Here is a 112,399-nt window from a genome sequence, read left to right as displayed (position 1 = left end):
CGGGCACGCTCGACGAGAGCAAGAACGTGCCGAACCTCTACGAATACAAGAGCAGCCGCCTGTTCGACTACGAGCCCCTCGCGCCCGAGAACGCCCCGCGCGGCAGCGTGGGCATCCCGCGCGCGCTCAACCAGTACGAGAACTACCCGTTCTGGTTCACGTTCTTCACGAAGCTCGGCTGGCGCGTGGTGCTGTCCGACCCGTCCACGAAGAAGACCTACGAGGCGGGCATCGAGTCCATGCCGTCCGAATCGGTGTGCTATCCGGCGAAGCTCAGCCACGGCCACATCATGAACCTGCTGGACAAGGCCCCCGACTTCATCTGGTTCCCGTGCAGCAAGTGGGAGCGCCAGGAGGACGAGGGCGCGGGCAACCACTTCAACTGCCCCATCGTGGCCAGCTACCCCGAGGCGCTGCGCCTCAACATCGACGAGCTGCGCACGTCCGACGTGAAGCTGCTCACCCCGTGGCTGCCCTACGACCAGAAGGAGCACCTCAAGAAGCGCCTGTTCGTGGAGCTGGTCGAGGCGCACCCCGAGCTCATGGGCTCGGCCGCAGCTCCCACGCAGGCCGAGGTGGACGCTGCCGTGGAAGCCGCATGGGCCGAGGACGAGGCCTTCAAGCGCGACATCCGCGCGAAGGGCGAGGAGACGCTCGCCTGGATGGAGGCCACGGGCACGCACGGCATCGTGCTGGCGGGCCGCCCCTACCATAACGACCCGGAGATCAACCACGCCATCCCCGAGCTCTTGACCAGCTTCGGCCTGGCCGTGCTCACCGAGGACTCCATCGCGCACCTCGGCACGCTCGAGCGCCCCATCCGCCTCGTGGACCAGTGGATGTACCACACCCGCCTGTACGCGGCGGCGAAGGTGGCCACCGAGCGAGCCGACCTCGACCTCATCCAGCTCAACAGCTTCGGCTGCGGCCTCGATGCGCTGACCACCGACCAGGTGCAGGAGATCCTCGAGGCGGCGGGCAAGGTGTACACCGTGCTCAAGATCGACGAGGTGTCGAACCTGGGCGCGGCGCGCATCCGCGTGCGCTCGCTGCTGGCGGCGCTCAAGGACCAGGCCGACGAGAAGGCCGACGCCGAGCGCATGCCGCGCGGCTGCCCCGCCGTCAGCTTCGACCCCGACACGTTCGAGGCCACGCCCGAAGCGGCCATCGACGCGAAGACGGGCCAGACGGAAGCCGCCATCGCGGCGAAGCTGACCGGCGCCACCCCCGAGACGTTCACCCAGAAGGCCGCGCCCGAGGTTGCCGAGCGCTTCCGCCAGCGCGAAGGCGCCACCACCGAGTTCCCGCGCGCGGTGTTTACGCAGGAGATGAAGGACGAAGGCTACACGATCCTCTGCCCGCAGATGGCACCCATCCACTTCGACCTGCTCGTGGACATCTTCAAGCGCAACGGCTACAACTTCGAGCTGCTGCCGTCGGTGGACCACGGCGCGGTGGACGCGGGCCTCAAGTACGTGAACAACGACATCTGCTACCCGTCCATCCTGGTCACCGGCCAAATCATGGAGGCGGTCATGTCGGGTCGCTACGACACCGACAAGCTGGCCGTCATCATCACGCAGACGGGCGGCGGCTGCCGCGCCACGAACTACATCTCGCTCATCCGCAAGGCGCTGGCGGCCGTGGGCCTGCCGCACATACCCGTGATCGCCCTGTCGTTCAAGGACCTCGGAGAGGAGAACCCGGGCTTCAAGGTGACGCCCGCCATGCTGCTGCAGGCAGCCTACGCCATCTTCTACGGCGACCTGCTCATGATGGCGCTGTACCGCACGCGTCCCTACGAGGTGGAGGCGGGCAGCGCGAACCGCCTGTTCGACCACTGGATGGCCACGTGCAAGGCGCAGCTGCGCCGAGGGCTCAAGCGCCGCGAGTTCAAGGACACGGTGCGTCGCATCGTGGAGGACTTCGACACGCTGCCGCTGACCGGCGAGGGCACGAAGCCGCGCGTGGGCGTGGTGGGCGAGATCCTCGTGAAGTTCCACCCGACGGCGAACAACCAGATCGTCGACGTCATCGAGCGCGAGGGCTGCGAGGCCGTGGTTCCGGGCCTGGCCGAGTTCTTCCTGTTCGGCATCGCGGGCGGCATCTTCCAGAAGGATCCGCTCGGGCGCTCGGCGAAGGGTGCGGTGGGTTCGCGCATCGGCCTGTGGGCCATTGCGAAGATGCGCGCTCCCGTCACGAAGGCGCTCGAGGCTTCGAGCCGCTTCGAGCCGCCTGCCGACATCTACGAGCTGGCCGAGTACGCCAGCGAGATCCTGTCGCTGTGCAACTCGATGGGCGAGGGATGGCTGCTGACGGCCGAGATGGTGGAGCTCATCCGCACCGGCGCGCCGAACGTGGTGTGCACCCAGCCGTTCGCGTGCCTGCCGAACCACGTGGTGGGCAAGGCCGTCATCAAGGAGCTGCGCCGCCGCTACCCCGACAGCAACATCGTGGCGGTGGACTACGACCCCGGCGCGTCCGAGGTGAACCAGCTCAACCGCATCAAGCTGATGATCTCGGTGGCGAAGGCGAACCTGGCCGACAAGGAGGCCGAGGCGAAGAAGACGCGCGATCGGTTCGTGAACGCCAAGCGCCCCCAAGCCACGCAAGAGGATGCCGGCGAGCTTGAGATAGAGACGAAGCGCGCGTAAGGGGCGCCTGCGCCCGGAACCGCCGATACGAGGAGGTCCAAGATGCTGAAACGGATGGTCGGGATCGTCGTCGTCGCTGCACTCGGCGCGGCGTTGACCGGGTGCGCGTCAAGCGTTGAACCGCAAAATCCTCCGAGCGATGGCGCCCTTGTCGAGCAGCCCGCCAAAAGCGAGCAGCCCGCCGGGGGCGCCGCTCCGACCGAGCCTGAGCCGCTTCGCGCGGGAAAAGGCGAGATCACCGTGCTCGTGCTGAACGCAAGCGGCGAGGAGGGGGCCGCGCGCGAGGCCGCCGATGACATAGAGGCGCTCGGGTTCGAGCATGTCACGGTCGACAACGCCACGTATCACCAGAAGGGCAATCGGGTGTCGTACCACCACGAAGAGCATCGCGCAGAGGTGGATGAGGTCGCGGCGCTGTTCGACTCGCTCCCGCCCTTCGACCCCTATTGCTACGAAGACGCTTGGACTGGCGGCTGGAGCATGGACTACGATATCCTCGTCATGCTGGGCGAAGGCGGCGTGATGTACCCAGAACCCGTTTAGCGTACGAATGTTTCACGTGAAACACCGCCCTCGTCGAAGTTCTCGCCGAGGCGCCGGGCGGGCGCGTCTTGGAAATCGAGCACGCGAAAACCTCGAATAGCCCCCTTTTCCAACAGCAGATCCACGTCGCTCGACTCGCTCGCTTCGCCGTGTGCGTACGAGCCGAAGAGGGAGACTTTCTCTGCGCCGTATTCTTCTGCAAGGGAAACCACGTGGTATCGGATGTCTTCCATGCTCAGCTTGGGCTCGGCGGCAAGGTGCTCTTCGATGATGCGCTCGATCAAACGAGACCGATTCGTGACCTCGCGACCGGTCAAACCCTTCGCACGATCTTCGGCGGCGCACCGTTCGACTGCCGCATCGAGCTTCGCCAACGTTCTGTCTTGTAGGTAGAGGGACACGGTTCCGGCCATCAGCGCTCATCCTTCGCAACTTCTACTTCTACTCCGCATGAGAGGCGGAATCAGGCGGCACAGCGTCAGCGAACGCCCTCCGCCATGCGGGCGAAGGCTTCGGCCATGACGTCGGGAGGCTCGGGCATGCCGGCTTCGAGCCAGCAGAGCAGCACGTTGTAGAACGCGCCGGCGCTGAAGTACAGCTCGTAGCGCGAAAGCGAGCTCGCCGGCATGTCGCCTCGGGCCTCGATCTCGCAATCGGTGATGAGGTCGAGCAGCGACGTGCCCGCCTTCGCGCGATGGAACGCCAGCACGAGGCCGGCGTGCTCCTGGTAGAAGCGGAATTTGAACTCGAGGCGGGCACGGCTGTCGACGTCGCTGTCCGGCATGCCCTCGTGGTAACGTTGCGTGACCTGCCCGATGCCGTACTCGACCACCTCCTCGACCGAGGAGAAGTTGCGGTAGAACGAAGCGCGGGCGACGCCCGCCTGCTCGACCAGCTCGGTGACGGTCACCTTCGACCAGTCCTTGCGGCCGGAGAACTCGATCAACGCGGCCAGCAGCTGGTCTTTCACGCGCTGGTTCTCCTGTTTCCTCTTGTCCATGAGACAGATCACCCCGTTTTGTCTCCGGTAGGTGGATTGACGGCATACCCATATCTGATACAAAATGTATCACATAGAATGATACCACCGGAATGGGAGATGCGTCATGATCTTGTACTTCAGCGGCACCGGAAACAGCCAATGGGCAGCGCGACGGTTGGCCGAGGCGCTCGGCGACGAGGTCGTTTCCATCAACCAGGCGATGAAGGACGTCCATCCCGCGTCGTTTCGCTCGGAGCGGCCGCTCGTGTTCGTCGTGCCGACGTATGCGTGGCGCATGCCCCGTGTGGTCGATCGGTGGATCCGCAGCGCGCGCTTCGAAGGCTGTCTCGATGCGTATTTCGTGCTCACGTGCGCGGGGAGCTGCGGGAATGCCGCAGCGTACGCGCGCAAGCTGTGCATGAGCGCCGGGCTGCGCTTCCGCGGGCTCGCGCCGGTCGTCATGCCCGAGAACTACCTGGCGCTCTATAACACGCCCGATGCCGAAGCGTGCCGCGCCATCGTCGAGCGCGCCGAGCCGCGCGTGGCCGAGTTGGCCGCCCTCGTCGGCGAAGGCGAGCCGTTTCCCGATCGCCCCGTGGATTTGCGCGATCGGTTTCGCAGCGGGCCGGTGAACGTCGCGTTCTACCCGGCGCTCGTGCACGATGCGAAGTTCGCCGCCTCGGATGCGTGCGTCGCGTGCGGTCGATGCGTCGAGCGCTGCCCGCTTGGCAACATCGCGCTGTCCGGTGGCAAGCCCGCGTGGCGCGGCTCGTGCACGCATTGCATGGCCTGCATCGCAGGGTGTCCGACCGGTGCCATCGAATACGGGCCGAAGTCGCGTGATCGGCATCGTCATGATCTGTGGACGGAGGAGCTCGCATGAGGCAAGCGCACGACGTGGTGATCGACGCGGCGCGGTGCATCGGGTGCGGCCTGTGCGAGGGGGATTGCCCCGCAAGCGCCATCGCGGTCGAAGCCGGCAAGGCGCGCGTGATCGCCCGGGACTGCATCCTCTGCGGGCATTGCGTCGCGATCTGCCCGAAAGGGGCCGTGTCCATGACCGGCTTCGAGGACGAGCCGCGCGAGCTGGGCGCAGGCGCGCCGCCGGCCCTCGACGCGGATCGGCTGCTCGAGGCCATCGCCGCGCGCCGAAGCATGCGCCGGTTCAGCGACGAGCCCGTGTCGGAGGAGGACGTCGCCCGTATCATCGAGGCGGGACGGCTGACGCCCACCGCGAAAAACGCGCAAGACGTGTCGTACGTGGTGCTGCGCGACGGCATCGCGCGCTTCGAGGCGCGGGCGGTTCGCCTGTTCAGGCGGGTGCTCCCTTTCGTGCGGCTCGTGAACTCGATGGCGCGCCGCACCAGTATCGACGACCGGTTCTTCTTCAAGGGCGCGCCCGTGGCCATCGTCGTGGTCGCGCGCAACGACATCGACGGCGCGCTGGCGGCCTCCAACATGGAGCTCATGGCGCAGGCGTGCGGCTTGGGCGTGCTGTACAGCGGTTACTTCTCGATGGCCGCCGCCGCGTCGCGCGCGCTGCGCCGTGAGCTGGGGCTGTCCCGCGGCCAGAAGGTGGTCGCCACCCTCGTCGTCGGTCATCCCGCCGTGCGCTACCACCGCACCGCCCCAAAGGAAGCAGCCGCGGTACGCTGGGCGTGAGGGGTTTTCGCATCGCCGCCGTGCGCCGCAGACAACCGATGAATGACCGTTACGTAAAATGTTAGTAACAAAGTATCATTTAACGGTATCATGGGTTCGAACATCTCAGACGAACGACCACCTCATCGAAAGAAGGACCCATGGCTAGCATCTACGATTTCACCGTGAAGGACCAGCAGGGCGACGACGTGGCGCTTTCCGATTATCGGGGGCGCGTGCTGCTCATCGTCAACACAGCGACGGAATGCGGATTCACGCCGACGTACGCCCAGCTCGAAGGCTTGTACCGCGCCCTGCACGAGCGCGGGTTCGACATCCTCGACTTCCCGTGCGACCAGTTCGGCCACCAAGCGCCGGGCACGAACGAGGAGATCGCCCAATTCTGCACGTCCCGCTTCGGCGTGACGTTTCCGCAGTTCGCGAAAATCGAGGTCAACGGCGAAGACGCCGACCCGCTGTTCGCCTACCTGCAGCAGCAGAAGGGATTCGAGGGCTTCGACGAAGGCCACGAGCTGAAGCCCGTGCTCGAAGATCTGCTGGCGAAGGCCGACCCCGACTACGCGAGCAAGCCCGACATCAAGTGGAACTTCACGAAGTTCCTTATCGATCGTAATGGTAACGTCGTTCGCCGCTTCGAGCCCACGACCAGCATCCCCGACGTGGTCGCGTCGGCCGTGGAAGAGCTGCTGTAGGTTCGCGCCCGGCACCCAAGATCGCGCAAGCCGCCGCGTCGAAGCTCGATGCGGCGGCTTTTTCGCGTCTGTGGGCCGGATGTTTCACGTGAAACATTTGTTTGGTTCCTTAAGATGCGGGAGGACATGTGCCAGCATCCGCCACGGAGGCTGTTTTTGGCAGAATATTCCCTTGTTGGTAAGCTGATCCGGACCTGATCGCGTTTCGCTTGCGAACTCGCCTCCGCAACCTGGTCTTTCTCCGGTAGCGTTCGACCTGCGAGGCACACTTGCCGCATCCAAGTTGCCAATAGGGGAATATCCTGCCAATTTCACCTCGGTTCGTCGATGCGGCGCATCGAGCAGAGAATGGGGGCGAGAGGCGGGGGCGAACGTGCGCTTCCTTCCTTCTTGCTAACGAAACGCGACAAGGTTTCGGGTTCGTGTCATCATCGGTTGGTGGATCGGGGCTGGTTGAAGGCTTACCATGGACGGCAAGGAGTATGAATATCATGATCGGTTCGAACATTCAGAGCAGGCGCAAGATGATCGGGCTCACGCAGGAGCAGCTGGCCGAGCGCTTGGGCGTGTCGCGGCAGACCGTGACGAAGTGGGAAACGGGCGAATCCGCTCCCGACCTCGTGAACGCGGGGGCGTTGGCCCGCGCGCTCGACGTGTCGCTCGACGCGCTCGTGGATTACGACCCGCAGGGCACGGTGCTGCCCATGCCGCCGCGCGGCAAGCACCTGTTCGGCACCGTCACGGTGGGCGAGCGCGGACAGATCGTCATCCCCAAGCAGGCGCGCGAGCTGTTCGGCATCGAGGCCGGCGACGCGTTGCTCGTGCTGGGCGACGAGGAGCAGGGTCTCGCCATCCTGAAAGCCGACGAGTTCATGGACCGCGTGTCGATGCTCCGCACCATGGTCGACCGATAGCCCCGCCGCTCGGCGGTGCGGGCTTCGAGGCGAGGAGGACGCATGAGCACCGTCGGGAAGAGGAGGATCGGCATGATCGCAGCTGTCGTCATAGGAGTGCTGGCGGTGTGCATCGCAGCCGCGCTGGCGTGGTACGTGGACACCAACCGTCACGGCGAGGAGCGCGATCTCGCGAAGGCGTACGCGGCCGGTTTCGCGGAGAAGCAAGCGCAGGTGAGCGTGCCGGTGCGTGGCGAAGAAGCGCCCGGTAGCACCGCCGACGCCACCGCCACCGTCAACTACGCCGAGGGCCCCGACAACGGTCCGGCGCTCGTGCTCGTGCACGGCCAGTCGATGCAGTGGGAGGACTACGCGCGCGTGCTGCCCGACCTGGCCGCGCGCTACCACGTGTTCGCCGTCGACTGCTTCGGTCACGGCGAGTCGAGCCACGACGAGGAGCTCTACTCGTGCCGGGCCATCGGCGAGGCGCTCAAGGCCTTCGTCACGCAGGAGATCGGCGGCCCGTACCTCGTGTCGGGCCATTCGTCAGGCGGCATCGTCGCCGCCTGGTTGGCCGCCAACGACGCCGAGCGGGTGACGGGGTGCGTGCTGGAGGATCCGCCGTTTTTCCGCGTAACGCCGGACGAGATGCGGCAGGAGCCCGGCTGCTTCGTGTGGAAGGACGGATTCGAAGTGACGCACGCCTTCCTCAACCAGGACGAAGTGGCCGATCCCGCCGTGTTCTATGCGCAGCACAGCTACCTGTTCCGCCTGTTCGGCGGCTTGCAGCCAAAGATCGCCGCGTGGACGGAGGCCGAGCGCGCCACCCGACCCGACGCGCATCTCACGCTGGCGTGGGTGCCGCACGATTGGGTGCGCGGCCTGTACTTCTACGATGACTTCGACGTACGGTTCAGCGAGACGTTCTGCGACGGCTCCTGGTTCGAGGGCGTCGACCAAGCCGAGGTGCTGAGCCGCATCGCGTGCCCCACCGTGTACCTCAAGGCGAAGACGAACTACGGCGATGACGGCATCCTGTTCGCCGCCAACTCCGACGACGACGCTGCGCGCGTGCGACAGCTCGTGACAAACTGCGAGACGATGGTCGTCGAATCGGGCCACGACATCCACTACGAGAAGCCGCAGGTGTTCGTCGACGCCCTCGCCGCCGCAGCCGTAGTCGAAGGATCCGTGAGCCGCGGCTGAAGGGAGGTGCCGCCACGGCTGCGTCCGTCGAATGCCATATCGAAACCTGTTCGCTTAGTGCACAAGCGGGAGCGGCGTCAATTCCTAGAACGGATAGGGATGCGGGGCGTGGCTCACGCTCGTCCAGTGGGTGCGCGTCATCTCCTCGAGGATCCAGCGGCCGTTGAAGCGGCCGAGGCCGGAGTTCTTCTCGCCGCCGAAGGGCACGTGCTGCTCGTCGGCCACGGTCATGTCGTTCACGTGCGTCATGCCGGCGTCGATCTTGAGCGCGAACGCGGTGGCCCGCTCTACGTCGCCGCCCACGACGGCGGACGACAGGCCGTAGTCGCTCATATTGGCGAGTTTCAGCGCCTCCTCCTCGCCGTGCGCCGCGATGATGGGCGCAAGCGGGCCGAAGCTCTCCTGCATCGCGATGTCGGATGCGGGAACGACGCTGCCGAACACTACGGGCGGCAGCACGAGGCCGTCGGGCTCGGCGCCCAGCAGCGTTTCGGCGCCCTGCTGCTGCGCGCGCTCGATCTTCTGGAGGAGGTCGGTGAGCTGGGCTTCGTTGATGATGGGGCCGATGTCGGTCTTCGGGTCAAGCGGGTCGCCGCACACGAGGTTGGCGGCGCGGTCGACGAAGCGCTCAGTGAACTCGTCGACGAGCGACGCGTCCACGATGATGCGGTTCGTGCTCATACAGATCTGCCCTTGGTGCAGGAAGCGGCCGATGATGGCGATGTCCACGGCGCGGGCCACGTCGGCGTCGTCGAGCACCACGAGCGGGCAGTTCCCGCCCAGCTCGAGCGCCACGCGCTTGATGTGCTTGCCGCCGGCCGTCTTCGCACCGATCCCGCGACCAACCGCGGTGGAGCCGGTGAACGTGATGAGCTTCGGCACGGGATGCTCCACGAAGTAGTCGCCGATCTCGCCGCCGCGCCCGATGAGCACCGACAGCAGCCCGGCCGGCAGCCCTGCTTCCTCGAATATCTTCGCCAGCAGCAGACCGCCCGTGACGGGCGTGTCGCTGGCGGGCTTGAGCACCACGGCGTTGCCGCAGCCTAGCGCCGTGGCCACCGAGCGGTTCGACAGGTTCATCGGGAAGTTCCAGGGGCTGATGACGCCCACGACGCCCAGCGGTTGGCGATAGACGCGGTTCTCCGTGTGCGGCGTGTCGGAAGCGAAGATATCGCCGTGCATGCGATAAGGGAACGACGCCGCCTCCTCGGTGATGTTGCGTGCCGCGCCCACCTCGAACTCGGCTTTCGCGCGGATACTTCCCGATTCACGCTGGCACCACGCCACCAACTCGTCGTGGCGCGCGTCGAAGAGCTCGACGGCGCGACGAAGCACGCCGGCGCGCTCGGCGGGAGCGGCGGCGGCCCATTCGCGTTGGGCGCGCTCGGCGGCGGCGTATGCGTCGTCGACGTCGGCGCGATCGGCCAGCACGTGGGTGGCCAGGACGTCCTGGTTGTAGGGATTCACGTCCTGGGCCTGCTCGCCGCTGCCGCCGTCGCGCCAGGTGCCGGCGATGTAGAGCTTGTCGAGGCTGTCGTAGGGACGGGGAGGGGTGGAAGATGCGGTCATGGGATGCCTCCGGTTCTCGCGGGTTTGCTTCCAGTATAGAAAGCGCGCGAGAGGCGCTCGCGACCTGCATGCGCTCGAAAGCAAACGGTTGCCCGCCAGGCACCCGAAAGATAAGCCCCGGTCGTCCCAAGAGGACGAACCGGGACCGCGCTAAGAAATCCGAACCGCCGAAGCGAGTCCGAGAGCCGTGGGGAGTTAGCAGCTCCCTGCGGCTCGCCTGTCATTGCATGAGCGGCCCTCGCTCGTGCAAGAGCGAGGGCCCGATGCTTGCGCCACGCGCTACCCGAGGTGATCGTCGAGCCACTCGACGGCGTCGCGGATGACGCGATCCTTCTTGAACTCGTTGAATATCTCGTGGCGCAGGCCCGCGTAGATGCGAAGCGACTTGTCCACCGACGAGACTTCGCGGAACATGTCGATGCTGTCCTGCGGATCGACCAGGCCGTCGTCGGCGCCGTGCAGCAGGATGACCGGGTCGGCGAACGCGGCGGCCTGCTCGCGCAGCCAGAGATGGCCGTCGTGCACGGCGCGCAGCAGCGCCACTGAGAACTCCTTGATCACGAAGGGGTCGGCCAGGTACGCCTCGCCCACGGCGGGGTCGGAGCATACGCCGTCGCCCAGCTCGTTGGGCAGGTACGTCTCGGGATCGAGCCCCTGATCGACCGCGCCGGAGGCCAGGCCCGCATGGTCGCGTGTCCAGGCGCCCGACAGCACGTAGCCGGCCAGCTTGCCGGGATGCGCGGTGCCGTAGCTGGCAGTGCCGAAACCGCCCATCGAGTGGCCGATCATGAACACCGGCAGCCCGGGGAACTGGGCGCGCGCCTCCTCGACGAACAAGTCGGTGTCGGACACGATCTGCATGCGATCGTCGTACCACACTTTCTTCCCCATGGATCGTCCGTGTCCGCGATGGTCGAAGCGCACGACGGCGTACCCTGCCTCCAGCAGCCGTTCCGCCACGTAGTCGTACCGTCCGAAGTGCTCGCACAGGCCGTGGACGATGACGACTGCCGCCTTCGGTCGCTCCGGCGCGTCGATGCGCCCGACCAGCAGGAAGCCTTCAGAGGTCTGTTTCGTCAGTTGCTGCTGCATGCGCAATCCCTTCTCTCGGGTCGATATGCTGCGAACATTGTAGCGCGAGCGGCGGGTGCTCCGCTCGCCAAGGATACCACGCGATTCCTTTGCTCGCCGGTGCGGTGCGGGGAGGCGATGCACTCTTGGCACAGATCGCACGGTATGAACGATTCTCGAGGACGACGTTGAAACGCCACCTGGGGATTTGCTGATATATGCTCTTCAAGAAGTGCGAAAGGCTGCAAAAAATCGTTCATATCGTGCGATCTGTGCCAAGAGGATGCGAATCTGGCGGCGCCTGCTTGTGTCCATTCCGTCGGGCGCGTCGACGGCACGTTTGCCAAGGCGGCCCGCATGCCCGACAATGTAGGCCACAGCAAACGCAGCAGCGGAGGGATTCACATGGCCGGCAAGCTCATCATATGCCCGACGCCCATCGGCAACCTGGGCGACATGACCGAGCGTGCGCTCGAAGCGCTGCGCACGGCCGACGTCGTGTGTGCCGAAGACACGCGCGTGACGGGCAAGCTGCTGGCCGCCTATCGTATCGAGAAGCGCCTCGAACGCCTGGACGAGGCGCTCATCGGCGAGCGCGCTGCCTCGCTCGTGGAGCGCGTCGGCGCGGGCGAGATGATCGCCTATTGCTCGGACGCCGGCATGCCGGGCGTGTCGGATCCGGGGCTGCGCCTCGTGCGCGCGGCCCGCGAGGCCGACGTGCCGGTTGAGGTGCTCCCGGGCCCCACCGCCGCGGCGACGGCGTACGTGGCCAGCGGCAGCGCGAACCCGCGCTTTTACTTCGGCGGCTTCTTCCCGCGCAAGGATGCCGAGCGGCGCGCTACGGTGGAGAGCTTGCGCGCGCTCGACGCGGCGCTGTTGTTCTACGAGAGCCCGAACCGCCTCGTGGCCGCCCTCGACGCGCTCGCAGCCGTGCTGCCGCATCGCGAGATCGCCGTGTGCCGCGAGCTGACGAAGCTGCACGAGGAAGTGGTGCGCGGCCCGTTGCCGCAGGTTCGCGACGTGTTCGCGGCGCGCGAGCGGGAGGGCGCGGGCATCAAGGGCGAGATCGTGCTCGTGATCGAAGGCCCGAGCGCCGCCGAGGACGCCGCTGCCGAGCAGGACGCCGAAGCCGCCGCGCGCGAGCGGGCCGTCGAGCTCAAGGCCGCAGGTGCGCGCAACAAGGAGATCGCGCGCGCCATCGCCGAGGAGTTCGGCGTCGCGCGCAACGTTGCGTACGACATCGCGCTGGGAGCGTAGGCGACAGGCATGCCGCGCGGGGCGAACAGAGCGATCGGAGACGGCGCCTCGTCGATGACGCGCCCGTTCGCGCGCTACGTGTCGCTCAACGTGCTGGGCATGGTGGGCCTGTCGGCGTACATCCTGGCGGACACGTTCTTCATCGCGAACGGGGTGGGCTCGGACGGCCTCGCGGCGCTCAATTTCTCCATCGTGCTGTACACGGTGCTGCAGGCCACGGGCCTCATGCTGGGCATCGGCGCGGCCACCGAGTTCCAAGTGTGCTCCGCGCGCGGCGATCGCGCGGGGGCGAACCGCGTGTTCTCCACGGCGCTCGTCATGGCGGGCGCTGCTGCGGCAGTGTTGCTCGTAGGGGTTGAGGCGTTCGCTGCGCCGCTGTCGTCGCTGCTCGGCGCCGACGAGGCGACGCTGCCGCTGACCGAGACGTACCTGCGCACCATCTTCGCGTTCGCCCCGCTGTTCCTGCTGAACAACGTGCTGCTGCCGTTCGTGCGCAACGACGGCAGCCCGCAGCTGTCCATGGCGGCCATGCTCGTGGGAAGCCTCGGGAACATCGCGCTCGACGCGCTGTTCATCTTCGGCTTCGGATGGGGCATGTTCGGGGCGGCGTTCGCCACGGGGTTCGCACCGCTCATGAGCTTGGCCGTGCTGTCGGTCCACTTCCTGCGGCGGAAGAACACGTTCCGCCCGGTGCGCTTGCGTTTGCGCGCGCGGCTGATGGGACACATCGCGGCGCTCGGGTTCTCGTCGTTCGTGGTGGAGCTGTCGGGCGGCCTCGTGCTGCTCGTGCTCAACCTCGTCATCCTCGCGTTCGAGGGCACCATCGGCGTGGCGGCCTACGGGGTGGTGGCGAACTTCGCGTTCGTGGCGAACGCCCTGTTCGTGGGCATCGCGCAGGGCATCCAGCCGCTGGCCAGCAACGCGTACGCGCGTGGCAACGCCCGCGACGTGCGCGCGGTGCTGCGCCTGGCGCTGCTGACGGCCCTCGTCATCGCCGCGGTCACGTACGCGGCGGTGGCGCTTGCCGCCGAGCCGCTGGCGCTCGCGTTCAATCGCGACAACGACCCGCAGCTCACCGCGCTCGCCGTGGACGGCATGCGGGTGTACTTCCTCGGGTACTTCTTCGCGGGGGCGAACATCGTGGCGGCGGCGTTCTTCAGCGCGGTGGAGAAGCCGGCGCGCGGCCTGGCCATCTCCATCGTGCGCGGGCTCCCGGCCATGCTCGCGTTCGCTGCAGCGCTGGCGGCGCTGTTCGGCATGGCGGGCGTGTGGGCCACGTTCCCGGCTGCCGAAGCGGCCACGTTCGCGCTGACCGCCGCGTTCCTCGTGCGGTTCGTGCGCGGCGCGCGCGAGCCGCGGGCGGTGGCCCCATGAGCCCGCGGGCGCGTTCGGCGCGCTCGCAAGCGCAGGCGTCGCAGCCGCCCATCGAGCTCGTGGTGGACGGCCTGGTCGTGCGGCTCACACGCAAACGCATCAAGAACCTCAACTTGCGCATTCATCGCAGCGGCGGCTTCGTGGAGGTGTCGGCTCCGACGTACGTGCGCGATCGGGACGTGGAGCGGTTCGTGCGCGAGAAGCGCCCGTGGATCGACGCGAAGCTCGCCCAGGTCGCCGCATCGCCGGCCGCCGTGGCGGCCGAGGCTGCGCCGGAGCAGGTGGCGGCGTGGCGCGCCGTGGTGGAGGCGTGCGTTCCCGCGCTCGTGGAGGCGTGGGAGCCCATCATGGGCGTGAAGGCGGGCACGCTGGCGTACCGCAACATGACGAGCCGCTGGGGCAGCTGCCAGCCGTCCACGGGTCGCATCTGCATCAACGTGCGCCTCGCGCTCTACCCGCCCGAATGCCTCGAGTACGTGGTGGTCCACGAGCTGTGCCACCTGCTGGAGCGCGGCCACGGCCCGCGTTTCAAGGCCCTCATGGACGCGTTCATGCCCGACTGGCGCACCCGCCGCGCGAAGCTGCGGTAGGGAGGGCTCGCCCCCCCCCCTTGCGCACGCTGCTATCATGGAAGTATGGAGCAAGCGAACCCAACAGATCAGGAGGTCGATGGGCTGCCGAAACGGCAGCGCACCGTGGTGCTCGCGGTCATGATGGCCGGCACCACCGCCGCGTGCATCTCGCAGAGCATGATGATCGCCGCGCTGCCCACCATCATGCACGAGTACGGCGTGAACGCCTCGCTCGGCCAGCTGCTCACCACGTCCTACATCTTCACGCTCGGCCTCATCTCGGCCATGACGGCGTACCTCGTCCACCGCGTCAACTCGAAGAACCTGTTCATCGCCTCCATGATGTGCTTCGTCGTCGGCTGCGCCGCCGCGCTCGTGGCTCCGAACTACCCGTTGTTGCTGATATCGCGCCTGCTGCAAGCGGGAGGCGCGGGCATCGCGCTGCCGCTCATCCAGGTGGTGGCGCTGTCGGTGTATCCGAAAAGCGAGTACGGCCGCGCGATGGGCCTCGTGGGCCTCATCATCGGCTTCGCGCCCGCCATCGGGCCCACCGTGTCGAGCTTTCTCATCGACTTCTGGGGCTGGCGGTCGGTGTTCGTGGTGCTGGGCGCGGTGACGGTCGTCGTCGTGGCGCTCTCGTTCTTCGTGCTCACCGACGCGGTGAAGCGCGAAGGGCCGCGCGAGCGCTTCGATGCGCCGTCGGGCCTGCTGTACACGGTGGGCTTCTGCGCCATCATGCTGGGCACGACGGTGATGGAGTCCGACGGCACCTTCGACCTTGTGTCGCTGGCGGCGCTCGCGGGCGGGGCCGGGGCGCTCTTCGCGTTCGCTCGCCGCCAGCTGCGCATCGCGCATCCCCTGCTCAAGCTCTCGTGCTTCCGCAATCGCACGTTCGCCGTGTCGACGATGCTCGTGATGGTGTCGCAGATGGCGTTCATGGCCGGGTCCATCATGGTGCCTCTGTTCGTGCAGGACGTGCAGGGCGGCAGCGCCACGGTTTCGGGGCTGACCATCCTGCCGGGCGCGGTGCTGCTGGGGTTCTTGAACCCGGTGACGGGACGGCTGCTCGACCGCCATGGCGCGCGGCCCCTCATCGTGGTAGGGAGCATCGTGATGGCGGCAGGCACGCTGGCGTTCGCGGCGTGCGACGCGAGCACCCCCGAGTGGGCGGTGACCGTGCTGTACGGCGTGCGCACCGTGGGGGTCGCGTGTCTCATGATGCCGATGACCGCCCACGCCTGCGCGGCGCTGCCTCTCGAGGACATCGCGCAGGGCACGGCCATCATCACGTCGTTCCGCCAGATATTCGGCGCGCTCTCGTCGTCGGCGCTCATCGCCGTCATGGCCTGGACGTCGGCCAACGAGCTGGGTGTGGACGCTTTCGGCTTCGGCGTGAGCTTCGAGGTGCAAGCGGCGCTCATCGTGGCGGGCTTCATCGCCGGGATGGCGTTTCTGCCGCGGAAAACGCGGCTGCATCGGAATTAGCCCGATGGGGAAGCGATCGGCACGAGCGTATACTGGGCGGGGAGAAACCGAGAGAAGGGAAGGCGTATGCCGATTCCGGTTATGATCGGGGCGCTGCTTGCGACCACGGCGTTGGTGCTGTACGTGGTGGGCATCTTGATGACGGTGATCACGGGCACGGTGAAGAAGCGCAACGTCATCATGCAAACCGTGGCGGTCGTGTGCGACGCGGTTGCGACGGTTTGCATGATGGTCCAAGCGCAGGGCATCATCCCGGCCGATTTCCATGGATGGATCGGCTACACCGCGCTCGCGCTCATGGTGGTGGACCTCGTGTTCGTCATGCGTCATCGCAAAGACGGGAAGGCGTCGAGCCCCATGCGCGTTTACGCGGCGGTTGCGCTCGTGTTCTGGATCGTTTCGTACTCGCTCGGGTTCGTGAAGATGGGCTGATCGGCCTCGCTGTCCTTGGGAGTGAGGCTCCGTATGTAAGCGTCGATGGCGTCGGCGGTTTGGGTTTGCTGGTCGGCGGGGGTGATGGTGGCCTCTCCGTCTCCGTTTTGCGGGCCGTAGGTGCCGAAGCTCGCATGGTTGCCGCCTTCGATCTCCACGGTTTCAGCTCCCTTGGGTAGCAGGTGGGCGTTGTCCTCGAGCTTGGCGCGGTTGAGCACCTGGTCGTTCGAGCCGTACAGGGAGATCGCGCCCAGGTCGGTGTCCGATAGGTCGCTCGCGGAGTAGGAACCCAGCAGCACGAGGCCGTCGAGTGCGCCGTCGTCGGCATGGTCGGCCGCGTACTGCGCCGCCATCGAGCCGCCCAGCGAATGGCCGCCCACCCACCACGTTTCGACGGCGGGGAAGTCCGCGCGCACGCGGTCGGCGGCGTTGATGTCGAAGAAGGCGAAGTTGAACGGCATCTGCACCACCACGGCCAGGTAGCCGCGCTCCGCCAGATCGCGCATGAGCGGCGCGTACGCGCTGTACTCCACTTTCGCGCCCGGGTAGAACACGAGCCCGATCTCCGCGTTCGGGTCGCCGAACGCCAGGTAGCCGTCGCCCTGCTGGACGGGCAGCGTCTCGGTGGATACGAGGTTGCGATGGTTCGCGTCCAGGTCGTGGTACGAGTCGCTCGCGTACGCGAGGAACGCGGCCGCCAGCACGCACAGCAGGATGCCGAGGGCAACCAGCACGACGACGAGCGTGCGCGGTTTGCCGCGCCGGGCGGCGGCGTCGACGGTTTCGGGTGAAGATGCGGGGTCGTTCGTTTCCATGACGAGCATGGTAGCAAAAGAAGCGCGAATGCCGTTCCGGATTCGCAACGCTTAGCTTGCATTTCGCAATCATGCCAAGTATACTTGGCACTGTGATAAGAAAACTTGTCATAACAAGAGAGCGCGGACGCGTGGTTTGCCGAAGTTGGGCGCAAAGTGCGCCCCATGACAAAGTGAGGCGGGGTTTGGGGCGGCTGATCCCGATGGATTGGGAAGACGATCTCCGTTTTCCCAGGTCGCAAGACCTCCTGCCTGCCTCATATCCAAGTTTGCCAAAAGCAACTTTGTCAGGGCACCTGTTTTGCGCCCACGCTGTTCAAGCGTGCACGAAGCGAAGGGCACCCGCCTCAAGAAGGAGGTTCTTATGGACAAGGACGAGATCCTCGAGAAAAACCGCCGCGACAATGGGAACGTGGACGAACGGTTCAAGCTGATGCAGTGGCGAGCAAGCTACGTCATGGTCACGGTGATGCTGGTGGTGTGGGCGCCGTTGTTCGTGTGGGATTCCCTTCACGGCCAGAGCACGGACGTGTCGTTCGCCATCGTCATGTCGGGCGTTGCGGCCATGAACTTCTACCAGTATTACCAACTTCGCTACAAAACAGCGCTTGGGGTGGGCATCCTGGTGACGCTCGCGGTTCTCGGCATGATCGTCCACCACGTCCTCGCCACGATGTAGGGCTGCCTGATGATCAAACTACCGTCCCTCGGGTTCGACGACGTGCACGACAACGACGGCGAGCTCGAGCTGTGCAACCGGTTGAAAGCGGCGCGCGCCGAGGCGGGGCTCTCGCAGCTCGAGCTCGCGCAGCTCGTTGGCGTGTCGCGCCAGACCATCTCGTCCATCGAGACGGGGCTGTTCAACCCCACGGCGAAGCTCGCCCTCGTCCTATGCATCGCGCTCGACAAGAAGTTCGAGGACCTGTTCTACTTCGAATAAGCCGCCGCTCACTTCCAGATCTTGCGGGCGGCGGGATCGTCGGCCAGCAGCAGCTCGCGCAGCGCGTCGAGATCGTCGGCGGTCACCTCTTCCGGATCGTCGTACTCGAGCGTGTCCACCACGGCGAACGCGAAGCCGTCTTCGCCGTGCCCGTTCCACAGCTGCTGCAGCTGGCGGTTCGGGTGCCCGCCTCCGTCCAGCTTGGCTCGCAGGCTGTTGAGCTCCTTGGCCGCGTCGCGGGTGGTGCCCAGGAAGCGCTCGCCCGTGGCGAGGCAGCGCAGTTCCACCACGCCCATGTCGGGGCGGCGGTTCTTGTATGCATCACGCAATTCTTTGCGTCGGTCGGTTTTCATGCGTATCACCTCGCAGACTACGGTATCGCATGCGGTGCTGCGGCGCAATCTACGGATCGTCGACGCCAGGCGTTCGCACGCCCGCGCGGCCGCGCGTCAAGCGACGACGGCGTGCGCGGAGCCGGCCTGCATCCAGGCGATGTACGTATCGGGGTAGTGGGCGGTGAGCGCGTCCGACAGGTCGAGGCCGATGAACGACTGCACGGCGCCCATGATGCCGAGCGGGCTGGCCAGTACGTCGAGGGTGGGCACGTGGTTGGACGCCGTCGACCCGAACGCGCTCAGCGCGGCCAACGCGTCCTCGTCGCATCCCAGCGCGTAACCGGTGTTGCGTTCGTAGGCGGTCTGCACGACGGCGTACGAGTCATCGAAGCCGACGCTCGAAGCGCTCGGCAGCGTGACCTTGGAGCCGTAGCGACCGAAGCCCCATGAAGAGAGCGGCAGCTGCGTGACGACGTCCGCCTCGTTCACCACGTTGAAGATGTTGCCGAACGCCTCGTCGTGCCGGTCGGTCGCGCGTGTGGCGCACGGGGCGGCGAACGTGTAGGCGTAGATGCCCGACGAGGGCGCCAGCGCCGAGACGTCGTCTTCGGGCACGTCGAGATCGGCGGCCAGCAGATTCGCGATGGCCCCGCCGCGGCTGTGTCCCGTGATGAGGATGCGCGTATGGGCCGGGTCGACGCCCAGCTCATGCGCATAGGAGCGCAGGGCTTCCTCGACCTCCTCCTCGGCGGCTTTGAACCCGCGATGGTCGGCTTCGCCTGCGCTTTGCCCGAAGAAGTTGAAGTTGCTGAGCCATTCCGCGCCGTACGTGCCGCGGATGCCCACGAACAGCAGCGTGACGGGCTGTCCGTCCTGCTCGGAGGCGATGGTCTTGCTGGCCAGCGTGTACGCGGCCACGTCGCTCGACCCCACCAGCAACGAGCTGACCTCGTCGAGGATGCTGCTGCGCATCGCGTACGACTCGGTGCGCACGTCGTGGAACCCGAGCGCGCCCAGCGTCCGCTCGGCGTAAGGCACCGACCCGGCCACGCCGTCGTAGTACTGCGATTCGGAATTGCATACCGCCGCCAGCACGGAGCAGGCCGTGGCCAGGTCGTGCTGGTAGGTGCGGGCATCGTGGAAGAACCAGGAGTCGTCGAACGTCATCTGCGTGGACGTGCGTCCCGAGGGGTTGGCCGGGTCGAGGGCGGCCACCACTTCGCTGCAGTATTCGGCGGTGACGGTGCTGCGCGGGCTCGGCGACGCGTACGCGACGTCGACGCTCGTGTCGGCGTGCGCCACGGGAACGAGCCCCGACTCGTAACCCATGTAGCGCAGCTGCACCATGAACAGGGCGATGAGGAGGAAGCATCCGAGCAGGGAGCCGAGCACCGAGGCGAAACGTCGCACGGGATTCGTCTGCATGCACTCCTCCTTCGCCAATGGGATGCTGTCGGACGCCAGCGATCGGGTAACCTTCGTTGCAGCCAGTATACGGTGCCGTGCCGCCTTGGTGACCGATCCTCACACAACGCAAGTGAAACTTAAGCGTGCTGTAAGCATTTCTTAAGGTTCGGGCCACCTTGAAGTAAGGCGCGGCGTTCCAGCGTGAAACATTCACGTGCGATCTGCGCAGACAGCCGAGCGTGGGCTGCCTTCGTGCTACAATAGCCAGTTGCCGCTCGACAACGAACAAGCGCTGGCGGGCGGTTCTGTCCAAGCGCGCCGCATCATCCGCGAACGCGCTCGAAAACCGGCCGACGAGGCATCATGCGCCGCGCGGCCCCGAGATGTGAGGAATCACCATGTCAAAGGGAACCTACTCGTTCACCACCCCCATCTACTACGTCAACGCGGCCCCGCACCTCGGCACGGCGTACACCACCATCGCCGCCGATACCGTGGCGCGCTACCAGCGCATGAACGGCTACGATGTCGCGTTCGTCACGGGCATGGACGAGCACGGCCAGAAGGTGGCCGACACGGCCGCCGCCAAAGGCATGACCCCGCAAGCCTGGTGCGACTCCATGGAGCCTGCGTTCCGCGAGGCGTGGGACATGCTGGGCATCACGTACACCGACTTCGTGCGCACCACCGAGCCGCGCCACGCCGTCACGGTGCAGAAGTTCTGGCAGGACCTCTACGACAAGGGCTGGTGCTACAAAGGCAGCTACGAGGGCTGGTACTGCGTGCACGAGGAGACGTACTACGCCGAGAGCGACCTCGAGAAGAACGAGGAGGGGCAGCTCGTGTGCCCCGACTGCAAGCGTCCCGTGCAGAAGGCGGGCGGCGAGGAGAACTGGTTCTTCAAGCTGTCCGAGTTCGGCGACAAGCTGCTCGCGTTCTACGAGGAAAACCCCGACTTCATCCGTCCCGAGACGCGCAAGAACGAGATCGTCTCGTTCGTGAAGAGCGGCCTGAAGGACCTCTCCATCAGCCGTTCCACGTTCGACTGGGGCGTGCCGCTGCCGTTCGACGAGGGGCATGTGGCCTACGTGTGGGCCGATGCGCTGCTGGCCTACCTCACCGGCATCGGCTACGGCGACGAGGGCGAGCGCGCCGGCGAGTTCGACGAGCGCTGGCCCATGCAGTACCACTTCGTGGGCAAGGACATCACGCGCTTCCACTGCGTCATCTGGCCGGCCATGCTCATGGCGGCCGGGATGCCCATCACCCACACGGTGTTCGGCCACGGCTTTTTGCTCACGAAGGGCGAGAAGATGTCGAAGTCGAAGGGCAACGGGCTTTTGCCGGCCGACCTGTGCAAGGTGTTCGGCGTGGACGCGTACCGCTACTACTTCATGAGCGACGTGCAGTTCGGCGCCGACGGTTCCATCTCCATGGAGCGCATGGTGCAGGTGTACAACGCCGATCTGGCGAACACCTGGGGCAACCTCTGCAGCCGCGTGTTCAACATGACGAAGAAGTACTTCGACGGCCTGGTGCCCGAGGTGCCCGCCGAGACGCGGGCGAAGGAGAATCCGCTGCGCGCGATCTCCGACGAGCTGTACGCCGAATACGACGCCGCTCTGGGCGCCGCCGACTTCACTCGCGCCGCCGCTGCGGTGCAGAAGCTGGCCGGTCGCGTGAACCTCTACGTGGAGGAGAGCGCGCCGTGGAACCTCGCGAAGAGCGAGGAGACCGCAGCCGAGCTGGCCGAGGTCATCTACAACGCGCTTGAGGCCATCCGCATCATCGCGCTGTACATGGCGCCGCTCATGCCGTTCACGTCGGCCGAGGTGTTCCGTCGCCTGTCGCTGGGCGACGTGACTGCCGTGACCGACATCGAGGCGGCCACGGCTTGGGGCCAGCTGCCCGCCGGCAACCCGGTGGAGATCGGCGACCCCCTGTTCCCGCGCCTGGACATGGACGCCGTCGATTTGTCGATGGCGTAATCTCGCTCCGGCGGCCAGCCGGCCGCCGGAACCGCTCGACGTTGCGGCGCGCCCTCGCACGAGTCTCACATCCGAGGGCGCCCCTCTCCGACTAGGCTTGACCCGCGATGCAGAAAGGACGCGACCATGACCGACGAACAGAGCGCGGAGCCCGTCTTCGACGACCCGCTGTTCCGCCAGAAGCGCAAGCGCGGCACGTACCGTGTGGTCGACGCCCCGCAGCTCGAAGGGCCGGTGGCGGACACGCACACGCATTTGCAGCTGCTGCCCGACCCGTACTACGCGCTCGCGCGCTGCGCGGCGCATCAGGTGGAGTTCGTCTGCACCATCGTGGACGTGTTCGAGGACGGCTCCACCACGTTCGACCGTCTGAACTCGTGGCGGTTCGAGGCCGCCGCCGCGGCCAAGCGCTTCGTCGGCTGGACGTGAAGCGACCCCTTCCCGCGCGTGCCGCGGGTTCGCATCGCCGTCGGCTGCCATCCCCATAACGCGAAGTTCTACGACGACGGCCTCGAAGACGAGCTGCGCCGCCGTCTTAAAGACCCGCGCGTGGCGGCGCTCGGGGAGATCGGCCTCGACTACCACTACGACTTCTCGCCGCGCGACGACCAGCGCACGGCCTTCCGTCGCCAGATCCGCCTGGCGAAGGAGGCGGGGCTGCCCATCGCGCTGCATCTGCGCGAGGCGCACGACGAGGCGCTGGCCATCATGCGCGAGGAGGGCTTCCCCGAGGCGGGTACCCTGCTGCACTGTTTCAACCTCGATTGGGCCACGCTCGAGCCGTGGGTGGAGGCAGGATGCTACGTGGCGTTCGGCGGGGCGCTCACGTTCAAGAACGCGGACGAGGTGCGCGAGGCTGCGGCCCGCGTGCCGGCGGACCGCCTGCTCACCGAAACCGATGCGCCGTACATGACGCCCGAACCCATGCGCGGCATGACCTGCTTGCCCGACCACGTGCTGTTCACGGCCGAGCGGCTCGCCGAGGTGTGCGGGCGGGCTCCCGGGGCGCAGCGCGAGGAGTTCCTCGCCCAGCTCATGGCCAACGCGCGCGAACTGCTGGACCGCCCGGCGACCGCCTGGCAGAAGAACAAAGGAGCGTGACGCTTGTGAAGCGACTCATCATCAGCGGTTCCCCCCGGGCGCGGGGGCGCAGCGCGGGCGTTGCGGAGGCCGTCCGCTTCGCGTTCGAAGAGGCCGACCCCGGCGATCGCGTGGACCTCGTGTCGCTTGCGGACGTCCGCATCTCCCCGTGCACGGGGTGCGAGACGTGCGCGAGCAACAAGGGCCGCCACGAGCTGTACTGCATCATCTCCGACGACATGCTACGCGTGCGCGAGATGCTGAACGCCTGCGACGAGCTCGTGGTTGTGTCTCCCGTGTATTTCGCGGGCGCGCCGTCCCAGCTCAAGGCATTCCTCGACCGCCTGCAGCCGTACTTCTACGCCAACTGGCGCGCCAAGCCCAAGCGCCCGGCCAGCCTGTACGTGGTGGGCGAGGGGGGCGACCCGCACGGGTTCGGCCCGCTTGTGGGCGAGGTGCGCTCGGCGCTGGCCGTGGCGGGCTTCGCATTGGAATCCGTGCACGATTGGGTGGGCCTCGTCGGCGCCGACGGCGCGCTTCCCTCGGGTGCCGACGTGTTCGAGGGCGGCCGTGTGCACCCCGCTTCGGCGTACACGTGCACGGGTCCCGAGGGCACGTTCCCGCTCGGGGCTGGCACCGGCGGCGTCCGATGACGAAGCTTTCGCCGTTGGCCAGCGTGTCTCAGACGCGCGCCGTCCTGGAGGCGCACGGCCTGTCCACCAAGTACTCGTTCGGCCAGAACTTCCTCATCAACGACGCCATCTTGCAGAAGATCGTCGCGCTCGCCGATCTCGCGCCCGACGACTACGTGCTGGAGGTGGGGCCGGGCATCGGCACGCTCACCATCGCGCTGCTGAGATGCGCCGGGCGCGTGCTGTCGGTGGAGCGCGACCCCGACCTGCCAGCCGTGCTGGCGGAGACGCTCGCGCCCTGGTCCGACCGCTTCTCCCTGATCGGCAAAGATGCGCTCGATTTGACGATGGACGACCTGCGCGTGGCCGGCGCCCCGTCGGGCGCGTTGCCCAACAAGTTCGTGGCGAACCTGCCCTACGCGGTGGCCGCCACCGTGGTGCTCGACTACTTCGAGCAGTTCGCGTCGCTCGAAAGCGCCACCGTGATGGTGCAGAAGGAGGTGGCCGACCGCATGGCTGCCTGCCCGGGCACGAAGACCTACGGCGCCTACACGGTGAAGCTGCGCCTGCACGTGGAGCCGAGGGGTCGCTTCGGCGTGGGGCCGGGCAACTTCTTCCCGCCGCCGCGCGTCGAAAGCGCCGTGCTGCGCCTCGATCGCCGTCCGGTGTTCGACGACGACGGCGTGCAGCTCGATGCGGACGCCATAGCCGCCGCAAGCACCATGGCCGAGGCCGCGTTCGCCACGCGGCGAAAGACGCTGTCGAACTCGTGCAAGACCTACTTCGCCGGCCACGGCCCGCAGGGCGCGCGCGTCATCGCGCAGCTCCCTGAGCTGTTCGAACGTGCCGGAATCGACCCCAAGCTTCGCGGCGAGACCCTCGACCTCCCCGCATTCGTGCGCCTGGGAAGGGCCTACCAGCAGCTCGGTTCGCCAGCCTGACCTTGTGCGCGAAATCGCGCCTCGATATGATGCAAAAATGGGTTTTTGGCAATTTCGTCGGGTGCTGCGGGTTCTCTGACCGTGCTGGAAGAATCACGACCGGGGGTTTCTTCGAGACGAGGTTCGCTTCGCGGTGCCGAAACCCGAAGCAGATTGCCAAAAACCCGATTTTGCATCACATAGCCCTGCAATTCGGTGCGCCGTTCGCGCCCGCTTTTCCGGTTGCATTCTATTTTTAATGCCCTTAAGCTGGGGAAACTCAAGCGAAAGGGGCTCTTATGGACTATCGGTTAGACGACAATATCGCCGGCATCGTCGTGCTCGAAAACGGCGCGGTGGCGCACGAGTCGTACGACAACGGGTGCGATTCCGCAACCGCCGTGCACGTGTTCTCGGTTACGAAAAGCGTGATCGCGCTGCTGTACGGCATCGCGCTGGACGAAGGCCTCCTCGAAAGCGTCGACCAGCGCGTGCTCGACTTCTTCCCGGACTACGCGGTCAAGCGGGGCGAATGCACCATCCAGCGCATCACCGTGCGCGATCTGCTCACGATGACCGCGCCGTACAAGTACCGCTCCGCTCCCTACACGAAGTACTTCACGAGCGACGACTGGGTGCGCGCCTCGCTCGACCTGCTGGGCGGCAAGGGGGCGGTGGGGGAGTTCCGCTACGCGCCGATCATCGGCCCCGACATCCTCTCGGGCATCCTCGTGCGGGCGACGGGTCGGCCGGTGCTCGCCTTCGCGCAGGAGCGTCTCTTCGGCCCGCTCGGCATCGAGGTTGAGGGCAGCATCACATTCGGGAGCAAGGAAGAGCAGCTCGCGTTCAACAAAGCGAAGGGCATCAGCGGCTGGGTGGCCGACCCGCAAGGAGTGAACACGGCGGGCTGGGGCCTCACGCTCACGCCGCGCGACATGGCGAAGATCGGCCAGCTGTGCCTCGACGGCGGCATCTGGGACGGTCGTCAGCTGGTGTCGCGGGCTTGGCTCGACGAGTGCCTGCGCGAGTATGCGCGCTGGAATGAGATCGACCGGGGCTACGGCTACCTGTGGTGGATCGTCGACGCTGGCGAGGGAGCCTGCGCGGCCCTCGGCGATGGCGGCACCTGCATCTACTTCAATCGGAAGAAGGGTCTCGTCGTGGCCATCGCATCGCTGTTCAAACCCCGCCCGAAAGACCGCATCGACCTCATCAGGACAAGCATCGAGCCTGCTTTCGGGTAGCTAACGCACCTTCGCGTTTTCGAGCTTCTTCGCGCGGACGGCCTTGCCTTTGCCGCACTTGGGCTTCGCAAGGGGGCAGTGCTTCTTGCAGCAGGGGCACGCGCAGCCTTCCAGCGCGACGGCTTCAGCCGCCTTCGCCGCTTTCGCCTTCTTCTTCGCGGCTTTCTTCTGCTTGTGCTCCTTCGAGCTCACGAGCCTGTCCTTTCGCGCGTCGTCATGTGCGCCTCATTCTAGCATGCGCGCGGTGCGACGCTCGGGCTCCGTCCGCAGACGGCATTCCGCGATTGCGTCGTGCCTCGTCGTTTCAACTGTTGTTTTAGGAGGGAGGGAACCGCGTATCTCATCTGGGGATTCTCGCATGCAGCGGCACGCAATTGTTATGGATTTGGGGACAATCCGTGCAGATTCTGTAGAGTATTGACTTAGGTGGTATAATTTTAGGCTGTCATTTCTGCACACTGGCATACGCGAGAAAGAGTGAGCATGGATTTAGCGAAACAAGCCAAAATCGTCGACTCCATTCATGATACGTTACATGACTTCGTCGGTCAACGCCTGAAAGTTCGGGCCAACATGGGTCGTTCGAAAATCGTCGAGAGCGAAGGCGTTCTCATGCAGGTGCACCCGCAGCTTTTCATCCTCGAGGTGGATCGCAAGCGCGGCCGCACCTCCCGCCAGTCCTACCAGTACGTCGACGTGCTGACGGGCATGGTGGAGCTGTCCCAGAACGGCGAGCCGCTGTTCGAGCCGTTCGTGCCGGAATCCGCCGAAGGCATGCCCGCGGCGGACAGCGTGGACGAGCAGGAAGAGGAGAAGGTCCTGTCCTAACGGCGTTTAGGGCCGGTTCCGGCAATGGCACGGGTGTCGCGGTTGCGGCACCCGTTTTGCATTCTGGGGAGAGTTCCTCTGCCGCGCGGCGAGGTCAGCGTTTAAAATAGCGGAATGAAAGCCGAGGCCGAATCGGGACCGGCGCGAAAACCGACGCAGAGGAGGGGCGGTGGCGCAAGACCAGGCGAAGGAAGGCGTGCGCTTGCCGTACGTGCTGCGGCATTTCGACGTGTCGTACCTGGGCATCTGCGCGCCGCATGTGTGGATCTACTGCGTGGCGCATCGCGCGGGACTCGACTTCGGCGGCGTGGTCACCGGCATCCCGCTCTACAGTGCGCTGTCGGCGTTCATGCTGGCGGTGATGCTGCTCGCTTGGAAGGGGAAGGCGAGCAGCGTCGCGCCCAAGCTGGACTGGCCCCTGGCCGCGCTGCAGGCGGCGGCAACCCTGCTGCTCGTGGTGCCGCTTCCCGTCACGGGAGCCGTCGGTGCCACGGCGGCCGCGATCGCGGCGGGCATCGGCGTGGCGTGGCTGTACCTGCAATGGGCGCCGTTCTACGCGAAGCTCGACATCCGCGATGCCATCGCCTGCATCTTCTGCGCCATGGCCGTGGGATCTGCGCTCAAGGTGCCCATCGACCTGCTGCCGCCCGTCCCGGCGGCGGTCGTGCTGATGGCGCTGCCCTTCGTCTCGGCTGCCCTGGCGCGCCGCGCGCAGCGCAAGCAGCCGCCGGTAGAGCGCGCGCCACGGCTGTTCTACGACGAGAACCCCACGTCCATCCCGTGGAAGATCCTGTTCGGCGTGGCTGCGTACAGCCTGATCATCGGCGTGATCCAGGGCATGCCCATCGAGGCCGATCACACGCCGTTCTGGATGATGACGACAGTGCACCACGGAGCCGAGATCGCCGTGGCGCTGTGCGTGCTGTGGTGGGTGTTCGCGAAGGGCGGTCTGCTGCGCTTCTCCAGCCTGTGGCGGGCGATCCTGCTGTTCACGGCCACGGGGCTGTTCTTCCTGCCCGTTATCGGGTCGGCGTGGGCGGGTTGGGCGCTCGTGCTCATCTCCATCGCGCAGACGCTTGTGGTCATGCTGTTCTGGACGATGCTGGCCGACGTGGCACACCATTCGCGCACGTCGCCTTACGTCATCTTCGGCTCAGGGTGGATCGCTTACTCGCTGCCGTTCGCCCTGGGCGAGGTGGCCGGAAAGCTGGAGGGCGTGCACGGCGTGGGAGCGACCGTGCTGCAGGTGCTGGCGTACCTGCTGACCATCGCCGCCGTGTTCGCGCTCAACGAGGGGAACTTCTCGCAGCGCCGCATCTTCGCCGACCTCGAGGGCCCCACCCCCGAGCAATCGATGTTCGCGCATATCGACGAGGGCTGCGAGCGCCTGGGCGCCGAGCGGGGCCTGACGGCGCGCGAGGTGGAGGTGCTGCAGCTGCTGTGCAAGGGCCGCTCGAAAAGCTACATCGCGGAAAGCCTGTTCATCAGCGAGAACACCGTGCGCTCCCACTCGAAGCACATCTACGCCAAGCTCGATGTCCACTCGAAGCAGGAGATATTGGACCTGATCGCACGGGGGTAGGGCGAGCTACGCCTCGTGTACCGTTCCGTCCCGGTCGACGAACCACGCTCCCAGGATGGTCTCGCGCTCGCGGGCGAAGGCTATGCCGCGTTCGATGCCCAGGGCGAGCAGGGTGGTTGAATAGCCTTCGGCATCGATCGAACGGCGTGCAACCACGGTAGCCCCTGCGGCGTCGGTTGTCGCAGGGAAGCCCGTCTTCGGGTCGAGAATGTGGTGGTAGAGCGCGCCGCCGCGTTCGAAGCAGCGCTCGTACACCCCGCTCGTCACGGCCGAGGCGTCGCGCACGGCCACGGCGCCCACGATGGCGTTCTTGTCGCGCGGGTCCTGCAGCCCCACACGCCACGGGCTGCCGTCGGGTTTCTGCCCATGAGCCATCACGTTGCCGCCCAGGTTCACCACGAACGCGTCCAGCCCATGCTGCGCCAGCAGCGCGGCCAGCTGGTCGGCGATCCACCCTTTCGCGATGCCGCCCACGTCCACGGCTGCTTGCGGGTCGGCCAGCTGCGCCCACGATGCGCCGCGCTCTCCGACCTCGCTCACGCGCAGCGCCCTCCAGTCCACGTGCGCCAGCGCCCGCTCCACGTCGGCGCGCTCGGGCACGACGCCCTCGTGGAAGTTCCACAGCCGCACCACCGAGCCCACGGTGACGTCGAACAGCCCTTCGCTGTCGGCGCAGTACCCGCTGGCGGCGCGCAGCAGCTCGGCGGTGTCGTCGTGGACGGCCACGCGCTCTCCCGCGGCCGCGTTCAGCCGCGAGATGTCGGAGTGCGGCAGCGTGCGCGATAGCCGGCGCTCGAACGCGCGGCTCGCGGCGCGCGCGGCATCGAACGCGGGGGCGCACTGCGTGGAATCGGCGTAGGCCTGCAAGGTGATGATCGTGTTGAACGCGTAGAACTGATGCGTCATCATGCCCGCGTCGTTGGGCCCGTGCGTCTCGTGCACGTCCTCGAGCGGGATGGGGTCGTATGCGTCGTGATATTCCATGCCGCACAGTATATCACCCGGTTCGTGTCATGGGGCAACCTGCGAAAACACCCCGTCCGTGTACTGTTCCGCCGTTCGCTTCGGCTGCATCATGGACCCATCGCGATCGGCCGGCGAGCATCCCCTCCCTGATTTCCCGCCCGCCAGCCGACCGCGATCCGACCGCGGCCCGGCCAAAGCCGCGTCCAATAGGTGAGGGAACAGAATCGAACCAAGGAGGAGCCATGATCCAGAACCCGAACGAAATCGCCGCCCGTGCCCGCATGGAAGAGGCTATGAGCCGCATCGAGGCGAACGTGCGCACGCGCCTTCAGCTGAACCGCCGCCAGTTCATTTGCGGCAGCGCCGCCACCATGGCGCTGGCCATGCTCGGTCTCGCCGGATGCTCGCCGAAAGCCGACGCGACCGGCAGCGCCGGCGCGCAAGCCTATAAGGCCGGCACGTACGAGGCCAGCGCCGAGGGCCGCAACGGCGCCATCAACGTGAAGGTCACGTTCACCGACGACGCCATGGAGGCCATCGACGTCGAGCAGGAGGAGAGCCGCAACATCGGCGACGCCGCCATCAACATCCTCAAGGACAAGTACCTCGCATCCCAAAGCCTCAACTTCGACACCGTCACGGGCGCGTCGCTGTCGTCCATGGCCTTCGCCACGGCCGTGGCCGAGTGCGTCGATGCGGCCGGCGGCGACGTGAAGGCGCTCAAGAAGGCCGACACGGGGCTCGAGCCTGCAGCGGCCATCGACGAGGACTGCGACGTCTGCATCGTGGGTTCCGGCGGCGCGGCGTTCGCGGCGGCCGTCACCGCAGCCGAGGCCGGCAAGACGGTGGTCATGCTCGAGAAGATGGACATCTACGGCGGCAACACGAACGCCGGCGAGGGCACGCTCAACGCGCCCGACCCCGAGCGTCAGGAGCCCCTCGGCATCGAGGACTCGGCCGACTTCTTCTACCAGCAAACCTTCGAAGGCGGCGACGAGCTGGGCGATCCCGCGCTCGTGCGCATCCTCGCCGACAACGCGCTCGACGCCGTGCACTGGATGGAGGATCACGGCCTCGTGTACGAGAAGGAGCCGTTCACGGCCATCGGCGGTCTGTGGCAGCGCGGCCATGCCGTCGAGGTTGAGAACAAGGGCGATCAGGGCGGCAGCTACTACGTGTCGTGCCTGAAGGACTGCGCCGACAAGAGCGGCAAGGTCACGCTGTACACCGATGCGAAGGTGGAGCAGCTCACCGAAGAGGGCGGCGAGGTGACGGGCGTCAGCGGCACGCGGCCTTCGAGCGGCGCGGCGGTCACCGTGCGCGCGAAGTCGGTGGTGCTGGCGACGGGCGGCTATTCCCGCAACGCCGAGCTGGCCATGGAGTACGACAAGCGCGTGACGAAGGACATGCCCTCGTCCAACGTGTGCTCGTCCACGGGCGACGGCCTGGGCCTCGGCGAAGGCGTGGGCGCCGGCCTGCGCAACATGGAGCTCGTGCAGATCCACCCGCTGGGCGACCCGCAGAACGGCGGCGTGGCCACGTTCGTGGGCAACTGGCTGGGCGTGGAGAACTACGTCATGGTCAACGACGAGGGCAAGCGCTTCATCCGCGAGGACGAGCGCCGCGACACCATCGCCGACGCCATCCTCGAGCAGCCGAACGACGAGATGTGGCTGCTCGTCGACTCCACCGACATCGCGTCCGACCGTGCCGACCAGATCGCCGAGCTCGTGGAGAAGGGGCACAGCTTTAAGGCCGACGATATCTTGGACCTCGCGAACCAGATCGGCGTGCCGGCCGACGCCCTGGCCGAGACGGTGGACGGCTACAACGCCTGCGTGCGCGCCGGCGCCGACACGCAGATCGCGCCCGGCAAGGAGCTGCTCGGCACCGAGCTGTCCGACCCGGCGTACTACGCCTCGAAGCGCATCCCTACGATCCACTACACCATGGGCGGCCTGTGCATCACCACCGACGCCCAGGTGTGCACCGAAGCCGGCGAGCCCATTCCCAACCTGTTCGCAGCAGGCGAGGTGACGGGCGGCGTGCAGGGCGGCAACCGTCTGGGCGGCAACTCGTTCACCGACCTCATCGTGTTCGGCCGCATCGCCGGCGCTTCGGCGGTGGCGAACGCTTAGCGGGCGGCGACGGGGCTCAATTCGTTTCGTCTCCAATCGGGAAGGCCGGCATCCGTTCAGGGTGCCGGCCTTCGTGCGAGCGGTGCTACTTTCCCGATGCGACGCGCGAGAGCCTCAGCCGGGCCACCTCGGATTGCTCCGCAACCGTGCGGAGGGCCTCGTCGCGGATGTAGGATGCGTCTTCGTCGGTCGAGGCCCCGCACAACAGGGAGCTGAGAGCCTTGGAGATATCGATGAGGCGCTTGTTCAATTCACGATCCGCGGGAGTGTTCATCAACGTCATCCCTTTCAAGTCCGATGGTTCGCTCGTGTTCTCGCTGCTTGCGTTCATCGCAGGTCGCGGCGTATGCGCGCTGCGGTCGCAAGGAGGTATCGTTCAAGGTGCGGCAGCACCGGGTTCTCGACGGCGTCTGCGTAGGCCAGGCATAAGGGGACGGTCATCTGGTCCTCCGCATGCAGGGGCCGCACGACGGCTGAGGGATACAGCGCTTCGAGGGCCGGATCCGGCGCCACGAACAGGGCGCCGCGCTCGTTTTCGAGGAAGTCGCGATTGCGGTCCACGAACGGCTCGAGGGAGGCGAAGCTCGGCTCCACTTTCCGCGCCCGCAGGTGGTCGGCGATGAAGCTGCGGCAGTAGCGCAAGTCTTCCGGCGCGGCGAGGGACGTTCCCTCGAGGTCGGCGATGCGGATGGACGTGGCGGCAGCCAGCGGATGGTTCTCCGCCACGGCCACGTGCAGCGGGAACGCCAGCAGCTTGACGCACGAGAGGCCCGGCTTGCCGGTGCGGCCCACGATGACGGCGGCGTCCACCACGCCTTCTTCGAGCGCGCCGAGGCAAGCTCCGCTGGAATGGTAGGTGGTGGAAAGCTCGATGCGCGGGTGCGCTTTCGCGAACGCGTTGAAGTCGTGGGCACGGATGACGTTGCCGCGGCAGGGCGAGCAGGCCACGGCCAGCGAGACGCGGCCCTCATCGGCTTCGATCCGCTCTTGATGGCGCGCGAGCGTCTCGAGATCAAGCAGGCACGACAGCGCTTCCGATGCGCGCGCCGCGAACATGCGGCCGAATTCGGTGGGCTTCACGCTGCGGCCCGATTTCTCGCACAGGTGCACGCGCAGCTCCCGCTCCAGATCGCCGACCGACTTCGAGACGGCCTGGGGCGTGACGAACAGCTCCTTCGCAGCCATGGAGAAGCTCCCGTATTGCACGGTGGTCACGAAATATTCCAGTTGGCTGATATTCATGACGGCGGCTCTTTCGGCGAGGGAACGTGGTTGTGCGGTATTCGTCACGTCAGACAATTTATCATAAAACGTTAAATCTGTGGTGCTGGCTTCGACGTTTTACGCCGAGTGAATGCCCAGATCGGCTGCGAATACGCCAATTGTAACGGTGGCATTACATGACGCTGTGCTGTAGTATTTGAAAAGCCCCTAGCGGCAACGTTTGCCTGGATGATAGTATTTCCTTGGGAAGCATGGGGAAACGACCCTCTCGGCATACGTTTCGGGGGCGCATCGATCACACGACGAGGAGCTGGCATGAGATTCACCGAAGAGGTAGTACTGTTCGACTTCGCGGGGATTCCCATGGTGGGCTGTCTCGATACGGGGTACGCCATCGGCCTGACCGAGCAGGGCGCCGCGGTTTGCGCGCGCATGCTTGAGGAAGACGTTCCCGAAGACGACGTGATCGAGGTCGATCCTGCCTTGCTCGAGCATCTCACGCGCGGCGGCTTCTTCCAGCGTGCGGTGGCCGAGCCGCGAGTGGTTTCGGCGTACCTGCACGTCACGCAACGTTGCAACCTCACGTGCGCGGGCTGCTACTCGCTCGACGAGCACCGCAACCGCTTGGCCGACGCGTCCTTGTCCGACATGAAGCGCGCGGTGGAAGGGCTTGCCGCCGCCGGATTGTCTCAGCTGATCATCTCGGGCGGGGAGCCGTTCTTGCGCGACGACCTTCCCGACATCGTGGAGCACGCGAAGCGCGCCTGCGGCATCGGCTCGGTCACCGTGCTGTCGAACGGCACGCGCATGACCGAGGAGGCGCTTGAGCGCTTGGCGCCGAACGTCGACTGCGTGTCGGTGTCGTTCGACGGCTGTTCGGCCGCCGCGCCGGCGTACATTCGCAGCGAGCAGCGTTTCGACGAGCTGGTGGAGGCCGTGCGCATGGTGCAGCGCGCCGGCATCCCGGCGCACATCATTCCCACCGTGCATGCGAAGAACGTGGACGATCTGGCTTCCTACGTGCAGCTTTCCCGTGATCTGGGCGCGTCGCTCAACTTCAGCCTGCTGACGTGCGAGCCGAACGACGAGGTGCTGGGCGGCTTGCTGCCCGGCGAGCCTGAGCTGCGCATGCTCGGCCGCGCGCTGCTGACGCTCGACAATGGCAAGCCCCTTCCCGCGATGGATGCGCCCGTGGGCGTGAACCTCACGGTGAAGCGCAACTGCGGCGCCGGCTGCAAGTCGCTCAGCGTGGATGCCGACGGCACCATCTATCCATGCCACATGCTGCAACGCCCCGAGCTCGCCATGGGCAACGCGTTCGAGGGGCCGGTGCTCGACGCGCTGCAAACCGACGTGTCCCGCATGTTCCAGGCGCTCGATGCCGCACGGTTCGAGGACTGCGGAACGTGTCGTTACCTGCGAATCTGCGGGGGAGGCTGCCGAGCCCGCTCGCTGTTCGAATCAGGCACCCTGGAGGCGAAAGACTCCTACTGCCTGATGACCCAGGAATTCTACGACGTCCTGGGGAAAGCCATGTCCGAATCCCTACAGCAAAGGAGGTGAAAGAATGCTGTTCTATAGCGAAGGAGAGACCTACTCTATCTGCTTGCCGATTGGTCTTAATGGGGGTCCTTGTCTGGCAATTGGCATTTAAGTTCTCAAGCGATCAACATTTGTATTATTACGAGACCTCTTTCATACTGTATGAAAGAGGTCTCGTAATATCCCGGTGTGATTTGAGAGGTTTAGAATGATGGATGCCGATGCCAAAGAAACAGAGTCATCGCTTATCAGAACGAATAAAGTTTGTAAACTTATCTGTGCGCTCATGAAACTGGTTTTTGCATTTGTCTGTGTATGGTGGATTGTTACAATTATTGTTATGGCCATCGCTCTATTCGATTCGAATTCCATCAACAACATAGGATATTTGAACCTACCAGCGTTAGTCATGTATGTTTTTTCGTGTGGGGTTATGGCCGTAACGTGCGTTACACTAATAAAAATATTTTCAGATGCTTCAAAAGGCTGTTCGCCATTCACAATGATTCAAGTTAGAAGACTGCGCTTGATGGCGATCGCGTTGCTTGTGTATGCAATTTTGGAGTTCGCCATTACATATTGTTCTTCTTTCGCTCGACAGGATTGGGCTGGTCCGTCAATCGCGACGGTCGATTTGTTCGCTCTTATAGCTGCTGCGGTCGTCTTCGCCTTCTCTTTCGTATTCAAATACGGCGTCCTTCTGCAAAAGTTGTCGGACGAAACCTTGTAGGTGGGCTCGATGCCAATCGTTCTTCATCTCGACGAGGTCATGGCAGATCGGCATATCTCGTTGAATGATCTTGCTGACAAAGTGGGGATCACTAACGTGAACCTCTCCCGCATCAAAACCGGTAAAATCAGAGCCGTTCGCTTCAGCACGCTCGATATGCTGTGCGAAGTGCTCAAATGCCAGCCGGGGGACATTCTCAAGCACGTCTCCGCCGCCGAGGCCGATGCTATGTTTCTCGACGACGAAAACGAGCTGTAAGTCCCTTTCGTGTGCATTTTTCAAATCGGGGGCAATTGCCATTTGACAAACGGTCGCAATACAGGCAAAATATTGCCTCGCGCGAAAGCGTATTACTCCGTGGGGATGTAGCTCAGCTGGGAGCCCAAGCGGTACGTATACCATCACAACGTATGCGTCCTCTTTGGTATAATGCTGAAACACGGAAACAGTGCACGTGTACAACTTGATATGGGGCTTTAGCTCAGCTGGGAGAGCACCACGTTCGCAACGTGGGGGTCGGGGGTTCGAATCCCCTAAGCTCCACCATAATCAACAGCCGGATTCTTTAACAAAAGAATCCGGCTTTTTGTTTTAACCGACTTTGCTCATGCTGCGAAGTCGCTGGGGTTCTCTAAGCACTCCATGTACTGCTCCATCGTTACGGCCAACTTGATGTCCAACTTGTAGTCGCGTGATACGGTGACGCTTTCGATGAGCTGGCATACGATCATCCTTCTCGTGTCCAGATCGCTGCTATCGAACATATCTGCCCAGTTTACAAAGCGGTCGTGTTGCTCTTTGAGTGGAGTCAATCTGCTTTTCGATGAGGCCAGTTCTTCCTCAATCTTCTCAACGGAAAGAGCGCTCGTTTCCCTTTGCTCAGACGCTGCTTGAATCAACTCGTTCAACAGGGTTTGATCGAAGCTGCTTTCGCCGCGTATGGCTTTGACAACTTCCGATTTGAGCGATGCAAGCTCCTCAGTTTTCTTGGAAAGTGAGGTTTTTGCATCCTTCAGCTTGTGTTCGAGGCTACCCACCTCCTCGCCGAATCGCTTTTCAACGATGGTGGAAACTGGGACTCGTTTCAGGCGGGACAGTAAGTCGCGCACGATTTCGGTTACTGCTTCGTCGACCTTTGTAGCGACATAGGCTGTTTGGCCGCAGCACACGCCCTTGTGCCGTACCCGGTTGTAGCAAAGATAGCGCCACCAGCGCCGATTCTCGATAGAGCCATCGGGTCGAACACGCTTCGCCCCCGCTGTAGAGGTAATGAGCCTTGCCCCGCAGTGACCACAAAAGATGTTGCCTGTTAACAAACACTCGGACGGTAACTTTCGAGGGATGCGCCTCCGCTCCTGATATTTCTGGGATCTCTGCTTGATTAGCTCTTGGGAACGGAAATACGTATCGTCATCAATGATGCGTAGGTGCTCGAACACCTCCGAAACGCTTTCACCGCAACGGAGAATACCTCGATATACGGGATTGGAAACGATGTTCCTGATAGAGGGCGCAACAAAGTTCGTCCCCTCGCGGTTCAGGATGCCATGGGCTGTAAGGAATGCAGCAATAGATTGCGGTCCCATTCCGGCATTGGCATGCCGGTCGAAGATCAACCTGACGACAGCCGCTTCTTTTTCATCGATTTCTAGGTCGTACACATTATGGCCGCGTTTGTTTACCCGGCCTTTGTGTACGAGCCGATAGCCGTATGGAGCTACCCCGCCTTTAAATCGACCTTCCTTGATAATCTGACCCATGCGCTCTTTCGTGCGGATGGACGTTTTAATGCTCTCGCCTGACGCTTGCCAGTAGCGAATGTAATTCAGCAGTTTGTCGACGTGGTTATCGAAACGCTGCTGGCCTTCCTTGACGCTCCAAACCTCGATGCCGTGTTGTGTGAACCATTCGACGACGAACGGTGTTTCGTCTTCGCGGCGACCGATGCGATCAAACATAAATACAAGCAGCACGTCGAACTTCTTCTCAATAGCCGCCTTTTGCAAATCTTGGATGACATCTCGATCTTTCGCGGAAACCTTGAAGCCCGACACTCCCATTTCCATGAACTCTTTTGCCAGAACCCAGTCTGGTTTCGCATCCACAAATTCTCGGCAAGACTGCTTTTGCATCGGGATGTCGTCTTCCTCTACCTGCTTAGCAGTCGAAACACGGTAGAGACAATAAACTCGTTTCATATCATCACCCGCCCTCGGTTGAGCGGTGATGTGTCCTTTCGCTTGTCAAGGTGCGCCTCTGGCTCGTCCAGCACAGATAAGTCTACGGCGACCATTCGATCAAGGCAAAGGTGCGATTTCGGAGATCGCATCCTGCGGGGCAAGGGCATACGATTCGAGTAATGTTCCGACCAGCTCGGATAGCTCGCGTTTGCAGCGAGAATTTGATGCAAACGATACAATCGCAGAGCATCCCGCGACTTCAATCTCGTAAGATACTTTGGGACAATCGTTTCGAGCAATGGTTTGTTCTTCTGAGGAATCGCTCGTCTCGGCCTCCTTCGATGTATTCCAATGGTTACGAGAAACGGGTTCTACAGGCGCGTTACCTCGAAGTCGTATCCGGTGTGCATGTTGCATACCGTGCACAGCTCCTTCGTGTCTTGATTCAAGTTGACTTGTCGCAGCGTGAAGCTGTTGGCATCACGAAAAGACTGGGCGCAGGTGCGGCAGAGCGTCATCAGCATCGGATCGCGCGGCGCGAGACGAATGCCTAGGCTAGCCACGAGGGCGATGTCAACCAGGTGCATTCGCTTCGCGTCGAGCGTACACAGCTTCTTTGCCAGGCGCTTTTCGTCGATTGTTCTAATTTGCTCCAACATGACTACTGAGTCTGGTTGCAGTGGTGCATCGTAGATCGCGACGTGGGTTGGCTGCGACGGTTTGCGTTGGGCTATTGCGGCGACGATGGTAGTTGCACTCCGGCTGTTGCCGATATTGTTTTGCACGACTAAGACTGGCCTTGTGCCGCCTTGCTCGCATCCGCATACAGGGTCGAGGTCGGCCAGAAAAACGTCTCCACGAATGACGTGTGTATGCATAGAGCGATGTCCTTTCGGAGGTATGAAGATGAGCCTCGCGCAGGGATTGTCCTAACGCGAGGCTCGTAATTAACGATGCGCTGTAAAATAAGCGCGAAGTTATCCCGTAAGCCCACGAGGACCCTCATGGCGTGGCGCGCTCATGTCCTTGCAAGGGCTTGCGGGTATTCTAGTATCAAGGTGCAGAGAGGCGAACGCCCCTCGTCTTTACGGACGCAGGGGCAAAGGAAAAGGAAGCTGTCAGGAAAGAAGTTCTTTAAGATTCTCTCGAGCCAAAGCGAGACTGTATTTAATCGCTCGTTCTGAGCATCCTTCGATTTGAGCAATCTGCTTGATCGGAAGATCGATGAGGTGCCGTAACAGAAAACGTCTTAGCTGGAGGGGCGGGATCTTCTGAAGTGCTTGTCGGATCTCGTCCGTTTCCAGTCGTTCCATTAGCAATTGCTCAGGGCTTTTGATAAGGCGCGAATATGGAAGGTCGCAATCGCTCATCTGCTCAATATGATACGTGTGACGAGCCTCGCGACGCTCAATACGCCAAAACTCACGTTGTAAAGAGCCTATCTCTTCATATATGGTTTCAGACACTTCAATATCCACTTTTCCATTTGCTGTCGATACCGAAACACGGTAAATGGGAGAGTGGTTAGATAGGGTGTGATGTGTGTCGTAGAAACGAGGCACTGTCGGCTCCTTCCGATCATATTTAGGAGCCGGATTTCGGTCCCCATCTGTACGGACGGGGAGGTAAGAAGTTAGTGAAGGATTAATTCAAAAATCGAATAAAAATATCTAATTAAGATAGATTGATATATAAATATCAATCTAGTTGATGCTTTTTACGACAGATTAGACGTTGAGTAGGAAACATCATGTAAGATACTAAATCTAGAGTATTGGGAGATGCATTGACTCACGTTGATCGTCTCCCTTGCAAGACAAGGAACTATGAAACGCATACAGTCAAGCTGTTCTCTGTATAAAGGAGGTGAAAAAATGTTGTTTCATTCTGAAGCTCAAATGATGTCACTTTGCTTTGCGATCGGAATACTCGAAATTGGGTACTAAGTGGTTCGACGTTGCTCTGCGGTATGAAAACGGTTTATAAGAAGAATGTAGGAATTGATGGCTTGCGTCATCGAAGGAGATAATATGGGCGGCGAAGAGTTTCGGGAGTTGGAAGCGTCATTATCGGGCGCAAGACGAGTGTGCAAACACCTGAAAAACATTTCGCTTATTTTCTCAGCTGTCTATCTTGTTGCTTGGCTCCTTTTGTTGGTTCTGATGACTACGGATGCCGCAACAGCAGGAGTGGACGCACGCAAATTGAAAGGCATATCGTATGTCGCGTCTTATGGCGTGGTGACTCTCTTGTTGCTTTTCGTCGCCTACCGTTCGTTTTCGGACGTCGTGAATGGTGAATCTCCCTTTACGATGAAACAAGTATCTCGATTTCGGTACGCTGCGCTCTTACTCGTTGCGTTGGTAATCATTGACACTATTCTTTCTACGGGATTTACATACGCATTCAATATGGCAGGCGTTGATTATTCTGCGCTTGGCAATCACGGAATGGAACAGAGACACTTACGAATTAATGCTGAACCATTGTTCTTTGCCGTTATACTATACGGAATATCCGTCCTATTTCGATACGGTGTGCTTTTGCAGCGTTTGACCGACGAAACCGATTAAGCGGGATTCAACAATGGCAATAATTTCTCGTCTTGATAGAATGATGGCTGACCGCAAAATTTCGCTAAACGACCTTGCAAGCAAAGTGGGTATAGCTCCCATCAACTTGTCTCATATAAAAACAGGCAAGAACAAGGCTCTTCGCTATTCGACCCTCAATGCTATCTGTCGAGAACTCAATTGCCAGCCAGGAGATCTGGTCGAGTACGTCCCCGATGAAGAGGATGAGCTGTGAAGATATTCGAACGGTATTAGGCAACTCAGAATTTGATCAGGTCTGCCACGTCAATACCCAAAGCGTTGGCTAAGCGGATGAGCTTATCTATCCCAAGATTGATTTTTCCACTTTCGATTCTGTAAATGTACGATTGACCACTGTTGATCATCAGCGCGAGTTTTGCTTGAGACAGTCCTTGCTTCTGACGATGCATGCGCACTTCACGTCCGAGAGACTTTAAGCATATTTGAGGATCTTTCTCGTTCATAGCGCTAGAGTATGCTTACTCATATAGAGCATTACGACTGAAATGTAGTGATTGCCTTTTGTCGATGATCCCGCTGTTTCTTATCCGTGCTTTTGAATTGAGATTGCTGGCGTACGATTTGTACAGTCGCATTGAACTCTGCGGAAACATTTCTAATCTAGTAGTAAACAAAAGAGACTCATAAAGTAGTCTCCCGCCTGGTTATTTTTCCAGACGGGAGATGCCGATTGAGACCAACTTGGGAACAAGTTTGTTCCATTACTCGAACCGAATGACTTCTTTACGAAAATTCAACGAGTAGAACGCATCCCGGTTTTATGCCCAGCTCCGCAGCGCTGTCCGCAGCAGCTTCGATGATTGCGTGGGACTCTCGTATCCTAGTCGACGACAGGCACCAAGGGCGCATCGTCTCAACGTGGAGCACGCGCATATCTCTGTCGCATACGATCACGTCGATGGGCAGCGACATGAAGCACGTATGCACCGAAGGGCAATGGTTGAACAGGTACGCGCATCGGGGATCGACGTACTTTTTGCCGATTAGACCGAGCGCACGCGTCCAGGGCGCGCGCATCCTTCGCAGGTTGGAGTAGGCCACGCGCGTCGCGGATAGTCCGTCGCTCACCATCAGCGCGGCCATCATTGCACCCCCGACAGCTTGGCGATCAGGCTGATCGCCACAGGGGCTGCGAACGCGAGTATGACGGCGGGCAACATGAGGAAGCCGATGGGCATGATCATTCGCACGGGGAGCTTGTTGGCGCGCGCTTGCAGCTCCTGGCGGCGGCGCGCGAACACGTGTTTGGACTGGCTTTTGAGCACGTCGCCGACGGACGCGCCGACGGCTGTGCCCGCGTTGAGCGCCGCGACGAACTGCGAAAGCGCCTCCACGCCGCAGCGCTCGGCCATGCGGTCGAGGGCTTCGGGCAGCGTGTAGCGCATGATGGCCATGTCGCGGTCGGCCAACTCGAACTCATGGGCGAGTGCTCCCTTGCTGTGCTGCGCCACGATACGGATTGAGCGCTGCGGTGTAAGCCCTGCCTCGATACTGGTTGCCAGCAGGTCGAGCGCTCGCGGCAAGGCGACCTTGATCTGCTCCTGGCGCACCCTCGCCTTGACCGACAGCGCGGCTCTCGGGCACAGCAGCACGATTGCGGCGGCCAGTGCGGCAAGCGCGACCTTGGGCGCGGCTTGCATGTCGAGGGCTGCTATAGCGGGAACGAGGACGGCGATGGTCGCAGCCCACAGGAGCACGGACAGGCCGTGGTAGGTGCCCGGCGACATGGCAAGCCCTGCGCTGGCGAGCCGCTTGCGCAGTTTGCCTCCGGCCTCTTGGGTTTGCGGGAGCACTTTGTTGGCGATGCTTGCCAGCGCGGCCATGTGCTGCCGGGATGCCGCTTCGGTTCTCCCGCGCGCGGGTTCGGTGCGCGCCATGCGCCCGAAGATTACGAGGTACGATGCGACGCCTGCGATGATCGCCGCGCAGCTTGCGTAGACGATGGTCATGCTGCCTCCTTAATCGGTCGGCATCTTGTATATGCGACGTACTGCGACAAGCGCCGCAGCGTCCAGTACGATGAGTGCGGCCACGACGAGCGGCCACCAAACGCTCGACCAGAACGCCGCCCCGATGTCCGGCGCGCCGAAAACCACTACCCCCAACACGAGGAACGGGAACACCGCGATGAACTTGGAGGCGTAGCGCCCCTGCGACGTGATCGCGTCGATGTCGCCTTGCAGCTCCTGCGTCGATTCCATCCTCGCCGCCGTCGATTCGAGCAGTTCCGCTAGGTTGCCGCCGCCGATCTTCTGTACGCCCACGGCGGTTGCCAAGAACTCGGCGTCCGTGTTTCCGGTGCGCAAGGCCATATGCCCGAGCGCCTTGTCGATGGGCACGCGCCCGAATCGCACTTCGTCTGCAACGCGCTGGAACTCGTCTTTGGCGGGTTGCGGGACGAAACGGGCGACCGACGCGAAAGCCGTTTCGACCGACATTCCGGCACGCAGATGCTGGGCGGTCATCGGGAGCGCGTCGGCAAGCTGCCTGCCGAACGACTTTGCGCGCCTCGTGCCTGAATAGTCCATGAGGGCGCGAGCGCCGACGGCTGCGCTTGCGACGCCTGCGACGAAACCCGCCGCTCCAAAAGCGAAGTACAGCAGGCTTCCCGCGAGCATGCAGGCGCTCGCCGTCGCCGCTAGAACTGCGGAGGGTCTGGCCTCGATGCCCGCGCGGGTCAGGCTGGCCGAAAGCGAGCGTCCGAACCAGGTTCTCGGTTCGCGGGCGTTTTCGGCGCTCGTGCGCGCCGTGTACCCGATCCTGCGCGCGTACTCGGCATCCCGCGATGCTACTTGTATGTTCCAAAACATGACGAGCGCGAATGCGAGCGTGGCGAGCGCAAGCGCCATGATGGCGGTTGCGGTTGCGGCAATGCTCATACGGGGCACCCCCTTTCGGGATCGAATCGGTCGAAGAACCAGTCGTCGTCCACCGCCTGTCCCCACGAGTTGATGCGGTCGATGATGCCGTCCATCGGCACCCCGCAACCGTGAAACTCGCCGAGCTGGCGGCCGGACGCGTCGAAGCCCGCAGGCTCGAAGCGGAACAGTTCCTCCTTGGAGATCACATCGCCCTCCATGCCGCCCGTGAGCGCCGTGATGGAGGCGATCTTGCGGGAGCCGTCCACGTAGCGTCTGACGACCACTACGAGGTTGACGGCTTGGCTGATCATGCGCTTGATGGTCGTGGAGTCGTAGCCGATGCCGCAGCGACGGATCATGTCTTCCAACCGGGAGAACGCGGTGGGCACGTCGTTGGCGTGGACGGTGGTGAGCGAGCCGTCGTGCCCCGTGGTCATGGCGTTGACCATCTCCAGCGCCTCCGCGTCGCGGCACTCGCCGACGATGATGCGGTCCGGCCTCATGCGCAGCGCCGTCCGCAGCAGGTCGTGGATCGTGATGCGCCCCGCCCCCTCGATGTTGGCCGGACGGCTCTCCATGCGCACCAGGTCATCGTGCGACAGTTGCAGCTCCGCCGCGTCCTCGATGGTGATGATTCGCTCGTCATCGGGGATGGCGTGCGAAAGGATGTTCAGCAGCGTGGTCTTTCCCGCGCCCGTGCCCCCTGCGACGACGATGGAGCACCGTCCCGCCACCGCTGCGGCCAGGAACGCCATCATCGCGGGGCTTGCACTGCCCCAGCGCACGTAGTCCTCGGCGGTCAGCCGCTCGGCGGGGAACTTGCGGATGGTGAGCGCGGTGCCGTCAATTGATACGGAGCGCGAGACGGCGTTGACGCGGGAACCGTCGGGCAGGCGCGCGTCCATGATCGGCGCTGCCTCGTCGCATCGTCGGTTGACCTGCTGGCCGATCTGGTTGACGATGCGCATGAGGTGGTCGTCGCTGTCGAAGCTCGCGCCCTCCGCGCGGCGCATCCTGCCGTTGACCTCCACGAAGATGTCGCGGGGTCCGTTCGCACACACTTCGGTGACGGTCGGGTCGGACAGGTAGGGATGGAGGGGACCGTAGTGCAGGAAGTCGTCGACAAGGCTCCGGCGCAGGTCGGCCGCATCCTCGGCGTTGAGGGGCAGTACGTCGGCCATCCTGCCGTAGATCGTTCCGATCATTCCCTCCAACTCGTCCTCGTCTGGCAGGCGGCCGAGGTCGGCGACTTCGACAGATAGCTCTTCCTGGACGCGCGCCTTGACCTCTGCGGCCAAGCCGCGCACATCGGTTGCCGCCATCGTTAAACCGCCTCGGCGACGCGCGAGTTGAGCACGAGGCGCACGGCGCTGTCCATCTGCGCCGCCTGCACGTCCCCGGCCTGCTCTGCCGTGACTTCGAGCGTCACTGTGGAGTATTGCGTGATCTCGCCTGCGAGCTGCGCGTCCAAGGCGAGCACGCGCGCGCCTTCGATGACCGTGCCGCCCTCCGCGAGCACGTCCACGTAATCGCCCTGGCGTACAAGGCCGGCCACGCCCGTCTCCGAGTTGACGGCGATGGATGCGGCCACGTACCCCGGCTCCACTGCCTCGGCGAGCGCCGTTACGTTGCCCGCGCCTGCGAGGTTGGACTGGGCTACCTGCGCGTTGGCGGGGATGTTGGCGGTCGCCGTCTTGCCGATGACCGACGCGGGATCTGCGGCAGCATCCTCTGCGAGGTAGGTTTCGGGCACGTCCACGAGGCGCACGTCCCCCGCTCCGACGACGGTGCCCGAGGGAATGGCGGTCGTAGCGACTACGGCGGGACGTGTCGCCGCCTTGAACTGCGCGACCTCTCCGGTCGCGCCGCTCACGTTGACCCCTGCCCAGACCGCCGTGCCGACTGTGAGCGCACACAGCGCGGCGCAGGCGCACGCCAGCATCTTGGGTTTGTCTGTCGGTCGCACGGCTTCGGAGGGGTTCTTCTTGCCCGGGTTCTTCCCCGCGTCGAATTCAGCTTTTTTGTTCATGTCTTGTCAGCCTCTCTGTTTGTCAGTTTGCTTGCTCGGTTCCTTGCACCAGTTCCCGGCGCAAAGCGCTTGGAAGGTCGCTGTAGGTTTTCGTCTGAAACGCGATGCTCTCGCTGCCGCTCTGCGCGGTGTACGCGCCTGTACGGGCGTTGGTTGGCCGCCACGTCACCGTCTCCGCATAGGGCATCGAAAGCGACACGAGCGACGATGCCACGTGCATGTCCGTTGCCCCCAGCACCCGCGCGAACACGGGGTCGAGGTCGGATATCAAAATCACCTCGTAGCCGAAGACGCGCCGGTTCTCCGGCAGGTCGGCGGCGGGAACCTCGTGGAACCACACCTCGATACGGTCTTCGTAGCCGCCCGCCCGCAGCGAGCGCACCAGCTCGGCGGCGACGAGCGCGCCGGGATCGTCGGAGTTCTTCGCGACCACCCCTATGGCGGGCGTCATCTCGGCCTCGCGTGCGAGGTTGAGGGCGCTTTCCTGTTCGGTTTTCGCCGCGACAGCTCGCGGCAGGTCGAAGCCTATTGCTAGGAAAGCAAGGAGCACGAGGACGATTGCGATGCAGAGGATGAGCGTTTCTCCGCGCTCGCGCGTCGGGTTGGAGGGCGCGCCCATCACGACACCTCGAATCTGGTTGAGATTTGCTGAACCTTGTCGATGCCGCGTACTAGGCTCAACTCGTCGATGCCGACTACCGGGAACAGCAGCTTGACGCGCAGGGTGGCCGTCGCCGCGATGTGCGCCGTCGTGACGGTCTTCGTCGCGCGCTCGATCAGCAGCGCCTCGTTGTCGTCGGTGCCGGACAGGTCGTGCGCGGACGTTTTGGCATCGACCGCACAGGTCGCGCCCTCCACGGTCAGGTCGTTCGAGTCGATCTGCGTCCAATCGGCGAGGATAGCCTCGCTGACGTAGCCGTCCACGTCGCCGCCCGCCTTGATCTTGTCGAGCGCCTGTTGGTCGAGCTGCCATGACGTTTGGTAAAGGGCATGGTCGAACGATAGGCTCTGGTAGCCTACCCAGCACACCTGTACGAAAAAGAACATCATGAAGGAGAACAGGGCGAGCGCTATGCAGGTCGCCGCGATATGGGATTGACCCCTTTCGGCTGACGGGTTGTCCGTTGCCACCATGTCACCACCTCCCGCTCGACACGGTTTCGTCTATCGCGGCGTGGCCGGTGGCCGACACGGTGTAGCCGCCCGTGCCTGTGAGCGCGCCGACGAAGGCGCCCGCCGCCGTCGCGTAGTCCTTTGAAACGCTCACGTTTACGGTTACGTCCCTGCTCACCGCGTTGGATGGGCGGGACTGATAGCTGCCGTCGCCGGAGTTGAGGCGGTGGCTGTAGGGCACAATCTTCTGCGCTCCTGTTCTCATGGTTATGCTCGCCGATCCGGCGATGTCGGGATAGGCTCTCGCCAAGTAGCCGTCAAGCTCCGCCTGCGTCATGGCCGGGTTTGCCGCGACCGCCTTGGCCGCGTCCTCTGCCGCCGAGGCGGCAAGGACGCGGTCGTTGATCGCCCTCCCCGCCTCGTAGGCGGGGAGGGCGAGTGCTGCCAGGACGGTGAGCGCGACGACGAGCCCGCAAAACGCGGCTTGGCCGCTTTCGGTGGTTAGCCTAGGTTTCGTCTTGCGCATCCGGCCTCCTTACGGCTTGATGGTGCCGATGAGCGCCATCGCGTCGTTCCACAGTTTTTCGAGTCCCGGCACGCCTACCGTGTAGATGAAGATGCCGATGACGACCACGATGAGCACGACGATGATTACCTCGACGAAGTGGCTCTGCCCGCCGCCGATCTCTAGCCCGATGCGTCGAGCCATGTAGCCGTTGCGTGCCTTGATGATTGCCTCCATGTGCATTCCTTTCGTTCGTTCAATACGTATATGCATTCACACCGTTGCCGATGCGATTGCCCCTATGAGGATGGCCACCGCCGCGTAGGGGCCGAACGCCCTTTTCGCGGCACGGTCTTTGGATATGAGAAGGGTCGCCGCCAAGAGCGCGATGAGCGATGCGGCGGCGGGCGCGATGCCTGACGCGCCCGAGCAGACCACGACTGCGGCCACGACTTTCTTGTCCGCATTGCCAAACGCCCTACGGCCCGAATGGAATCGCGCGTAGACGGCATCAGCCGCGTACATGCAGACGCAGATAAGGACGGCAGCTATGCAGATCGGGATAAGTTCGGATCGTTGGCCGCAGGCGACTCTCAGGCAGATGCCTAGCAGGCAAAGCAGCTCCACGGTGCCGTCGGTGATGATTCGGCACCGCTGGTCGATGATCGCCATCAGGGCGCACGTGCTGGCTATCGCCCCCAGTAACACGGCCTGCTCCAAGCTCGCCCCGAGCAGGGGGAGCGCCGCGCCTAAGATGGCTCCCGCGACTGCGAGCAGGACGGCGAGGCGTTTCAGGCGCCGATTCGGGAGCGCGAATCGCGCGTCGATCTCGGCCACGGTCGGGAGCGCCGAAGCATCGGGGAGGCCGGGCACCCCGAGCACCGCCGCGAGTGCCGCATCCTCCTTGCCGATAGCTTTGTCTTCGATCAAGCGCGGCAGCGCTCGTGCCCATTCCCGTCCGGCTTCGAGCGATTCCGCGTACTTCGTCGCCCCGTTGCGGAACCATGCAAGGTGGGCTTTCCTTCGGCTTTCCATGACGCGCGCGGCGATGTGGGGCGCAAGCCCGCAGAGCGCCCCGCAGAAGATCGCCGACGCGATAGCCCCTACCAAGAGTAGATCCCATCAAAGGTCGAGCGCGACCAGTCGCCGTACACTGTCGTGTCCCGCAATACCTCCAGCGTCTTGGCGGCGCTGCCTGTGGCGGCCGAGTTCAGATACCATCCGTCGCCGCGCCATCGCAAGGTGCGCCAGCGCTCGCCGTCGTCGTAGTAGTAGAGGGTTTTCAGCCGGGGATCTTTGAGCGTGATCTTATGTCCCCAGTCGACTTGCCGCGACGGCGGGAGTACGTCCCGCGCAACGTCGAGCACCGGGGACGAATCCGACATGGCCTTGCGGATGGGGAGGTCTTCGGCCAGCGGCGAGCCTGCTGTCGGGGCGTAGGTCACGGTGGCGACGTTCTTGGCGTACAGGTTCAGATCGCCCTGCAACGTGGTTCCCGCGAACTTCGACGAACAGCCCGAGTTGTAGTACCACGCGTCGAGGCCGGGTGTGCAGTTCGGCTTCGCCGCCAGCTCGTTTGCCTTTCGAATGTCCGGGTCGACCGTCGCGAGGCTCGTGCCCAGCGGACGAGTGACGGAGTGCACAAGGTCGCCGTCTGCGAAGAATCGCACGGTGGCAGTCTTCGGCGGCTCGTGCACGATGCCGCCGTTTACGTGCGACCACTGGTCGGCAGTGATCCCTACCGAGTACACTTTCGTGTCGAGGTTGTAGCCCGGGGACGGCTTAGACTCCTTGATGTACACGGTGCTCCCGGCGCGGAAGCCCCACTTGCTGGCTTTACCGCCGCTGGCGGTGGTCATGGAGTCGATCCAGTTGGTGCATTGCGGGTTGCTGTAGATGTCGTACACAGCCCCGACCGTGCTGTAGCTGCCGTTGCCGTTGGTGATGCTCGGACTAGCCGACACCTTGGTCAGGTCGATGCCGCCGTAGCGCGGGGAGGTTGTGACCGTCTCATAGTCCTCGCTCCAGTAGCCGTCGACATCTTGGTAGTAGCCCGCGTTGACGTACAGGTAGTAGGTGTTGCGGTAGACCTTGTGGTGGTAGACGGTGGTCGCGTCGTAGGTGTCGTACTGGTTGACGAGGCTGGAGGACGTGCGTGAGGCCGTGAAGTAAACGCTGCCGCCACCGCCCTCGCTCTCGAGCATGTGGTAGACCCCGTGCTCGCAGCAGTTGAGGTACATCGTGTTGCCGTTCCAGGTCATCGTGTAGTCGGTGTAGTCCCAAGCGCCGGGTCCTTGGTTCGTGCTCCAAATCCACCCCCATCCGTCGAACCAGCCGCCGTGGTCGGAGCGAGCCATGATGCTCATAGGCGAGGCGCTGCGGAGCGAACGCTGGATGATGGTGTCGTTGTAGTCCTTGATCGGGTTTCGGTCGACGATTTCCGGCGCGTAGCCATCGAGGTAGACTGTGATCGAGCCGGTCAGTGCCGTTCTTCCCTCGATCGTCAGCTCGCCGTCGGCTACGCTGTACTCGGAGGTGTCGAGGACTCGCGAGTCCTGGGTGACTGCCTTGACGGAGCCGGATACGGGTACGGATAAGCGCGTGCTGCCCGCCGTCGTAGCTACTCGCATCGTGCTTGCTTGACCCGGCTCGTCGCCTGCGATGACGCTCACGCTCACCTCGAACGTCTTAGCGCTTTGCTCGGCATCGAGGTCGACGGTCACGGTCACGGGCGTGTGGAGGTGCGATCTGGGAATGACGACGAGTCCGGCATCGGGATCGTAAGAGCACTCGCCCGTGATGTCCGTCCCGTTGGCCTCCGCTTTCCACCGCCCTTCGATGTTGACTGAGCCGCCGGATGCGTTCACACGGGCGGTGTAGGATTGCCTGTCGCTGGTATAGGTCGCGTAAGCGCGATGCAGCGGTGTCTCGCGGATGCTCGTCTCGTCGGCGAAGCGGTGCTGCATGTAGACGACGCCCGGTCCGGGTTCGTTTTCCACGGCGTATGCGTCGGTCACCGCGAATGAGAGAGCGAGCGCTGCGAGCAGTAGAGACACTGCCGTTGTGGCGACGAGAGTGGTTCGTGCCGGAGGTGGTATGCGCATAGGGAAATATGGGTAGTTCATTGTTTCTCCTATCTTGTACAGATCCTTCCAGCCCATAAGAACCGTCTTCGCGTGCCGCGCTCTTGTTCTTGCTGGGCTAGGGGTATACGTTTGTCAATGTGCGGAAAGAAAGGCCCCTCGTCTTTACAGACGAAGAACGTACAAAAGTGAAGTTATCGGTATGAGATTTCTCGATTTGTGTATCCGTGTGCTTGTTAAGGCTATCTGCGGATAGAAATAGCTCTTATTTATTCTCGAGGATCGAAATGCATTTCATCAGCTTTCAAAAGTGAATGATCTAGCGATGCAGACTAACTCGGCTAACAATGGAATGCTTCCCCATTTGACGACGGAGACAAAATGAAAAAGGTCTAGTATTTTAGTGACATTCTTGCTACAATCTTCATTAAGAATTATATGATAATCATATAAGAACAAATGAGATTCAGATTTTAGTCTTACTTTTATGGGAGGTGCGGCAAATGCACAAGAAGCGAGTTGCTATTCTTTCGATCTTATTGATCGCCGTTGTTGCGGCGGTGACTATCGCTGTCTCTGTTTTCCTTCTTCCAAAGCACCACGAACCATACTCGCAAACCTTCTCATCATTAGAGAAGGCCCCTGACTTTAGCTTGGGCGGCGAAAATCGCTATTTTGACAACCTCAAATCCGGAGAAGAAAATGTTTTGCTTTTCTGGGGATCATGGTGTCCTCATTGCGAATCGCTAATAGAGAAGATTGATCAAGCGGATGAGGCTGACGTCATAAAAAAGAATCTGTTTACGGTTGCACAAGACGAAAATCTCGATGACATCGAAAGCCATCGGGGAGATTTTCCGATCTACCTTGATCAAGACAGAAGCGTATACAACTCATATGAGCTGGAGCATATTCCAACGGTTTTCATAGTGACCGATCAAGGAGGAATAATTGGCTCGGCACAGGGCGAAGAGGATTCGTTCAAGTTGCTGAATGAATATGTTCAATACAACAAATGAGCACCAGCGCTCTAAAGGAAAGGGGGCATCGGTCGCTGGAGAATACAAGCCTTTTCAATGATTGGAGAGTATCATGAAGAAAACAGGTGCGGCACTCACTTCGTTAGCTCTATGCCTTTCCCTAATGCTTCCTACTGGAGCTGTGGCTTTCGCGGACTCTAGCGGCGGTCAGGCAGTTTCCGGCGGAACCGATGCTGTCTATGTTGGCGATACCTATGATAGCGGGATCGCGCCGCGCACTCGCGGTAATTGCACTGACTCTTACACGCGAGCATGGTGCAATTCCCACGGTTTTGCGAACAATCGACCGGTGCCTCACACAGTGAAACTGAACGCCCAAGAACGTCGATGCTACAATCAGATGCTGATCAGTAGTGCAGCCGCTGTTGCCGGTTTGGCATGGTCGGGACCTGGTGGGGCTCTCATCGCGACGGCTTCCGGGGCGTTCACTCTCTGGAACTGCTTGTTCTAACGCTGCAGATCATGAGCAATGAAAAGCCCGCTAGGGGCATCGCATGCAACAAGATTGCAATAGTTGTAGCAGCGGTATTAGTAGTGTTGGTCATAGTAGCAAGGTCTTTCTTTGGACTCTCGCGTGAGGTCACACAAGTGGCTCTCAGTCTTACCATGATAGGATTCTTTCTCTTTGGCATGATCGACTCGCTGCGAACAAAGCGCTCAACTTTAGCAGTAATCTTGTTTGTTTGCATCGTACTGTACGTGGTGGCAATGCTTTTCTTGTGACGCAGACGATTGATACCGGACGAGGAGTGTAAACTCCCCGTCCGGTATTGCAGTTAGATGGGTGTGCCGAAGCCCATGATCGATGCGCTATTGATGCCGTAGCTATTGCGCTGGCATGCATCGCCGGAGTTTCCTTCGATGGTGTGCACGGTCGAACCGTCGCACGATTCGACGATTCCCACGTGGTCGGAAACGCCGTCGCCGCCCCAGTCGAAGAACACGATGTCGCCCGGTTGCGGCGCGTACCCGCGATCCTGCCAGCGTCCGGCGTCCTTGAACCACTGCACGCCGGTTGGGCAGTACGCGAACTTCAACACTGAACCGTCTTCGATGTAGCCGCACTCATTCGCGCACCAGCTGACGAAACACGCGCACCATTCGACGCGGCCGCCGAAGCCGTACCACGACCAGTAGGGCTGGCCGCCCACGTTGCCGACTTGGGATGCCGCTACCTCCACCATGTCGCCGCTGCCCTGCCCGACGCCGTAGAGCACCGACTGCCAAAGCGGGTCGTTCTTTTCCGCGAGCAGTTGGTGGAGCATGTCGGCCTGCTCGGCATCGAAGCCGTAGACGCTCACCGCTTCGTCTGCCGTAGTGTGTGACAACTCGATGTAGAGGATTCTCTCGGTGGTGGTCTTTTCGACCTCTACCGGGTTGCCCTCGTCGTCCTCTTCCAGAACTATGTCGGTGATTTCCTTCGCCTCAACGCGGCTGGAGATGCTATTCATATTCCAGAAAACATCTTTGACGAGCTGCTGGCGTGCTGCATCGAGCGTCACCATGTCGAGAGGGTTGTTCGCATCCGTCGTCGTCTTGACCGCGTAGACGGCCAAAGCTTCCTTCCAAGCTGTTTTCGTGCCCGTGAGAGCCACCTTGTCGTGGGGGTTCTCGGTCTTGATCTGCTCGATGCGCTCGGTGTGCTCCTTGTTGAGCTGCGCCACCATCTCCCGCAGGGAAGGGTTTCCGTCGCCGAGGTCGCCGCCGCAGAAGAAGATGCCAAACGCCGACACTGCGACGAGTCCCGCGAGCGTGACCACCACCACCGTCGATAGCGCGGTGCTCCCGAGGACGGTAAGGGCGGCAGTGAGCGACCTCGCGGATGCGGCGGCCATCCGGGCGAACGCCGCCGCGCCGTCCATCGCTCTCTTTGCCGCCCTGGGGGCGTGGGATGCCGCGTGGCGCGCGCTGCCTCGTCGGCGGGCTATAGCCTGCAGCATGTTCGCCGTCGGCTTCGGGGCTTGCGAAGATGGCTGCTTCGGAGGCCTCGCCTGCGGCCTCGGGCGCATCGCGGCCTTGGGCTGCTTGGGGGCGGCTCCTGCCTTTCTCTTCTCGGCCGGTGCCCTCGTCCCCTCTGCGCCCGCAGGTGCAGAGGGGGGTTCCGGCTCTTGCGCTCCCGCCTCACGGCGCGCTTTCCTCTCGGCGTCTTTCGCGTGCTCCTTCGCCGGTTCCGCTCGCGGACGCTCGGTCTTGGCTCGCGGATGCGCGGCCTTGGTTAGGATGCGGCGCTGCGCGGCTGCTGCGCCGTCGTTTGCGAGGCGCTGGCCGCCGGATTGCGCCTCGTCCTCGGGGCGGCTCTGCTCGTCGCCTTGGGCGACGACGGTGCCGTTCGCCGCGTCCCTCGTCTTGATCGCTGCATCCTTGGCGGCGCTCGCCGCGCCCGTTCGGCGGGCGAGCGTCTTGATGTCCTTGACGACGCGGCGCTTCTTGATGTCTCTTTCCAAGCGCTGCCTCCTTTACGGCGGTAGGCCGGGGAGGCTCGGCCTACTCGCCCGGCTTCGTGGTCATGAGCTTGTAGAGTTCGGTATTCTTGGGGAACCGATTCTCGAAGGGGACGATGGCGCTGCCGTAGCGCAACAGGCCACATCCCTCGTCCGCGTTGGTGATGTAGCCCATCTGCTCCTGGCTGATGTTCAGGAGGTCGCCTAGCTTCTGGCGGTCGGCGGGAGCCTGGTTGAGCATGACCACGAACTCGGAGTTGGAGAGCATGGTGGAGGCGAGCACGGAATCGAGCAGGTACTCGACGTTCTGCGTGACCGCGGTGGGGTAGGCGTTGCGCTTGCGGAAGCGCCGCCATGCGCTGTTAAAGAACGCCCCGCTGTATTCGCTCTCGAAGACCACGTGGAACTCGTCGATGACTATGTGCGTTCGCTTCCCCGCCCGCCAGTTCGCGGTGACGCGGTTGAGCATCGCGTCGGTGATCACGAGCAGACCCATCGTCTTGAGTTGCTTTCCGAGATCCATGATGTCGTAGGCCAGGATTCGGCTTTGTGTGTCCACGTTCGTGGGGTGCGCGAACGCATCGAGCGAGCCGGAGGTGAATAGTTCGAGGGATAACGCCATTGCGCGTGCCTCCGGCTCTGGCTGTGCGAGCAGCTCGTCGTGCAGCGTCACGAGCGTAGGCGTGCTCCCGTTCGCGCGGCTTTCGGCGTAGACCAATGCCGTGCACCTGTCCACGATGGACTTGGATTGCGCGCTCAGCCCCTTGCTTTCGAGCTGATCGAAAAGCGACAGGACGAATTCACTCTTGTCGATGACGGGGTTGCCGCCGTCGCCGTAGCCCTCCGTCATGTCGAGCGCGTTGATGTGATGTTCGCTGCCCGCCGCGATGCGGACGACTTCACCTCCGAGCGCTTCCACGAGGGCGGCGTACTCGCGCTCCGGGTCGCAGATTATGATGTCGTCCCGTGTGGAGAGGGCGAGTATGGCGATAAGTTCTTTGGTGTTGAAGCTCTTGCCTGCTCCCGGCACGCCCAAAATGAAGGCGTTGGGGTTCATCAGTCGGGACTTGTCGTAGAGGATGAGGTTCTTCGATATTGCGTTCTCACCGAAATAGAAGCCGCCGTTGTCCATGATTTCCTGCACGCGGAATGGCATGAGTACGGCTAGGCTCTCGGTCGTGAGCGTGCGCAGGGCGTCGATCTGGCGCACGCCTATTGGCAGTGCCGTCATGAGGCCGTCGAGCTGCTGGTACTTCAATACCGCCATTTGGCAAAGGTGCTTGCGCGCGCAGGAGAGGATGGCCTCGGTGTCGGAGTCCAGTTCCTCCAGTGTGTCGGCGGTATGCACGAGCGTCACGACACCGAACATCATGCGCTGGTCGCGTGCCACGAGGTCGTTCAGGAACTCTCGGGATTCCTTGCGCTGCTGCTCCATATCGTAGGGGACAACCACGTTGTAGTTGAGGTTCTGGTTCTGCTTGCGCGTCCAGTTGGTGATGTTCGTCTCCACGCCCAAAAGGCGGTTCTCGACCTCCCGCACCGCTTCGTCGGTGGGCACGGGTATCACGTCGATGGAGAGCACGAGCGACTTATCCATGTCGGTTAGCTCGGTCAAAAAGCTGTCCTTGATATAGGAAGCGTAGTCCTTCAGGTAGAGCACGCGCGCGAAGCGCTCGCCGATTTTGATGAAACCCGGCTCGAACTCCAACGATTCGGGCACGATGCAGTCCTTGAACGAATGGCCTTTGCGGGCGCTGTCCGCGCGGTCGTACGAGAACTCTTCCTCGCGCCCCGCGTGGAAGAAGTCGTGGAGCAGCCGCAGCTTGCCCTCGTCTCCCACTTCCGTGCACTTGGAGCCGAGGCGGGCGAGATGCACCGACAACTCCCCGGTGGTGCGGTCGAAGTACCGACGCGCCTCGTTCACGCTCTTGCGGATGACCGACACCGTGAGGTATAGCTCGCGAACCATCGCGTTAGTGCGCTCCGCTTTGTCCAGGAGCATGCTGTTGTATTCGGTTCGGTACTCGTCCAATCCGTCGTCCTGGTACGGGATGAGGATGCTCTTCCTGAACTCTTGGGCATCGAGCCTGCGCGTGGCCACGGTGATCTTGGTGGTAGCGCCGGGGTCGAAGGAGTTCAGTAGGTCGGAATACTCCAAGAACAACGCGTCCTTGTCGTCCTTCGATGCCACGGCGTAGTTGATGTCCGCGATATGGTATGTCTTGGCGTATTTGTCGCGACCGACGCGGAAGATGCCGTCCTCCCAGACCTGGGCGATGGGCACGGCCTGCTCCACCGACTTCGGGCGCGCGAATCCCTCGCGCTCGGCGCGCCGCATCTTAACGAGCGTTTTTATCATGCATGTCTCGCTTTCCGCTCGCCTTCTCGTACAGACGGGCGAGCAAATTGACGTAAAGGTTGTTGACGCGGTCGGTGAGGCTCTTGGGTGCGAGCGCATCGGGCTTGTCCGGAGCGCTCGCGTCAGGCTCGGTTGCTGCTGCACGCGGTTGAATGGAATTGAGGCGTGTTAAAGGACTGGCCGAGCGCTTGGCCTCCTGCTCGTGCGCGTCGTAGTAGAGGTTTTCAGGGCGCGATGAGAGGCGCTTGGGCGTGAGCAGCACCGACTTGACCCATGCCCATGCGGCCTGCTCCGCGCTCATGCCGTGCCACTTGACGAAGCCGACCGCTGCGAAGGGTGCGGCTCCGAGGATACAGACCCAGGAGAGTTCTTCTATTCCCAAGTAGGGGTCGAGGGCGAAGTAGAGCGCGACGGCGACCGCGCAGGCGGCAGCGGCGAAGAGGCACTGGCGCAAGCTCATGCCGAAGAAGACCGACTCGGCGTAGTCGCGTATCTCGCGATTGATCTTGACTTCCATGAAGGCGAAGCCTCCTTATTCGGTTGCGGTTGGGATTTCGCGGGGTTAAAGCCCCATCATCTCGCGCACGATGCGGTCGGCCATCTTCACCATCCCGGTGAGCACGAGCATGTTGAAGATGATCTCGCCGACGTAGCCCCACACCTGCGTCACGACGGGTGCGGAGGAATCTACTGTCGGCGGCGACCCGGCGAAAAGGGAGAAGATGATGCAGGCGAGCACGATGATCGCGCCCTCCAGGCACACGGCTCCGTAGGACTTGACGAACGATTTGCCGATGGACTGCGACGGCTCGCCCGCGAACGACGCGAGGGGCACCGGGGCGAGTGCCGTGTACATATATATCTTGAAGAAACGTCCGTATACGGAAAGTATCATCACGAACGAGAGCACGGTGATGAACAGGCCGCCCAGGAGCGTCACCGCCCAGAGGGGGATGGAGTTGAGGAAGTCCACGCCCTCTATCGCCTCGATCATCTCGGGCGGCAGCACGGTCGGGGACGCGCCGTCGAAGCCGACGGCTGCGAGGATGCTCCCGATCATGCCTTGCACGACGGTGAGGAACGTCATCATGAGTTCGAGGCCGTAGACGATGGCCGCCTTTGCGAGAATGAAACGGATGAACAATTTGAAGACCACTTCGGGTTTCTTCACCTCGGCGAACGACCCGCAGGTTTTGACCATGCCGACCAGGAAGAAGAGCACGAGCAGCGACAGGCCGATAGCCTGTACGGCTCCGTGGATGGCGAGCACCGCATCCCAGATGCCGCCGCCCCTGAAGTCCGCCGGGGAGGTCGTGAGCAGCCCTACGATCTCGCCCATCTTCCCGTTCCAGGTGTCGAGAGCGCTCTGAAGGTTGTGGACTATCCAGTTGTCGGAATCCAAAAGTCACCTCCTATTCTGTTGTTCGGGTGGTTGATGCGGGCTTGACCGCAACGCGGCCAAGCCCGCACGGGAAGGACGCTTAGCCCGTGATGATGTCGAGGATTTCCTTCGCGAATACGATGACGATGCCGCCCGCGACGGTCAGGAACCCGTTCGCGCGCTGGGACGGGTCGTGGCTTTTTAGCGAGAGGCCGACCTGTACCACGCCGAAGCCGAGGATGATGAGGCCGATGGCGCGTATCAACCCGAAGATGAACGTGGACAGGTTGTTGACCGCAGCCAGCGGGTCGCCGTCTGCAAACGCGAGTTCAGGCACGCACAGCATCACCGCCGCGAGCGAGAAAAGAAAAGCCCCGGCGTTTGCCAGGGCTTTACGAGGGTTTGACTTGATTTTGGCGAGTATTTTCATATCATGCTCCTTCGATGCCGAGTAGTTCTTCCACTTCCTCGCTGCTGAGGATCGTGTAACGCGTATTGGGGATGGGCGCGGGTGTGTCTGACGGGTTTGCGAACCGGGCATCCACGCCGGGCACGCTTTCAATGCTCGCCACCGAGCGCGAATCACGTCCGTGCTCGTAGGGCGGTGCGCCTCCTTCGGTCGCGAGCCGCACGTTCGGATGCTTCGCGAGGTCGTACTTGGCGTCCATCATGGGGCGCTCGCCGCGAACGAACAGGAGGGCTTGGGAGTTGTCCAGCATCCGCACCTCGTCGGGCGTCATCAGCTCGCGTCCCGACACCTGCCAGTTCGTCGTGTAATTGCCCGAGCGACCCGTGGACTTGCCGTATGTGTTGGTGTCTATCGTCTCCTTGCCCAGCAGCTCGCTCACGTACTTGTGCGTGCTCTGCTCGTTACCGCCGAGGTAAAGGAACTCGTCGCAGTTGCCGACGATGGACTCCCATTGCTTTTCGAACAGGGCTTTGAGCTGCGCCAGGTTCTGCAAGATGATGGAAACCGAGACGTTGCGGCTGCGCATGACGCTCAATATCTTGTCGAAGTCGTCAGGTAGGGAGACGTTGGCGAACTCGTCCATGAGGAAATGGACGTGCACGGGCAGGCCTCCCCTGTGCTTGCCGTCGGCCAGCGCGAAGAGCTGCTGGAAGATCTGCGTGTACAGGATGGACACGAGGAAGTTGTACGACGTGTCGTTGTCGGGGATGACCGCGAACAGCGCCACCTTGCGCTCGCCGAGCGACGGCAGGTCAAGCTCGTCGGTCGAAACCAAGCTAGAAATCGAGTCCAGGTTGAATTTTTCCAAACGGGAGGCTAGCGTCACTTGGATCGACTTGAGGGTTTTCGCGGAGCCTGAGCGGTAGGCGCGGTAGTATTTGAGCGCGATGTGGTCGGGTTTCTCCATCTCCAAGCGGTCGAACAGATCGTCCAGGATGGACGTGTACTCGTCGTCGTCCTCGCGCACCTCGCCAGCCCTCAGCATCTCCATGAGCATGGGGTAGTTCTGCTCCTCGCTCGGCGCTTCGTGAAGCAGGTAGAATGCGAGCGCCAGGTGCAGCATGCTGGCGGCCGTGTCCCAGAACGGGTCTTGGCTGACCGCGCCTTTGGGCGTGGTGGCTTTGAACAGGTTGGTGGTGAGCCGCTGCACGTCGCCGTCGCTTTGCAGGTACTTGAACGGGTTGTAGCAGTGGGACAGGTGCGGGTTCACGAGGTCGAGCACGCGCACCTCGTAGCCCTGCGCTTCGAGCAGATGGCCGGATGCGCGCAGTATCTCACCCTTGGGGTCTAGGACGACCATGCTGCTGTTCGCTTGCATGACGTTGGGCAGGGCGTAGCCGCGCGTCTTGCCCGCTCCGGACCCGCCGACGACGAGGGCGTTGAGATTGCGCCTGTGGCGGTGCGCGTCGAAGCCGAGCCGGAAGTGCTCGGTGAATATCTTGTTTTCGGCGAACGTCCTGCCCTTGTACTTGCGGGCTATGGCTTTCGCGTCGCCCCACTTGGCACTGCCGTGCTCTTCGCGACGCCGCCAATTGCGGCGCGAGGAGAAGTAGACGGCTATGCCGAGCGCGTATGCCGCGAGTGCGACGAAGACGGTCTGCAAGCTGCTTTCGATGATCTGGATAGAAAAAGGGTGCTCCATCGCTGCTGCGAGTCCAACCAGGAGCTGCGTGCGCTCCATCGCGAGCGCGGGCGCGACCAGCAGGGCGAGCCAGACGACGGCTGGAATCCCGATGATCACGAGTGCGATCTCGGCGGTTGCGTCCCGCCTCATCGCCCGCGCGCCTGTTCGCGCTCCTTCGGCTTGTCTAGTTCGAGCGCCGCCTGTCGGCTGATCGCCTTGACCGCGCCCTGCACGTCGGACAGGGCGGCGCGCACCTCCTTCGCATCCGCGCCCCTCGGTGCCGGGGCTGGCGCATCGCCCGGGGGCGCGTCGATGCCGTAGCGCTTCGCCAGCGCAGTGGCCGCAAGCTCGGCGCGGCCGAAGCACGCTTCGCGGCTCCATCCCTCGTCGCGGCGCGCGAACTCGGCTTGCGCCAGCTCGCTGGCGAGCGCCCAGAACAGCTGCGATTGGTCGAGTCCTTTCTGCAATTGTAGGGTATCGCCAACGCGGTCGTAGACGGCCAGCTCGCCTTGCAGGTCGTCGGCGACGACGATGCGCGGCTTCGCGGTCTTGACGAGCGCAAAGACGACGTTTTCCTCCTTGTAGCGCCGGGGGAGGATCTTGCGCGCGGTAGTTTCGCTCTCGTCGTACACGCGCGCCGCGTTGAAGTAGCTGCCGAGCGTGCCGTCCTCGCGCTCGTAGGCGTTGCCCTGCTCGATGAGGACGAAGCCCGAACCCTTGACGCGGGCGTGCTCCCTGTGCCAGTGCTCCCTGTCCCCGATGCGGGAGGCGTTCGGACGTTGGGCGAATATGAGCAGGTTGTTCAGCGCAGAGCGCTCCGGAAACCGAGCCATCACGCCCAGGTATCCGTGCAGCGCTTCGGGATCTTCGTTCACGCGGATGGCCGTTTCGTCGCCGAGCGCGTAGGCGGCATCCCGCTCCTGCTGCTTGCGTTCCTTCCATGCCTCTTTGTCGAACTGCTTCTGCGGCTCCTTCCGTGCGGTCGCGCCGCTGTTTGCCTCGATGAACGAGTAGACGTTTTCCATTGATGCCTACCTTTCCGGTTGGGTTTTGGCTTTTTTCGGGGCGACGGGCGCTGGGGGTGCTGCCGACTTCTCCGGCGTTTTCAGTACGGGCGGCTCCGCAGCCTGCGCGAGCCTCTTGCGGCGCAGTTCCGCGATGTCGGCTTGCACCGATCTGCGGTCGCGCCCGTCGGGGGTCTTGGAGTCAGTAGCCGCGTCTGAGCGCTCCTTGCTCTCGGATATAGGCTCTGACGGACACTCTGATGGGGCTTGCCCTAAAGGGACGGGCGGCACCTCGGCATCCTTGCCCTCGGGCGAGCCGAGGATTTCGGCCAGCGCGTCCAGGTTCGCCTGCTCGTGGTCTGGCTCCATCCGCTGAGGCTCCGACGGCTCCGCGCCGCGCTCGGCTTCGACGGCAGGCTCGACCGTCGTCGCCTGCTGGTCTTCCACCCGTCCGTAGCCGAGCCTTTCGAGGATGCGATTGACCTTGGCGGCATCCTCGGCCTTGACCATCACGTCCAGCTCTCCCGCGCCCTTCGACTCCGGCTTGACGAGGGTGTAGAGGACTCCGTATCGCTTTGCTTCTTCCGCGAACCGCTTCAAATCGTCTGATTTGAGTTGGAACACCTTGAGTTCCTTGCCGCTTTTGAGCATGGTCGAGAGCCGTGCCTTGCCTTTCGTCTTCTCCGTGCCGGCCGCTGCGGCCATGAGTCCTGCGGCCACGTTTTTGGCTCCGGCTCCGGTGAGCCTGACGGCGAACTCGCTACCTGCGAGTGTCATGCGCACGATCTGCTCTGCCGCTTGTTCCGATGCGTCCATCTTTCTTCGCCTCCTTGTCCTTCTTCCGTTCGGCCTGATGCCGCTCCATTTCCGCGATCTTCGCCACGAGCACGCCCGAGCGTTTCGCGATGTTCGCGCAGTGCCTCACCTCCCGCCTGAGCGTTTTCAATTGCTTGTTTATCTGGGTTACCCGGGGGTCTGGCGGCGCATCCGGCTTTGATACCCCCGCTTTTCGGAGCTGCGCCCGGATCGCCTTGCGCTCGATGCACAGGGCTTTTATCTCGCCGTCGAGGCCGTCCATGTGGGCGAGCAGATCGGCGTCGGTGACGATGCCGTGCTCGTCCAGCAGCTTCGACTCCACGACGATGTTGTCGAAGCTGCGCAGATCCTCGGCGAGCAGGAAGTGCATCCGCTTGTTGGGGTCGCCGTGCTGCTCGTAGAAGCCGAAGAGGTAGAGGTAGTGGCGGTAGAGCGCGGCTACGCTGCCTTTCGGTGCAGGCGGCATCTTCCTCGGCTGGGTGGTCGCCTTGGCTTTGGCGATGGGCGGTTGGACTGGCTTGCGTGCCAGGATGCGCCGCGCGATGCCCTCGTAGGTGTACTCGTCGCCGAAGTTGCGCGCGAGCCGGACGAACCGCTCCTTGCCGGGAGGCCGCACCGAGATGTCCTTGCCGAGCTTCACCTCGTAGCCGATGGCCTTCAAGTTGGCATAGAACTGCTTGTCGGTCGTCGCCTTGTCCACCGCCTCGTCCACGTCCTGCTTGACGATGGCGCGCCACGTGGGTCTGCCCTCGCGTTCGGCGTTCCACTCGGCGTGGTGCTTGGCTTTGCCGTGCTTCGGGTCTTGGATGACCGACAGGCCGTGCTCGGCGCACAACCTGTCCGATTTCGCGCGCAATCGGCGGTACTCCCTCGCGTCGCAGTGGAAGCGGCGGCCGTCCGCGTAGCTCACCGAGTTGACGGCGAAGTGGTTGTGGACGTGACCCTTGTCTACGTGCGTCGTGACGACGATCTGGAAGCGGTCGCCCCATAGCTCGTGGGCGAGGCGGGTGCCTATCTCATGTGCCGTCTCGGGCGTGACCTCGCCGGGGTCGAACGACTGGTAAGCGTGGAACGCGACGGTGCCCCCGACTTTGCCGTGGAGCCGTTTCGTCGCGTTCATCTCGGCTGTCGCGCTTCCAGGGGTGCAGTTGATGCCGGTCGCGTAGAGCCGGTGCTCGGTCTTCTCGGAGTTGAGAACGTAGTCGACCAAGTGGTCGATCCTGCCTTTGACGGGCCATATCTTCGTAGTCGCCATGCGCTCACATCCTCTCGGGGGAGGACACGGCGGCGGCTATCCTGGCGAGCGCCGTCGCGAGCTTGCGGGCCTCCTCGTCGTAGCGCTCGGAATCCATGACGCCGCGCGAGTGCAGCTTGGCGGCGATCTGGTTCATGTTGTTACCTATGGCATGCAACTCGCGTGTCATCGCGTAGTAGTCGGGCGGCGGCTTGTCCCGAGGACGCAGCCCGGCGATCAGGGAGCGTAGGTAGGCTTCCTGCGACAGCCCAGATTTGGAGACGAGCGCGCGCAGGTGGGCTAGTTCGTCGTCGGTCAGGCGCAGCAGCACTGTGCGGTTCCTCATGCGCATAGGTGATCTCCTTGCTGGGTTTTTGGGTGGAAGGTAATATGTGGGAAGACTTCTGTTGTATCCGTAGTGGGATGAGGAGCGAAAACCGTGCACAGGGAAACGACGTTTGACGATGATCTTCTTGCAGCCAAGATGGTGCTAGAGCGGTGCCTGCCCATCTATCTCGGTTCTGATCTGTTTCACGATTTTCCTCAGCACGATGAATGGCATCTGAACGAGTTTGCCAAGCGGGGATCGGGCTATTTGAAAGCGTACTGTTCAAATGAGGAAATGCGGGACAGCCTCATGGCGGTCATAGATAGGCTGCAATACCGGCTCGAAAATCCATCGGAAGCGTATGGAGAAGCCTATATGGAAGGGGCTGAAAACTACCGCGTTGACAATTCGGGACCCATCTCAGAAAGGGCAACGTTTCCAACTGACTTCGAGGCAGGATCGGCGTCAACGCTGATCGTGATTGGGAACGGCTTCGATCTTGATCATGGTATGGCCACGGGATTCTGCGATTTTCGACAATTCCTTAAAGAGTGCGGCGATCATGTCTGGGAAGGACTTGAATCGATCAGCGAATACACCGAGGTGCCTTCCGAGGAGATGTGGTTTGAGTTCGAGAAGTACATGGAGGGATTGAGCACTGATTATTTGAATGACTACAACGAAGACAAGACCAGTGAACTTGTTTCCTATAGCAGTGATGAGTTTAAGGATCGAGACAACCATACCTTGGAGTTCTACTACGACATGGATCTATCCTGGATAACGTCGTTGAAGGAGGCTTTTTACGAATGGATAAGCAGTGTGGAGTTGCCCCCTTCGAAAAAGTATAGGATTGACTCAAAAGACAGCCTGGTGCTGAACTTCAATTACACCGATCTTTTGGAAAAGGTGTACGGTGTCCCTCGAAACAAGATCATCCATATTCACGGCACCCTTCTATCGAAGGACTCGTTAATCATGGGACACCGAACGCATCCAAATTCCAGGGAACTGAACGCTTCCCTTGGGGGTGATGATGCGAGGTTGAGGCGCGCTTACGACCAGTGTACCGATTACCTCTCAGAGTTCTACAAGCCCGTCGAGTTAATTGCTGAGAGGCTTGATGATTTCCTGAGTCGCTGTTCGGGTATGCGGCACGTGATTGTCCTCGGCCATTCCTATAACGAAATAGATTGGCCTTATTTCAAGGCGATAGCCGGTAGATGTCGTGATGCGGAATTCGTTTTCAGCATCTACAGCGAAGAGGATCGCAATCGCCTCGAACGAATGGCGAAAGAGTTGTCAGTCGAGAAATACCGCATAATTCAAAGCTATTACGATGTGTTCGACGCAGCATAGTAGATCGGTTTCAGATTGCGGGGGACAGGGGGCTTGCCCCCTGCAAGGGTGGATGGATGGCCGCGAGGCTATCCATCCGCGATGCTTGCTAAGACCTCAGGGGCACTCAGCCGAAAAGAAGAACCGGCCGCTCACCGGACGCGCCTCTTAGCTTCTGGCGTCGTCCGACCTGTAAGCGCCATCAGCTCGTCGTTCACGTCCTTGCCGAATCCGGGCGGCTCGATGCACACCTCGTACCTCGCGCTCAACAGCGTCGAGATGAGTGCTGCGGCGTTGAGCCCTGCCCCGTCGTTATCGAGGTGCAGCCGCAGCGCTTCGGTGTCGGGGTTGTCGGCGAGGTACTGGGCGAGCGCGGCGGGGATGCTCTCCTTTCCGGGGCGTGCTGAAACAGGCGGCACGCCGCCGAGCGAGATCAGGTTCTCGCGCCTCCAATCGCGCCCACGCATTTCGAGCATCGTGGCGTAGGAAAGCGCGTCTATTGAGGATTCAAACACGTGTGTTACCAGGTTGAGGGGATAGTTCGCGAGACGAAACGAGTAGCGCTTGTCCGAACCTTCGGCCTCGCCGCGATAGCGCCCCTTGCATCCCCGTATGGCGGCGTATCGAGGGATGCCTCTTGCGTCGCGCCCGAGGAATACGGCGTTGCTCAGGTTGCCGCGCCGCGACTCGTAGACGGTGCCAGCGTCGATGCAATGCTCGATGACGCTGTGGGCGATCCCGCGAGATTCGAGGTACGAAACAACTTTCGACGGGTTGTCATGCTTCGGGGGCAGCAGGAGGCGTTTCGGTTCCGGCGCTGTGTCTCTGGTCGGTTTCGACACGGGCGCGGAAAGATGGCCGGACAGGCAGTTGACGGCATCTGTAAACTTCATGTCGCGCACCTTGATGAGGTAGTCCAGCGCGGTTCTGCCGCCGAACCCTCGGCTCCACCAGTACCATTTGCCGTTTGAGATTTTGAGCGAGTCGTGCGTTTTGGTGGCGTAAGCGCACGGACCGATCTTCACTAGCTCGCTTGGCTCGCGCTGTTGCAGGTAGGTCAAGAGGTCGATCTGCTTGACTTGCGCGATCACGGACGGGTCGATGTAGGGCATGGGGGCACCTCCAGGCGTTTTTAATCGAATGGGGAAATGGAGTTGGGAGTTTGAGCAATGCACTCGTGGTCAGGCGCGAACCTTGGTACAATGGCTGTCGCCGATAGGGGGTACACGATGGATGAAGCGCGTTTAGCGGGAACGAACGTCAAGCCGATGCTGTCGGTCGAGGCTCAGATAGAGCATCTTGAAGCCCGGGGTGTGCGCTTCGAGGAATGCAGCAAAGCCGAAGCTGCTCAATATCTTGTCGAAAAGAACAACTATTACAAGGTCGCTTCCTATCGCAAGCTGTTCCCTGTTCGGTACGGCGGCACGCACGACGGGGAGTACGCCAATCTTGATTTCGCCTACTTGAAGGACTTGGCGTCCATCGACCAGCTTTTGCGATACACGCTCCTCACCATGACGCTCGACATTGAGCACTTTTCCAAGGTGAAGCTGCTCAACATGGTCGGGGGAAGGGAGGGGGAAGACGGTTATTCGGTCGTGTCCGATTATTTGGCATCCCTCTCCACGGCTAGGAGGCGGCGTATCGAGGGGGAGCTGGACATTATGTCCAGAGATCCCTATTGCGGTGAGATGGTCGCGAAATATCGAAACGATATGCCGGTCTGGGTGTTCGTTGAATCGGTATCGTTCGGAACCTTCATCGGCTTCTACAAATTCTGCGCTGACCGTTGGCGCGATTCGGTACTGAAGGACGAGCACTACCTTCTCCGCCAAGCGAAGTCGGTGAGGAACGCGGCGGCTCACTCATCCAATATCGTCAACGGATTTGTGGGTCAAGACTCACGGATCGGAAACTACAAGCCCGTTTCTGATGCGCTGGCCGCCGCCGGTATCTCCAAGGCGTTGCGCAGGAGGAAAATGCGCAACGTGGCCATCCAGCAAATCACGACGACGCTCTATGCCTACACGCGGATGGTGTGCGGGGAATCCTCCCACCGCAGGGCATCCGCAAGCTTGTCGGCTCTTGCCCGTCGGATGGACGAGCACGCTTCCTACTATGCGTCAAACAACACGATCTCGTCGTCGTTCGGTTTTCTAAAGAAGGTATTTGACAGATGGTTTTAACCTGTCATACTGTCAGGACACAGAAAAACGTTCGACGTTTTTGCGGAGCGGAATCACGGAAAGTGATTCCGCTCTAGTTTTTTGTAGTCCCCTGCGTCTATCGCTCCGGCTCCCGATGTTCGCGCATTCTGCTTCTTGGGTGTCTGACCGTTTTACGGTTCAACGTTTCGGCGGCCTCTGCGGCTGTGTCAAGGTAGTCGTCATGCGACCATTCCCCGGTTCTCTCGTCGTACCCGTGTGCGACAACGAAGGTGTTTGCCTCCTGTTTAGTGGTATGGGCTGTCTGGGGATTGTGGTGTCGAGGGAGCGCACGGTTTGGAATTAGCGTCGCCCGCAGAGATCCCATCCGTTCGGTGGTTCGACGCATCTGGATTGGGCTATCGCCGCTTGATACGAGATTTCAAAACGGAGCATCGCCTCAACTTTGCATGTCTCGTCATCCGAAAGCGTCTCGAAAAGAGATTCGACATGGTCGGCGATGGTGGCAATTCTTCGTAGATCAACGTCTCTCAGCATTCGATGCCCGCCTTAGATGCATTGCGAAAATAAAAGCTATTTTAGCGTGCGCACACGCTAAAACATTTCAAATTCCGGGCGAAAATTCGCATATGGAGAAAATTGCCCCTAAAGACAGAGTGCCGTTGCTTGGCGCTGCCATTCGCAAAGCGAGAAAAGCCCAAGGGCTCTCGCAGGAAAAACTTGCCGCAATGATCGGCGGTTCGCAGAACTATGTTAGCGCCTTGGAGCGCGGCGAATGCAACGTCAAGTACGTGAGGCTTTGGGAAATCGCCGACGCTCTCGGGGTCGACGCGTCCGAACTCATGCAGTGACGCTTTTACTCCTGCGCATTCATGCATAAAATGACGAGTCGCGTTCAAGAGGCTTCTGGATTCTTCGCGCTCTCGCTCGTCGAGCGTGCTGATCTGACGGCCATCGAGCGTTCTTCTATCTGACGATAAAGGATGCGCTCGGCCTCACTTACGTCGTCCTCGTTTTCGAGTACCGAGAAGACGGCGCCAGCTTCGCAGACGATCTCCTGAATCCTATTCTTTAGCTTATCCATTGAATTCCTCGAATATCGGGTTGGGCGATTCGTCGCATAAGGGTAAGGAAACGTCCTAATCTCCAAGTCTCGTCTTTCGGGTTACTGGTGCGTACTCACGCACCAGTAACCTTATTGTACCTCATAGGCTGTGCAGATAATGAATTCGGCGAATCGACAGGTTCAACTCGGGCAGCGCATTAGAGAGCTCCGCATGGCGGAGAATCTTTCCGTACGCCGTTTTGCGCTCGTAGTGGGAACGGGTTACTCTCATTTGATAAAGATTGAGAAAGGCGAGATCGACATCCGCTATTCCCTTCTGTGCAGAATCGCCGACGCATTAGGAGTTCAACCTGGCGCGCTGACCGACGACCCGACGTTGGATGATCGGTAGCCAAGCCGTCCCTAGTTTCCGATAAGGCTTCCTTGCTCACCTCTCCAAAACGATGGACTTTCTTTCGGGTGAAGCGCCATCCTCGTTGCAAAGCTGCGGTTGGTCGGCTTTGTCCATGTCGAGCAGCTTGTCCAGCTCGGCAAGACGCTTCGACTTGTCGGCTAGCTCGGCCTCCTTGCCGAAGGGCTTTGCGAGTTCGGCCTCCGCGTTCGCGACTTGCTTCTCGGTGTCCCCAAGGGTCAGCTTCGCCGCCTCGAGGTCTTGTGCAAGCCGTCCGATAGCGTTGTCGATGCGGGTTATCGCCCCCGCCTCGTCTGTGCCGAGCGGCACCGCGCGCTTCAGCGATCCAGCGACGTAAACCTCGAACTGACGCGAAGTGGAATCGAACCCAATCTCGAGGGCGAACCCCCGGTAGCTTCCCAGCGGCACGGGCGAGGGCGAAGCTAGGGTCTTCGCGTGCTCCAGGATGGCGTGTCCGGCTTCGGCTTTGTCGCCGTGCACTGTGCCGTCCACGGTCATGCTGAAGCTCTCCTTCTCGGCTGGTGGGTTTGCTCTTGCCGTATCCACGTCAGCCTCGCATCTCCGGATGCGCTCCTTCAGTGCGGCGATCTTCTGGGGGTAGGTTTTCACGAGCTTGTCCTCCAGGTCGTACTTCTGCGACAGATAGTCGCTTTTGAGAAGCTTCAAACGCGACACCTCCACCTCCAAGTCCATGCGCTCCTTGATGAGGGGGTTTCCGCTGGCGAGTGCTTTCAATTCCGCATAGGAAAGCGCCGTCTCGTCCACGTCGGCGGCGGCTCGCACGGGCGACTTCGAGGTCATTATTTGGCTGATGAACTTTTGCTTCGACTCGACGAGCTGGTACAGGTAGGCGTCGAACGTGCCCTCGGTGACGTAACGGTATACCTCCACTTCGTCGTTGAGGTTGCCTTGTCGCTCGATGCGGCCAAGGCGCTGCTGCAAGTCCGATGGCCGCCACGGGCAGTCGAGGTCGTGCAGGGCGATGAGCCGCGTCTGGACGTTGGTGCCAGCGCCCATCTTCTGCGTGCTCCCGAGCAACACGCGCACTTGCCCGGATCTTACTTTGCCGAATAGCTCGGCCTTTTTCGATTCGGTATTGAAATCATGAATGAAAGCTATCTCGTCCTCGGGCACCCCCTTTTCGATCAGCTTGGCGCGTATGTCGTTGTAGACGGAGTACGCCCCGTCGGCCTTGGGCGTGGACAAGTCGCAGAACACGAGCTGCGCTTGCCGCGCCTCCTTGTGCCGCTCCCAAATCTCGAAGACGTTGGCCGCGCAGGCGGCTGTCTTGCCGGTCTCGCTCTCGGGCAGCTCGGGGCTTACAAGGCGCTGGTCGAGCGCCAGCTTTCGCCCGTCGTTGGTGATGAGCAGCATGTTGTCCTGCTTCGGAGTGACCATTCCCTTGCGAACCCGTTCAGCGCGCACGGCGAGGGTCTGCACCAATTCGCGTTGGAACTCCGAAGGTTCGACCGAAACGTTGTGGCAGTTCACCTTCGGGGTGGGAAGGGAAAGCATGTCGGCGGTCTGTATGTCGGCGAATTGGCGAAAGAGAACCATGAGTTCAGGCACGTTGAAGAACTTGGCGAAGCGCGTTTTCTGCCTGTATCCCGTGCCCTCCGGCGCAAGCTCCAAGGCTGTCACTGTCTCGCCAAAAACGGATGCCCAGCAGTCGAAGTGCGCGAGTTCCATGCGCGACAGCTCGTCGTATTGCAGGTAGCGCTGCAAGGTATACAGCTCGGCCATCGAGTTCGTGACCGGCGTGCCCGTGGCGAACACGGTGCCCTTGCCGCCCGTCACCTCGTCGAGGTAGCGGCATTTCAAAAACAAATCGCTTGACTTCTGGGCCTCGGCCTGCGCGATGCCGCCGACGTTGCGCATCTTTGTAAAAAAGAAAAGGTTCTTGTAGTAGTGCGATTCGTCGATGAAAAGCCTGTCCACCCCCAGCTGCTCGAACTCGATCACGTCGTCTTTGCGCTCCTGGTCGTTGAGTCGTGTCAAGCGCGTCTCCAGTTTCTTTTTTGAGGACTCTAGCTGCTTGACGGATACGCGTTTGCCGCTCTGCGCCTGGATCTCCTCGATGCCCTGCGCGATCTCGGCGATCTCGCGGCGCATCATTTCCTCCTGCCGTTCGACGGAGACGGGAATCTTTTCAAGCTGGCTGTGTCCCATGATCACCGCGTCGTAGTCGCCGGTGGCGATGCGCGCGCAGAATCGCCGCCTGTTCTTGCGCTCGAAATCCCGCTTGGATGCGACCAGCAGATTCGCAGCCGGATAGAGCCGCAGGTACTCCGACGCCCACTGCTCGGTCAGGTGGTTGGGCACCACGATGAGGGGCTTGGTCGCGAGGCCAATGCGCCTGAGTTCCTGCGTGGCTGCGGCGATCACGTAGGTCTTGCCCGCGCCCACTTCGTGAGCCAGCAGCGTGTTGCCGCCGTAGAGTATGCGCGCCACGGCATCGACCTGGTGCTTGCGCAGCTTGACCTCCGGATTCATGCCGGGAAAGGTCAAGTGGGTGCCGTCGAAGGTGCGCAGGCGCATGGAGTTGTACGTGTCGTTGTACTTTCTGACCAGTCGCGCCCGCCTCTCGGAGTCGGCGAATACCCATGTTTTGAAAGCCTCCTTGATCGCATCTTGCTTTGATAATGCTATTGCGGTTTCCTTGCTGTTGAGGACTGCTTTGCGCTTGCCGTCGGAGTCCTCGAAGTAGTCGAAGATGCGCACGTCGCGCAGATTGAGGCTGTCCTCGATGATGCGGTAGGCGTTCGCCCGCTTCGTGCCGTACGTCGAGACGGCGAGGACGTTGCCGCTGTCGCGGCTTTTCCCCGTGACGCTCCATTGCGCCGAGACGGGCGAGTAGTTCACTCGTATCTCGCCACGCCTCCACTCGGGGGTTTCCAGAAGCTCATAGACGAACTCCTGCACGTCGTTCGCGGGCACCCATGTCGTGCCGAGCCGCACGCCTATCTCGCTCGCGGGGATGTCCTCGGGCAGCACCCGCTCCAGCGCCTCGACGTTGGGGAGATACCTCTCGTCGCGCTCCGCGAAGTCGCGCGCGACGGCCAGCTTGTCCCTCACGTTGCCCGACAGGTACTCGTCGGCGGCCAGGCAGGTGCCGCTCGCGGGGTCGCGGAACACGATGCCTCGCAGCCCGTCCTCGACATCCTGCTCGCTCGTCCCAGTAAGCTCCGCCATATACGGCAGGTCGACGCGTCCCCGCTCGCCAAGCGAGACGGCCAGAGCCTCGGAGGGCGTTTCGACGTGCGTCACGGGCGCGCTGGGGCGGATCGTGCGCTTCGTGAACATATCGGCCTTGCCAGCGAGGTTGCCCTCGTCGTCCAAGTCCTCCAGCGCGCATAGGAGCGGGTAGCCGGAGTCCTGCCCGAAAGCCAATGAGTTGCCCCGCGAGTTCAAGATGCCGTACTTCGCTGTGTAAGCGTCGTAGAGGCTGTTCAGTTCGGCTTGGCAGGCTGCGATCTCGTCGTCCGGCGCGTCCCTCGTTTGCAGGTCGATCAGCTCGCGCAGCACGTCCCTGATGCCCGCCATGCCCTTAACGCGGCTTATTCCCGTCTTCGTTAGTTCAGCGGGGTGCATGAGCGAGTCGATGCGGTAGTAGACCTTGCCTCCCACAACGGCGTAGGAGTAGTTCCGCACGCTCGGGTCGGCGCGGATGGCGTCCCCCTCGTCGGCATCCGGCTCGTCGCGCTCGTACTCGGCGATTTGAGCGTGGATGTTGGCGACGGCGCTTCGTAGCTGCTCGGAAAGCACGGCTCCCTCGATGGGTTCGCAGGAAGTCTCGTCGCCGCGCCCGTAGTGGAGCACGTTGCCGCGCACCATGGTACCGAGCACCATCTCTGGATGCTCGGCGAAGTACGAGTTGACGGCGATGCCGTCCTTCGTCTCGCCCAGATGCACCCAGTCCGGCTCGCAGACGATTGGCCGGTCGCGTTTCTGCAAGAAGACGATGTCGGCTGTGACCTTGGTTCCCGCATTCGCGGCGAACGCCGTGTTGGGTAGGCGCACCGCGCCCACCAGCTCGGCGCGCTCGGCCAGGTGCTGTCTCACGCTGGGGTTCTTCTTGTCCATCGTGCCCTTGCTCGTGACGAACGCGACGATGCCGCCGGGGCGCACGAGGTCGAGGCTTCTAGCGAAGAAGTAGTCGTGAACGAGGAAGCGGTGCTCGTCATAGCGTTTGTCCGCGATCTGGTAGCTCCCGAAGGGCACGTTGCCTACCGCCACGTCGAAGAAGTCGTTGGGGAAGCTCGCGCTCTCAAACCCCGTGGCGCGTATGTCGGCCTGCGGGTACAGGAGCTGCGCGATCCGCGCCGTCGTCGGATCGAGTTCCACGCCGTAGAGCGAGCTGCTGTGCATGTTTTCGGGTAGGAGGCCGAAGAAGTTGCCCGTGCCGCAGGACGGCTCCAGGACGTTGCCGCCCGCAAAGCCCATGTTGGCGAGCGCTTCGTACATCGCCTTTACCACGACGGGCGAGGTGTAGTGAGCGTTGAGGGTGGACGCTCGCGCCGCCTCGTACTCGGCCTCGGTGAGGGTTTCCCGCACCAGCGCCTTCTCCTTCTGCCAGCCACTGGTGCGCTCGTCGAACACCTTGGCGAGCGCTCCCCAGCCGGTGAATCGCGACAGGATCCGCTGCTCATCCAGCGTGGCCTCGCGCCCCGCCGAATCGACCTCGTGCAGCACTCGGAGCGCTTCGAGGTTGGCGTCGAGGCGGCTCCGCTCGGTGCCCTCGCCGAGGCGGTCGTCGTCGATCGCGAAGTTCTGGCTCAGGTTGAGGGCGGACTGCCCCGATGGGGCGGCGGGATGCTTGGGCTTGCGGGCTGCGGTGCGCCTAGGGATTTTTCTTTCGGATGGTGGGTTTTCGCTTTTCGCCGTCTCCGCTGTTTCCGGCTGCGGGGTTTCCCTCAGCTTGCGTTCGAACTCGGCACGCGGCATTTCGCGGGGGAAGAGGGGCGACGTGGGGTCGTGCAGCACCACCGTGTCGCCCTCGTACCCGGCAATTTCGTAGACGTCAGCCCCGATTCGGACGGGCGTGCCGAGCGGTACAAGGGGTTCGCCCCCGGAAACGAACGAGGCGGGCGATTGCTCGCCCGCCTCGTTGATGGCGTCTATCTGCTCGCGCTCGCTGGGGAGCGCCGCTAGCTGTGGATCAGGTCCCGGATCACCGTCTCCCGGGCGCTCGCTTGGATGCCGTACATGATCCCCACCCAGCCCATCCGGTCGGCCTTCTTCATCGTCTCGTCCACGCCCTCGCGCTTCGCCATCTGCGACGTGAGCCGTTCCATCGTCTCCGTCGCCTGGCTCTCCACCTCGGCCAGATGCGCGTTCAATTTGCCTGTCGTGAGCAGGTTCGTGTACAGCGCCCGCCGGTGGTTCTTGAGGTAGCTCAGTCTCATCTGCGCCCACATCCCCAAGCTCGGTGCGGTCTTCTCGCCCGGTTCCAGCATCGGCAGATGATAGTCGCCGACCTTCTCGTAGGTGATCTCCATCCTCGCTCCTTGTCGTCGGTGCTTTCGTCGGATTATCGAATGCGACGCTGCCGGGTGCAACGCTGCGATTAGTGCCGCGCTCTGATTCGAGATCGAAGACGCACCGCGCCACCTCGCGCAGCGCGACTTCCGACATATCGGACACCGCACACCCGAGCGCGTTCATGGTCGCCGGGGTGTTGAACAGTTCGAGGGTGCGGCGTTCGGGGGCTATCCCCTCGATACCCTGTTCAATGCCTATGCGCTGGCAGACCGTGTAGGCCGCCGACTCGTAAACCGCCCTTCTGAAGCTGCTGCGGACAACCGAGTTCTCCATCAGCTCTAGACGGCTTCCTTCTACGGCGAGTTTGAGGTCGTCGAGGTAGTCGCCCAGGTTGTCGGCGACGATGGTATGCATCGCCAATTCGACGGCGAGCGTCAGCTCCCGCTCATCCTTGGGAACGTCGAAGGACTCGCGCAGGGATTCGAGGATGGCGTCGGCGTGCTCCGGCTTTGCCGTCCAAAGCGGCACTGGCCGTGCGTAGCGGCTTGCATGCGTGTCGGAAACGTCGAAGTAATAGCGCAAGCGCGGGCTGCCCGGCTCCCCGAAGACGGCGATGCCTGTAGACCCCTTGTTGACCCAGCGGCCGAACCGATTGTTCCACCGCTCCATCTCCAGGACGGCGGTCGCGTCCGGGCGCTGGGCATGCACCAAAAGTTGCTCATGGAACGGCAGCTTGTAGTTCCGTCCTGCCGACCGTAGGAAGCCTAGCCACCTGCCGGGCGATTCCATGAGCGACTTCATCGTCTCGGCGTACAGGTCGCAGATGCTGCGGTAAGTGCTCGCCATAGGCGCTCGCCTCCTATCTCTCGCGGTCTTTCGGCGGCTTGATGCGCACGCCGCACTCACGCGCGAAGTCTTTGAGTTTGATGGGTGCGTCCGAGTGGAGGCTCACGTCCTTGGGGTCTAGGTAGATCGCGCCGTCCGCTCCGAGGTCGAGGGGGCGCTCGGTTATCAGCGTTCCTTGGAAGTTGACGTAAGCGCGCTTGGATAGCCGCTGCTTGCCGTCGGGGTTCGCGGGGTCGCCGTCGATCTCGTAAATGTGAAGTGCTTTGGGCACTGTGTCCGGGGATACGGTGTGTTCGGTATACAGCGCTCTCGCTCCTTGCGTCTCAACGTCGTAGTAGGCGAGCTTCGTGGCATCTTGCCCCTTCACGTCCCACTCGTAGTCGCGGACGAACTCCGGCAGGTAGGGACGGGTTCCGTCGTCGTCCATGAAAAGCACCCGCTCTTCGCCCGTCCTTGTGAGGACGGCTTCCATAGAGTCTAGGAATCCAGTTTCAGCGAAGGAGTTGTTCGCGATCAGCTCGCCGACTGTCCCGTCCGCAGCGGTGGAGAACATGACGTAATCGCCGTCGCGGGAGAAGTGCGTGAACCGATCTGTCTGGAGTCGCTTCTCATACGCTCCATCGATTGTTTCGTCGTCCCTCATAAGCCGCGAGCCGTCGAAGGACAGGTGATAGCCGTATTTCGGATCGCCAGCGAAGTCGTCCGCGTACTCCGTAAGACCGATGCTCCTTGTGCTTCTTCCCGACCTTGGCTTCGTCTCGATGCCGTGCTCTTGCGCGAATGCCGCAAGCGACGTCTCAGGCCCCGAGTAGAAGTCGACCTCGCCATCGTCGAGGTACCGGAAGTCCCATCCGTTGAAGTCGGCTGGATCCTGTGAGATCAGCGTCCCCAGAAAGCATCTGTCCACGCTTTCGGCGATGTGCGCGGCTCTGTCCTCGTCGGCGTAGCGCACCTCGTACTTACGGAACGGAAGGGGGATGGTGTTCGTCGAGACTCGTGATTCTGTGAATAGACATTCACGGTCATCGACCTCGACGACCGTGAACCGGAGGTCGTAGGCGTTTGACTCTCTCATCGTGTGCGCTCGTTTCGGCTCGTCGCGGTGCGTGTTTTCAGTTGCTTGACCATTGGGCGCTCCTTCGCTTGGTTGTATCGCATCGTTTACCCGGCACCGGATAGGGCGCTAGACTGCGGGTATACGGTTGTTGCGACGGTTTGGAGGTGGGTTCGATGACGATGTTGATCTCGATCTTGAAGGGCATGCTCGGGCTGGCGCTCGCTGCATTCTTGGTGCTCGTGGCTTTCGGGGTCTACACGGCTCTCGACTCAGCCACTTCGTCGTACAGCGTCCTCGCCGAGACCAGCGTCGCCGAGGTGCAAGCAGAGATCCAGCGAATCGCCTGATCGCCCTTGTTCCTGTTTGAGATTTACCTTCCGAAAGAAAAACCTTCTCTTTTCGGCTGGTGCCCTTACGCGGGAAGGGGGAGGGGTTCGGGGAGGGGGAAACCCGAAAACAGCTCTCCCAAATCAACGCAGCCTTGATCGCAGTCGGTTCTCAGCGCTCAAGGCTGCGTTTTCTTTCCTGCTTTTCAAGCAGTTCCAGCGCCTTGACGATGCGCGCCGCCTTTTCCTCTTTGGTCATGCTCGGCTTGAAGAACTTCGATAGCTGCTCGCTGGGCATACGGAACTGCTCTGCCTGGTTGGGCTTTTCCTCACACATGATCGACTGAACGACTTCCGGCGTGAGCTTGCCTTGCTCTGAGAAACGCCGCATCTTGATGGCCTGAGCGTGCGACGGGGTGCACGCCTCGCTTTGGATGGCATCTGCGAGCGCCACTTGCTCGCTTTTTGGCAAGTAGCTGATCTCGACAGCGGGGCGCATCCCGATGCTGCCCTCGTCTACGAGCGCCAGAATCTTCGGAATTAGCTCGGTGAGTCTGATATAACGATGAACGGTGTTGCGGCTATCCCCTCCTGCTTCGCCGATTATTTCAAGGGATTGCCTACGTTGGGACTTCATCCCCGGCGGGGATGAAGTCAGATCGCTGCGCTGTCCCTGGCGTTTCATCGCGTCGAGTTTCATTTTGTACGAGTATGCCTTTTCGCTCGGTAGGATTCTCTCGCGCTGCAAATTGGCGTCCACCATCTCGATGATCGCCTCGTCGCGCGTCATGTCCTTCACGACGCAGGGGAGCGTGTCCAGCCCCGCCAGTTCGGCGGCGTGCTTGCGGCGATGCCCGCTCACCAGTTCGTAGCGTCCGTCGTCCTTGCGTCTCAACCTTACCGGAGTGAGGACACCGACCTCGCGGACACTTTCAACGAGCCGCATCATGTCTTCGTCATCGCGGACAATGAATGGGTGTTCAGGGAAGTCATCGATCAAAGAAAGTGGAATTTCCTCGATCTTTTCCTTGGCTTGATCGTCTCGTTCCGCTTGGCTCTTGAAAAGATCATCGAACGGGGTCAGGTTTAGAGGCAGTTCTTTTCCTCGTGGCATCTCGCGTTACCTCCTTTGCAACCGCCGCATATGCCGCCGCGACTTTACCTGCTTCGTCATAGCTAAAGATGCTTTGTCCATAAGCGCTTGCTTCGGCGGCCGATACCGCTGTCGGAACGACCGTCCTGAACACTCTGAGGTTTTCCCCGAAGTCAGTCCTGATCTTTCGTTCGACTTGCTTTGCGAGGTTGGTTCGAGTGTCGTACAGTGTGAGCAGAAGGCCGCTTATCTCTAGATCGGGGTTTATCTGTCTTTTTACGCGGGATACCGTTGTAATGAGCTGGGTCATGCCGTCTGCCGCAAGGTACTGAGCTTGCACGGGGACAATTACGCTGTTCGCGGCTACAAGTGCATTGATGGTTATCATCCCTAAGGATGAGTTGCAGTCTATGAGCACGTGGTCGTATGCGTCTTTAACCTGGTCGAGCCAGAGCTTCATGATGCGCTCGCGGTTCATGGCGTATACCAGCCCCAACTCCGTGCCGGATAATGAGATGTTGGCTGGCATGACATCGAATCCTTCTTCATGGCGCAGAATGCCGGTACGAGGGGGGAAGGGCTGGTCTTCAATGATCTTCTCCATATGAGTGTGCAGGGTTACTTTCAGCGCGTCCTTCTGCCATCCAAGTGCCGTTGTAAGGTTGCCTTGTGGGTCTGCATCCACGAGCAAGACTTTCTTGCCCATCAAGGACAGTGCGGCTCCTATATTGATGGACGTAGTGGTTTTCCCCGTGCCTCCTTTCTGGTTCAGAACGGCTTGAACGTTGCATTTCGACATAGCCATCAGCTCCTTTTCTTTCGGCTGGTTGATCGTTGGTTGGTCATGTGCGGGTGATAGACTTACCCGAAGTGGAGGAAAGGACGTTGGCATGGACAAACGCGACTTTGACGGTACCCGCGAGGAACTTGCAACCAGCTCGCTGGCCGCAGACATGGCACAGGAGTTTCCCGACAGCTATTCGGTTGATGAGGTGCTGGGTATAACGGCGCGGCTCGATGATGCGAGCGACAAGGCCGACAAGCTGATGCGTGAGGACTTCGCATCGCTCTCCGCTTCAGAACAGGAGCGCTTAATAGGTTTACTCGGCGAGCACAGTGGACAGAATCGCCAGTGGTGGCGCGACTATTTACTCGGATGAGTTTCGGTGGGGCTGGTGTTAATAGCGCTTGAACAGCGTATTTGGAGAACCTTGCATGGTTTTACCCTGCAAAGCGAAGGACACACCACCATTTTAGTTACTAAAGTAATTGTGATGGTATACGTACCTTTTGGGAGAGCACCACGTTCGCAACGTGGGGGTCGAGGGTTCGAATCCCTTCATCTCCACCACGGAAATCAAAGAGCCGGTTCATTTGAACCGGCTCTTTTCGTGAATCCGAAGTACGTTTGTTGGCAGAGCTTTCTGCTAGGCTGCTACTCCATAAGACGAAACCAGTCCCTAACGCTGAGTTTTAGCCGGATTAGCTCGTCTTCCGCAAGGGGACTACAGTGAGCAATAGGTCCTCTAAGGGTGTTTAACCTTGACATGACATTAACCATGGCTCGCTGACTTCTTAGGGAGCCGCTGAATACGTCCCAATTCTTCTTGATTATTTCGCTCAGCTCTCCAAAGTTCGTATAGTCAATAGGATCCATTGACCTTGGGGTCATTCCCGAGTCGATTTCCCGTTGCATCCTTGTCTCGGTTTCCAGTTTAATTTTTTGTGGAACATATTCTTCGGTCCACCAATCGGTTATTCCGGCTGCGTCAAAAGAGTCTTCAATAAAAGCACGAACGGTCTTTTCCAGCGAGTAAAAGATTTCGTATGCTTTTGCCATTTCAGAAGCTTCAACTCGAATACTGCGGCTGATTTGTGGATAGTAATCCCGATCTGCTTCGATGGTCTTCATGTGCGATCGACCTAGATCCACTGCATATTTTTCTTCGATATTGTCAAGACTGTTTTCCGCAAGCTGATTACTGACTTGGAATAATTTCAAGTAGTTCTCTATAGAGTCGTGTGTCTTCACTTCAGCAGATTCTCCTTTAGGCTTTTGAAAATTGCGTCAAAAACAGAAATATCTGAAGTTGCTGGGAGATTGAGATTAATTGTATAAGATAACCCCAAATTGGGGGCAAGACTGCTCTGCAGGTCGGGCTGTGACAACGGTAATTCGGATACTGCGTTATCCGGACCGTCAGAGCTGGAGCTTTCAAAGTCAGCATATTCATTTATGGCCTTAAATGAGCAAGCGATCGCGTTTACGCTTTTTGAATTTGACTCAAGGCCGGTTATTTGGACGATGAGCTCTTTTAGCTCGGAGTCGCCAAGGATATGTGCATATTCGTTCGATTCGAATAGGGGTGCATACCCTTCCTTGAGAGCCTTAGCAGCAGCCTGTCCACGACATGTTGAATTTCTGAATTGAGTATAGAGTTCTGTCGGGCTCCCATCTGTCCCCAAGAAGCCCATTCGCTTGAGAAAAGGTATAACAGGTCGAGCTGATTTGCTTGTAATGCCTAGCTTTGTCGAGAGGTAATCTTGAGTAAAGCGCGGCGGAGTTGAGGCGGGTATAATCTTTTCAAGTACCTTAGAAATGAAGCCATAGGCTTGCATGTAGGGAAGATTAACGCTCATGTCGTCTCCTTCTTAAAAAGATAGTTAATTTAAATTATACATTAAAACAACAAAGACGTTTTCTCATCAACGATAAAACAACCTGAACGTATGCCCAGTATAATTTGGTACATGTTGGCACACCACCGTTTTGGTTACTAAAGTAATTGTGATGTTATACGTACCTTTTGGGAGAGCACCACGTTCGCAACGTGGGGGTCGTGGGTTCGAATCCCATCATCTCCACCACGGAAGCCAGATCGGGCCGGAAGTTCCTTCCGGCCCGATTTTCACGTATGGAGCGCATTCTTGTCCGAAGGGGCATTGCTATTGGAATGTCGTCCAAAATGTGGTATAAGAATAGTGGTGGTTTCGCAAGGAGCTACTTCCAAGAGCCGGGGGAAGTCCCCCGGCAACTTGTTTTATGGGGGAGAATTGCGAGAGCTGTCAATCTTCGTCGACGAATCGGGCGAGTTCGGCCCGGTATCGAAGTACTACCTGATAACTCTAGTCTTTCACGACCAAAGTGAAGATATTAGCGCTCATCTGAGCAGGTATCGATGTGTTCTGAGCGACTGCGGAATGAGAGACATAACTTTTCACCTGTCGCCGCTCATGAACGGCCATCGCGAATATGCCGGTCTTAGCCTAGGGGCCAGGAAAAGGCACCTTTCGAAGTTCCTCGTTTTCACTCAAAACCTTCCGTTCGCATATCGGACTTTCTTATTCAAGAAGATGGAGTTTGACGAAGCGGGCAAGCTGCTTGTTCGCATGAAGCGGGACATTACTTCGTTCTTGTTCGATCACCTCGACTTCTTCCAAGCGTTCGATAAGGTTAAAGTGTATTACGATGACGGGCAGCAAGCGGTTAGCGAAGTGCTTCATGAAGCGATTCGCTATACGTTGTCGAAGAATGCGTATTTGTTCAAAGACGCTCATCCTTGTGACTATTGCTTGTCCCAGGTTGCAGATTTCGTTTGTGGGATAGAGCTGACTGCTGTGAAATACGATGCCTCCGAGGCCACGGCCACCGATGCGATATTCTTCGGTGGTTCGAATTCGTTCAAGAAGAACTATTTGAAGAAGATCCGCAAAAAGAAAATGGAGTAGCTTGCATTCAGCACAAGCTGTATGCAAGCGAAGGGCGCATCACCAATCTAGTTACTAAAGCAATTGTGGTGCTATACGTACCTTTTGGGAGAGCACCACGTTCGCAACGTGGGGGTCGAGGGTTCGAATCCCTTCATCTCCACCACGGAAACTTGATCGGGGAGGCCATTGGACTCCCCGATTTTTTGCGTTGGGGTATACTACGCTCTTACCTGCGATTCGATACCGAAAGTTGTCACGCGATCTGCGAAAAAGAAGCCGGAAGTTGGTTGAGCGAGCGCCGGGGCGCCCGCACTATAGGGGCATCGATCGCACAAACGAAGGACGGACCCATGAGCTTTCGCGACAACATGCAACACCTGCGCGCCACGCGCAACATGACGCAGGAGCAGCTTGCCATGCTGCTTGGCGTCAGTCGCCAATCGGTGTCGAAATGGGAGGCCGAGCGCGCGTACCCGGAAATGGACAAGCTGCTGCGCATGTGCGCCCTGTTCGAATGCACGCTCGACGAGCTGGTGTGCGGCGATCTGACCGCGCGCCCGGCCGCCGAGGCCTCCAGCGTCCCGGCGGGGAAGCCGCAGGACGTGACTGGATACGAACAAGCCATGCGCACGTTCGCGTGGAAGCTCCCGCTCGGCATCGCCATCGTCATCCTGGGCGCCGCGCTGGCGCTGCTGCTGTCCGATCCCGCGCTCATGCCGATGCTTGAGGTGCGGAACTTCGCAACCGTGCTCGTGTTCGTCGGCGCGGCCGTCGGGCTCGCGCTCATCCTTCCCGCGTCGTTCGAGCATAGCGCGTTCCGCAAGGCGCATCCCTTCGTCGACGACTTCTACACGGCCGACCAGAAAACCCAAGCTCGAACGACGCTTTCGACGGGCCTCGTGGCGGGCATCGCCCTCATCTTGGCGGGGACGGCTGCGACCATCGTGCTGCAAGCGGACGTGTGGCTTGCAAGCGCGGTGTTCTTCATGTGCGCTGCGGTCGGCGTGTTCGTCATCGTGCGCAGCTGCCTATTGGGCTCGCGCTGCAACCTCACGCGCTACAACCGCAGATCGCTCGGAGGTATGAGCGAAGAGCAGATCGAGGCCATGTGCGACGATGACCTTGCCGAGCGCGCCCGCCGTGCGAAGCGCGAGAGCGGCACCTACGCTGCCGTCATGTGCGCGGCAACGGCGGTCGGCCTCGTGCTGGCGTTCACGCCTGCGGCACCTCTCTTCCTGCTGGCATGGCCCGTCGGCGGCATCGTGTGCCTCGCGATCAAGGCGTTTCGTTCCTCGCGGAGCAGCCGCTAAGGCGCTCCGCGCGCCATTCCAAACCGCTCGTTCATATGGTTCAACCCAAGGCGAAGGCTCCTTCGTCCTGGTCAGTGCATCTTATTATAAGGAGAGTCTATGAGCGCCACCGTTGTAGCACGCGAGGTTAGGAAATCGTTCAGCGCAGGGAAGGGGAGCAAGCGGCGGGTCGTCGACGTGCTGCGCGGCGTCAGCCTACGCGTCGAACCCGGCGAGATGGTCAGCATCGTGGGGCCCAGCGGCTCGGGGAAGTCGACGCTGCTGTACTGCCTGTCGGGGCTGGAATCGGCCGACGCCGGCTCCATCGAGGTGATGGGCCGGCAGATCGTGCGCGCAAGCCGCACCGCGCTGTTCAAGACGCGCCGCGACCATGTGGGCTTCATCTTCCAGTCGTACAACCTCATCCCCTCGCTGAGCGCGGGGGAGAACGTGTCGCTTCCCGCGCGCCTGGCGGGCCGTCCGCTCTCCGCAGATCGGACGCGCGCGGTGCTCGAAAGCGTCGGCCTAGGCGGTCGGGAGAAGAGCCGCCCCGGCGACCTGTCGGGCGGCGAGCAGCAGCGCGTGGCCATCGCTCGCGCGGTCGCGGGCGGCGCGGACGTGATCTTCGCCGACGAGCCCACCGGCGCGCTGGACTCGCGTAACGGCCGCGAGGTGCTGGGCATGCTGCGCGGCATCGCCGACGACCCGCAGCGCTCGGTGGTGATGGTGACCCACGACCTGGAAGCCGCGTCGCTGGCCGACCGCGTCCTCGTGTTGAAGGACGGTCGGGTGGTCGCAGAATTGGGGCGCTCGAGCGCGGCCCAGATATTCAACGCGTTGGAGGAGAAGGGGGAGCGCGCATGATGCGGCTCGTGTTCTCGGACTTGCGCGACCACGCCGTCACGTGGCTCGGCGCGTTCTTCGTGGCGGTAGGCTGCGGCTACATCGGCGGCTGGGCGGCGTCGATCGAGGCGACGGCGACCGCCTATCGGAACCTCCAGAATGTCAGCTCGGTGGTGATCGCGTTCTCGGTGGTCGCCGCCGTGATCGTGCTCGCGTCAGCCGCGAACCTGACCGTGTCGGTGCAGCGGCGCTCCTACGCCTTGTGGCAGCTGGCGAACGTGAAGCCGCGGCTGGTGGGCGCGGTGGTGCTCGCCCAGCTGGCCGTGGTGTCGGTAGCGGGCGCCGCGTGCGGCACGTTGCTCGCAGCGGTCACGTTCGTGCCGCTGTTCCCGCTCGTGTTCGACGCGCGCGGCGAATACGCGCAGGTTGTTCCCGAAGCGGGCACGACGATGATGCCCACGGTCTGGCTCGTAGTGACAGGCGTGTTCCTGCTCGGAGGGTTGAAGGGTGCCCGCAGCGCGGGCGCCACGCCGCCGCTCGCCGTGCTGCGCGAGCCGGAGCCCAAGCGCGCGGGCATGACATGGTTGCGCGCGCTGCTGTTCGCCGCGCTTGCCGTCTGCACCGGATGGGTCGTGTCGATCATGGTGGGATCTACTCCTGACGTGGTCATGAACTACTCGCTCTACGTGCCCATCCTCATGGTGGCGACGGTGGCGCCCCTTGCGCCCCTCGTGTTCTCGGCCGTGCTGAGGGCGTGGACGGCGCTCGTGCCGCAGGCGCACTGGAACGCCTGGTACCTCGCACGGCACACCGCGCGCTACGGGTTGAGCGCCAGCACCTCGGTTGAGACGCCCGTCATGGTGGGCTTCGGCTTGGTCGCGGGCATCTATTCCAGCGTCGGCGTGTGGGCCGAATGGACGCGACTCCAAGGCAACGCCGATTTCAACGGCATCGACTTCACCTTGGCTCTCCTCATGTTCGGCGGCCCCATCCTCCTGTGCGCCATCGGCGCGGCGGTGAGCGTGGTCATGACGTCGCGCTCGCGCACCCGCGACGTCGCCCTGCTCATCGCGAGCGGGGCGCGCCCCCAGACGATGCTGGGGGCCGCCGTCTGCGAGGCGCTCATCCACGCCGTCACCGCCACGCTCGTGGGCGCGGCGGCCGTGGTCGCGTCCAACGCCGTTATCGCCTACGCGGTGGGGTTGCCCCCGTTCGCGAACCTCGCGTTCGGCGAGGGGCTCGTCGTCTCGCTCGCGGGCTTCGTCCTCGTCCTGGCCGCGACCCTCGTGCCTACGTGCGTCGCCCTCAACAAGGAGCCCACTTCGGTTCTCACGCTGCAAGAGTAGCTGTTTGCACATTGTTAACCAAACGACCCTTCATTTTGCCTGATCGCGCAGCTTTACCATTCTGACCTGCGAATAGTTAGCTAGGGTTTTTCCCTAGGAGGTTGGTGGGAATCCCCCAAGACCGCCGATTCTCGCGCATTCCGTTGATAAAGGTTGTATATTTTGTGGAGGAGAGATCGTCAGTCGAAGGGAGGAGAATGTATGGCTAAGACTAAGAGGAACAAACTTGCCGTCTGGACCGCCTCCGTGTGTGCGTTTGGTATGGTCATGGGGTTGGTCGCATGCGCGCCCCAGACAACTACAGACGACAAGACGGACCAGAAGGCAGACGAGAGCAAACCGGTTCAGGTGGAAACTCCTGAGGCGGACGAGTTCGGCGTTGTCACCGCTGAATCGTGGAAGGACGCGTATCCGGATCAGTACGCTTCGTACAAGGAGAACGAGTCCAACAAGCCCCTGCAGAACGGTGGCGAGAAGCACAACTATCTGGAGCTGTACCCGGCTCTGAACACTATGTACAAGGGCTACGCGTTCGCGCTGGGCTACGATGAGGCTGCGAGCCACCTGTACACGCTGCAGATGGTGAAGGAAACCCCGCGTACCACGAAGAAGGAGCAGCTCGCCGGCTGCATCACCTGCAAGACCCCGCAGTTCACGGCTATGGTGAACAGTGAAGGCAAGGACGTGTACAAGGAGAAGTTCAACGACCTGATCGACAAGTTCGACGAGCCGATCAGCTGCTACAACTGCCATGAGAACGACCCGCAGACGCTCAACGTCACCGGTTCGTACTTCGTGGACTCGCTCGGCAAGGACTACGGCGAGGGCAGCAAGGCCCCGATGAACGCCCAGGTGTGCGGCCAGTGCCACAACGAGTACTACTTCGATGGCGAGACCAAGGAAACGATGAACCCCTACACGGGCCTCGATCAGATGACCCCGGACGCCATCCTCGCGTACTACGACGAGAAGAACTTCAAGGACTGGAACCACGCTGACACGTTCGCTCCGATGATCAAGGTTCAGCACCCCGAGTTCGAGACCATGTACGGCGGCACCCAGGCTCCGATGGCCAAGACCGGCTACGGCTGCGCGGATTGCCACATGGCTCCCTCCGAGGGCGCGAACGGCGAGTACACGTCCCACAACTGGACGAGCCCGCTCGAGAACAAGGAACTGATGGAGAACGACTGCAGCAAGTGCCATGACGACCTGGAGAAGCAGGTCAAGGACATCCAGGCGCATGAGGAAGAGCGCGTGACCGCCATCAGCGAGAAGATCGAAGACATGACTGGCAAGATCGCCGAGAAGTATGCCGACGAGATCGCCGCCATGAAGGCTGCCAGCGAGGCCAAGACCGACATCCCCGCTGCGTCCGAGGAGCTTGCCAAGCTTCAGAAGCTCCAGCGCAACGCTCAGTTCTACTGGGATTTCGTGATGGTTGAAAACAGCGAGGGAGCGCATAACTCCAAGCTGACCGACGAGACGCTCGACAAGGCCGAGGCCGCCGTCGACGAAGCTCTGACGATGCTCGCATAGCCGACTACGACGTTCTCTCCAACGTCTTTCGAGGGACGGGGAAAGGAAGCCTGGCTTCCTTTCCCCGTCTTGGGAGTTTCAACCTCTTTACTTTGAAAATTCTGCCGAAAAGGGCTGTATCACACGAAAAACGGGGGCAATCCGGGCTAATTCCCCCCAAATGGGTGATAGGTTTTTTGTCGGTTGACCGGTAGTATGCATGTGGTAAAGTGCTTGTGTTTCCGTTTGGCACCGAAATCGATGCCGGCTTGTAACGGAAGCAACGGAAATGCAAGACGAGAGAATCGAAAGGGGGTTAGAGAGCATGAGCGAAGAGGAAACCAAAGTGGAAGCCGCCACTGAGGCACCTGCGACCGAGGGCTCTACGACCGAGGAAGCCGCTCCCAAGAAAAAGGGAAAGAAGTGGCCCATCGTCGTGGGCGTTGTCGTGGTTGTCTTGATTGCAGCCGGTGCCGGCTTCTGGGTTTGGCACGAGCAGCCGAGCTTCTGCGCCGCCATCTGCCACACGCCGATGGACGAGTACTTGGAAACGTACGAGCAGGAAGCAGGCACGGCGGGCGTCGACAAGTGGGGCAACGAAGTTGCCAACACGAACGCGATGCTGGCCGTCTCGCACAAGGCTCAGGGCAAGGACTGCATGGCCTGCCATGTGCCGACGCTGAGCGAGCAGATGTCCGAGGGCATGAACTGGGTTACCGGCAACTACGTGTACCCGCTTGAAGAGCGCGACACGGAGATGCTGACCGAGGCTCGCGGCGTTGACGCCGACGAGTTCTGCCTGAACGAGAGCTGCCACAACCTGACGCGCGACGACCTGATCAAGGCCACGAGCGACATGGAGTTCAACCCGCATCAGCCGCAGCACGGCGAGATCGAGTGCAGCGAGTGCCACAAGGCGCACCGCGCTTCCGTGATGTACTGCACGCAGTGCCACAGCGAAGCCGAAGTGCCGGAGGGCTGGCTGACGGTTGCCGAGGCCAACAAGCTTTCGGCGGCGTAAGCCACCAAGCATCACCGCTCGTTCGCGAGCAGAGAACTGAATAAGCAAGAGGGAGCCCGCCGAAGCGCAATCAAACGCTTGGACGGGCTCCTTTTGTCAAAGGTCCGAAGAACGAAATGGTGGCTGTAAAGCTCCCGTTCGAGGCGCCTCGCGCGCCGTGCATGGTGAATCTTTGAATTCCGAGCCATTGCGCTCCTCGGAACTTTGAGGTACGTGAAAATGACGTGTTGGAGAGAGACGTATAAGGAGGCGAGCGTGAACGCGAAAACGAAGCGCCGCATGGTTGTGGTGACCGGGGTCATCGTCATCGTGCTGGTGGTCATTTTGGCCGTCGTGGGCGGTACGAGCTCCGCGAAGACCGTGTCGGTGGCGGAGGCTGCGACGGGTAACTACGCGGACCAGAAAGTCCAAGTGAGTGGCAACGTCGTCGAGAATTCGTTCGTGACCGAGGACGATGTGCTGACGTTCGACATCTACGATCCGAGCGGGGACGCGACCCAGCAGCTTCGCGTGCGCTACGAAGGCGGCGTTTCGGCCACGTTCGGCAACGACGTGACGGCGATCTGCACGGGCAAGATGGGCCAGGACGGCGTGCTGAGCGCCAGCGAGCTGGTGACCAAGTGCCCGTCCAAATACGAGAACGCCACGAACGCGCTCACGGTTTCCCAGTTGACGGGGTACGGTGACGAGGTCGTCGACAAGCCGGTGAAGGTGGCCGGCACGGTGAAGGACGGCACGCTGAAGGCGGCGGGCGAGGGCGATCGCTTCGTGCTCGTCGACCCCGAAAACGGGGAAGAGCTCCCCGTCTTGTTTGATGACGCGATCTCGGACGAGGTGAAGGACGGCTCCTCGCTCGTCCTGACCGGTTCCATGAACGCGCAGGGCAAGTTCGCCGCGACCGAAGTGGCCCTCGAAGGCTAAGTCGCTCCATTGAAATGAGGGGCGGCCTCGCGCCGCCCCCGAAAGGATAGTACATGCCAACAATAGGTTTGATCGGACTGCTCGTCGCGTTTGCCGGCGTGGTGGTATCCGTCGTGTGCCTGATTGCGGGAGCCATTCTGTCCCGCAAGAAGCCCGGCGGCGTGGGCGAAACGCTCACCTGGGGCGGCCATGTGGCCGTGCTGCTGTCCACGGTGGCCCTCACCGTGTGCTGCGCCATTCTGGTGTACTGCTTCTTCGCTGGCGATTACAGCATCGACTACGTGCTGCGCTACCACAGCGATTCCTCGAGCGACCTCGCGTGGCTCTACAAGCTGTCGGGCCTGTGGGCCGGCCGCGAAGGCTCGCTCTTGTTCTGGGCGTGGCTCATCTCGCTGTTCAACTCTGTGGTCGCCGTGCGCAACATGAAGTCGGGCCGTAAGCTGGATTCCATGGCGCTGCTCGTGTCGCAGCTCGTGATGGCCGCGTTCGTGGGCGTGCTGCTGTTCTCCGAGAGCAACATGCCGTTCACGGCCACGCCGGCCAAGTACTTCGACGGCTCGGGCAACCTGACGAGCGCCGCGTCGGTGCTCGGCATGAACACGCTGCTCGAGCACTGGGCCATGGCCATCCATCCGCCCACCTTGTTCGTGGGCTACGCGGGCCTCACCATCCCGTTCGCGTACGCCATCGCCGCCATCATCGTGAACGACTCCTCCAAGGAGTGGGTCGTGCGCTCGCAGCGCTACACGCTGTTCTCCTGGTTCTTCCTCGGCGTGGGCATCGGCCTGGGTGCCATTTGGGCGTACGTCGTGCTCGGCTGGGGCGGCTACTGGGGTTGGGACCCCGTCGAGAACGCCAGCTTGCTATCGTGGATCGTCGGCGTGGCGCTCATCCACAGCTTCACCGTGTACCGTCAGCGCGGCGCGTTCAAGCGCTGGTCGGTGATGTGCGCGTGCCTGACGTTCGCGTTCGTCATCGTGGGTACGTTCATCTCGCGCTCGGGCCTCGTGCAGTCGGTGCACGCCTTCGAGGGCGACCCGGTGTCGCTCGCGCTGTTCGGCGTGCTCATCGGCGCTTCCATCCTGGCCGGTATCGTGGGCCTCGCCGTGCGGTGGAAGAGCTTCGGCCCGGCCGGTTCCGGCGCCGACGACGTGGAGAACATGCTGTCGAAGGACGCCGCGTACTACTTCAACAACGTCATCATGGTCGTCTTCGCCGTGCTGCTGACGTACCTGACGATCTCGTCGGCGCTGCCTACGATCCTGCCGTTCGGCGGTCAGTCGGTGTCGGCCGGCACGTACAACGCCATCGCGCGCCCCCTCGGCGTGATCTACCTGGCCATCCTGGCCGTGTGCCCGCTGCTTTCGTGGGGCCGCACGGAGGGCAAGCAGTTCTGGAAGCGCGCCCGTATCCCGGCCATCTGCGCTGTCGTGCTGTTCGCCGTGCTCATGGTCTACTTCGTCACCTACCTCCTGCCCAGCTACAACGCCATCCTGGCCGCGGGCGGCACTGAGGCCGACGGTCTTTTGGAGCAGGGTCCCTCGTGGTACTACAACGGCGTGGCCGTGGTGGGCCTGCTGGTGGCCAGCCTGCTGTTCTTCAACTCGCTGTTCATGCTGGGCCGCGCCATCCGCGGCTACCAGAAGGGCCACGGCGGCAACGTGCTGGCGTCGGCTTGGGGCATGCTGGTGAATCGCGCGTCCACGTTCGGCGGCTTCGTCGCCCACCTGGGCATGGCCGTGATCCTCGTGGGCCTCATCGGCTCGTCCATGTACGTGACCGAGAAGGTAGGCTACGTGAAGTACGACGAGGCCACCGACACGGCTTCCGAGCCGTTCGTCATCCAGGACTTCGAGCTGCGCTACACGGGCAACAACATCGACCCGCAGGCCAACGACGACGACATCCTGTACACGGTGAACTTCGACGTGTACAAGGACGGCGAGTTCGTGGGCGCGGTGAGTCCCACCGTGCAGTTCGTCCAGTCCACGCAGCAGCAGAAGCTCGTGGCGAGCGTCATCTCGTTCCCGACCGAGGACCTGTTCGTGGTGTACCGCGGCGTGAACGAGGACGGCGACTTCTCGATGGACGTGCGCGTGAACCCCTTGATCTCGCAAGTGTGGGTCGGCTTCGGCTTGCTGATGGCGGGCGTGCTCATCGCCACCGTCGGCCGCCGCGGCGCGAAGCGCAAGCTTGCCGACGACACGGAGGCGCCGAAGGGCGTGGACGCCGATGCCATCGTGGTGGAGAAGGCCGAGAAGCTCGAGCCTGCGAAAGACGAGGCGTAATCCGTCATGGAGGCCGTGGTGGAACCTGCGATCAAAACGAAGAAGCTCTCGAAGGTGTTCGGCAATCGCCGGGCCGTCGACAACGTGTCGATCGAGGTGCCCCGTGGCGCGTTCCTGTCCATCTTCGGACCGAACGGCGCGGGCAAGACGACGCTCTTGCGCGTGCTGTCCACGCTGTCGCGGGCCACGTCGGGGGAGGCCACGCTCATGGGCGTGGATCTGAAGGACGAGCCCGACAAGGCGCGTGACCACATCGGCCTCATCTCGCACAACTCGATGCTCTACCCTGATCTGACGGCGGAGCAGAACCTGCTGATCTACGCGCGCCTCTACGGGGTGGAAAACCCCGAGGCGCGCGTCCTGGAGCTTTTGGAGGCGGTGGAGCTCAAGCATCGCCGCCTTGACGTGGTGCGCACGTTCTCGCGCGGCATGACGCAGCGCCTGAGCATCGCCCGCGCGCTCATCCACGACCCCGATGTCGTGTTCTTGGACGAGCCGTACTCGGGCCTCGACCCGCACGCGGTGGAGATCTTCGACGAGCTCATCGAGCAGCAGCGCGAGGGCCGCACGTTCGTCATGGTGAGCCACGACCTGCAGAAGGGCTTCGCCATGTGCACGCATGCGCTCGTGCTGGCGAAGGGCAAGGTGGTCGCGTTCGACGAGAAGGGCGCGTTCGATTTCGACGAGTTCTCGGCCCTGTACCGCTCGACGGTTGGCATGGGGGTGGCGTAAATGGCAGTCACGCTGAAGAAGCCCTCGACGTTCCAGCAGTACAAAACGCTACTGCGCAAGGATTTGGAGCAGGAATTCCGCACGAAGGAGATGCTCACCTCCATGGGCATCTACGCGCTTTTGGTGATCATCGTGTACGGCGCAGCCCTTGCCCAAACCTCGCAAACGACCGACGTATTGCAGATGAGCGGCGGTCTTCTGTGGGCGCTCATCGTGTTCACGTCGCTGCTGGGGCTCAACCGCTCGTTTGCCCACGAGAAGGAGCAGGGCTGTCTCGAGGGCATCCTGCTCGTGCCGATGGACCGTTCGGTCGTTTTCCTGGCAAAGGCAACGTCGAACCTCCTGTTCCTGCTGGTGGTGGAAGTGATCGCGGTGCCGCTGTTCTATTTCTTCTTCCTAACCACCACCACGCCGTCGGAGAGCTTCTGGCTGCTCGTGGTGCCGTTGCTCATCGGCACCGTTGGCGTGGCGGGCATCGGAACGCTGCTGTCGACCATCACCATCAACACGCGCGGCAAGGACGTCATGCTGGCCGTGCTGTTCATCCCGCTGATTTTTCCGCTGCTGTACGCGTGCGTGTCTGCGACTACTGCGGCCATTGTGGGCGCGGAGGGGTATGCTGACGTGATGTTGACGTCGTTGGCGCTTGCGGGCGGTTACGACGTGATCATGATCCTCGCATCGTGGGTTCTGTACGATTTCGTAATTAGCGCTTAAGAGAGAAGGAGCCGTATGACTGAGGGAACGAAAAAGGCGCTCAAGCTTCCGGAGGCGGGCCAGTGGCCCGACCGGATTGCGCCGGCGGTGCTCGTTGCGGGCGCCGTGCTGTCGACGATCGGCTTTTTGCTGGCATTCCTCTGGGCCTCACCTGTCAATGGCGCCGCGGTGAACGGCGTCGAGATGATCGGCGGCCAGATGGTGACCAACGTGTTGCTGTTGTCGCAGAAGATCTTCTACTTCCACATGCCGGTTGCGATCACGTCGTTCGTGGCGCTCGCGTTCGCGGGTTACTACGCGGTGCGCTTCCTTATGACGAAGAACCGCCGCTTCGACACGTGCTCGAAGATCGCGATGGAAATCGCTCTTTTGTTCGTCGTGTGCACGATGATCACGGGTGACTTGTGGACGCGGTTCGAGTGGGGCGTGTGGTGGACTTGGGATCCCCGCTTGACGACGTACCTCATCCTGATGCTCATCATCATCGCGTACTTCATCCTGCGCAATGCTATCGACGAACCCGAGCGTCGTGCAACGTACGGTGCGGTGCTCAGCATTATCGCTCTTATCGACGTGCCGATCTGCTTCATGGTGACGCGTCTCATCCCCTCGAGCATTCACCCGGTGGTTGTGCGCGAGGGCGGCATGTCGAGCGACATGGGCATCACGCTCATGTTCTGTCTGCTCGGCATCCTCATGATCGGGTTTGCGCTGTACCGTTTCCGCTTCCGCCAGGTTCGCCTGACCGAACGCGTTGAAGCTCTGAAGGAGCAGTTGGAAGACTAAGGGTTTCACTTGAAGGAAGGTTGATTTGCCATGAATCCGGTTCTCGAAGAGATTTACAGCACCGTTGCTCCGTCAATGCCGTTCGTCATCGGGGCGTATGTGCTGATGTGGGTGGCTATTCTGGTATACATGCTCGTCATTATGCTGAGCTACAAAAAGGCCGAGAAGCAGATGGCTGTTTTGGAAGAAGCCGTTGCCGAGTTGCAAGCCAAGTAGCAGGATAGCGACGGGCTTTTCGCTCGTGCTACAATAATCGAACGCAATGAACGAGGCGCCGCTTCTGCGGCGCTTCGCGTACGTTGGCTGCGTCGTTGGCACGAACGAATGTTTCACGTGAAACATTCGCGGCGATCTGCCGATCGCGCGGCGCTGCGTGCGCGCTATAGAAGAAAGGTTCCCCTATGAAGGCTCTCATTCCCGCTGCCGGCCTCGGCACGCGCTTCCTGCCCGCCACGAAAGCGCAGCCCAAGGAAATGCTGCTCGTGGTGGACCGTCCGGCCATTCAGTATGTCGTGGAGGAGGGCCTCGCGTCGGATGCCGACGAGGTGGTCATCATCAACAGCCGCGAGAAGAAGGCCATCGAGGAGCACTTCACGCCGAACCCGGAGCTCGTGGAGCTGCTGCGCACACGCGGGAAGGACGCGTACGCCGACGCGGTGGAGCGCGTGGGCGACTACAACGTGAGCTACGTGTACCAGGACGAGGCGCTGGGCCTGGGGCATGCGGTGCGCTGCGCTGCCGAGAAGACCGGCGACGAGCCGTTCTACGTGCTGCTGGGCGACGTGCTGGTGCCTGACAACAAGATGCTGCCGCGCATGCAGGAGGTGTCCGACGCGCATGGCGGTGCCAGCGTCATCGCGGTCATGCCGGTGCCGGACGACCAGGTGAGCCGCTTCGGCGTCATCGCGGGCGCGGCTGTGGAGGGCGAGCCGGACGTGTGGAAGGTGGACGCGCTTGTGGAAAAGCCGGCGCTCGAGGATGCGCCTTCGAACCTGGCCGTGTTCGGCCGCTACCTGCTGAGCGCGCGCGTGATGGAGCTTCTGGCTGATGTGGAGCCCGGCGTGGGCGGCGAGATCCAGCTGACCGACGCGCTCGACGCCGTGCTGCGCGAGGAGGAGATGTACGCGCTCGTCATCGACCCGGCCGACGGCTTCGACACCGGCACCGTGGAAAGCTGGCTCGAAACGAATAACGTGCTGTTCGCCCGCAAGAACGGGTAAGGAACCCTCGATCGCATGGGGCCGAGGACGCATGCTCGTCCTCGGCCCCGCTGATTGTTTGCGAATGCTTTCGCCCTCAACGCTCTATTGCGCCAGGTGGTCGATCGTGCGCTTGATGCACGTGTGCGCGTAATTCCAATAGGGGTCGAGCGCGCTTTGCATGATGTCTTGGTGCGTGTGGCCGAAGTGCCACTGAAGCCTCCCGAAAATGCCCATGACATGGTATTCGGCCAAGAAATTCAACACGTCTGGCGGAACCACCTTGCTGCCCAGCATGTAGCGGATATCGTCTTTGACTGCCGGCACGTACAGCTGCACCAGGTAGACGAATAGGTTGTTGTACGAGCGTTTGTCGGTGCGAAACATGCTGGCGTAGTATTCACGGTTGTCCACCCAGTGGTGCGATATGGTCTTGAAGTACGGTCCTTGCTCCAGGAATCGGTCTTCCGCCTCGATCCTCACGTAAAACGGCCAGTCGCCATACGGATCATGCAGGTCGGGATGGGGCTTGACCAAGGTGCACCCGCTGAATTCCGTCTCGACGGTTCGCTTGAACGACGAGCGGAATATCCAGATGATGAGATCGTCGACGTTCTCGAAATAGTAGTAGAACGTCTTGCGCTCGCAGCCCATGGCGTTGGTGATGTCCACGACGCTCACCCGCCGGTTAGGCGGGGAATCCGTGACGAGGCGCATGAACGTGGCAGCGAATTCTTGCTTCCGGGCATCCTTGACGCTCACTGACCATCACTCCTTGCGAAGGACGTTTCGTTTTCTGAGAGAGTCGGGAGTGGTTGATTGCCCCATTATAAGAGGGTGCATAAAAAACCTTCCCGAGAAGTGTCACCCACTTCCCCGAATGTGGTTCTTGATACCCGAAAAAACGACCCAGTTTGAGCGAACTGGTCATAGTTTCAGCCGATCAGAACCCAGTTTCAAAAGTCTGGTCATATTTGTTCACATGCACAATTACATATACTCCAGTCACCTCGAGGATGGCGGGTCGCACCCGCTTTGAGGGCGCCGAGCGCGCTTGCATCTTCATCAAGAAGGAGGAGAGACATGGCTGGAGGAACATACGATTTCGTGGTGCTCGGAGGCGGTCACAACGGCTTGTTGACCACGGCATATCTGGCGAAGGCGGGATTCAAGGTGTGCTGTTTGGAGGCCAACGATGAGTTCGGCGGCGGCACGCGATCGCAGGAGATCGCACCCGGCTACATTGCCGACACGGGCGGCATGGTGCATAACATGATCTCGAAGACCCCTATCGTCCGCGGTGACGAACTGGGACTGTTCTCGAAATACGGATTAGAGTACTGCTACCTCGATTCGCTGTTCTGCTCGATCTTCCCGGACGATACGAACTTGGTCATGACGAAAGACATCGACCAGTCGTGCCAGAACATCGCGAAGTTTTCCGAAAAGGACGCCGAGACGTACCTTGAATTCAACCAGTACATGACCAAGATGCTGTCGGTTGCCGGCATCGGCTCCCAATCCCCGCCCCCTCCGTACGGCGCCATGATGAACGTCATGAGCATGAGCCCTGAAGGCCGCGAATTCCAGCGCGTTCTCAACTCGTCGGCGCAGCAGATCGTCGAGGAATGGTTCGAAAGCGAGCAGGCGCGCGTCACCTTCACCCGTTGGTGCACCGAGATGATGATCGACCCGCGCGCCATCGGAACAGCGTCGTTGCTGTACTTCACCGCAGGGCTGCACGATCCGGCGAACCCCGGAGCGCCGTTCCCGAAGGGCGGCTGCATCAACTTCGTGAACGCCCTCAAGGCGTGCTGCGAGGACAACGGCGCCGATCTGTTCGAGAACGCGTGGGTCGACGAGATCACCGTGGCCGGCGGCGAGGTGAAGAGCGTGCGCACGAAGAGCGGCGACGAGTACATCGCTGAGAACGCCGTGGTCAGCACCATCAACATCAAGGACGTGTTCGACATGCTGGGCGATGACGCGCCGGTCGAAGACGCCCACTACGTCAAGATCCTCAAGCACTGCGACTTCATGGCGCTCAACCAGGCCTTCGCTTTGAGCAAGGTGCCCGAGTTCAAGACGGGTCCCGAAGTGAACAAGACGTTCTGCATCGAAGCTGCCCCGTGGGAGCCCGAATACCTGGAGACGTTCAGCATGTACACGCTCGGCGGGTTCAATCCGAAGCTGCCCCTCATAACCATCCCGTCGCTCACCGACCCCACGCGCTGCCCCGAAGGCCACAGCGTGGTGAACGTGTACAGCTACGCGCCGTGGAACCTCGACGGCGACTGGCGCAACTGGGAGACGCGCGGCGACGAGCTGAAGAAGCAGGTATGGGACTTCTTCAAGAGCATGACGACGAACATCACCGACGACGACATCATTGCCAAATGGGGCTTGACGCCGCTCGAGTACACGGAATGGGATCCGGCGTTCAAGCACGGCGACATCGGCCAGATCGGCATGCAGCCCAGCCAGATGTACGACATGCGTCCAATCGTCGGCAAGGGTCACCTGTATCACGGCGATATCGAGAACCTGTACTTCCTCGGCAGCTCCAGCCATCCCGGCGGCGGCATCGCGGCGGGTGCGCGTGCGGGCGTTCAGAAGGTGCTGGAAGACTACGGCGTGGACTTCCGCGATGTCGTGAAATAGCCGCTCGATCGGGGAGGGACGCCGTGGTTCGCCGCCCCTCCCCATCGATTAGACAAGGAGGTGAATCATGGCGGGAAAACCTCAGAAGAAGCCCTCGATTGTGGCTCGCACAGAGGATGGGAGCCCCGTTGTCGAAGTGTTCGGCATGAAATTCGATGGGGAGAAACTGATCATGGACTGCAAAGCGCTCGACAGCATGCGGATGGACGTGGTGATCGGAGCCGAGGATATCGCGGCTGGTTGGCCGGTCATCTGGGAGAACAAGTCGCCGATCATGGCGTTCGGCAAACGCGTTCCGAAGGCCGTTCGGGCATGGAAAAGGGAGCAGAAGAAAGGGGCCTCGCCGAAAAGGTGACGCCGCTCTGGAATGAGAGGAGGATGGTATGGGAACTTCGCAGGGAAAGAAGAGTTTCTTTCCGTATCTCGTGGTGGCGACGGGCATCGTCGGATGCTTCGCGCCTTGCGCGCTCGCCCTCAGCTGCGCCGGCATTTTCTTCACGCCGGTGAGCGAGGCGCTGGGGGTGGGCAGGGGCGTGTTCGCGCTCTACCTCACCATCATGCTGCTGGCAACGACGATCGCGCTGCCGTTCGAGGGCAAGCTGATGGAAACGAAGGATCTGCGCGTGGTCCTCTCGGCGGCAGTGGTGCTGATCGGCGTGCCGCTCATCTGCATGTCGTTCTTCACGGCGGTGTGGCAGTTCTACGTGGCCGGCGCGTTCATGGGCGTCGGGCTGGCGGCTCTGTTGATCCTGTCGGTTCCGACGTTGATCAATCGGTGGTTTCGGAAAAACGTGGGCTTCTACATCGGCTTGTGCATGTCGTTCACGGGCATTGGCGGGGTGGTGTTCAACCTGGTGGGAGGCGCTTTCATTGCAAGCGGCCCCGACGGATGGCGTATGGGGTACTTGGCGTTCGGCGTCATCGCTTTGGCGTTGGCGCTGCCCTTCACGCTGTTCTGCGTTCGGAGCTATCCCAGCGACAAGGGGCTTGAGCCGGTGGGGGCGGGGGAAGCTGCGCCGGGCAGCGCAGGGGCCGAGGATATGAACGGCGCCACGGCCGCCGTCGCTTTGAGGACGGCGGCGTTCTTCCTTGTTGCCATATTCGCCGGGCTCATCAACCTTGCCATCAACTTTTACCAGTACCTGCCGTCGTATGCGACGTCGCTCACCCAGTATCCCGACGTCGTGGCGATCTCGGCGACGTTGGCCTCGGCGGCGATGCTTGGGCAGGCTATCGGCAAGGTGGTGCTCGGCATCATCAACGACAAGGCCAGCGTGTACGCCGGATTGTTCGTGTCCACCGGGTGCGGCGCGCTCGGCCTCGCCGTCATGTGGCTGGTTCCGGGCTCGGTGCCGGCCATGCTGGCGGGAGGGTTCGCGTTCGGCGTGTTCTACGCGAGCGCGACCGTGCTGGCGCCGCTCATGGTGCGCACGATCTTCGGCACGCGGGAGTACTCGACCATCTATTCGCGCATCGCGATGGTGGGATCGCTGGCCGGTGCGTTCGCCGCGAGCGTATGGGGCTTCATCGTCGACGCGGCGGGATTCTCGAACGTGTTCATCATTGGCATCGCCGGCGCGATCCTCGTGGCGTTGTTCGGCGTCCTCGCCCTCAACGCCCGGAAGAACATTCCGGAGCGCTAGGATGACGGGTCTGCCGCCGCGTGGGACGGGCGGCGGCAGACGTCACTCCACCACGTTCTGCGGGTGCCCCTCGACGAAGGCACCCACGTTGGCGGCTACCGTGGCCAGCAGGCGGGCGCGGGCCTCGTGGGTGGCCCAGGCGATGTGGGGCGTCACGACGATGTTCTGCCCCTTGGCCTGCAGCAAGGGGTTGTCGGCGCGCATGGGCTCCACCGACACGACGTCGGCTGCGAAACCGGCCAGCTTGCCCGAGCGCAGCGCGTCCACCACGGCCTGCTCGTCCACGAGCGTGCCGCGCGCGGTGTTCAGCAGGTAGGAGCCGTCCTTCATCTGCGCGATGGTGCGCTCGTTCATCATGCGGTCGGTCGCGGGGGTCGCCGGCACGTGCAGGCTCACCACGTCGGAGACGGCCAGCAGCTCGTCGAGCTCCACCTGGCGCACGCCGTCTCCTTCGAATTGCGGCTTGGGCGAGCGATTCTCGAACACCACGAGCATGCCGAAGGCGCGGGCGATGCGGCACACCGCTTGGCCGATGCTGCCCATGCCGACGATTCCCATCGTCTTTCCCGCCAGCTCCACGAGCGGCGTGTTCCAGAACGAGAAATCCTTGGCGCGCGTCCAGCCGCCGTCCATGACGAGCTGCGAATGCTCGCCCACGTGCAGACATAGCTCAAGCAGCAGCGCGAACGTCATCTGTGCCACGTCGGGCGTGGAGTACGCCGGAACGTTCGACACCGTCACGCCTCGTTCTCGCGCCGCGTCGAGGTCGACGACGTTGTAGCCGGTCGAGGTGAGCGCGATCATCTTGAGGTGCGGCGCCCAGCCGAGCGCTTCGGCGTCCCAGATCACTTTGCTCGACACGGCGATGTCCGCTTCGGCCACGCGCTGCGCCAGCTGGTCGCGCGATGTACGGTCGTACACGGTGACGGTGCCGTACGACTCAAGCGCGTTCCAGCTGAGATCGCCGGGGTTGTTCACGTATCCTTCGAGAACCACGATGTTCATGGGTTTCATAGGCGTTCCTTCCCGAGAAAAAGGATCGGCCCGGGGAGAGGGGAGCTCCACCGGGCCACAAGGAGGGGATGATGCGGTACCTATTGGGTACCGCTCTGCTTTAAGGGGTAAGCAGATGCAAACTGAAAAGGAGGGGAGCCTTTCGTTTGCTGAAGCCATTATAAAAGTTGACATTGAATATCATATGACGTACACGTGCATGTTTTGTGAATTGGGGGCCTTGAAAGTAACAGATAGGTAAACATGACGCGAAAACATAGGGAAAAACCCGTGAGCCGCTTGACGGGCCTTGCCTACGCGGAGGCGCTCGCGCCTTCGTCGCAGTCGATCGCGCAATCGACGCCGGCGGCCATGGGCACGAACTCCTCCGCAGCGGCGGGGTTCTCGATCGCCCTCGACCCACGGCGCAGATACGCTCGCACAGCTTGCAGCGCGGCCAGCTGCTCGGGCGCCAGCGCGCCCTCGGCGCGGTCGCGCCGCAGGCCCGCTGCGAGCATGCCCAGGAAGCGTGCGGACACCACGGCCACGATGGTGGTGGTCAACAGCAGCTGCACGCCGCCGATCTGCTGGGCGACCCAGGCGACGTCGGCGTAGCCCGCAGCCGCAAAGGCCGACGCGAACCCGTTCGTGGCCAGCAAGCCTACGGCCATGGGGAAGGTCATGCCCGCATAACCGGGATGGAACTGCACGCTGAAGAACTTCGGCAGCTTCACGATCACGTAGCCCAGCGACACCACGACGCAGGCGAACAGCAGCGCCAGCACGACGAGGTTCGGCTCTGCGAAGGCGTTGACGTACGACACGAGGCACATGCTGCACGGCCCCAGCATGATGGCCTGCGAGTGCATCATGGCTTCGGCGACCTCGCAGCGCTTCATGCGCCACAGCATGAACGGCGTGAGCGCCACGTAGATGACGATGCCCCACACCACGATGCCCGCCGCCAGCGGTTCGGGCATGAACTGCATGCCGGCCACGGTGGACACCATCACGCCGTTCGTAGTGACGTACCAGCTGGGCATGAACGTCTTCCACTCGAAGCGTCGCACGAAGAAGCGCACGAAGAACACCGCGATATGCACGGTCAGCACGCCGAGCATCATGAAGAACACCGCTTCGGCCGCCGTCCACAGCGCGGGCACGAGCTGCGCGTAGAATGCGCACAGCACCATGATGAGCATAGGCACCGTGGGGTACAGCGCGGCCAGCATGGGGTTCGCGTACTCCGCCGCGACGACGCTTCGGAGGTGGAACGCGATTTTCAGGCAGTAGGCCAGGACCACGATCGTGGCCGCGATAACGGCGAGCCAATGGACGAGCGGGAAGCCCAGCGTGTCGTAGAACCCGCTCAGCACGAGCAGTCCCAGCGTGGCAGGCACCACGGGCAGCGGCAAGCGCGACACCTTGTCTTTGAGGTACGCCATGGAGCCCCTTCCAGTTGCTCTCGGTAGTCCGGTCATCATCATACACCTTGCGGCAATCAGAACAAATGTTACGCTATCCCGTTTGGCGCATACTCCCCGGCCCGGCCTCGTCTCCGACAGGTGCCCTCAGCGCATAGTCGCGCCGCCGAAATGGCAAGTTTTCACCGGACTCGGACGTCTCGGACCGGGCCGCGGGCGCGCCGGGACGCTCCGCCGCGCATAATGCCTGGTCGCGAGAAACCCCTGTCGTGCCGATAGCGCCTTGCTCGCCCAAGGCGGGCCGCAAACGTCCGAATCCGGTGAAAACTTGCCATCCGAGCTTCTGTCGGATGCATAAGGGGCGGGGCGTTCGTGTCAGTCGCTTCTCGTCGGACGTTATTCGCTGAACGGGGAATCAGAACAAATGTTTCACGTGAAACATCTGGATGGCCGCGGCGCCACGCAGCGCGATGGGGGCGGGCGGGGGTGGCGTGCGCGTCCCTGAGAAACAGATCGGCCCGGGGAGAGGGGAGCTCCACCGGGCCACAAGGAGGGGGATGATGCGACGCTTGCGCATCGCTCTGCTTCTAAGGGGGTAAAGCAGAGGCAAACTGAAAGGAGGGGAGCCTTTCGTTTACAGGACCCAGTATACGAAACGTTCGCGAACATCGTATGACGTGGGCGTGCGCGTTTTGTGAAACGGAGGCCTCCTATGTAACGGTTCGTAAACAGGAGCATTCCGGTCAACAAAAAGCAAGAGATGGAGGCTGCGTTTTGCTAGGCCGAAGGGGCGAGGCGTTGGGGTATGATCGTCGAGATTCGATCATGGGAGGTGGGGTCGCATGTCAAGTTCCGCCACGTCGTATGGCGCGGACACCCTTCGGCGGGTGCGCGTCGACGCGGCGTCGTGGCTGGCGTTCGCCGCGCTGCTTGCGTGGATGTTCGGCTTGTATTGGAGCGACGTGCAACTCGGCCTGTTCCCGTTGAGCCAAGGCGACGTGCTGCAGATGCGCGCTCTGTGGCTCGGTTCCGAAGCGGCCGCACTGTTGGTCGCGCTGCTCGTCGCCGCGCGCCTGGTCGCCCGCGCCTGCGTCGCGGCCGTCGTTTCGGGAGCGTTGCTGTTCGCGGGAACGGTCACGCTGCTCTTCGGGCCTGCGATGGCGTCTTCCGAAGTTCTGCAGCCCGTCGGGGTGGCCTTGACGGGAGCCGGCAGCGCCGGCCTCTTGGTCTTGCTGGGCGTGTCGCTTGCACGTAAAGGGGCGAAGGCCCTGCTCATCGACGTGGCTCTTGCCTTGCTCGTCGCCTCGGCGCTCGACGCGGTTCTTTTGCTCCTCCCTTCTACGGCGCAGCAGCTCGTATTGGCGTTGCTGCCGGCCGCTGGTTCAGCGTTCACGGTGCTGGCGGTTCGCGACGGGGCTGCGTCGTCGACGCAGTCTCAGGGCACCGCCCGTCCTGGCTTCAGCACGGTGCGCGTCGTGGCTTTGCCGGCGATCGTCGGGTTGGCTTACGGGCTGATGCAGCGGCTCGCCGAAGGAGCCTTCCCGTCGGATGGGGGTGTGGGGAATGCGGCCACCATCGTCTCGTTCGCGATCTCCGCGCTGGTGATAACCCTCACGGCGCTGTTCCTCGATTCTCGCAAGCTCATCAAAGCCGTCTGCTTCGTCGCGATCCCGGTCATCGGCATCGCGTTCGTCATGCTTCCGCTGTTCTCGGGAGCTCGCGAGGCCATCCTCGGCGTGTGCATCGTCGGGTTCAACAGCTTCTACTTCATCGTGTGGGCGTTGTGGGCCGATGCGCGCGATGGCTCGGAGCTGCCGCGGCGCTTCACGTTGGGGCTGCTCGTTCTGGTGGCCGCCGAATGCTCCGGCTCGCTGCTGGGCCTGTTCGTCCTCGAGGCGGTGGAAGGCTCGGAGGCGACGCTCGCGGTGGTCTCGCTCGTCGTGGTGTACCTGCTGTTGATGGCGGGCATCCTTTCGTTCGACCGTTCGATGCGCGCCGCTTTACGGGAAGGGGGGATCGTCAAGGGCCCTGAGCCTTCCATCGACTTGCAGACATGGGCGACGCGCTACGGCCTTTCGGCGCGGGAACAGGAGGTTTTCGAGATGTTGGCGCGCGGGCGCAATCGCGCGTACATCTCGAAGACGCTGGTGGTCTCGGACAACACGACCCCGCACTCACATGAAGAACGTGTACCGCAAGCTGGACGTCCATTCCCAACAGGAGCTCATCGACCTCGTCGAGAGGGGAGGCGCGGAAAACGAAGGGGCCTGGTGATCCAGGCCCCTTCGGAAGGCGGACGCAGGCGGGTCGGCGTTTAGGCCTCCGACTCTGCAAGCGCGTTCTCGCCTGCGCTGCGTCCGAACGCGAGCGTCGCCAGGATGCCGGTGCCCGTGCCCGGGTAGTACGAGCCCATGAATCCTCCGGCTACCTGGCCGGCGGCGTACAGGTGCGGGATGGCTTCGCCTTGGGTGTCGAGAACTTGCGCTTTCGTGTTGATCTTCAACCCCCCGAGCGCCCCCAAGCTGTAATCGTAACTGCGCGTGGCGTAGAACGGCGGCGTGTCGATGGGTTCGAGCCCGCATGCCCGCGTGGGGAACTGGCTGTCGCGTTTTTCGGGCGCGGCCATGTCGGCGTTCCATGTGTCGAGCGCGGCTTGCAGGTTCGCGGCGGGCACGTCCATCTGGGCGGCAAGCTCCTCGACGGTGTCGGCCTTGAGCACCGAGCCGTCGGCGATCTCCTTCGCGAAATCGTCGCTCATCGGGCTCACGCCGCCCACGACGGCGCCGGTGAGCGCTGCGGCGTTCGCGTCGAACACGCCCCAGGCCACGTGATCTTCCTGCGCGAAGATGGCGCGCAGGACCCAGGCGTAATGATCGGACTCGCTCACGAAGCGGCGACCGTACTTGTTCACGATGATGCCCGGCACTTCGGGAACGCCGGGAAGCGTCGGGGTGCCTCCGATGTTGTTCGACAGCCCGATGAAGCCGCCCATGCCCTCGAGGGCGGCGCCGACCGACATGCCCATGCGCAGGCCGTCGCCCGTGTTCGTGGGCGCGGTCAGAGCGCGGCCGTCCTTCAGCGCTTGCACCATATGATAGTTGAACGCCTTCGCAAACTCCTCGCTACGATCGTAGCTGCACGTGGCGAGGACGACCGCCTTCTTACCGCGGTAGCGCTTCTTGTCGTCGGCGACTGCGCCGGTGACCGTTCCCTCGTCGTTTCGGACGAGTTGGAGGGCCGCGGTGTCGTAGACGAATTCGACGCCCGCCTCCTCGGCGGCTTTGAGCAGCGCTGCCACATGGGCTTGGCCGTACATGAGGTCGTTCTCGTCGGTTCCGGCGAGATGGATGCGCGGCGCGATGACAGAGGGATCGACGTTCGGCACCGTGCCGTTCCCGTACACCACCTCGTACTTGATGCCGAGCTCCTTCATGAACTCGATGCACGAGGGCGCCTGCTCGCAGGCGAATCGCACGAGCTCCTCGTCGAGTTGACCCTCGCCGCATTGCAGATAGTACTCGGCATGCTTCTCGGGCGTGTCGTCGGACACGCCGGCGAATTGCTTCTGCTCCTCGGTGCCGGCGGCTTGGATGACGCCGGACGAGTTCGCGGTGTTGCCTCCCGCCATGGCGGCGGCTTCCAGCACGGTCACCTTCGCGCCGCCGCGCGCGGCAACGACGGCCGCGGTGAGCCCGGCTCCGCCCGCTCCGATAACGAGGACGTCGGCCTCGTTATCCCATGTGCCCGAGTCGGCGGCGGCGTTCGTCTCGCCGTTCGGCGCGCAGCCGGCGATGCCGAACGCCGCCAATCCGGCTGCAGCCATGCCGGCGCCTGCCAGAAACTTCCTTCTCGATACGCTTGCTTCCATGATTCCCTCCTCAAGGATCGGTCCTTCCCGCACGGCGTCTTCGCCGCTGCGACAGCACGCACTATAGGGCCGTCCGTGAAAAAGGGAATCACATCGGCGATGTGAAAAGCGATGTGAAATCGCTGAATCCGCAGGTGAAGAAAGTGGTGCCGATCGGTGCGCCTTCGGCGCTTGGCGTCCGCGAGCTTTCGCGAGAGCGTCTCGCGGCCGAGCGCACCCCGCCGACCGTCGCACTTTGCCGACCGTCCCACACTGTCGGTCGTCCCACACTGCCGGCCGCGCCTTTATCGGCTTGGCAGAGATCGCACGATATGAACGAGAATAGACAAGACTAACTTTTTGCGACCTGGAGTTTTCTCATTTGGCTTCGCGGATCAGGGCGCAGAATCGTTCATATCGTGCGATCTCTGCCAGCGGACGGAACGGTCTGCTCAGCCTATGCATGTCAGCGCACCGCCACCGTTACACTAGGAAAGAGAGAGGAACCGCGCACCCGTCGCGTCCGCAGCCGTCGTCGAGCCGAACCCGCCGCCGATGCACGGTCGGCCCCGCATCGCGCCGAAAGGCAGACTGCGTCCGCTGATACGCGCCGCAAGAAACAGATCGGCCCGGGGAGAGGGGAGCTCCACCGGGCCACAAGGAGGGGGATGTGCGGCACCGAGGTGCCGCCACTGCTTTGTAAGGGGAAAAGCAGTACAAACTGAAAGGAGGGGAATCTTTCGTTTGCAGGACCCAGTATAAAAGTAAGCCTTGAAGAACACGTGATCGACTCATGTTCGTCCTGTGAAACGGCGGCGAAGCATCGGTGAACGTCGCGCCCTCTTCCGTCCGCCGGCGCGTCTGCGCCGTTCGCGCGCGGGGCTTTTTGGTATCATGGAGCACCTGACGAAAGGATGCCTTCATGCCCGATATCGCTCTGCGCTTTCATAAGGATATGCTCGTGCTGTCGTCGCCCGTCGCCGCGGTTCTGGCCCGCCAGGGGTTCGACGTCGAGCACGACCTCGAATTCGCCAACCTCGTCGAACCGGAGGCGGTGCGCGACGCGTTGCGCCTCAATAAGGTGGCGGGCGCGCAGTGCCTCGTGGCGAACACGGCCAGCATCACGCCGGCGCGCCTGGCGCATCGCGGCATGGAGGATCGCGCGGTGGAGATCGTGCGTGCGGGCCTCGCGACTGCACGCGAGCTGAAGCCCCAGCACCTGCTCGTGGAGGTCGGCCCGTGCGGGCTGCCCCTCGACCCCGCCAGCAAGTCGTCGCTCAACGAGAACCGCGAACAGTACGCCCGCGCCGCCCGCGCCTGCGACGGCCAGGAGTTCGACGCGTTCTTCCTCAACGGGTTCGCCAGCCCGTCCGACCTCAAGTGCGCGCTCATGGGCGTGCGCCAGGTCAGCGGCGCGCCGGTGTTCGCGTCGGTGGACGTCGACGCCGACGGCATGCTGGCCGATGGCCGCCATGCGTTCGAGGACGCGCTCGCGGTCATGGTGGACTACGAGGCGAGCGTGGTCGGCTTCGCCACCGCAGCGCCGCTCGAAGCCGCAGCGACCTTCGCCCGTCGCGCAAGCGGCGCGGGCCGTCTGCCCGTGCTCGCCCAGCTGATCGTGCGCGAGCACAAGCCGAAGCAGGGCGACGCTACGCTTGAGAACCCGTATTACTGCCCCGACGTGCTGGTGGGTGCGGCCACGCAGCTGCGCGCGTCCGGAGCCCAGTTCCTCCGTGGCGTCGGAGCGGCCACGCCGGCCTACGCGGGCGCGCTCGTGGCGGCCAGCGAGGGCTTCGACGTCGTGCGTCCGGACGTGGAGGAGTAGGCATGGCCGGATCGAACGTGGTTCGCAGCCCGCACTACGGCGCGCTGCAAGACGTGGTGGACTCGCTGTACCTCGGGCGGGGACCGAAGGAGCGGCTGCGCCGGCTCGACATCGTCGTCGCGGCCGAAGCCGCCGACCTGCCCGACGACCTCGCCGAGATCGTCAACCTGCTGCCGCCCGGCGCCTATACGCGCCAGCGGCTGTGCGACCAGCTGAACTCGGCCATCGGCGGGCATGCGTGGGGACAGGTGTACGGCACCGTCCAATAGCGCGCCGGCGTCCCGCGTAACCCGTCGGTTTCGAATCTCCCGCACCCTGTGGATACTCTGTGAATCGCACCTCTGCGTTATGTGTGAGCGACGTGTCGGCTATCGATACCCCCTTGCGCGCCGAAGCAGACGCGGGTACTATATGTTCACTTTCCAAACACAAACCACCACTACATATTGTGGAAAACAAGGCGCAGATCGTGTGGAAACCCTGCGCATAAACCGGGCGAAACCACAGCTCGCAACGGCAAAACGAAGAACCGAGAAGAAGCACGAAGAGAGGACTCGAAGCATGGTCACGACCATCATGAAGCGCGACGGCCGAACGGTGGAATTCAAGCAGGACAAGATCGCCGAGGCGGTGGAGCGCGCGTTCCAGGCGTGCGGCGCCATGCAGGATCGCGCCGCGGCCGAGGATATCGCGCAGCGCGTGGTGGACAAGCTCGAGGAAGGTGCCATCGAGGGCACGCCGTCCGTCGAGGGCGTGCAGGATCTCGTGGAGGAGACGCTCATCGAGTCGGGCTTCGTGCAGACGGCCAAGTCCTACATTCTGTACCGTGCCGAGCGCAGCCGCTCGCGCGACGTGAACAGCCGCCTCATCCAGACGCTCAAGGACATCACGTTCTCCAAGGCGTCGGACTCCGACATGAAGCGCGAGAACGCCAACATCGACGCCGACACCGCCATGGGCACCATGCTCAAGTACGGCTCCGAGTCTGCCAAGCAGTTCTACGAGATGTGCGTCATCGACCCGAAGTTCGCGCGCGCCCATCGCGAGGGCGACATCCACATTCACGACATGGACTTCTACACGCTGACCACCACGTGCTGCCAGATCGAGCTGCGCAAGCTGTTCAAGGGCGGCTTCTCCACGGGCCATGGCGTGCTGCGAGAGCCGAACGACATCGCCAGCTACGCGGCGTTGGCTTGCATCGCCATCCAGAGCAACCAGAATGACCAGCACGGCGGACAGGCCATCTGCGACTTCGACTACGGCCTGGCCGAGGGCGTGCGCAAGACGTACCGTCGCCTGTACAAGAAGCACCTGGCCGAAGCCGTGGACCTGCTCGTCGGCGACGCGGTGGAAGATGCGCGCGCGTTCGCGCAGGACACGCTCGCGCGCATCGAGGCCGAGACGGGCATCTGGGCGAGCCTGACTATGGACGAGGGCTTCGAGGCCGCCGTGCGCGCGGCGCTCGTGGAGGCCGGCGCCACCGAGGAGGCCGCCGACAAGGCCGTGGCCTACGCGGCCAAGAACGCCATGGGCGACACCGACCGCACGACGTTCCAGGCCATGGAGGCGCTCGTGCACAACCTGAACACCATGCACAGCCGCGCCGGCGCGCAGACGCCGTTCAGCTCGGTGAACTACGGCATGGACACCACCCCCGAGGGCCGCATGGTCGTGAAGAACATGCTGCTGGCCACCGAGGAGGGACTCGGCTCCGGCGAGACGCCCATCTTCCCCGTGCAGATCTTCCGCGTGAAGGAGGGCGTGAACTACAACCCCGAGGATCCGAACTACGACCTGTTCAAGCTGGCCATGCACTGCTCCGCGAAGCGCCTGTTCCCGAACTTCAGCTTCATCGACGCGCCGTTCAACGCGCAGTACTACAAGGGCACGCCCGAGACGGAGATCGCCTACATGGGCTGCCGCACGCGCGTCATGGGCAACGTGTACGATCCCGATCGCGAGATCGCGCCTGGCCGCGGCAACCTCAGCTTCACGTCCATCAACCTGCCGCGCCTCGCCATCCGCTCGAAGGGCGATCTCGACCTGTTCTTCGATCTGCTCGACGCGAAGCTGGCGCTGGCGGTGGGGCAGCTCGACGAGCGCTTCGAGATCCAGGCGCGCAAGCACGTGTACAACGCCCCGTTCCTCATGGGCCAGGGCGTGTGGATCGACTCCGAGAAGCTGGCTCCCACCGACGAGCAGCGAGAGGTGCTGAAGCACGGCACGCTGTCGCTGGGCTTCATCGGCCTGGCCGAGACGCTCGTGGCGCTGACGGGCAAGCACCACGGCGAGTCGAAGGCGTCGCAGAACCTGGGCCTCGAGATCATCGGCCACATGCGCTCGTACCTCGATCGCATCTCGCAGGAGCGCGGGCTGAATTACGGCCTCATCGCCACGCCGGCCGAGGGCCTGTCCGGGCGTTTCGTGCGCATGGACCGCGAGCGCTACGGCTCCATCCCCGGCGTCACCGACCGCGACTACTACACGAACGGCTTCCACGTGCCGGTGTACTACGACATCAGCGCGTTCGACAAGATCGAGATCGAGGCGCCGTACCATGCGCTGACGAACGCGGGCCACATCTCGTACGTGGAGCTCGACGGCGATCCCACCGAGAACCTCGAGGCATTCGAGGCCGTCATCCGCCACATGAAGGACAGCGGCATCGGCTACGGCTCGGTGAACCATCCGGTGGACCGCGATCCCGTGTGCGGCTACAACGGCATCATCGGCGACGTATGCCCCAAGTGCGGCCGCACCGAGGCCGAGCACGGCCACTCGTTCGAGCGCATCCGCCGCATCACCGGCTACCTCGTGGGCACCCTCGACCGCTTCAACGACGCCAAGCGCGCCGAAGAGGGCGACCGAGTGAAGCATCAGATGTAGCATCCTGTTTCATAGGCCTACAAGTCGGCGAAACATGTCGACGCTGTGGGCTTCGGTACGCGCGTCCTCACGCGATGCCGTAGGCTAGCGTAGGCAGAAACTAGCGAGCGGAAGTGGTTAAGGATCAAACCGAGTTGCCCTTTTGCGCTGGGGCTCCTGCTCCGAAGTGTTTCTTGATAGCGAACGTATGTTTTAGTATAATTAATAAAATATGTCGAAGAAAGTTGTTGGAATGTTGAAGAGCGTCGAAATATGTGCAGGTGCTGGTGGCCAGGCGCTTGGTCTGGAGCAGGCTGGCTTCGAGCATGTCGCTCTTGTCGAGTACGAAAAAGAATATTGCGACATACTTTCACTTAACCGACCAAACTGGCCTGTTCATTGCAAGGATGTGCGGTGTTTCGACGGAAAACCTTTTCGGGGATGCGTGGATCTTTTGGCGGGGGGCGTCCCTTGTCCTCCTTTTTCCCATGCTGGCAAACAACTAGGTAAGGATGACGAAAGGGATTTGTTTCCCGAGGCGTTGCGTCTTGTTGATGAGATTAGACCGCGAGCGGTTATGCTTGAAAACGTGAGAGGTTTTCTTGATCCCCGATTCGAAGACTATCGGAATATGATATTGACTAGCCTTGATAGTCTTGGATACAGAACAAGGATTAAATTGCTGCATGCTTCTGATTATGGGGTTTCGCAATTAAGACCGCGCGTGGTAATAGTGGGTATCAGCAAAAATGAGATTGACACTTTCAAGTATCCTGAACCCCATGGTCAAGACACCCCTACTATTGGTGAGCTTCTCCATGACCTTATGGCAGAAGATGGTTGGACACTTGTGGACGAATGGGCGAAGAAGGCCAACGGGATTGCTCCGACTATAGTTGGAGGTTCTAAAAAGCACGGGGGCCCTGATCTTGGCCCGACGCGAGCAAAGAAGGCATGGGCGGTGTACGGGGTTGATGGTGCGGGTGTTGCCAATGAGGCACCTTCTAAAGACTTTTCGGGAATGCCCAGATTGACCAGTCGTATGATAGCTCGCATTCAGGGTTTTCCTGATGATTGGAGTTTCGGAAAGGGAAAAACAAAGGCGTGCAGGATGATTGGAAACGCGTTTCCTCCGCCAGTCGCAAGGTCTGTAGGCTTAGAGATACGGAGGTGTCTTGATGGATCCACTTGTCGCGGTCGCGCGTGATAGATTTCATGCCAGCCTTCTAAAGGGTACGTTGACAGTTTCCGCTGAAGGAATACCGTCGAATGCTGATAAAGGAAGCAAACTCTCGATTGCCATAGCGAAAGGGATCGCCGACCAATTAGAGATTCTTGAATTCGAAAAAATTGCAGGACAAACAAGTGGATCTAACTTCGAAGAGGCAGTGAAAGTTTTCCTTGAAGAGACATTCTTGTTTATGGGAAATCTTCGTCCGGGAATATGGTCAGTTGAGAAATTGGGCAATAGAAGCAGAACGAAAACATCTTCTTTTGTGCAGTACCATCATCTTTCAGAAATAAATGCGCTTATTCGGGAAAACGAAGCGTTGGCTACTGTTCTCGGGAATGATTATTTGGTATGTCCAGACATATTGATATCCCGTGAGCCTTACGATGATGATTTCATTAATGTTCCGACCTACTTGGTTGATGATAGTGTGAGTACACTGGCAGATATCCGTGCCAAATATCGCTCGTTGCCCATTTTGCATGCTTCAGTTTCGGCCAAATGGACTATTCGCAGTGATCGGGCTCAGAACAGTCGTACAGAAGCTTTGAATCTAATAAGAAACAGAAAGGGGTCGCTTCCACATATTGCTGTCGTAACGGCCGAACCTTTGCCATCTCGCATATCCTCGTTGGCGCTCGGGACGGGAGACATTGATTGCGTATATCATTTTGCATTGTACGAATTGAGGAACTCTATTGAGGCGGTAGGCGCTGAGGATGCGCTGGAGTTGCTAGATATTTTAGTTGAGGGCAACAGGCTAAAGGATATTTCCGACTTGCCTTTAGACCTTTGCGTGTAGCGCGAGGGCCCAGCCCAATGACCACACCTACCACCATTCGTCTCTACGGCGCGGCTCCGGACTCCATTGTCGACGGGCCGGGGTTGCGCTATGCCGTGTTCGTGCAGGGTTGCTCGCATGCGTGCCCCGGGTGCCACAATCCCGACAGCCAGCCATGCATGGGTGGCACGATGCGCGCGATCGAGGACGTGGTGGCCGACATCGCGGCCAACAAGCTGGTGCAGGGCGTCACCATCTCGGGCGGCGAACCGTTCGAACAGGCCGCAGCCTGCGCCGAACTGGCGCTCCAAGTGCGCGAGCTGGGGCTGAACGTATGGACGTACTCGGGCTATCGCTACGAGCAGCTGGAGGCCGGCTTTCCCGACGCGGCCGCACGCGAGCTGCTCGATCAGACCGACGTATTGGTGGACGGCCCGTTCGTCCAGGCGCAGCATTCCTTCGATCTGCCCTGGCGCGGCTCCCGCAACCAACGATTGATTGACGTTCCCGCAACCCGAACCCACGGGCGCATCGTTTTATGGGAAACTCACGAGGACTTCCCTGAAAAGCCCCCGTCGTGGTGAAGGCGGGTGAGACAAAGGGACGGGGTTACTGTCTCATTTCGCGTGCGAAATGAGACAGTAACCCCGTCCCTTTGTCTCATCGCCCCCGTATCTCGTCTGACATGGTAGGATAACGGCATGGAACAGCTTCAAAACTACATCGACGCTCTCGTGCGCACCGACTGGGTGACCACGGCCGTCTCGGCGGTGGTCATTCTGGCGATCACGGCCGTCATCGCGCGTCTGACGAGACGCTTCCTGCGCCGTGTGCTCGAGATCAACGAGGAGCGCGACCTTCCCTCAAGCTCCATCTTCATCAACATCGCCCGCGGGGCCGTGTGGATCACCGGCGTGTGCATCATGCTGTCAACCTGCTTCCGCGTGGACGTGAGCGCCGCCATCACCGCGCTCGGCATCGGCGGCATCGCCATCTCGCTGGGTTTCCAGGACACCCTGTCGAACCTCATCGGCGGCCTGCAGGTCAGCTTGCTGCGCATCATCAAGCCGGGCGACAACATCGAGGTGGGCTCGTCCACGGGCGTGGTGAAAGACATCACCTGGCGTCACACCACCATCCGCAACAGCGCGGGCGAGGAAGTGCTCATCCCAAACTCCATCATCAGCAAGACCGCCCTCACGCACCTGCCTCCTACGAACCAGGTGAGCTTGGCCGTGGTGGTCACCACCGACGGCCAGCACCTCGACGAGGTGGCGACAGCCATCGAGCACGAGGCGAGCGAGGCGGCGGCTACCGTCGGCAAGGTGGTCAAGCAGCCGAAGCTCACGTTTTCGGAAATCACCGCACAGGGTTATGCGGGATCCATCTCGTTCAGCATGGCCGATAGCCGCACCACCGGCCGCGCCACCGACGCGGTACTGCGCGCCGTCGCCCCGCTGACCCGCACGTCCGCGCCCGAGCGCGCGGAGCAGGTGCTGGAAGACGCGCAGCGAGAAGCCGATGAAGCCGCAGCGCGCGAGGCCGACGGCTCGGCAAAGACGAAACCGAAGCCCAAGCCGAAGCCGGCTTCCAAGCAGAAGCGCAAACCGAGCTTCCGCAAGCGCATGGCGCGGGCCCTGCGCATCGGGAAAGAGGAGCAATCGTGAGCGAGGAGGCGAGGGAGACCATGTCTGAAACGCGTTTGGCCGAAGGCCCGCTGCACCACCTCGATGGAGCGCTGGCCGCGTGCGGTTGGGCCACGTCGCTTGTGCGCACGTACGACCGCGATCGCATCAAAGCGCCGAAGTACCGCATCAAGGAGTGGGACTACTACCTGGTGAACGACGACGAATTCGCCGTGGCGCTCACCGTGGGCGACATGGGCTACGTCGGCCTCATCTCGGCTTCGGTTATGGACTTCGCCCAGGCCACGTCCCACACGGCGAGCGTGATCGCGCCGTTTCCCCTCGGGCGATTCAAGCTGCCCGCGACCTCGGAAAAAGGCGTTACCGCGTTCGAGAACAACCGCGTGTCGTTCCGCTTCGAGGTGGAAGACGGGCAGCGCCGTCTCAAGGTGTGGTTCGCGAACTTCGACGACAACGACGACCTGTCGTTCGAGGCCGTGCTCGACGAGGAGCCGCGCGATTCGATGGTGATCAGCACGCCGTGGGCCGAAGACCCGCTCGCGTTCTACTACAACCAGAAGATCGTCGCCATGCGAGCGCGCGGCAGCTTCAAGAAGGGCCTGCTCGTGCACGGGTTCTGCCCCGAGGACTCGTTCGGCCTGCTCGATTGGGGGCGTGGCGTGTGGACGCGCGACAACACGTGGTACTGGGCCGTGGCGCAGGGATGGCAGGGCGGCCGTCGCTTCGGGCTCAACCTGGGATACGGGTTCGGCGATACGTCGGCCGCGTCCGAGAACATGGCGTTCGTCGACGGCGTGGCGCACAAGCTCCATCGCGTCGACTTCGGCATCCCCGAGAAGACGGGCGGCGCGAGCGCGAAGAAGACGGCCGATCGCTTCCAGCTCATGCAACCCTGGCATATGACCGACGACGAGGGACGACTCGACCTCGTGTTCACCCCGTTGCTCGACCGTGTGGACTGGATGGATTTCAAGCTGATCCGCTCTGACCAGCACCAGGTATTCGGGCGTTTCGACGGCACGGTGGTGCTCGACGACGGCTCGACGCTGCCCGTGGACAATCTCCTCGGGTCCGCCGAGGTCATCCACAACGTGTACTGACGAAGCGTCGAAAGGACGCAGGCTGACCGGCCGATGCCGAGAGGCGGGGGATCGCGTTCGCGCTTGCTTTTGAGGCGCATGTTCGTATAATAGAGGCGAGCCGCAGGGAGCTGTTACTCCCCACGGCTCTCGAATCGCCTCGGCGGTTTGGCTACTTTTCTTACGGCTCCTTGTCCTTGCGGATCGGGAGCCGCTCCATTATTGCGGTCAAGAACCCCAGCAAACTGGAAGCGAACTCAAGGATCGCCGCGATCAAGGCCAAAACGGTCATGGCGTCCACCTCCCTCCGCACGGTCCCTCACTCGGGAGCATCTGGTGGAAAGGGGTGTGGTGCCGCGCCGCCTCCGCGCTTCGTGCCTACCAGTATAGCAACGCGGTAT

General features: G+C 62.0%; 109 protein-coding genes and 1 tRNA gene (1 of these 110 running past the window's edge). 61 read left to right on the top strand and 49 right to left on the bottom strand.

Annotated elements, in window-relative coordinates; all coding sequences use genetic code 11:
• Positions 1-2,654, top strand: the 3' portion of a protein-coding gene (locus C1A15_RS16290) for a 2-hydroxyacyl-CoA dehydratase (RefSeq protein WP_101723541.1). It extends 2,038 nt beyond the left edge of the window; the window shows 2,654 of its 4,692 coding nt (coding positions 2,039-4,692); its start codon lies beyond the left edge, outside the window; its stop codon occupies positions 2,652-2,654.
• A gap of 42 nt (positions 2,655-2,696) precedes the next feature.
• Positions 2,697-3,197 (top strand): LytR C-terminal domain-containing protein, encoded by a 501-nt coding sequence (locus tag C1A15_RS16285; protein WP_101723540.1) that lies wholly within the window; start codon positions 2,697-2,699, stop codon positions 3,195-3,197.
• Here the strand turns inward: C1A15_RS16285 and C1A15_RS17155 are convergent.
• On the bottom strand, positions 3,194-3,610 hold the full coding sequence (locus tag C1A15_RS17155) for a nucleotidyltransferase family protein (RefSeq protein ID WP_219618203.1): 417 nt from the start codon (positions 3,608-3,610) through the stop codon (positions 3,194-3,196). The genes C1A15_RS16285 and C1A15_RS17155 overlap by 4 nt on opposite strands.
• A gap of 65 nt (positions 3,611-3,675) precedes the next feature.
• Complete coding sequence (locus C1A15_RS16275; RefSeq protein WP_101723539.1) at positions 3,676-4,197, bottom strand: TetR/AcrR family transcriptional regulator; 522 nt, start codon at positions 4,195-4,197, stop codon at positions 3,676-3,678.
• A 106-nt stretch (positions 4,198-4,303) separates the two neighbouring features.
• Here C1A15_RS16275 and C1A15_RS16270 point away from each other — a divergent pair, with 106 nt between their 5' ends.
• The 5 genes from C1A15_RS16270 (at position 4,304) to C1A15_RS16250 (ending at position 8,632) form a co-directional block, all read left to right on the top strand.
• Entirely contained in the window at positions 4,304-5,062 is a 759-nt protein-coding gene (locus C1A15_RS16270; RefSeq protein ID WP_101723538.1) for an EFR1 family ferrodoxin, read from the top strand.
• Entirely contained in the window at positions 5,059-5,841 is a 783-nt protein-coding gene (locus C1A15_RS16265; protein ID WP_101723537.1) for a nitroreductase family protein, read from the top strand. The genes C1A15_RS16270 and C1A15_RS16265 overlap by 4 nt, the downstream gene beginning before the upstream one ends.
• A 140-nt stretch (positions 5,842-5,981) precedes the next feature.
• Complete coding sequence (locus C1A15_RS16260) at positions 5,982-6,533, top strand: glutathione peroxidase (protein ID WP_101723536.1); 552 nt, start codon at positions 5,982-5,984, stop codon at positions 6,531-6,533.
• A gap of 491 nt (positions 6,534-7,024) precedes the next feature.
• Entirely contained in the window at positions 7,025-7,447 is a 423-nt protein-coding gene (locus C1A15_RS16255) for a helix-turn-helix domain-containing protein (protein WP_101723535.1), read from the top strand.
• Positions 7,448-7,489: 42 nt separating this feature from the next.
• The gene (locus C1A15_RS16250; RefSeq protein ID WP_101723534.1) at positions 7,490-8,632 is read left to right on the top strand and encodes an alpha/beta hydrolase; all 1,143 of its coding nucleotides are present in this window, start codon (positions 7,490-7,492) and stop codon (positions 8,630-8,632) included.
• Between the two features lie 84 nt (positions 8,633-8,716).
• Here the strand turns inward: C1A15_RS16250 and C1A15_RS16245 are convergent, their stop codons facing one another.
• Complete coding sequence (locus tag C1A15_RS16245) at positions 8,717-10,201, bottom strand: aldehyde dehydrogenase family protein (RefSeq protein ID WP_101723533.1); 1,485 nt, start codon at positions 10,199-10,201, stop codon at positions 8,717-8,719.
• A gap of 279 nt (positions 10,202-10,480) precedes the next feature.
• The gene (locus tag C1A15_RS16240; RefSeq protein WP_101723532.1) at positions 10,481-11,293 is read right to left on the bottom strand and encodes an alpha/beta hydrolase; all 813 of its coding nucleotides are present in this window, start codon (positions 11,291-11,293) and stop codon (positions 10,481-10,483) included.
• A gap of 384 nt (positions 11,294-11,677) precedes the next feature.
• On the opposite strand from C1A15_RS16240, the gene rsmI reads away from it, so the two are divergent.
• The 5 genes from rsmI (at position 11,678) to C1A15_RS16215 (ending at position 16,392) form a co-directional block, all read left to right on the top strand.
• The gene (gene rsmI / locus C1A15_RS16235; protein ID WP_101723531.1) at positions 11,678-12,529 is read left to right on the top strand and encodes a 16S rRNA (cytidine(1402)-2'-O)-methyltransferase; all 852 of its coding nucleotides are present in this window, start codon (positions 11,678-11,680) and stop codon (positions 12,527-12,529) included.
• Between the two features lie 54 nt (positions 12,530-12,583).
• The gene (locus C1A15_RS16230; protein ID WP_245865065.1) at positions 12,584-13,903 is read left to right on the top strand and encodes an MATE family efflux transporter; all 1,320 of its coding nucleotides are present in this window, start codon (positions 12,584-12,586) and stop codon (positions 13,901-13,903) included.
• The gene (locus C1A15_RS16225) at positions 13,900-14,493 is read left to right on the top strand and encodes a M48 family metallopeptidase (RefSeq protein WP_101723529.1); all 594 of its coding nucleotides are present in this window, start codon (positions 13,900-13,902) and stop codon (positions 14,491-14,493) included. The genes C1A15_RS16230 and C1A15_RS16225 overlap by 4 nt, the downstream gene beginning before the upstream one ends.
• 45 nt (positions 14,494-14,538) lie before the next feature.
• Complete coding sequence (locus C1A15_RS16220) at positions 14,539-15,960, top strand: DHA2 family efflux MFS transporter permease subunit (RefSeq protein ID WP_101723528.1); 1,422 nt, start codon at positions 14,539-14,541, stop codon at positions 15,958-15,960.
• Between the two features lie 66 nt (positions 15,961-16,026).
• Positions 16,027-16,392, top strand: coding sequence for a hypothetical protein (locus tag C1A15_RS16215; protein WP_146001880.1), 366 nt, complete (start codon positions 16,027-16,029; stop codon positions 16,390-16,392).
• On the opposite strand, the gene C1A15_RS16210 is transcribed toward C1A15_RS16215, so the two are convergent.
• Positions 16,326-17,207 carry an alpha/beta hydrolase gene (locus tag C1A15_RS16210; RefSeq protein ID WP_245865064.1) on the bottom strand — a complete coding sequence of 294 codons (882 nt, stop codon included), beginning with the start codon at positions 17,205-17,207 and terminating at the stop codon, positions 16,326-16,328. The genes C1A15_RS16215 and C1A15_RS16210 overlap by 67 nt on opposite strands.
• A 364-nt stretch (positions 17,208-17,571) precedes the next feature.
• On the opposite strand from C1A15_RS16210, the gene C1A15_RS16205 reads away from it, so the two are divergent.
• Positions 17,572-17,886 carry a DUF6442 family protein gene (locus C1A15_RS16205; protein WP_101723525.1) on the top strand — a complete coding sequence of 105 codons (315 nt, stop codon included), beginning with the start codon at positions 17,572-17,574 and terminating at the stop codon, positions 17,884-17,886.
• Positions 17,887-17,895: 9 nt separating this feature from the next.
• On the top strand, positions 17,896-18,147 hold the full coding sequence (locus C1A15_RS16200; RefSeq protein ID WP_101723524.1) for a helix-turn-helix transcriptional regulator: 252 nt from the start codon (positions 17,896-17,898) through the stop codon (positions 18,145-18,147).
• Positions 18,148-18,155: 8 nt separating this feature from the next.
• Here the strand turns inward: C1A15_RS16200 and C1A15_RS16195 are convergent, their stop codons facing one another.
• Both C1A15_RS16195 and C1A15_RS16190 read right to left on the bottom strand, forming a co-directional pair.
• Entirely contained in the window at positions 18,156-18,500 is a 345-nt protein-coding gene (locus C1A15_RS16195; RefSeq protein ID WP_101723523.1) for a GIY-YIG nuclease family protein, read from the bottom strand.
• A gap of 96 nt (positions 18,501-18,596) precedes the next feature.
• On the bottom strand, positions 18,597-19,907 hold the full coding sequence (locus C1A15_RS16190) for a lipase family protein (RefSeq protein WP_101723522.1): 1,311 nt from the start codon (positions 19,905-19,907) through the stop codon (positions 18,597-18,599).
• Between the two features lie 380 nt (positions 19,908-20,287).
• Here C1A15_RS16190 and metG point away from each other — a divergent pair, with 380 nt between their 5' ends.
• The 6 genes from metG (at position 20,288) to C1A15_RS16160 (ending at position 25,753) form a co-directional block, all read left to right on the top strand.
• Entirely contained in the window at positions 20,288-21,877 is a 1,590-nt protein-coding gene (gene metG / locus C1A15_RS16185; protein WP_101723521.1) for a methionine--tRNA ligase, read from the top strand.
• 126 nt (positions 21,878-22,003) lie between these two features.
• Positions 22,004-22,306: a nitrate ABC transporter substrate-binding protein gene (locus C1A15_RS16180; RefSeq protein ID WP_101723520.1), complete on the top strand. Its 303-nt coding sequence runs from the start codon at positions 22,004-22,006 to the stop codon at positions 22,304-22,306.
• A gap of 18 nt (positions 22,307-22,324) precedes the next feature.
• Complete coding sequence (locus C1A15_RS16175; RefSeq protein WP_101723519.1) at positions 22,325-22,978, top strand: TatD family hydrolase; 654 nt, start codon at positions 22,325-22,327, stop codon at positions 22,976-22,978.
• Positions 22,979-22,983: 5 nt separating this feature from the next.
• The gene (locus C1A15_RS16170; protein WP_101723518.1) at positions 22,984-23,610 is read left to right on the top strand and encodes a flavodoxin family protein; all 627 of its coding nucleotides are present in this window, start codon (positions 22,984-22,986) and stop codon (positions 23,608-23,610) included.
• Entirely contained in the window at positions 23,607-24,530 is a 924-nt protein-coding gene (gene rsmA / locus C1A15_RS16165) for a 16S rRNA (adenine(1518)-N(6)/adenine(1519)-N(6))-dimethyltransferase RsmA (protein ID WP_101723517.1), read from the top strand. The genes C1A15_RS16170 and rsmA overlap by 4 nt, the downstream gene beginning before the upstream one ends.
• A gap of 278 nt (positions 24,531-24,808) precedes the next feature.
• Positions 24,809-25,753, top strand: coding sequence for a serine hydrolase domain-containing protein (locus tag C1A15_RS16160; protein ID WP_101723516.1), 945 nt, complete (start codon positions 24,809-24,811; stop codon positions 25,751-25,753).
• Here C1A15_RS16160 and C1A15_RS16155 read toward each other — a convergent pair whose 3' ends face one another.
• Positions 25,754-25,945: a hypothetical protein gene (locus C1A15_RS16155; protein WP_101723515.1), complete on the bottom strand. Its 192-nt coding sequence runs from the start codon at positions 25,943-25,945 to the stop codon at positions 25,754-25,756.
• A 291-nt stretch (positions 25,946-26,236) separates the two neighbouring features.
• On the opposite strand from C1A15_RS16155, the gene C1A15_RS16150 reads away from it, so the two are divergent.
• Together C1A15_RS16150 and C1A15_RS16145 are read left to right on the top strand one after the other, a co-directional pair.
• Complete coding sequence (locus C1A15_RS16150) at positions 26,237-26,581, top strand: Veg family protein (RefSeq protein WP_101723514.1); 345 nt, start codon at positions 26,237-26,239, stop codon at positions 26,579-26,581.
• Between the two features lie 169 nt (positions 26,582-26,750).
• Complete coding sequence (locus tag C1A15_RS16145) at positions 26,751-28,163, top strand: response regulator transcription factor (RefSeq protein ID WP_101723513.1); 1,413 nt, start codon at positions 26,751-26,753, stop codon at positions 28,161-28,163.
• 6 nt (positions 28,164-28,169) lie between these two features.
• Here C1A15_RS16145 and C1A15_RS16140 read toward each other — a convergent pair whose 3' ends face one another.
• Positions 28,170-29,147: an FAD:protein FMN transferase gene (locus tag C1A15_RS16140; protein WP_101723512.1), complete on the bottom strand. Its 978-nt coding sequence runs from the start codon at positions 29,145-29,147 to the stop codon at positions 28,170-28,172.
• 224 nt (positions 29,148-29,371) lie between these two features.
• Between C1A15_RS16140 and C1A15_RS16135 the strand changes: the two genes are divergently transcribed.
• On the top strand, positions 29,372-31,267 hold the full coding sequence (locus C1A15_RS16135; RefSeq protein ID WP_101723511.1) for a flavocytochrome c: 1,896 nt from the start codon (positions 29,372-29,374) through the stop codon (positions 31,265-31,267).
• An 85-nt stretch (positions 31,268-31,352) separates the two neighbouring features.
• On the opposite strand, the gene C1A15_RS16130 is transcribed toward C1A15_RS16135, so the two are convergent.
• Positions 31,353-31,541, bottom strand: a complete 189-nt coding sequence (locus tag C1A15_RS16130; RefSeq protein ID WP_101723510.1) for a phenylalanyl-tRNA synthetase subunit alpha — start codon at positions 31,539-31,541, stop codon at positions 31,353-31,355.
• A 53-nt stretch (positions 31,542-31,594) separates the two neighbouring features.
• Positions 31,595-32,509 carry a LysR family transcriptional regulator gene (locus C1A15_RS16125; RefSeq protein ID WP_101723509.1) on the bottom strand — a complete coding sequence of 305 codons (915 nt, stop codon included), beginning with the start codon at positions 32,507-32,509 and terminating at the stop codon, positions 31,595-31,597.
• 297 nt (positions 32,510-32,806) lie between these two features.
• On the opposite strand from C1A15_RS16125, the gene C1A15_RS16120 reads away from it, so the two are divergent.
• The 4 genes from C1A15_RS16120 to C1A15_RS16105 all read left to right on the top strand — a co-directional run bounded on the left by C1A15_RS16120 (position 32,807) and on the right by C1A15_RS16105 (position 35,309).
• The gene (locus tag C1A15_RS16120; RefSeq protein ID WP_101723508.1) at positions 32,807-34,054 is read left to right on the top strand and encodes a radical SAM/SPASM domain-containing protein; all 1,248 of its coding nucleotides are present in this window, start codon (positions 32,807-32,809) and stop codon (positions 34,052-34,054) included.
• A gap of 187 nt (positions 34,055-34,241) precedes the next feature.
• Positions 34,242-34,763 (top strand): DUF2975 domain-containing protein, encoded by a 522-nt coding sequence (locus C1A15_RS16115; RefSeq protein ID WP_101723507.1) that lies wholly within the window; start codon positions 34,242-34,244, stop codon positions 34,761-34,763.
• A gap of 9 nt (positions 34,764-34,772) precedes the next feature.
• Positions 34,773-35,021 (top strand): helix-turn-helix domain-containing protein, encoded by a 249-nt coding sequence (locus C1A15_RS16110; RefSeq protein WP_101723834.1) that lies wholly within the window; start codon positions 34,773-34,775, stop codon positions 35,019-35,021.
• A gap of 212 nt (positions 35,022-35,233) precedes the next feature.
• Positions 35,234-35,309, top strand: a tRNA-Ala gene (locus C1A15_RS16105).
• Between the two features lie 59 nt (positions 35,310-35,368).
• On the opposite strand, the gene C1A15_RS16100 is transcribed toward C1A15_RS16105, so the two are convergent.
• From C1A15_RS16100 to C1A15_RS17305, 3 genes are all read right to left on the bottom strand, one after another.
• Positions 35,369-36,961, bottom strand: a complete 1,593-nt coding sequence (locus tag C1A15_RS16100; RefSeq protein ID WP_101723506.1) for a recombinase family protein — start codon at positions 36,959-36,961, stop codon at positions 35,369-35,371.
• 353 nt (positions 36,962-37,314) lie between these two features.
• The gene (locus C1A15_RS16095) at positions 37,315-37,821 is read right to left on the bottom strand and encodes a type II toxin-antitoxin system PemK/MazF family toxin (protein ID WP_101723505.1); all 507 of its coding nucleotides are present in this window, start codon (positions 37,819-37,821) and stop codon (positions 37,315-37,317) included.
• Positions 37,822-38,061: 240 nt separating this feature from the next.
• Complete coding sequence (locus C1A15_RS17305; RefSeq protein ID WP_245865063.1) at positions 38,062-38,505, bottom strand: RNA polymerase sigma factor; 444 nt, start codon at positions 38,503-38,505, stop codon at positions 38,062-38,064.
• 468 nt (positions 38,506-38,973) lie between these two features.
• Here C1A15_RS17305 and C1A15_RS16085 point away from each other — a divergent pair, with 468 nt between their 5' ends.
• Both C1A15_RS16085 and C1A15_RS16080 read left to right on the top strand, forming a co-directional pair.
• Positions 38,974-39,516: a hypothetical protein gene (locus C1A15_RS16085; RefSeq protein ID WP_101723504.1), complete on the top strand. Its 543-nt coding sequence runs from the start codon at positions 38,974-38,976 to the stop codon at positions 39,514-39,516.
• Positions 39,517-39,529: 13 nt separating this feature from the next.
• Positions 39,530-39,751 (top strand): helix-turn-helix domain-containing protein, encoded by a 222-nt coding sequence (locus C1A15_RS16080; protein ID WP_101723503.1) that lies wholly within the window; start codon positions 39,530-39,532, stop codon positions 39,749-39,751.
• A gap of 25 nt (positions 39,752-39,776) precedes the next feature.
• Here the strand turns inward: C1A15_RS16080 and C1A15_RS16075 are convergent, their stop codons facing one another.
• The 12 genes from C1A15_RS16075 to C1A15_RS16020 all read right to left on the bottom strand — a co-directional run bounded on the left by C1A15_RS16075 (position 39,777) and on the right by C1A15_RS16020 (position 49,065).
• A complete protein-coding gene (locus C1A15_RS16075; protein WP_101723502.1) occupies positions 39,777-40,001 on the bottom strand; it encodes a helix-turn-helix domain-containing protein in 225 nt (74 codons plus the stop codon).
• Between the two features lie 280 nt (positions 40,002-40,281).
• On the bottom strand, positions 40,282-40,575 hold the full coding sequence (locus C1A15_RS17460) for a DUF192 domain-containing protein (protein ID WP_425430958.1): 294 nt from the start codon (positions 40,573-40,575) through the stop codon (positions 40,282-40,284).
• 65 nt (positions 40,576-40,640) lie between these two features.
• Positions 40,641-41,507, bottom strand: coding sequence for a type II secretion system F family protein (locus tag C1A15_RS16065; RefSeq protein ID WP_101723500.1), 867 nt, complete (start codon positions 41,505-41,507; stop codon positions 40,641-40,643).
• Positions 41,508-41,516: 9 nt separating this feature from the next.
• Complete coding sequence (locus C1A15_RS16060; RefSeq protein WP_101723499.1) at positions 41,517-42,437, bottom strand: type II secretion system F family protein; 921 nt, start codon at positions 42,435-42,437, stop codon at positions 41,517-41,519.
• Positions 42,434-43,741, bottom strand: a complete 1,308-nt coding sequence (locus C1A15_RS16055; protein ID WP_101723498.1) for a TadA family conjugal transfer-associated ATPase — start codon at positions 43,739-43,741, stop codon at positions 42,434-42,436. Before C1A15_RS16055 ends, C1A15_RS16060 begins: the two co-directional genes overlap by 4 nt.
• Before the next feature lie 2 nt (positions 43,742-43,743).
• Positions 43,744-44,448 carry a Flp pilus assembly protein CpaB gene (gene cpaB, locus C1A15_RS16050; protein WP_101723497.1) on the bottom strand — a complete coding sequence of 235 codons (705 nt, stop codon included), beginning with the start codon at positions 44,446-44,448 and terminating at the stop codon, positions 43,744-43,746.
• Positions 44,449-44,470: 22 nt separating this feature from the next.
• Positions 44,471-45,067 carry a hypothetical protein gene (locus C1A15_RS16045; protein WP_101723496.1) on the bottom strand — a complete coding sequence of 199 codons (597 nt, stop codon included), beginning with the start codon at positions 45,065-45,067 and terminating at the stop codon, positions 44,471-44,473.
• Positions 45,067-45,582: a hypothetical protein gene (locus tag C1A15_RS16040; RefSeq protein WP_101723495.1), complete on the bottom strand. Its 516-nt coding sequence runs from the start codon at positions 45,580-45,582 to the stop codon at positions 45,067-45,069. The genes C1A15_RS16045 and C1A15_RS16040 overlap by 1 nt, the downstream gene beginning before the upstream one ends.
• 1 nt (position 45,583) lies before the next feature.
• A complete protein-coding gene (locus C1A15_RS16035) occupies positions 45,584-46,087 on the bottom strand; it encodes a hypothetical protein (protein ID WP_101723494.1) in 504 nt (167 codons plus the stop codon).
• Between the two features lie 9 nt (positions 46,088-46,096).
• Entirely contained in the window at positions 46,097-46,303 is a 207-nt protein-coding gene (locus C1A15_RS16030) for a hypothetical protein (RefSeq protein WP_101723493.1), read from the bottom strand.
• 36 nt (positions 46,304-46,339) lie between these two features.
• Complete coding sequence (locus C1A15_RS16025) at positions 46,340-46,996, bottom strand: hypothetical protein (RefSeq protein ID WP_146001879.1); 657 nt, start codon at positions 46,994-46,996, stop codon at positions 46,340-46,342.
• A gap of 173 nt (positions 46,997-47,169) precedes the next feature.
• Positions 47,170-49,065: a prealbumin-like fold domain-containing protein gene (locus C1A15_RS16020; protein ID WP_146001878.1), complete on the bottom strand. Its 1,896-nt coding sequence runs from the start codon at positions 49,063-49,065 to the stop codon at positions 47,170-47,172.
• 587 nt (positions 49,066-49,652) lie between these two features.
• Here C1A15_RS16020 and C1A15_RS16015 point away from each other — a divergent pair.
• Complete coding sequence (locus C1A15_RS16015) at positions 49,653-50,168, top strand: TlpA family protein disulfide reductase (protein WP_101723490.1); 516 nt, start codon at positions 49,653-49,655, stop codon at positions 50,166-50,168.
• 797 nt (positions 50,169-50,965) lie between these two features.
• Here C1A15_RS16015 and C1A15_RS16010 read toward each other — a convergent pair.
• The 10 genes from C1A15_RS16010 to C1A15_RS15965 all read right to left on the bottom strand — a co-directional run bounded on the left by C1A15_RS16010 (position 50,966) and on the right by C1A15_RS15965 (position 61,863).
• Positions 50,966-52,633 carry a CHAP domain-containing protein gene (locus tag C1A15_RS16010; protein ID WP_101723489.1) on the bottom strand — a complete coding sequence of 556 codons (1,668 nt, stop codon included), beginning with the start codon at positions 52,631-52,633 and terminating at the stop codon, positions 50,966-50,968.
• A 40-nt stretch (positions 52,634-52,673) separates the two neighbouring features.
• A complete protein-coding gene (locus C1A15_RS16005; RefSeq protein ID WP_101723488.1) occupies positions 52,674-54,989 on the bottom strand; it encodes a VirB4-like conjugal transfer ATPase, CD1110 family in 2,316 nt (771 codons plus the stop codon).
• Positions 54,970-55,506, bottom strand: coding sequence for a PrgI family protein (locus C1A15_RS17455; protein ID WP_101723487.1), 537 nt, complete (start codon positions 55,504-55,506; stop codon positions 54,970-54,972). The genes C1A15_RS16005 and C1A15_RS17455 overlap by 20 nt, the downstream gene beginning before the upstream one ends.
• A gap of 45 nt (positions 55,507-55,551) precedes the next feature.
• Positions 55,552-56,391 (bottom strand): VirB6/TrbL-like conjugal transfer protein, CD1112 family, encoded by an 840-nt coding sequence (locus C1A15_RS15995; RefSeq protein ID WP_101723486.1) that lies wholly within the window; start codon positions 56,389-56,391, stop codon positions 55,552-55,554.
• Between the two features lie 79 nt (positions 56,392-56,470).
• Positions 56,471-56,800 carry a formate hydrogenlyase gene (locus C1A15_RS17300; RefSeq protein WP_245865062.1) on the bottom strand — a complete coding sequence of 110 codons (330 nt, stop codon included), beginning with the start codon at positions 56,798-56,800 and terminating at the stop codon, positions 56,471-56,473.
• A gap of 1 nt (position 56,801) precedes the next feature.
• Positions 56,802-58,613, bottom strand: coding sequence for a VirD4-like conjugal transfer protein, CD1115 family (locus C1A15_RS15985; protein ID WP_101723485.1), 1,812 nt, complete (start codon positions 58,611-58,613; stop codon positions 56,802-56,804).
• Complete coding sequence (locus C1A15_RS15980) at positions 58,610-59,488, bottom strand: hypothetical protein (protein WP_101723484.1); 879 nt, start codon at positions 59,486-59,488, stop codon at positions 58,610-58,612. Before C1A15_RS15980 ends, C1A15_RS15985 begins: the two co-directional genes overlap by 4 nt.
• A 6-nt stretch (positions 59,489-59,494) precedes the next feature.
• Positions 59,495-60,283 carry a PcfB family protein gene (locus C1A15_RS15975; protein WP_101723832.1) on the bottom strand — a complete coding sequence of 263 codons (789 nt, stop codon included), beginning with the start codon at positions 60,281-60,283 and terminating at the stop codon, positions 59,495-59,497.
• Positions 60,228-61,538, bottom strand: a complete 1,311-nt coding sequence (locus C1A15_RS15970) for a relaxase/mobilization nuclease domain-containing protein (protein ID WP_101723483.1) — start codon at positions 61,536-61,538, stop codon at positions 60,228-60,230. Before C1A15_RS15970 ends, C1A15_RS15975 begins: the two co-directional genes overlap by 56 nt.
• 4 nt (positions 61,539-61,542) lie before the next feature.
• Positions 61,543-61,863, bottom strand: coding sequence for a plasmid mobilization protein (locus C1A15_RS15965; RefSeq protein ID WP_245865061.1), 321 nt, complete (start codon positions 61,861-61,863; stop codon positions 61,543-61,545).
• Between the two features lie 93 nt (positions 61,864-61,956).
• On the opposite strand from C1A15_RS15965, the gene C1A15_RS15960 reads away from it, so the two are divergent.
• Complete coding sequence (locus C1A15_RS15960; RefSeq protein WP_101723481.1) at positions 61,957-63,204, top strand: bacteriophage abortive infection AbiH family protein; 1,248 nt, start codon at positions 61,957-61,959, stop codon at positions 63,202-63,204.
• Positions 63,205-63,335: 131 nt separating this feature from the next.
• Here the strand turns inward: C1A15_RS15960 and C1A15_RS15955 are convergent, their stop codons facing one another.
• Positions 63,336-64,295, bottom strand: coding sequence for a DUF3991 domain-containing protein (locus C1A15_RS15955; protein ID WP_101723480.1), 960 nt, complete (start codon positions 64,293-64,295; stop codon positions 63,336-63,338).
• Between the two features lie 117 nt (positions 64,296-64,412).
• Here C1A15_RS15955 and C1A15_RS15950 point away from each other — a divergent pair, with 117 nt between their 5' ends.
• Positions 64,413-65,369, top strand: a complete 957-nt coding sequence (locus C1A15_RS15950) for an Abi family protein (RefSeq protein WP_101723831.1) — start codon at positions 64,413-64,415, stop codon at positions 65,367-65,369.
• 608 nt (positions 65,370-65,977) lie between these two features.
• Positions 65,978-66,199 (top strand): helix-turn-helix domain-containing protein, encoded by a 222-nt coding sequence (locus C1A15_RS15945; protein ID WP_101723479.1) that lies wholly within the window; start codon positions 65,978-65,980, stop codon positions 66,197-66,199.
• Between the two features lie 44 nt (positions 66,200-66,243).
• Here C1A15_RS15945 and C1A15_RS15940 read toward each other — a convergent pair whose 3' ends face one another.
• Positions 66,244-66,432, bottom strand: coding sequence for a hypothetical protein (locus C1A15_RS15940; RefSeq protein ID WP_101723478.1), 189 nt, complete (start codon positions 66,430-66,432; stop codon positions 66,244-66,246).
• 139 nt (positions 66,433-66,571) lie between these two features.
• On the opposite strand from C1A15_RS15940, the gene C1A15_RS15935 reads away from it, so the two are divergent.
• Positions 66,572-66,805, top strand: coding sequence for a helix-turn-helix domain-containing protein (locus C1A15_RS15935; protein WP_101723477.1), 234 nt, complete (start codon positions 66,572-66,574; stop codon positions 66,803-66,805).
• Between the two features lie 36 nt (positions 66,806-66,841).
• On the opposite strand, the gene C1A15_RS15930 is transcribed toward C1A15_RS15935, so the two are convergent.
• The 3 genes from C1A15_RS15930 to C1A15_RS15925 all read right to left on the bottom strand — a co-directional run bounded on the left by C1A15_RS15930 (position 66,842) and on the right by C1A15_RS15925 (position 74,228).
• The gene (locus C1A15_RS15930) at positions 66,842-71,770 is read right to left on the bottom strand and encodes an SNF2-related protein (RefSeq protein WP_425430957.1); all 4,929 of its coding nucleotides are present in this window, start codon (positions 71,768-71,770) and stop codon (positions 66,842-66,844) included.
• 203 nt (positions 71,771-71,973) lie between these two features.
• Entirely contained in the window at positions 71,974-72,282 is a 309-nt protein-coding gene (locus C1A15_RS17450) for a TnpV protein (RefSeq protein WP_425430956.1), read from the bottom strand.
• Positions 72,283-73,166: 884 nt separating this feature from the next.
• Positions 73,167-74,228, bottom strand: a complete 1,062-nt coding sequence (locus C1A15_RS15925) for an LPD28 domain-containing protein (protein ID WP_101723475.1) — start codon at positions 74,226-74,228, stop codon at positions 73,167-73,169.
• Positions 74,229-74,383: 155 nt separating this feature from the next.
• Here C1A15_RS15925 and C1A15_RS17095 point away from each other — a divergent pair, with 155 nt between their 5' ends.
• Positions 74,384-74,557 (top strand): hypothetical protein, encoded by a 174-nt coding sequence (locus C1A15_RS17095; protein ID WP_180953125.1) that lies wholly within the window; start codon positions 74,384-74,386, stop codon positions 74,555-74,557.
• A 151-nt stretch (positions 74,558-74,708) separates the two neighbouring features.
• Here C1A15_RS17095 and C1A15_RS15920 read toward each other — a convergent pair whose 3' ends face one another.
• Complete coding sequence (locus tag C1A15_RS15920) at positions 74,709-75,650, bottom strand: ParB/RepB/Spo0J family partition protein (protein WP_101723474.1); 942 nt, start codon at positions 75,648-75,650, stop codon at positions 74,709-74,711.
• On the bottom strand, positions 75,604-76,428 hold the full coding sequence (locus C1A15_RS15915) for a ParA family protein (protein WP_101723473.1): 825 nt from the start codon (positions 76,426-76,428) through the stop codon (positions 75,604-75,606). The genes C1A15_RS15920 and C1A15_RS15915 overlap by 47 nt, the downstream gene beginning before the upstream one ends.
• A gap of 91 nt (positions 76,429-76,519) precedes the next feature.
• Between C1A15_RS15915 and C1A15_RS15910 the strand changes: the two genes are divergently transcribed.
• On the top strand, positions 76,520-76,789 hold the full coding sequence (locus C1A15_RS15910; protein WP_101723472.1) for a hypothetical protein: 270 nt from the start codon (positions 76,520-76,522) through the stop codon (positions 76,787-76,789).
• A 275-nt stretch (positions 76,790-77,064) separates the two neighbouring features.
• Here C1A15_RS15910 and C1A15_RS15905 read toward each other — a convergent pair whose 3' ends face one another.
• Both C1A15_RS15905 and C1A15_RS16910 read right to left on the bottom strand, forming a co-directional pair.
• Positions 77,065-77,661, bottom strand: coding sequence for a Swt1 family HEPN domain-containing protein (locus C1A15_RS15905; RefSeq protein ID WP_219618202.1), 597 nt, complete (start codon positions 77,659-77,661; stop codon positions 77,065-77,067).
• A complete protein-coding gene (locus tag C1A15_RS16910) occupies positions 77,658-78,269 on the bottom strand; it encodes a DUF5343 domain-containing protein (protein WP_146001877.1) in 612 nt (203 codons plus the stop codon). Before C1A15_RS16910 ends, C1A15_RS15905 begins: the two co-directional genes overlap by 4 nt.
• Before the next feature lie 345 nt (positions 78,270-78,614).
• Between C1A15_RS16910 and C1A15_RS15900 the strand changes: the two genes are divergently transcribed.
• The 13 genes from C1A15_RS15900 (at position 78,615) to C1A15_RS15840 (ending at position 92,021) form a co-directional block, all read left to right on the top strand.
• Complete coding sequence (locus C1A15_RS15900; protein WP_245865060.1) at positions 78,615-79,358, top strand: DUF3800 domain-containing protein; 744 nt, start codon at positions 78,615-78,617, stop codon at positions 79,356-79,358.
• 332 nt (positions 79,359-79,690) lie between these two features.
• Positions 79,691-80,650 carry a helix-turn-helix transcriptional regulator gene (locus tag C1A15_RS15895; RefSeq protein ID WP_101723470.1) on the top strand — a complete coding sequence of 320 codons (960 nt, stop codon included), beginning with the start codon at positions 79,691-79,693 and terminating at the stop codon, positions 80,648-80,650.
• Between the two features lie 99 nt (positions 80,651-80,749).
• Entirely contained in the window at positions 80,750-81,493 is a 744-nt protein-coding gene (locus C1A15_RS15890; protein ID WP_101723469.1) for an ABC transporter ATP-binding protein, read from the top strand.
• Complete coding sequence (locus C1A15_RS15885) at positions 81,490-82,818, top strand: FtsX-like permease family protein (RefSeq protein WP_101723468.1); 1,329 nt, start codon at positions 81,490-81,492, stop codon at positions 82,816-82,818. The genes C1A15_RS15890 and C1A15_RS15885 overlap by 4 nt, the downstream gene beginning before the upstream one ends.
• Positions 82,819-83,019: 201 nt before the next feature.
• Positions 83,020-84,357 carry an ammonia-forming cytochrome c nitrite reductase subunit c552 gene (locus tag C1A15_RS15880; RefSeq protein ID WP_101723467.1) on the top strand — a complete coding sequence of 446 codons (1,338 nt, stop codon included), beginning with the start codon at positions 83,020-83,022 and terminating at the stop codon, positions 84,355-84,357.
• Between the two features lie 304 nt (positions 84,358-84,661).
• On the top strand, positions 84,662-85,357 hold the full coding sequence (gene cgr1 / locus C1A15_RS15875) for a cytochrome c-type protein Cgr1 (protein WP_101723466.1): 696 nt from the start codon (positions 84,662-84,664) through the stop codon (positions 85,355-85,357).
• Positions 85,358-85,612: 255 nt separating this feature from the next.
• On the top strand, positions 85,613-86,278 hold the full coding sequence (locus C1A15_RS15870; protein ID WP_101723465.1) for a cytochrome c maturation protein CcmE domain-containing protein: 666 nt from the start codon (positions 85,613-85,615) through the stop codon (positions 86,276-86,278).
• A 53-nt stretch (positions 86,279-86,331) separates the two neighbouring features.
• A complete protein-coding gene (locus C1A15_RS15865) occupies positions 86,332-88,566 on the top strand; it encodes a heme lyase CcmF/NrfE family subunit (RefSeq protein ID WP_101723464.1) in 2,235 nt (744 codons plus the stop codon).
• A 15-nt stretch (positions 88,567-88,581) separates the two neighbouring features.
• On the top strand, positions 88,582-89,298 hold the full coding sequence (locus tag C1A15_RS15860; RefSeq protein ID WP_425430955.1) for an ABC transporter ATP-binding protein: 717 nt from the start codon (positions 88,582-88,584) through the stop codon (positions 89,296-89,298).
• Positions 89,299-90,015 (top strand): heme exporter protein CcmB, encoded by a 717-nt coding sequence (locus C1A15_RS15855; RefSeq protein WP_101723462.1) that lies wholly within the window; start codon positions 89,299-89,301, stop codon positions 90,013-90,015.
• Between the two features lie 15 nt (positions 90,016-90,030).
• On the top strand, positions 90,031-90,801 hold the full coding sequence (locus C1A15_RS15850) for a cytochrome c biogenesis protein (RefSeq protein WP_101723461.1): 771 nt from the start codon (positions 90,031-90,033) through the stop codon (positions 90,799-90,801).
• 30 nt (positions 90,802-90,831) lie between these two features.
• Positions 90,832-91,017 carry a hypothetical protein gene (locus C1A15_RS15845; protein WP_101723460.1) on the top strand — a complete coding sequence of 62 codons (186 nt, stop codon included), beginning with the start codon at positions 90,832-90,834 and terminating at the stop codon, positions 91,015-91,017.
• Between the two features lie 185 nt (positions 91,018-91,202).
• Positions 91,203-92,021: a UTP--glucose-1-phosphate uridylyltransferase gene (locus tag C1A15_RS15840; protein ID WP_101723459.1), complete on the top strand. Its 819-nt coding sequence runs from the start codon at positions 91,203-91,205 to the stop codon at positions 92,019-92,021.
• Between the two features lie 84 nt (positions 92,022-92,105).
• Here C1A15_RS15840 and C1A15_RS15835 read toward each other — a convergent pair whose 3' ends face one another.
• Positions 92,106-92,762, bottom strand: a complete 657-nt coding sequence (locus C1A15_RS15835) for a hypothetical protein (protein WP_101723458.1) — start codon at positions 92,760-92,762, stop codon at positions 92,106-92,108.
• Positions 92,763-93,083: 321 nt separating this feature from the next.
• Here C1A15_RS15835 and C1A15_RS15830 point away from each other — a divergent pair, with 321 nt between their 5' ends.
• The 3 genes from C1A15_RS15830 to C1A15_RS15820 all read left to right on the top strand — a co-directional run bounded on the left by C1A15_RS15830 (position 93,084) and on the right by C1A15_RS15820 (position 96,304).
• Positions 93,084-94,661, top strand: a complete 1,578-nt coding sequence (locus tag C1A15_RS15830; protein ID WP_101723457.1) for a phytoene desaturase family protein — start codon at positions 93,084-93,086, stop codon at positions 94,659-94,661.
• 67 nt (positions 94,662-94,728) lie between these two features.
• Positions 94,729-95,016 (top strand): hypothetical protein, encoded by a 288-nt coding sequence (locus tag C1A15_RS15825; RefSeq protein ID WP_101723456.1) that lies wholly within the window; start codon positions 94,729-94,731, stop codon positions 95,014-95,016.
• A 28-nt stretch (positions 95,017-95,044) separates the two neighbouring features.
• Positions 95,045-96,304, top strand: a complete 1,260-nt coding sequence (locus C1A15_RS15820; protein ID WP_101723455.1) for an MFS transporter — start codon at positions 95,045-95,047, stop codon at positions 96,302-96,304.
• Between the two features lie 42 nt (positions 96,305-96,346).
• Here the strand turns inward: C1A15_RS15820 and C1A15_RS15815 are convergent, their stop codons facing one another.
• Both C1A15_RS15815 and C1A15_RS15810 read right to left on the bottom strand, forming a co-directional pair.
• Positions 96,347-97,318, bottom strand: a complete 972-nt coding sequence (locus tag C1A15_RS15815) for a D-2-hydroxyacid dehydrogenase (RefSeq protein WP_245865059.1) — start codon at positions 97,316-97,318, stop codon at positions 96,347-96,349.
• A 293-nt stretch (positions 97,319-97,611) separates the two neighbouring features.
• Positions 97,612-98,742, bottom strand: a complete 1,131-nt coding sequence (locus tag C1A15_RS15810) for an SLAC1 family transporter (protein WP_180953124.1) — start codon at positions 98,740-98,742, stop codon at positions 97,612-97,614.
• A gap of 821 nt (positions 98,743-99,563) precedes the next feature.
• On the opposite strand from C1A15_RS15810, the gene C1A15_RS15805 reads away from it, so the two are divergent.
• Entirely contained in the window at positions 99,564-101,039 is a 1,476-nt protein-coding gene (locus C1A15_RS15805; RefSeq protein WP_146001876.1) for a helix-turn-helix domain-containing protein, read from the top strand.
• On the opposite strand, the gene C1A15_RS15800 is transcribed toward C1A15_RS15805, so the two are convergent.
• Positions 101,036-102,589 carry an FAD-dependent oxidoreductase gene (locus C1A15_RS15800; RefSeq protein ID WP_101723452.1) on the bottom strand — a complete coding sequence of 518 codons (1,554 nt, stop codon included), beginning with the start codon at positions 102,587-102,589 and terminating at the stop codon, positions 101,036-101,038. The two genes, C1A15_RS15805 and C1A15_RS15800, sit on opposite strands and share 4 nt — an antisense overlap.
• Positions 102,590-103,490: 901 nt before the next feature.
• Between C1A15_RS15800 and C1A15_RS15795 the strand changes: the two genes are divergently transcribed.
• From C1A15_RS15795 to C1A15_RS15760, 8 genes are all read left to right on the top strand, one after another.
• Positions 103,491-104,393, top strand: a complete 903-nt coding sequence (locus tag C1A15_RS15795; protein WP_101723451.1) for a homocysteine S-methyltransferase family protein — start codon at positions 103,491-103,493, stop codon at positions 104,391-104,393.
• A 2-nt stretch (positions 104,394-104,395) separates the two neighbouring features.
• On the top strand, positions 104,396-104,662 hold the full coding sequence (locus C1A15_RS15790) for a hypothetical protein (RefSeq protein ID WP_101723450.1): 267 nt from the start codon (positions 104,396-104,398) through the stop codon (positions 104,660-104,662).
• A 292-nt stretch (positions 104,663-104,954) separates the two neighbouring features.
• Positions 104,955-107,282: an anaerobic ribonucleoside triphosphate reductase gene (locus C1A15_RS15785; RefSeq protein WP_101723449.1), complete on the top strand. Its 2,328-nt coding sequence runs from the start codon at positions 104,955-104,957 to the stop codon at positions 107,280-107,282.
• A 232-nt stretch (positions 107,283-107,514) separates the two neighbouring features.
• Complete coding sequence (locus C1A15_RS15780) at positions 107,515-108,468, top strand: DNA cytosine methyltransferase (RefSeq protein WP_101723448.1); 954 nt, start codon at positions 107,515-107,517, stop codon at positions 108,466-108,468.
• Complete coding sequence (locus C1A15_RS15775) at positions 108,440-109,294, top strand: NgoMIV family type II restriction endonuclease (RefSeq protein ID WP_101723447.1); 855 nt, start codon at positions 108,440-108,442, stop codon at positions 109,292-109,294. Before C1A15_RS15780 ends, C1A15_RS15775 begins: the two co-directional genes overlap by 29 nt.
• 17 nt (positions 109,295-109,311) lie before the next feature.
• A complete protein-coding gene (gene nrdG / locus C1A15_RS15770; protein WP_101723446.1) occupies positions 109,312-109,857 on the top strand; it encodes an anaerobic ribonucleoside-triphosphate reductase activating protein in 546 nt (181 codons plus the stop codon).
• Between the two features lie 117 nt (positions 109,858-109,974).
• Positions 109,975-110,940 (top strand): mechanosensitive ion channel family protein, encoded by a 966-nt coding sequence (locus tag C1A15_RS15765; protein ID WP_101723445.1) that lies wholly within the window; start codon positions 109,975-109,977, stop codon positions 110,938-110,940.
• Positions 110,941-110,960: 20 nt separating this feature from the next.
• Positions 110,961-112,019 (top strand): DUF2804 domain-containing protein, encoded by a 1,059-nt coding sequence (locus C1A15_RS15760; RefSeq protein ID WP_245865058.1) that lies wholly within the window; start codon positions 110,961-110,963, stop codon positions 112,017-112,019.
• The last annotated feature ends 380 nt before the right edge of the window (positions 112,020-112,399 follow it).

This window comes from Eggerthella timonensis (assembly GCF_900184265.1).
GTDB lineage: Bacteria > Actinomycetota > Coriobacteriia > Coriobacteriales > Eggerthellaceae > Eggerthella > Eggerthella timonensis.
The sequence above is the reverse complement of the archived record's forward strand: the minus strand, read 5'-3'. Positions and strand labels throughout refer to the sequence as shown.

What these genes read in the sequence shown, in the direction of transcription:
- C1A15_RS16285 (WP_101723540.1), top strand. Translation starts at nt 2,697, where the DNA reads ATGCTGAAACGGATGGTCGGGATCGTCGTCGTCGCTGCACTCGGCGCG.
- C1A15_RS17155 (WP_219618203.1), bottom strand. Translation starts at nt 3,610, where the DNA reads ATGGCCGGAACCGTGTCCCTCTACCTACAAGACAGAACGTTGGCGAAG.
- C1A15_RS16275 (WP_101723539.1), bottom strand. Translation starts at nt 4,197, where the DNA reads ATGGACAAGAGGAAACAGGAGAACCAGCGCGTGAAAGACCAGCTGCTG.
- C1A15_RS16270 (WP_101723538.1), top strand. Translation starts at nt 4,304, where the DNA reads ATGATCTTGTACTTCAGCGGCACCGGAAACAGCCAATGGGCAGCGCGA.
- C1A15_RS16265 (WP_101723537.1), top strand. Translation starts at nt 5,059, where the DNA reads ATGAGGCAAGCGCACGACGTGGTGATCGACGCGGCGCGGTGCATCGGG.
- C1A15_RS16260 (WP_101723536.1), top strand. Translation starts at nt 5,982, where the DNA reads ATGGCTAGCATCTACGATTTCACCGTGAAGGACCAGCAGGGCGACGAC.
- C1A15_RS16255 (WP_101723535.1), top strand. Translation starts at nt 7,025, where the DNA reads ATGATCGGTTCGAACATTCAGAGCAGGCGCAAGATGATCGGGCTCACG.
- C1A15_RS16250 (WP_101723534.1), top strand. Translation starts at nt 7,490, where the DNA reads ATGAGCACCGTCGGGAAGAGGAGGATCGGCATGATCGCAGCTGTCGTC.
- C1A15_RS16245 (WP_101723533.1), bottom strand. Translation starts at nt 10,201, where the DNA reads ATGACCGCATCTTCCACCCCTCCCCGTCCCTACGACAGCCTCGACAAG.
- C1A15_RS16240 (WP_101723532.1), bottom strand. Translation starts at nt 11,293, where the DNA reads ATGCAGCAGCAACTGACGAAACAGACCTCTGAAGGCTTCCTGCTGGTC.
- rsmI (WP_101723531.1), top strand. Translation starts at nt 11,678, where the DNA reads ATGGCCGGCAAGCTCATCATATGCCCGACGCCCATCGGCAACCTGGGC.
- C1A15_RS16230 (WP_245865065.1), top strand. Translation starts at nt 12,584, where the DNA reads ATGACGCGCCCGTTCGCGCGCTACGTGTCGCTCAACGTGCTGGGCATG.
- C1A15_RS16225 (WP_101723529.1), top strand. Translation starts at nt 13,900, where the DNA reads ATGAGCCCGCGGGCGCGTTCGGCGCGCTCGCAAGCGCAGGCGTCGCAG.
- C1A15_RS16220 (WP_101723528.1), top strand. Translation starts at nt 14,539, where the DNA reads ATGGAGCAAGCGAACCCAACAGATCAGGAGGTCGATGGGCTGCCGAAA.
- C1A15_RS16215 (WP_146001880.1), top strand. Translation starts at nt 16,027, where the DNA reads ATGCCGATTCCGGTTATGATCGGGGCGCTGCTTGCGACCACGGCGTTG.
- C1A15_RS16210 (WP_245865064.1), bottom strand. Translation starts at nt 17,207, where the DNA reads ATGGAAACGAACGACCCCGCATCTTCACCCGAAACCGTCGACGCCGCC.
- C1A15_RS16205 (WP_101723525.1), top strand. Translation starts at nt 17,572, where the DNA reads ATGGACAAGGACGAGATCCTCGAGAAAAACCGCCGCGACAATGGGAAC.
- C1A15_RS16200 (WP_101723524.1), top strand. Translation starts at nt 17,896, where the DNA reads ATGATCAAACTACCGTCCCTCGGGTTCGACGACGTGCACGACAACGAC.
- C1A15_RS16195 (WP_101723523.1), bottom strand. Translation starts at nt 18,500, where the DNA reads ATGAAAACCGACCGACGCAAAGAATTGCGTGATGCATACAAGAACCGC.
- C1A15_RS16190 (WP_101723522.1), bottom strand. Translation starts at nt 19,907, where the DNA reads ATGCAGACGAATCCCGTGCGACGTTTCGCCTCGGTGCTCGGCTCCCTG.
- metG (WP_101723521.1), top strand. Translation starts at nt 20,288, where the DNA reads ATGTCAAAGGGAACCTACTCGTTCACCACCCCCATCTACTACGTCAAC.
- C1A15_RS16180 (WP_101723520.1), top strand. Translation starts at nt 22,004, where the DNA reads ATGACCGACGAACAGAGCGCGGAGCCCGTCTTCGACGACCCGCTGTTC.
- rsmA (WP_101723517.1), top strand. Translation starts at nt 23,607, where the DNA reads ATGACGAAGCTTTCGCCGTTGGCCAGCGTGTCTCAGACGCGCGCCGTC.
- C1A15_RS16160 (WP_101723516.1), top strand. Translation starts at nt 24,809, where the DNA reads ATGGACTATCGGTTAGACGACAATATCGCCGGCATCGTCGTGCTCGAA.
- C1A15_RS16150 (WP_101723514.1), top strand. Translation starts at nt 26,237, where the DNA reads ATGGATTTAGCGAAACAAGCCAAAATCGTCGACTCCATTCATGATACG.
- C1A15_RS16140 (WP_101723512.1), bottom strand. Translation starts at nt 29,147, where the DNA reads ATGGAATATCACGACGCATACGACCCCATCCCGCTCGAGGACGTGCAC.
- C1A15_RS16135 (WP_101723511.1), top strand. Translation starts at nt 29,372, where the DNA reads ATGATCCAGAACCCGAACGAAATCGCCGCCCGTGCCCGCATGGAAGAG.
- C1A15_RS16130 (WP_101723510.1), bottom strand. Translation starts at nt 31,541, where the DNA reads ATGAACACTCCCGCGGATCGTGAATTGAACAAGCGCCTCATCGATATC.
- C1A15_RS16125 (WP_101723509.1), bottom strand. Translation starts at nt 32,509, where the DNA reads ATGAATATCAGCCAACTGGAATATTTCGTGACCACCGTGCAATACGGG.
- C1A15_RS16120 (WP_101723508.1), top strand. Translation starts at nt 32,807, where the DNA reads ATGAGATTCACCGAAGAGGTAGTACTGTTCGACTTCGCGGGGATTCCC.
- C1A15_RS16115 (WP_101723507.1), top strand. Translation starts at nt 34,242, where the DNA reads ATGATGGATGCCGATGCCAAAGAAACAGAGTCATCGCTTATCAGAACG.
- C1A15_RS16110 (WP_101723834.1), top strand. Translation starts at nt 34,773, where the DNA reads ATGCCAATCGTTCTTCATCTCGACGAGGTCATGGCAGATCGGCATATC.
- C1A15_RS16100 (WP_101723506.1), bottom strand. Translation starts at nt 36,961, where the DNA reads ATGAAACGAGTTTATTGTCTCTACCGTGTTTCGACTGCTAAGCAGGTA.
- C1A15_RS16095 (WP_101723505.1), bottom strand. Translation starts at nt 37,821, where the DNA reads ATGCATACACACGTCATTCGTGGAGACGTTTTTCTGGCCGACCTCGAC.
- C1A15_RS16085 (WP_101723504.1), top strand. Translation starts at nt 38,974, where the DNA reads ATGGGCGGCGAAGAGTTTCGGGAGTTGGAAGCGTCATTATCGGGCGCA.
- C1A15_RS16080 (WP_101723503.1), top strand. Translation starts at nt 39,530, where the DNA reads ATGGCAATAATTTCTCGTCTTGATAGAATGATGGCTGACCGCAAAATT.
- C1A15_RS16075 (WP_101723502.1), bottom strand. Translation starts at nt 40,001, where the DNA reads ATGAACGAGAAAGATCCTCAAATATGCTTAAAGTCTCTCGGACGTGAA.
- C1A15_RS17460 (WP_425430958.1), bottom strand. Translation starts at nt 40,575, where the DNA reads ATGCGCGCGCCCTGGACGCGTGCGCTCGGTCTAATCGGCAAAAAGTAC.
- C1A15_RS16065 (WP_101723500.1), bottom strand. Translation starts at nt 41,507, where the DNA reads ATGACCATCGTCTACGCAAGCTGCGCGGCGATCATCGCAGGCGTCGCA.
- C1A15_RS16060 (WP_101723499.1), bottom strand. Translation starts at nt 42,437, where the DNA reads ATGAGCATTGCCGCAACCGCAACCGCCATCATGGCGCTTGCGCTCGCC.
- C1A15_RS16055 (WP_101723498.1), bottom strand. Translation starts at nt 43,741, where the DNA reads ATGGCGGCAACCGATGTGCGCGGCTTGGCCGCAGAGGTCAAGGCGCGC.
- cpaB (WP_101723497.1), bottom strand. Translation starts at nt 44,448, where the DNA reads ATGAACAAAAAAGCTGAATTCGACGCGGGGAAGAACCCGGGCAAGAAG.
- C1A15_RS16045 (WP_101723496.1), bottom strand. Translation starts at nt 45,067, where the DNA reads ATGGGCGCGCCCTCCAACCCGACGCGCGAGCGCGGAGAAACGCTCATC.
- C1A15_RS16040 (WP_101723495.1), bottom strand. Translation starts at nt 45,582, where the DNA reads ATGGTGGCAACGGACAACCCGTCAGCCGAAAGGGGTCAATCCCATATC.
- C1A15_RS16035 (WP_101723494.1), bottom strand. Translation starts at nt 46,087, where the DNA reads ATGCGCAAGACGAAACCTAGGCTAACCACCGAAAGCGGCCAAGCCGCG.
- C1A15_RS16030 (WP_101723493.1), bottom strand. Translation starts at nt 46,303, where the DNA reads ATGGAGGCAATCATCAAGGCACGCAACGGCTACATGGCTCGACGCATC.
- C1A15_RS16015 (WP_101723490.1), top strand. Translation starts at nt 49,653, where the DNA reads ATGCACAAGAAGCGAGTTGCTATTCTTTCGATCTTATTGATCGCCGTT.
- C1A15_RS16005 (WP_101723488.1), bottom strand. Translation starts at nt 54,989, where the DNA reads ATGATAAAAACGCTCGTTAAGATGCGGCGCGCCGAGCGCGAGGGATTC.
- C1A15_RS17455 (WP_101723487.1), bottom strand. Translation starts at nt 55,506, where the DNA reads ATGGAAGTCAAGATCAATCGCGAGATACGCGACTACGCCGAGTCGGTC.
- C1A15_RS17300 (WP_245865062.1), bottom strand. Translation starts at nt 56,800, where the DNA reads ATGAAAATACTCGCCAAAATCAAGTCAAACCCTCGTAAAGCCCTGGCA.
- C1A15_RS15985 (WP_101723485.1), bottom strand. Translation starts at nt 58,613, where the DNA reads ATGAGGCGGGACGCAACCGCCGAGATCGCACTCGTGATCATCGGGATT.
- C1A15_RS15980 (WP_101723484.1), bottom strand. Translation starts at nt 59,488, where the DNA reads ATGGAAAACGTCTACTCGTTCATCGAGGCAAACAGCGGCGCGACCGCA.
- C1A15_RS15975 (WP_101723832.1), bottom strand. Translation starts at nt 60,283, where the DNA reads ATGGACGCATCGGAACAAGCGGCAGAGCAGATCGTGCGCATGACACTC.
- C1A15_RS15970 (WP_101723483.1), bottom strand. Translation starts at nt 61,538, where the DNA reads ATGGCGACTACGAAGATATGGCCCGTCAAAGGCAGGATCGACCACTTG.
- C1A15_RS15965 (WP_245865061.1), bottom strand. Translation starts at nt 61,863, where the DNA reads ATGAGGAACCGCACAGTGCTGCTGCGCCTGACCGACGACGAACTAGCC.
- C1A15_RS15955 (WP_101723480.1), bottom strand. Translation starts at nt 64,295, where the DNA reads ATGCCCTACATCGACCCGTCCGTGATCGCGCAAGTCAAGCAGATCGAC.
- C1A15_RS15950 (WP_101723831.1), top strand. Translation starts at nt 64,413, where the DNA reads ATGGATGAAGCGCGTTTAGCGGGAACGAACGTCAAGCCGATGCTGTCG.
- C1A15_RS15945 (WP_101723479.1), top strand. Translation starts at nt 65,978, where the DNA reads ATGGAGAAAATTGCCCCTAAAGACAGAGTGCCGTTGCTTGGCGCTGCC.
- C1A15_RS15940 (WP_101723478.1), bottom strand. Translation starts at nt 66,432, where the DNA reads ATGGATAAGCTAAAGAATAGGATTCAGGAGATCGTCTGCGAAGCTGGC.
- C1A15_RS15935 (WP_101723477.1), top strand. Translation starts at nt 66,572, where the DNA reads ATGAATTCGGCGAATCGACAGGTTCAACTCGGGCAGCGCATTAGAGAG.
- C1A15_RS15930 (WP_425430957.1), bottom strand. Translation starts at nt 71,770, where the DNA reads ATGCCGCGTGCCGAGTTCGAACGCAAGCTGAGGGAAACCCCGCAGCCG.
- C1A15_RS17450 (WP_425430956.1), bottom strand. Translation starts at nt 72,282, where the DNA reads ATGCTGGAACCGGGCGAGAAGACCGCACCGAGCTTGGGGATGTGGGCG.
- C1A15_RS15925 (WP_101723475.1), bottom strand. Translation starts at nt 74,228, where the DNA reads ATGAGAGAGTCAAACGCCTACGACCTCCGGTTCACGGTCGTCGAGGTC.
- C1A15_RS17095 (WP_180953125.1), top strand. Translation starts at nt 74,384, where the DNA reads ATGACGATGTTGATCTCGATCTTGAAGGGCATGCTCGGGCTGGCGCTC.
- C1A15_RS15920 (WP_101723474.1), bottom strand. Translation starts at nt 75,650, where the DNA reads ATGCCACGAGGAAAAGAACTGCCTCTAAACCTGACCCCGTTCGATGAT.
- C1A15_RS15915 (WP_101723473.1), bottom strand. Translation starts at nt 76,428, where the DNA reads ATGTCGAAATGCAACGTTCAAGCCGTTCTGAACCAGAAAGGAGGCACG.
- C1A15_RS15910 (WP_101723472.1), top strand. Translation starts at nt 76,520, where the DNA reads ATGGACAAACGCGACTTTGACGGTACCCGCGAGGAACTTGCAACCAGC.
- C1A15_RS16910 (WP_146001877.1), bottom strand. Translation starts at nt 78,269, where the DNA reads ATGAGCGTTAATCTTCCCTACATGCAAGCCTATGGCTTCATTTCTAAG.
- C1A15_RS15895 (WP_101723470.1), top strand. Translation starts at nt 79,691, where the DNA reads ATGAGCTTTCGCGACAACATGCAACACCTGCGCGCCACGCGCAACATG.
- C1A15_RS15890 (WP_101723469.1), top strand. Translation starts at nt 80,750, where the DNA reads ATGAGCGCCACCGTTGTAGCACGCGAGGTTAGGAAATCGTTCAGCGCA.
- C1A15_RS15885 (WP_101723468.1), top strand. Translation starts at nt 81,490, where the DNA reads ATGATGCGGCTCGTGTTCTCGGACTTGCGCGACCACGCCGTCACGTGG.
- C1A15_RS15880 (WP_101723467.1), top strand. Translation starts at nt 83,020, where the DNA reads ATGGCTAAGACTAAGAGGAACAAACTTGCCGTCTGGACCGCCTCCGTG.
- cgr1 (WP_101723466.1), top strand. Translation starts at nt 84,662, where the DNA reads ATGAGCGAAGAGGAAACCAAAGTGGAAGCCGCCACTGAGGCACCTGCG.
- C1A15_RS15865 (WP_101723464.1), top strand. Translation starts at nt 86,332, where the DNA reads ATGCCAACAATAGGTTTGATCGGACTGCTCGTCGCGTTTGCCGGCGTG.
- C1A15_RS15855 (WP_101723462.1), top strand. Translation starts at nt 89,299, where the DNA reads ATGGCAGTCACGCTGAAGAAGCCCTCGACGTTCCAGCAGTACAAAACG.
- C1A15_RS15850 (WP_101723461.1), top strand. Translation starts at nt 90,031, where the DNA reads ATGACTGAGGGAACGAAAAAGGCGCTCAAGCTTCCGGAGGCGGGCCAG.
- C1A15_RS15845 (WP_101723460.1), top strand. Translation starts at nt 90,832, where the DNA reads ATGAATCCGGTTCTCGAAGAGATTTACAGCACCGTTGCTCCGTCAATG.
- C1A15_RS15840 (WP_101723459.1), top strand. Translation starts at nt 91,203, where the DNA reads ATGAAGGCTCTCATTCCCGCTGCCGGCCTCGGCACGCGCTTCCTGCCC.
- C1A15_RS15830 (WP_101723457.1), top strand. Translation starts at nt 93,084, where the DNA reads ATGGCTGGAGGAACATACGATTTCGTGGTGCTCGGAGGCGGTCACAAC.
- C1A15_RS15825 (WP_101723456.1), top strand. Translation starts at nt 94,729, where the DNA reads ATGGCGGGAAAACCTCAGAAGAAGCCCTCGATTGTGGCTCGCACAGAG.
- C1A15_RS15820 (WP_101723455.1), top strand. Translation starts at nt 95,045, where the DNA reads ATGGGAACTTCGCAGGGAAAGAAGAGTTTCTTTCCGTATCTCGTGGTG.
- C1A15_RS15815 (WP_245865059.1), bottom strand. Translation starts at nt 97,318, where the DNA reads ATGAAACCCATGAACATCGTGGTTCTCGAAGGATACGTGAACAACCCC.
- C1A15_RS15810 (WP_180953124.1), bottom strand. Translation starts at nt 98,742, where the DNA reads ATGGCGTACCTCAAAGACAAGGTGTCGCGCTTGCCGCTGCCCGTGGTG.
- C1A15_RS15805 (WP_146001876.1), top strand. Translation starts at nt 99,564, where the DNA reads ATGTCAAGTTCCGCCACGTCGTATGGCGCGGACACCCTTCGGCGGGTG.
- C1A15_RS15800 (WP_101723452.1), bottom strand. Translation starts at nt 102,589, where the DNA reads ATGGAAGCAAGCGTATCGAGAAGGAAGTTTCTGGCAGGCGCCGGCATG.
- C1A15_RS15795 (WP_101723451.1), top strand. Translation starts at nt 103,491, where the DNA reads ATGCCCGATATCGCTCTGCGCTTTCATAAGGATATGCTCGTGCTGTCG.
- C1A15_RS15790 (WP_101723450.1), top strand. Translation starts at nt 104,396, where the DNA reads ATGGCCGGATCGAACGTGGTTCGCAGCCCGCACTACGGCGCGCTGCAA.
- C1A15_RS15785 (WP_101723449.1), top strand. Translation starts at nt 104,955, where the DNA reads ATGGTCACGACCATCATGAAGCGCGACGGCCGAACGGTGGAATTCAAG.
- C1A15_RS15780 (WP_101723448.1), top strand. Translation starts at nt 107,515, where the DNA reads ATGTTGAAGAGCGTCGAAATATGTGCAGGTGCTGGTGGCCAGGCGCTT.
- C1A15_RS15775 (WP_101723447.1), top strand. Translation starts at nt 108,440, where the DNA reads ATGGATCCACTTGTCGCGGTCGCGCGTGATAGATTTCATGCCAGCCTT.
- nrdG (WP_101723446.1), top strand. Translation starts at nt 109,312, where the DNA reads ATGACCACACCTACCACCATTCGTCTCTACGGCGCGGCTCCGGACTCC.
- C1A15_RS15765 (WP_101723445.1), top strand. Translation starts at nt 109,975, where the DNA reads ATGGAACAGCTTCAAAACTACATCGACGCTCTCGTGCGCACCGACTGG.
- C1A15_RS15760 (WP_245865058.1), top strand. Translation starts at nt 110,961, where the DNA reads ATGTCTGAAACGCGTTTGGCCGAAGGCCCGCTGCACCACCTCGATGGA.